Consider the following 115,343-nt stretch of genomic DNA (forward strand, 5'->3'; position numbering starts at 1 on the left):
GGAACCAAATTACAGAGTATATGTTGTTTTACAACAAGGACCGTTTCCAAAACAAACTCGGCGACCTCTCCCCAATTGAATTCCGGGAAAAAGTCGCCGCTTAATGGAGTTTCTCTTTTTTTATTGTCTACTTGACGGGGCTATGACCAGCTACGATAGCCGGGAGTGCTCTTTTTATATGAATCGGCTCCATAAACAGTTTGGCGGGCCGCTTGAAAAGTGACTCCTTGTTAGGGTGGATCATCTCCAGCTACAGCATGTGTTAGTCTCGCCGGTGATCGTTGTGAATCTTTATTTATCTTCATTACCTTTGTGAGTAATTTATGACAAATTAACCATTTATACAAGTACGCCTTGTAATTTTACTTACCGGTAAATATAATTTATTAGAATTGACTCATAAGGATGGTGAAGCAGCTTGGATGTATGGATATACTCCGTACTTACTCTTGTTTATTTGATACTTGTTGTTTGGATGGCCGTCGATTTAACCCAGAGGAAGCAATGGCTCGCGTATTCCAGTTTTCAGCTATTTGTAGCATTCAGCTTGGCATATGACAATGGAATTATTGCTATAGGTAATTTGATAGGGGATGGGGAAGTGTTAATGGTCCTCAGTAGCCTTCGATTTTGGCTACATGCCTTTGCTACCCCTACCCTTATTCTTGTTGGCTACCATATCTTGCGCAGCTCAGGTGCCAAGTTTGCCAATAGAAGTATAACGAGTGTGGTGGCATGGCTGATAACTTTAGGTTTGGTTATCTACCAGATTGTAGGTTTTACTTTATCCGAGGTTAAAAATCTCAAGGTGATAGAAGAGTATGGAGTACTGAGATATATGGCAGAAGGTCATGGAGGTCCGCCGATGATGGTGATCATCGTGGGGATTGTTCTGTTATTTGTTAGCCTGGTCGTTCTTTTCAGACATAAATGGGTATGGCTGTTTGTTGGAACTGCCTTGTTGTTTGTAGGGCAGTTAATCTCCCTGCCAGTGGAAACCGGTACTTTAACCAATGTGTATGAGCTGATCCTCATCCTCTCGATTTGGAGAACGACTACATTTTTGATGGATTCAACAGATCATCGCCGTCGTTAAGCTCCAATGCATCAGAAAAGACTGGCCAGTAAGATAAAGGCCAGTCATCTGTGTTCGTTTATTTCATTTTTTTGTTCAAGTATCCATAGTATCTGATGAGGCAGACGCAGCACTTACCGATTCACGATAGATGATGTTGCCTTTCACATGTACACGGCCGAAACTGCGGTTTGGGTTGTCGACCTTTTTGAGCATGGACTGAACTGCCGTGCGTGCCATCTGTTCCACATCCACTTCGACGGTTGTGAGCTTGGGATCGGAGAGCGTGGCATAGATATCATTATCAAAACCAACAACAGAGCATTGGCCAGGCACCTGAATATCCATGGAAGTCAGTTTTTGAACGAGCAGATGAGCGACCTGATCACAGTTGCATACAAAAGCGGTTGGCAGCTGTTCCGGCAGATCAATCTCAATAAACGTACCCCGTTCATCCCGATCATTCAGAACCAGATCCGGATTCATCGGCAAGCGATGTTCCAGCAAGGATTTGTAGTACCCGAGGAATCGGTCCTGGATACTGCTCGTGGAATACAGGTTACCTACATAAGCAATGTTACGGTGGCCCTGCTGAACCAGATAGTTCGTCAGCTCATAGGCAGCGTAGAAGTTATCAGTAACGACGGAATCGATGTCCGAATGTTCATCGTAGAAGTCGAGAAACATTTTGGGAACTTCCATCGATCGCACCAGTTCAATATACTCTTTGCTGATCTGTCCGAGCACGATGAAACCATCGACCTTGTTATCGCTGTACAGCTTGGGCAGTGTTAATTCCTCCTCATCCTCCACATTCAGAATGTGCAGAATGCCGTAGTAGCCCTGTTCCTCCAGATGTTTGGTGATGCGCTGGAACACGCGTACATAGAACGACTGCGTAGGCCCGGTAAAACGCTCCGGGATAATTACGCCAATATTATGGGTTAAGCCTTCCTTCATGGAACGGGCAGCAGCATTATACCGATAGCCCATTTCAACAGCAAGCACTTTAATTTTTTCCTTTAATTCGCCACTCACGCCATCTTTATCATTCAATGCTTTCGAGACGGTCACACTGCTGACCCCGAGCCTGTCGGCGATATCCCGCATGGTGATATTGTTCTTCAGTATGGTCGCCTCCTTCAAGCCGGTATAGGCACAATGTGCTGTCATTATGATGAGTGTTTTCTCCGCACATAATAACAATCCATATCAGTATACATCGTTACCCACTTGGAATAAAGCCATTCTGGCTGTTGTTTCGCTAATTTTCAGCACATTGCAGGTTTCCCTGAGAGGACGCTCTACCGATGTTACGTTAATTGTTTCTGTAAAAGCTTCTCATTCTGTTCAATCAGCTGACCCCGCTGGCTGGCACAATCCAGGGAACGATATGGATCAGCCGGTGTATTAAACGTATAATCGACTAGTTTTTCCAGCGTCGTTGTTGCCACATGACAGCGGGTATCACTGGATGCGTAATAGATAAAGACCTCGTCATTTTCGTTGACTACAGCACCATTGCAGAAAATAACATTGGACACATCGCCTACACGCTCATCGTCATAAGGGGCAATGAAGTGGCCGCCCGGCTTGGCAATAATACGCGCCGGATCATTCAGATCGGTGGCAAAGGTGTATAACACATAACGCAGGCCTGCCGCGGTGTTCCGAACACCGTGAGCAATGTGAATCCAGCCACGATCCGTCTTAAGCGGAGCAGGGCCCTGACCGTTTTTGACCTCATATACCGTATGATATTGCCGTTCGTCGATAATTGTCTCTTCATGAATGACAGGGTTCAAGATATCCTCACACAGACCAAAGGCGATTCCGCCGCCGCTACCTGTGGAGATGAATCCGTCTTGTGGACGGGTGTAAAAGGCATACTTTCCATCCACGAATTCCGGGTGCAAAACGACATTGCGCTGTTGAGGGGAATTCGTTGTGATGTTGGGCAACCGTTCCCAGCTTATAAGATCCCGTGTACGAACCAGTCCTGCCTGTGCAACTGCGCTGGATGTATCAAATGCAGGAGCATCAGGGTCTTTGCGTTCCGAGCAATAGATGCCATAGATCCAGCCGTCTTCATGTTGAACAAGGCGCATATCATACTGATTGGTTTCATCCGCATCGATATCTTCCCAGACCAATGGTTTACCCGTGAAACGGAACCCGTCAATCCCATTGTCGCTCTCGGCGAGCGCAAAGATCGATTTGCGATCCAATCCTTCCGTACGAATAACCATGACGTATTTGCCATTGAAATAGATGGCTCCTGGATTCAGTGTTGCGTTAATGCCCAGGCGTTCCATGAAATGCGGGTTCGTCGTCTCATTCAGATCGAATCTCCAATGCAGTGGTACGTGATGGCGAGTGATTACCGGATATTGGTACCGGTCATATACGCCGTTGTAAAAGGAAGAATTGATCTCATTAGGGCGAGTAAGCAGCTGCTCCTGTTTCTCCAGTAACTCCTTGTATTTCGGGTGTATCATTCTGATCCCATCCTCTCCATTAGTTCAATACAGAATCTGCTATTGTGATACGGGCATTTCCACGGTCCAGCAATTTCGCTCTGATCCGGTGTACCGTTGCCGTCAACCGACCAGTACCATTCCCCACCAGCGCGCTGATCAATGATGTTTTCTTTTGTGTAGTCCCACAAGCGTTCCACTCTCTCCAGAAACAATGGATCACCTGTACGCTGATACGCGTTATAGAAACCGACCATCGCCTCGGCCTGAACCCACCAGATTCGCTTCTCATCGATATGTTCACCTTCTTGTTCATTGAGCAGGGAACCATCCGCATTCACGGCTACATTGGAAATGTTATAGGCGATATCTGTTACCATCGCCGCATACTCCAGATGTTGGTCCATCCCCAGAACTTTCAGTGCTTCGTCGATTAGCCAGCTGGCTTCAATGTCATGTCCGAACGAGCGCAGGTCAATGATGGATTCCCACTGTTTGTTGAAAAATACCCCGAGAAACTTGGTGTCTTGGTCATACACCCGTTCATACAGAATCCCGAGTAGGCGTTCCAGCGCCGCCTTCACTTGTTGATCCGGCCACACGCGATAGAGCGTGGTGTAGGCCTCCAGCACATGGATATGCGTATTCATTGTGTAATCCGCAATCACTCCATTTTCGCTCAGCATTTCATTAGGCTGTTCCTTCCATGTGCGATCAAATTGTTCCTTGTACGCAGGTAGTTCGGCATCCAAACCTTTGTCCTCGATTAGAGCAAAAAGCGTTTTCGCAAGTTCCAATGCAGAAGCATCCCCGGTAGCACGATAGTACTCACTGAGTGAATACACGCCGAATGATTGCGTATACACATGTTTGCTCGTATCCAGTGCTTCCCCTGTGTAATCTACCATCCAGTACATGCCGCCATATTCGGTATCCATCACATGGTCAACGAGAAAACGGTATGCATGTTCAGCATGCTCGCGCCATCTTTCGTTTCTGGTAATCCGATAGGCTGCTGCAAAAGACCATAGTTGCCGTGCCGTGGCGATCCCGCCTTTGGGGGCCTGCTGGTTAACCTGAAGATCATTGCCAACCCAGCCGTAGAATCCACCGTGGGTTGTATCTTTAAGGTTAGACCAGAAGGGTAAAATCTGCTTCTCCCAATGCTCCTTAATCTCAGATTGAAGTTCGGTTGTTTTTGTATTCATAAGTGAGCGCTCCTTCAACGTGTTACATAAATCTTAATATATAAATTGAACTAAAGAATATTTACACTGGCCACTCCGATGATAGAATAACCTTCCGATCGCTGTTATCCCCAGATTTTTTTGATTCCCTTTTTCAAAGGTGAAATTCCGGTGATAAAGGCGAAGCAGATGCTTCCGATGCAGCTTTCTTACAGAAAGCTTTTAGCTCCGCTTCTTCAGGTTCTTTCTGTCCTCTACGTTTCGTGTAAATGTTTAATCAATATATATAGTTAAGTTAACGGTAACTTTATTAAATAATATTAGTGCCCTGAAAAACAGATGTCAACGAATTAACTCGCAATTTTTCTTGTTAAGTTATAAATAATTTAATTGAAAGGTAAGCGTTACCATAATAGAATTCATTTTGTAACCTTAACGATAACTTAATTAACTTAAGAGAGGGGTCGAAACAATTGAAAAAAAACAAAGGTTGGATGATGTTGCTGACGATGCTGCTCATCACTTCACTACTTGCTGCATGTTCATCCGGAGGTGGATCTTCGCAGGCAGGGGAGGAGATCAGTACAGATCCGGCAGATATCAAAGGTGAAATAACTGTTCTGACACAACGGACAGATATTGTGGATACCGTGTTCAAAGACTATGCGGCTGAGTTCAACAAGGAATATCCCGATGTGAAAGTAAATTTCCAGGCACTGGCCGACTACGAAGGACAAGTGAAGATCCGTATGAGCACCAAGGATTACGGTGATGTACTGATGATCCCGACCAGTGTTCCGATCGCAGATATCCCGGACTTTTTCGAGCCGCTCGGCACGTACGATGAATTGAAAGACAAATACACCGCCATTGAAGAACGTATGGTGGATGGTCAGGTCTACGGCATCCCTACCGTGATCACGTTCTCCGGAATTATTTATAACAAACAGGTCTTCAAAGACGCAGGCATTATGGAAGTTCCAAAAACACCGGAGCAATTCCAGGCTGCGCTTCAACTGGTCAAAGACAATACAGATGCGGTTCCGCTCTACACCAACTATGCATCGGGCTGGGCTCTCACCCAATGGGAATCGGATCTGCCAACCGTTGCAGGCAGTGTGGATTACGTTAACGTGGACCAACCGAACACAGATGAGAACTTTGTGCCTGGTCAGCCGCATTATGAACTATATAAAGTGCTCTATGATGCAGCCAAGAACGGTCTAATCGAGAAAGATCCAACGACAACCGACTGGGAAAGCTCCAAAGCGGATCTCGCCAAAGGCAAGATTGCCACAATGGCACTGGGCTCTTGGGCCATCACACAGATTCAAGGCATGACGGATACACCGGATGACATCGGATTCCTTCCTTTTCCAACCAATGCAAGTGAGGTTGTGGTTCCGCTCTCCGCCGACTATAACATCGGCATGAACGTGAACAGTGAGAACAAACCTGCTGCCAAAGCTTGGATTGACTGGTTCCTGGCGAAATCGAACTATGCAGTTGAACAGGGCGGCGGTATGGATGCAGACAAAAACGCGGAATTACCACCAATTTTGGATCAATATAAAGATGTGAAATTCTCCACACTCACGCCTGCCAAAGAAGGTCAGGAAGGTCTGGTCGACAAGATTGATAACGAAGGCGAAATCGGTCTCTGGCAGCCTGACTTCAAGAAACGCATTATCGAAGCAGGTATTGGGAACCGCAAGGAATCGTATGACGACATCATGAAAGATCTGAACGACAAGTGGGTCAAAGCAAGAGCAGAACTCACAAAATAATTGGATTAACGTAAGTGGATCAGGTGATGAATGGACTGCGGGGATATAGGAAGCCATTTATGAATGGAGTATGGAGTATGTGGTATTTGAAAGGATGATACCCATACTCTTCCCCGGCAGTTATTCCGCAGGAATTCCATTGGACGGGAGTCTTTCGATATATAGGCGGGAAAACCGCTTGGAGGTGTGGAGAGCATGAAGTACTTAAAACTTTCGAATTGGGGCTACTCAGCGCAACGCATATTTATCATCTGTGCCTTCTCAATTATTCCGCTGGCGTTGCTGTTTACGTTTGCATACTTACCGGTCATCAACATGTTCAAATACAGTTTCACCGATTGGAACGGATACAGCAAAAGGTTTGATTATGTTGGCTTTGAGAACTATACGCGTATCTTCAGTGATCCCGAATACTTCAAAGTATTTATTGTCAGCTTGTACTACTTCGTGGCTACGTTCTTACAGATGGGCTTGGCGCTTTACTTTGCCACCATTCTGAGTTTCAAAGTTCGAGGCAAAAACTTCTTCAAAGGCATACTGTTTTTCCCTTATTTGCTGAATGGGGTAGCCATCGGTTTTATCTTCCTCTTTTTCTTCAAACCGGACGGTACACTCGATATGCTCATGCATGCTGTAGGGCTGGGACAATACACGCAGCTCTGGCTCGGTAATCCGAATATTATCAACGTGTCACTCGCAGGTGCATCAGTATGGAGATACATGGGCTTCAACTTTATCATTTTCCTGGGTGCAATCTCTTCCATTCCGAAGGATGTGTATGAAGCATCCGATATTGATGGCGCCAATCGCTGGCAGCAATTCCGCCACATCATCCTGCCAAGCATTACACGTATCCTGCAGCTCAACCTGATCTTGGCGATTAGCGGCGCAATTAGTGCGTTCGATATTCCATATATCATGACCGATGGTTCCAACGGCAGTATGACATTTGTAATCCAGACGGTTCATTTGGCGTTTAAATATGGCAAGCTGGGACTGGCATCCGCCATGGCTGTGGTGCTGCTCTTGATCGTTATTCTCGTTACGCTTGTGCAGCGCGTCACCATGAAAGGGGAGGAATAAACGTGACACAACTCAAATACACCCTTGCGAGCGTGGTTAAATATGCTTCCCTGGTTATTGCGGCGTTTATCGCGCTTTTGCCCATCGTGGTCATCCTGTTTGCATCTCTCAAAACCAATGCGGAATACGCTACCAGCAGCCCGCTTGCCCCGCCAGCCAACTGGCTGAACTTCGCGAACTATGCGAAGGCTTTTGTGGATGGCAACATGCTGGTTGGTTTCAAAAATACAATTATTATCCTGATCATCTCTATTATAGGAGCGACCTTAACGGGTTCCATGATCGCGTATGTACTGGATCGGTTCAAATTCAAGGGCAAGAAAATCATGGTCGCGGCATTCCTGCTCGCTACCCTGATTCCAAGTGTTACGACACAGGTCGCCACATTCCAGATCATCAATGCGCTCGACCTGTTTAACACACGCTGGGCGGCCATCGTGATGTATCTGGGTACAGATATCATCGCGGTTTATATCTTCCTGCAGTTCCTTGGCTCCATCTCAAGTGCACTGGATGAATCCGCCATGCTGGACGGCGCGTCGTACTTCACGATCTACTGGAAAATCATTCTGCCACTGCTGAAACCGGCCATTGTTACGGTCATTATCGTGAAGGGTGTGAACATCTATAATGACTTCTACACACCGTTCCTCTACATGCCAAAGACCGATCTACAGGTCATATCCACCGCCTTGTTCAAATTCAAGGGACCGTTCGGATCGCAGTGGGAGGTCATCAGCGCCGGTATCATGATCGCCATTATTCCAACGATGATCATCTTCCTTTTGTTACAGAAGTACATCTACAATGGCTTCGCGCAAGGCTCAGTTAAATAAAAAAACGAAAGGCTATATGAAATGCATATGAGAATACACAGGAACGAAGAGGACAGAAAAAAGCTGGAGAAACGGAGTGTTCGCATTTATAACCGGATTTTTCCCTTTTATAAGGGGATCAAAAAAAATCTGGGGATAACGGCGATCGGAAGGTTGTTCTGTCATCAAAGTGGTCTAGTGCAATTTTAAGTATTCATTTCATAAAGCCTAACCGAAGGGAGAATGAAAAATGTCAGTTGCTGAAACAAAAAACGTACACATTGTTGGGGATGCTTTGCTGAATATGCCGTGGGAGAACAAACCGGAGGGAACGGAAGGCCCGGTATGGAGACATTCGGCGAACCCGGTGGTTCCGCGTAATCCGGTCAAAGGCATTGCCCGCATTTTCAACAGTGCTGTTGTACCATATGAAGGAAAATTCATTGGTGTATTCCGCGCCGAAACCGTTAATGGACGTCCACACCTTCACATGGGCGCAAGCGAAGATGGTCTGGAGTGGACAATTGAAGAGGAACGCATTGCATTTGTAGATGAAAATGGCGATCCGTTTATGCCGAACTATGCGTACGATCCACGTTTGGTCAAAGTCGAGGACACGTATTACATCATCTGGTGTACAGACTTCTACGGCGCAGCACTGGGCCTGGCCAAAACAGATGACTTCAAAACATTTGTCCGCCTCGAAAATCCAATGCTGCCGTTTAACCGTAATGGCGTGTTATTCCCACGCAAAATCAACGATAACTATGTAATGTTGTCCAGACCAAGTGACAGTGGACACACGCCATTCGGGGACATTTTCCTGAGTGAAAGCCCGGATCTCGTGTATTGGGGCAAGCATCGTCATGTGATGAGCAAGGGCGGCCAAGGCTGGTGGCAATCGGTCAAAATTGGTGGCGGGCCTGCTCCGATCGAAACGTCCGAAGGCTGGCTGATGTTCTACCATGGCGTCACTGGGACCTGTAATGGTTTTGTCTATAGCATGGGGGCGGTCATTCTGGATCTGGATGAGCCATCCAAAGTAAAATATCGTTCCTCCAACTTTGTACTGACACCGGAAAAATGGTACGAAGAACAAGGCTTCGTTGATAACGTCATCTTCCCGTGTGCAACACTGCATGATGCCGAGACCGGACGTATCGCTATCTATTACGGCGCCGCCGACACGTATGTGGGCGTGGCGTACACGACCATCGAAGAGATCGTGAACTATGTGATCGAGACGGATGAAGTTATCGCCGGAGATCATGAAGAGGGCAAGCTGTAATGCATATGGATTATATTAAGGGATTTACATTTGGCTGGATGAGTGGCAAGGGTGACTTCCGCAAGCCAGAGGCCAAAGAATCCTTGCGCCTGATGGCTGAACGTACAGGCAGTTCTCATGTTATTTTTGCACTGGCGGCACATCAGGATCATCCGCAGGCGGTAGAGGTCAAGTATCGGGGTACACATCTGGTGGAAGATGATGAACTGGTGGACATGATTCGTTATGCCCGTACACTCGGGCTGCATGTCATTCTGAAACCAACCGTCAATTGTACCGATGGCACATGGCGTGCACACATTAACTTTTTTGATATCGACGTGCCGTGTGAGCCGAAGTGGAAGGATTGGTTCCGCAGTTACACAGCATTTCAGAAGCATTATGCAACGATTGCAGAGCAGGAAAAGTGTGAGATGTTCATCGTAGGCTGTGAGATGGTGCAATCCGAGCATCGGGATGAAGAGTGGCGCGAGGTGATCGCCGGTGTGCGTGAAGTGTACACAGGACTGGTGTCGTACAACACGGATAAATATCAGGAAGGTCATGTGAAATGGTGGGATGCCGTTGACGTCATCTCTTCCAGTGGTTATTATCCCATCGGAGATTGGGAGGCGCAACTGGATCGTATTGAACAGGTGATTGCTCCCTATGGCAAACCCTTTTTCTTTGCGGAAGCAGGTTGTCCCAGCCGCAGTGGATCAGCCCAGGTACCGAACGATTGGGGACTGGAAGGCGAAGTGAGCGCGGAGGAACAAGAGCATTTCTATGAGACCATGTTCCGGCATGTTAGTCAGCGTGACTGGGTACGCGGATTCGGTCTATGGGATTGGAGCGCACATCTGCATGCGGAGAAGGAGGCGCTGACCGATGATGGATATGGTGTTTACGGCAAGCCAGCGGAGCAGGTGATTCGTCGGTTCTATGAGGGCATCGCTGTAGACGTTTAAAATGAGAAACAAGAAGGCGTATGTGAAGATGGATTTCAGTGATATATCTCCATATGTACTTTCGTGATTTCCATGCTGTGAGCAATGAATAACAGATTATGGTGGAGCTTATTTTTTTAGTTGCAATTCACATTCATGTCAAGAAGCCTTTCCTCCCATAGGAAAGGTTTTTTGGCTATTTTAGTAACAACACATACCATGTCGAATTTTGTTGACAAAAGGAGGGCTCCTGCCTATTCTTAATGGATGAATATGATAATCATTATCATAAAATAGAGAAAAGGGGTTCAACATTCATGTCTGTACAACATCGCAAATCTTCGGCCCTCACGTTGGCAACTATGCTCTTGTTGTTATTCGTTATTGTGGGTTGCAGCAATACAGGAAGTGGAGATGAATCCTCATCTGCTGCTTCGGATCAAACATCTACGAAGTCGATTACGATGTCATGGCCACGTGATATCGGTACAATGAATCCGCACACGTACAATCCTTCGCAATTATTTGCCCAATCCATGCTCTATGAGCCACTGATCAGTTACCAGAAGGACGGAAAACTTGAACCTGCGCTGGCAGAATCATGGACCATCTCCGATGACGGCAAAGTATATACATTTAAGCTTCGCCAAGGTGTGAAATTCTCAGATGGTACGCCATTTAATGCTGAGATTGTGAAAAAGAATTTTGACGCTGTGATGAAAAATAAAGCTACACATAGCTGGCTGGGCATTGTAGGTGTGCTCGACAAGACAGAGGTTGTGGACGACCACACGTTCCGTATGACACTCACAGAGCCGTACTATCCTGTTCTTCAGGATTTGTCTGTGGTTCGTCCTTTCCGCTTCCTGGGTGAAGCCGGATTCCCGGATGACGGAGATACATCCCAAGGCATCAAAGAGCCAGTTGGAACGGGCCCGTGGATGCTGGCTGATTACAAGCAGGACGAATATGCTGTTTTCAAACGCAACCCGAATTATTGGGGAACCGCACCGAAGGTGGATCAGATTACGGTTAAGATCATCCCTGATGCAGAAACCCGCGTGCTTGCTTTTGAAAAAGGTGATCTCGACCTGATCTATGGTGAAGGTATGATCAGTCTGGATGCGTTCCAACAGCTTCGTGACAACGATAAATATGTGAGTCAGCTGTCTGATCCGGTAGGTACGCGAGATCTGCTGCTGAATTCCTCCAATCCGAAGCTGTCTGATCTCAGAGTGCGGATGGCGCTCCAGCAAGGATTTAACAAAAAAGCGATGGTGGAAGGCATCACTCTGGGTCTGGAAGAACCGGCAGATACGGCACTATCCAAAAACTACCCATACACCAATGTTGACCTGAAACCGATCGAATATAACGTGGAACAATCCAAAGCTTTATTGGATGAAGCGGGTTGGAAGATGCCTGCGAATGGTAGCGTTCGTGAGAAAGACGGACAACAGCTTGAATTCGAAATGATTTTTGACAAGACGGACCCGATTCAGAAAGCGATGGCTGAGACCATTCAGGCGGAATGGAGCGAGCTTGGGGTTAAGGTAAACCTCACTGGGCTAGAACTGACGGTACAGATCAAACGTTTGAAAGCCAATGATTTTGACCTGTATTTCTGGTACAACTATGGTGCTCCGTATGATCCACATTCCTTCATTAACGTTGTAGCGAGCCCTGGATTTGGTATCTCTGAGACGCTCAGTGCCTTGCCGATGAAAAAGGAACTGGACGAGCAGGTACATGCCGCACTATCATCAACAGATGAGACGAAACGTCAGGAGCTGTATGGCTCTATCCTGACAACACTCCAGGAACAATCGGCGATTGTCCCCATCTCGTATGTTAAGAAAACGGCGGTATATCAGAAGAAAATTTCCAACTTTATTTTCCCGGCGAACCGTGATGAGAATCCGTTTGTAGGCATTGAATTGGGCAACCAATAATGATCCATGTAGCTTGATAAAAGGGAGGAAGTTTGTTGATCAGTTATATCGGGAAACGAATGATCGCGATCATTCCTATCGTTTTTATCGCTACACTCGTTACCTTTGCGCTTATTCATATTTCACCAGTTGATCCGGCCGAGGCTTATCTGACAGCCGCTCATATCTATCCAACACCGGAGCTGCTTGCGCAAAAGCGGCATGAGTTCGGTCTGGATCAGCCTTTATTAACCCAGTATGTGCATACGATTCAGAAGATTGCCAAGCTCGACTTTGGCACCTCATATCTCACCAACAAACCCGTATGGGATGAAGTGAAATTAAGGCTTCCTGCTACGGCTGAACTAGCCTTCTGGAGTATGCTGTTATCCGCTTTGGTGAGTATTCCATTGGGAATACTGGCCGCGGTGTATAAGAATAGCTGGATTGACATGGTCAGCCGTGCGATTTCCTATTTTGGAGCATCTATTCCGCAATTCTGGCTCGGTTACTTGCTGATCTTCTTTTTCTCGGTGAAGCTGGACTGGCTACCTGTGGAGGGGCGTGGATCGTGGGAGAATCTGGTTCTGCCTACGATTACTCTCTCCTTGATTCTTATTGCGGTCTACACCCGATTGTTACGTTCCAGTGTACTGGAGCAATTGCAGGAGACATATGTACAGTATGCGAGAACACGCGGGATTCGCGAAAGAGTGATTATGCTCAAGCATGTCCTGAAAATCGCCATATCGCCCCTTATTACAGGAATGGGGATGAGTATGGGCAAGCTGCTCACAGGCACCATTATTGTAGAGCAGGTGTTTTCCTGGCCTGGGTTCGGACGTTATTTTGTCGATGCGATATTTAATCGGGATATTCCCGTTATTCAATGTTATGTCTTCCTGGCGGCCTGCCTGTTCATCGTATGCAATCTGCTCGTTGATCTGGTGCAGCTCGTTATGGACCCACGGATTTCAGCGAAAGGACGGGCAGAACATTGATAAACAAATGGCGTGCGGTATTTAAAGGGCAGAGAGCCATCCAGATCTGCTCGGTGATCATATTGCTTTTCTTCGTGATCGCGTTATTAGCCCCATGGATTGCTCCTCATGACCCGGTGAAGGTGAATCTGTTGCAGAAGCTGGCGAGTCCATCGCTTGAGCATTGGCTCGGAACGGATCATCTGGGACGCGACAATCTCACCAGGCTGATGTATGGAGCGAGAGTGTCGCTTGGATTCGCTACCCTGATCTTCCTGTCATCTTTGCTCATAGGTGTCATTGTAGGTTCAATCTCCGGTTACCTTGGTGGTTGGGTGGACAGTCTGTTGATGCGCTTGTGTGAAGGCATTATGGCGTTTCCGAATCTGGTGCTGGTGCTCGGTATTGTAGGGATCTTTGGTCCAGGTTTGATGCAGGTGCTTCTAGCACTCATGATGGTACAGTGGGTGTATTATGCACGTATCTGCCGGAACATGGTCGTTAGTCTGAAAGAACGGAACTTCATCGCAGCGGCGCGGATTAGCGGCTCCTCTTCGTGGACGATTATTCGGAAACATATCATCCCCAACGTGCAGCGTCCGATCGTTGTGATGGGTACTCTGGAGATGGGGTGGGCGATTATGGATATATCTGCTCTGTCTTTCCTGGGACTTGGTATTCAACCACCGAATGCAGAATGGGGCGCTATGATTCATGAGGGGACAGGTTATATTCGCAGTCATCCGGAGTTGATGATCTACCCGGGGGCATTGATTCTGCTCGTAGTCATTACGTTCAACATTTTGGGAGAAGCGTTATCCGAGCGTTATGGCATTGCAAAAAGGTAGTGGTTCGGAATCGAAGGCATATGAGGGGTGAACGTAACGATGGATGATGCAGCGAAGGTACTCGAAGTTCGTGGTCTGCAAGTGAATCTAAGAACAGCGGAGGGTTCAGTCCCGTTACTGGAGCCCATTGATTTTGAATTAAAAAAAGGTCGTGTCTTCGGTCTCGTCGGTGAGAGTGGCAGTGGTAAGACCGTTACATGTAACGCGTTGCTCCATCTGCTTGATCCGCGCAGGATGGAAGTGTCGGGCAGCATCCACCTGAATGGACGGGAGCTTGGCTCGTTGTCAGGTGAGGAGATGCGGCGCATCCGCGGCAAGGAAATCGGATTTATTATGCAGAATCCGATGAATGCTTTTACACCCGTATATACGATTGGATCTCAATTCATTGAAACCTTGCGTACGCATACGGGAATGTCCAAAGCAGCTGCCAGGGAGCGGGCCATTGCTGCCTTGGCAGATATGAACTTACCCGAACCAGCTAAACTGATGAAGCGATATCCCTTCCAACTGAGTGGCGGTATGTTGCAACGTGTGATGATCGCCATATCGATGTGCCTGCGACCGGCTTTGGTTATTGCTGATGAACCAACGACGGCACTGGATGTCGTGAATCAGTTCAAGGTGCTTCAGGAATTGGATCGGCTACGTACGGAGTATGGCACATCCATCTTGCTCATCTCCCACGATCTGGGCGTGATCTCGCAAATGGCGGATGAAGTCGCGGTCATGCAGAAGGGGCGAATTGTGGAGCAGGCGGATGTGTACCAACTGTTCGATCACCCGCAGCATGAGTATACACGGATGTTGTTAAATGCCAGACCCAGTATGTATTTAGGACGATAGCGAATGACAGATGAGTTGAATTGTTCAGTGAGTGTATGTGTAGAGAAGGAATACACTGTGTTTTGAGTGGGTAGGCGTAGGGGTGGAATGAACATGGTGATGTGTAATTTCAGCTTCTTCGGAGATTGCTTCTGCCAAGTACAAAAGAGGAGGGTGACCTGATGCTTCAGGTACGTGAAGTAAGCCATAGCTATGGCAAACGCAACTGGCTGGATCGTTCGGGAGCGCGTCCTCCTGTGCTGGCAGATATCTCACTTACGATCGAAAAGGGTGTGTGTCTGGGGCTCCTGGGTACGAGCGGGGCAGGTAAAAGTACCTTGGGTAAAATCATTCTTGGTCTGGAGAAGCCCAGCCAGGGTCAGGTTTTATTTCAGGGTCAGGATATCTATCGATCCAGCAAACCCGTGCTTAAGGGATTACGGCGTGATCTACAGGTCGTGTTCCAGGACTGTTATTCGGCTGTGAATCCACTCATGACTGCCGCGCAGATCATCGGTGAGCCACTGGATAATTACGAGCGATTTTCGGCAAAAGAACAACTTCGTGTGGTCGGACAACTGCTTGAGCAGGTTGGGCTTACACCTGAGGATGGGAGCAAGCTTCCGCACCAGTTCAGCGGTGGGCAATTACAGCGAGTTAACATCGCACGAGCCATTGCGCTCAAGCCAAAGTTAATCGTACTGGACGAATCAATCAGCAGCCTGGATATGGTGCACCAGACGCAAATCCTATCCTTACTGGGAGAGTTAAGAGCATCCTACGGGTTGTCTTACCTTTTTATCACACATGACATTCGAGCTGCCATGACGATCTGTGACCGCATTGCCGTGATGGATCAGGGAAAGCTGGTATATAGCGGTGATGCCGGGGATCCGGTGATGCAGTCGGATCATCCGGCTGTACAGCAGTTGATTACAGCTATTTTGCCTGAGCATCCATCAGGTCGTATTTCGTTTAGGTAATGCGTTGTTTGTATTTGTAGATGGCTGTTCATTGGGGCGCTAACCATGGTCGTTTCCATTGCATTACTGATGCGAAGTCGACTTTCCAAAGGCGGGCGATTGGCGTATCAAGCTGACCTGTAGTGCAGATTTGTCTCTCTAAGTGCAGGTCGCTAACGAACCGAGTCAGTGTTAAATGGCGATTTAGCGTGGAATGCAAAATGTAACGAACCTCAGTGAAGTTATTCCAGTGCAAACTAGTTTAAAATCATTAAATGATACACAGATCGAGGAAATAACGCGTCTACGATTCGTTAAACCTCAGACTTATCGGAAATGGCGCTAATAACGTGTTTGCGGTTCGTTAGATCATAATGAATACTAAAAGGGTTGTCCCCTACGTCTTGTCCAAGACGTAGGGGACAACCCTTTTTTTGTAACTGGGAATAGGCACATTTCTGCTTTCTGTTATAAGTCAGACTATAATTACAATTGCGCCACCTGCGGATTACAGGACTACCTTCAAATTGCGCGTATCCACAGATTTTTGATTTAACTTAAAACGTGAAAATCTGGAGAGAAGTATATACTTCCCATGAGGGTTTCTTGCAGAAATCTTTACCCCATCTTCCGCCCAAGCTGCTCAATCTTATCAAGCCAATTCTTTCTCTGTTCATCTGACTTTTTACCAACTTGATCTACAGGTGTTATCCGCACAGGTTTGATGCCAGTCAGTGCAAATGTGGAGATTTTCATCATTTTATGTGCAGGCTCACCTTGGAACCATTTGAAGTACCAGCTCGGACCATCCATCGTGGTGATCATGCGAGCGGTGCGGCCTTTGAGCAGTTGATCCGGGAAAGGTTTTCCTTTTTGATACTTGAAGGCGTAACCTGGCATGAAGATTCGGTCAACGAAACCTTTCAACAGGGCAGGCGGTCCTCCCCACCAGATTGGGAATACCCATACAAGATGCTCAGCCCACTTAATCGCTTCTTGAGCTTGTAGCAAATCTGGTTCAAGTGGAAGTTTATTACGATATCCTCCCTCCAGATTCATGTTGAACGCCAACTCGTTCAGGGTGATCATGCGGACGTCGGCACCCGCCTGCACCGCACCTTTACGGTAAGCTTCGGCTAGTGCGCCGTTGTAACTGGGGGAGACGGGATTGCCTTGAATAATTAATATTTTTTTCATAGAAGATGACACGTCCTGACTATTTTAGTTAATGAACACTAACCTCATGTGCAAAAAGAAAAGGTCACGTGTGACCCGGTAATCCATTCTTATATCCTAATGGTATGCTGACGATTCTCTTTTAGAAGTTGTTCAAAGAGTCCGCTTTTGATTACAAATCATGCCTAGCGGCATCATCAGCATCGAAGATGGGATTCAGCTGAAATAAGCGGAAACTTACGAAGGTTGTTTCCTTCGGAAATAATGTAGTTGCTCACGTCGTTTTCCCTACGCTCCGCTAATCCATTTCTAGCTTCATCCCATCTCCATTGTTACTCCTGGGGTACCTGCCCTAACATCGATGCAAGTCTGTGAACCGTTTCCCCCGTATAAGGTACTAACAGCTCTGGTAGCTCACCTTGCATACTGGAGACCGCCATACGTGTAATTGCACCGATCACCAGCACGGCTGTAAGCCGTGAATCCTGCTGAGGCAGTTCACCTCGCATCATTCCCTGATCGATCAGATCCATTAACGCATCCAACGGCTGACGGTAATCCTCGCTGCTTCCGGCTTCAATGAATATTTCATGATTCTGTGAAATCAGCAGCAGTCCGTAGGGATCTTCATCATGCAGATGGAGAACCTCGGTAACCAGTTGCTTGAAGCGTTCCAACACCGGACCTTCCTGTCGAACATACCCATCAATGAGTGCAGTATAGTCGACACAGTATTGGGTGAAGGCTTCCAGGGCAACGGCATCTTTGTTTTTAAAATGTTTGTAGATCGCCGCATCGGTTACTCCGGCGGCGTCACCGATCTCTTTGACGGATATGCCGTCAACGCCTTTGGTTGCGAACAAGCGCATCGCCGCTTGTAGGATATCTTTCTTTTTGCTATCCACATGAGATTTGTTCTTCATGATTGTATAGTAAGTGATTACTAACTAAAATGCAATAAGCAATTTTGAAACTCTGAATTGAGACACTGAATAAGCGCTTACGACCAAAGCTTGCAGGCTTGTGAGCGGCAACGTATGATGAATAGAAATCAACATCGGAGTAGCAGGGAGAACGAAATGGATGGTGGGTAGCGTGAACGAAGAGTTGGATGCATACAGCTGGGTGACGCCCGAAGGAATGCTGAATGATCAATATATAACAAGCCGTGAACAGTTGTATAAAGGAATGAACGGACGATATGTGGAGCGATTCACTGTTCCTAGCGGTGAAAGTTATATTTTCAAACCGTTGACGAATCCTGTACAGCATGGACGGGAACGATGGATGTACGAGCGTGTGATGTCTGGCTTACCACCAATCTATCCGCAACTCATTGCAGCGTCGGATCTTACCATTGCTCTAGCACAGAGCTGGATGATCTACGAGGATCTGGGGCAACTGGTGCATGATTCGCAAGAAGCGACGATGCTCGGTGCAGCGGCACATATGGCAGCATGGCATGCATTGCCTGTTACGGATTGGAGTGAGCTGCCTCGCGTGGGCCAGAAACCGTCCATTCGCACAATGTTGGATGAGTTGCAAATGCATAGGCAATCTACCGATGAACTGTTATCCAGATTGGATATGCAACTATCTGCATCCGATTGGGATAAGATCACCAGGTTGATCCTCACGGCAGAGGAAGAACTTCCTACTGTTTTGTGTCACGGAGACCTGCATCCAGGTAACATGGCGGAGGTGGACGGCAGACTGGTCATCTTGGACTGGGAGCATGCCCATCTGAATACGCCACTGTGGGATATATATCACCTAGTTGATCTCTCGCATCCGCTGTTTCCCAGAACGGTTACGCCTGCATTGCGAGAGCGGGTTATGGATGTTTATTTGGACAAACTGGGGAGCCTGGGCATGCAGATTGAACGGGTTTCTTTTGCAGAATGGTACGACGCTTATGCTATTGTATTCTCACTCTGGATGCTGCGTTTAATTGATGGTGACCTGAGAAGTGAGGAATGTGTGTGGCCGAAGGAACAGTTGCGTAACCAGTGGCATGAGACGGCAGCGACGCTGGAACAGTGCATGAAGCACATGGCTGAGGAATAGAAATGAGGGGTGAGAAGCTTGCGTAAAGTCGGACTTGTTATGCGTAAAATTCAATTCACGGAAGCTCAGGGGCCGCGCGTATTTGCGGATCGGCTGAAGCAGATTGGTCTGGAGCTGGGTGTGGATATTGTGTTCATCTCGCCGGAGCGTCATGTCAGCGGATACGACTGGTTGCCGGGTTATGAGCATGAGAAAGGTGACCTGGTGAACTACGATATCGTGCTGGATCAGATTCATAGTCAAAATATAGAGCATGTTATCTACACCGTATCCGGGTTTACATTTTTGAAGATGTTCTTACCGAAAAGCGTATTGTTCCCGCACAGTTTCCCCGATCCCGCGCTAACGGGATATGAGATGATGAAGCCATTTTATACGATGGTGGATAAAGCAATTGTACAGACGGAGTTTTTGAAAACAGAGCTGGGTCGCAATTTCGGTGTACATGACGTGAACGTTATTCCGATTGGCTTTAGCGAAGAGCTGGCGAACCGGCACTATGATCCGAGCCAGGTTGTGCATAATCGGGTGCTCTGGATCGGTCGGGATGAGGCGAACCGTCGCCCGGATCTAGTTCTGGAATATGCTCGGCAGAATCCGGACAAGGAAGTATATATGGTGTTTGGCGGTGTACGCTATAAGGAAACCATGAAGAAGTACGACATTCCTGCCAACGTGAAGCTGAAGTTTGCGCTCACGCAGGATGAGATATTTACGTTGATGAACTCATCCAAGGTATATTGGAACTGTTCGGCCTTTGATACGTTTGCGATGCCGCTGACGGAAGCGATGGCGATGGGCAAAATGGTCGTGAAACCGGAGCATGCTTGCTACGGTCACATTCGATCCACGCATGCATTTGCAGGCAACGAGGATAACTGGTTTGAACTGGTTAATATGGCTGCGGCTGCGCCGCGCAGTGTGTCAGAAGACAACCGGGAGTATGCGTTTGGTGCTTTTTCGCGCACGAAAATGAAAGAAGGGTACCGGAACTTTTTCTCGGATTGGTTGAAGTAACGTAAGGTCTGTAACAAAGGGCTTAATCCATCCAGCAACAGGAGGGGAACCTTATGGAAATACTGATCTTGTGGACATTGGGAATGTGGGCGGTGCTACTGCTGATTGAATGGTTTATCTACCGGTTGCAAGGACGCCGAATGACGTGGGTACAATATATATTGCCATGTGTGGCCTTGCTCGGCGGTGCCGTTGTAATCATGATCAGCATCGATATTGGCGGGTGGAACGGCATCGGATATGCCCTGCTCGGCGCATCACTGGGTACCTCGGGAATGTTAACACTTATTACGGTGGCGATCAGGGATGTAATGCTTCGGCGACGGGGCAGGAATTAAGCGTAAGAATGAAACTACTGTACAGTATGATTGAATTGGGCAAAGGAATGGTTGCGGAAACGCATTCGTCTGTGATATATTGACATTAATTATGACAAGGGAGGTGAAGACAGGTGAATCACGAGATGCTTAACAACCGTATTAGCCAGCTGCCGATTGCTATGGCTGGCATTGTTCATACTTTTCTGACCAACGGGAGAAGTCTGTCCAATTTTGAATATACGGAAGTTAACATTTGCGAGAAGATGCCTGCCTTGACCTCATTCGGACGATAAGCGATATTGCTTGAATTCTGAAGGGCCGCGGAGCTAACCTCCTGCGGCTCTTTTTGTGTTGCGGTCAGGATCTTCCATACCATAGGAGGAACCTTATTATGATAATGATTAGCGCGCAACAACTGACTCAATACCACGGAGCACATCTGGTGCTGGACGGCATTACGTTTGAAATTATGGAAGGTGACAAGGTCGCCCTGATTGGCCGCAACGGAAGCGGCAAGACCACACTTATGCGCCTGATGGCAAGACTGAACAAGCCGGATGAAGGGCAATTGATGATCAAGAAAGATACACGAATGGGATATGTGGCTCAGGTTCCAGAAGGATTGGATGACCATACCGTACTGGATGTACTGAGTCTTGGATTCAAGGAGCTTATGATATGTCGCACGCAAATGAAGGAAATGGAGCAGCAGATGTCCGATCCGGCATGTGCAGCAGACCCTAATCAATTGGAGCGCCTGCTGAAACGCTACGCGGCACTGCAAGACCAGTTCGAGCGTGAGGGTGGATATGAAATGGATGCCCGGATCGATCAGGTGGCGGACGGTTTGGATATCGCCAAGGCACACTATGGTTGGCGCTTTGGTTCCCTGTCTGGTGGGGAGCAGACTCGGGTGGTGCTGGCTTCACAGCTAATCGTAAGACCCGACCTGTTATTGCTGGATGAGCCGACAAACCATCTTGATCTGGAGCGGGTTGAGTGGCTGGAAGGATTTTTACGAGAATATCCCGGCACCATTGTCCTGATCTCGCATGATCGCTATTTTTTGGATCGGGTCGTGAATCGAACACTGGAGCTGGAGGATGGAGAAGCGGAAACATCTGCTGGCGGTTATACGGAATATATGAAAGTGAAGGAACAACGGCTGTTGCAACAATTCGAGGAGTTCAAGGAGCAGCAGAAGGTTATCAAGAAAATGAAGGAAACGATCCGCCAGTTAGAGGAGTGGGGCCGAGTTGGTGGGAATGAAAAGTTCTTCAGACGGGCGGCTTCTATGCGTAAAGCCATCGAGCGGATGGAACAGGTGAAGCGTCCTGTACTGGAGCGCCGAAATGCCGAGTTCGATGTGCGTCCTACGGATCGAACGGGTAAACGGGTAGCGGTATTGGAACAGGTCGAGAAGAGCTATGGTGAGCGTGAAATCCTGCACGGGGTCTCGGGTCTGCTGGAATATGGAGATAAAATTGCACTCATTGGCCGCAATGGCTCCGGCAAGACGACACTGTTCAAGCTGTTGCTTGGTGACGAGCAGCCCAATGCGGGCAAGCTGGAGTGGGGGGCGCGTGTGGATGTCGGGTATCTGGCTCAACAGGAGGAACCTACGAATCCAAAGCTGAACGTACTCGAATACTTCCGTCTAGAAGCAGGCGTGGAAGAGGGAGAGGCTCGCGGAATTCTGGCACGATATTTGTTCTATGGAGCGGATGTATTCCGCTCTGTCGGGCAATTATCTGGCGGGGAATGGACGCGTCTGCGGCTAGCTCTGCTGGTGCAACGTAAACCCAATGTACTGTTGCTCGATGAGCCAACCAACCATCTGGATATCGCATCCAGAGAAGCGCTGGAAGAGTCCTTGGTTGATTTTGAAGGAACTGTACTTGCCATCTCGCATGATCGGTACTTCGTCAATCGCCTCGCTTCCCGTGTCTGGGAACTGGAGGACGGTCAGATGACCGCTTATCTGGGAGACTATGAGGCGTATCGTGAGAAGAAGCTTGATTTGCAAGCTCGTGCGGCGGCGACAACTCAGGCTACAGCAGGCGTGGGCGTTTCTTCTCGTGGGAACACCAAGTCAGAGATGAAGTCAGGTTTAACGTCCGAGCCTGGCGGGACTGCCAGATCAGGGAAGAAGCCAGGAGCAACCTCGACAATGAACGGATCCACTGTTGTAGCTGCCGGTGGAAGTCATGATCATAAAGCTTCTACTGAATCAGGTAAGGCGTTGACTCCTTCGGCAGCAACTGCATCGAAACATAGAAGTGGCAGTGGCAACCAACAATCTGCGGAGAAGCTGGAACAGACGTTGGCTCGTCTTGAGGCAGAGATTCAGGTGCTGGATCAACAGTTGGAAATGGTGCAGAACAATCCGCTTGAACTGGAACAAATCTGGAATGATCGCGAGCAATTGTCCGCTGAATATAATGATGTATTGGCACAGTGGGCTGAGTTATAAGTCCGAATGGCATGAGCATAAGATGGAACAAACGAGGTCGGAGAGTCTTCTCCGGCCTTTTTGAACTGGATTACATACTAAAAGTAGAAAACAGTATGTTATTTCCTGCTTCGTTAATCGGAGAACGAAGGTAGCCAACATGTTCTTTATTACATGTCATGGTGAATAGAATCAATTTCATAAATCACTAAAAATGAAGTTTTGTAACTACACATAGACAAATTAAACCATTTTGATCTATGTCTAGCCTTGATTTGAAGCAGCTAAAGGTACTATGAAATTGATTCACTAGTGTAACTTTTTTCCTTCTGATGCGTTAAATACGTTTGTATGAATTGAAACGGCTCACCTAAGAGCTCGCAAAAAGGGAGGTTATCGGTATCTATTATTCATTGACGTATCGGAGTTGGTCGGATGATCGACAGGCGGAGACGGGAGTGCTGGAACAGGCTTCAGTCACACGAGATGAACTGTTCATGCGCAAACTGGTGGATGCCACCTTGGTGAAAAACAAACTCTGGGCGCATCTGTCCAATGAATGCCAGGATGGGCGGGAACATGCAGTATATGTGACGGCGTATGACCAACAGATGCCGGACGAGTACGGTGCAGCCATTGCGGATGCTGCGCTGGCGATGTGCAAAATGTCTTCCATGTATAGTGCAGAGTATATGTTGTGGAATGGAAGTTCATTTCAGGAATTGGAACTCACAGTATCCTCCACCTATACGATGGAGCTTGCCGAGCAACTGCTGGACCATTACATGGTTCGCGGTGGCAAGACGTATGAGTTCCTGTATTCCGTGCTGGATGCGGATCGCAAGAAAGTGTTGTTTTATATGAAAGAGGTGGATCTGTGATGAGTGACCAAGAGCGGGGGCGAGCATCAAAACCCGGATCAAAAGCAAAGCTGGTTGCTTTCTCCCTGATGCTGGCGGTTCCTGCCGTGTTATCCGGTTGTGGTAGCAACAATGATGAATGTGACCCGGAGTATGATACCGGATGTGAATATGATTCCAGCAGTGGGCACTATTACTACGGTGGGTCGTCGTATCGTAGCAATAAGGACAGTAACAGCTCCTATAGCAAATCCAAGTCCAAATCAAGCGGCTTCGGTAGCTTCTTCCGCGGCTCGGGAGGATAACCGGATGAGGCAAGTGGTTCAACTGCCGTTAAGTCACGAGGAGGTATTTCAGGGTGAAACGGAACAACAGATTCCATATCATCGAATGTACGGGAAGCAATATTGTGTGCCAGCATTAACGGTCTACTCTCCCTCGGAGGTGCTGGAACTGCATACCGCAGCCGAGGCGGTAAACGGCATTTACTGTAAAGTGATGCGATTTATCCAGCAATACATGCCGGATTCTTTTTTGGAGCATCAGCTGGGTATCCATCCCGGGCTTATTCCGGCGGCACGCATGGAGATGGTAACTGGAGGCATTACCCGTCAGGACTGGATTATTGGAGAAGCTGGGCCGAAGTGTATTGAAAATAATACGGACACTCCTACTGGTATACCGGAGGCTGCTGCATTGGAAAATATCCTGGTCGGTCTTGCTAAGGATGCCGCGTTGACTGCACCATCTGCCGAGATGGATACACGTATTCGGGAGTGTTTCAGGATATGGCTCGAATTCTACGCAAACCAAGGATTGAAGGGTCCGGTGACATTCACTTCTTTTGGCGAACATGTCGAAGATCGTACAAATACGGAATACCTGATGAGACGTTGTCAGGAAGCGGGATACGAAGTTTTCTATGCTCCACTTGAGGAACTGGAGATTGTTCCGGGAGAGGCGCTTTACCATAGGGGGCGGGAGATTAACTTGTTGTATCGCCTTTATCCGCTGGAGTATCTGATCGATGATCGGGATGAGACGACAGGGGTGGACATTGGTGCTGCGTTGCTTGAACTTGTACGTGAAGGGCGACTGGGCCTGATGAATCCCGTTCAGCATGTACTGATGCAGAGCAAAGGTTTCATGGCGGCAATCTGGTCGCTCTACGAGCGGAACGAGCAAACCCCGGAATATTGCGGGTTTACCCTCTTTGATGAAGCAGAGATGGACGTGATTTCCCAATATCTGCTTCCTACCTATTTTTCGACAGAGCCTTTCGAGCTGAACGCCATATCATACGTAGCCAAAAGCTATTGGGGGCGCGAAGGCAGAGGAACTCTTTTGCTGGATGGAGGAACGGACAATGCCTTTGGAAAGCAGGATATAGGGCATCCTCTTAACGAGGCGCTGGAATCCAATCTTGCATCTGGGGCAACGGACGAGGATGAAGAAATTACAGCGTATTACGAAAATCAGCCCAAAATCTATCAGCAGCTGGTTCCAATGGAACAGGTTGTGATCGAGACGGAAGCTGGAGCATACAGCGGTTATCTGCTTACAGGGGTGTTTGTTATCGGTGGGCGTTTGGCTGGGTTGCTGCCACGGGTCGGGGAGAAAGTAACCGGAGATATGGCCTATTATTGCGCGGCTACGGTTCGTGAACGGATGAATGATGAGGAGGAGAAGGAATGGAAAACTTGGGATTAAACCTCGTGAATGTGGCGGTGGGTGTAGGCATTCTGCTGGTGGTATTGGTATGTGGATATTTTGCTTTTAGCAAATTGACCCGGTATAACGATAGTGAGGAAATCGCCAAAGGTAACGAGGCGGCAGGCATGTACATGGGTAGCAAATTGCTGGGACTGTGTATTATTGTGGGCATGGTATCTTTCTCGACGCATTCGTGGTTGGATATGCTGCTGTGGTCGGCGTTTGGAATTATTGTGCTGTGCCTGGTCTATATTATATTTGATTTCCTGATTCCAAAAATGCGGGTGTGTGACGAAATCGCACGAGGCAATATGGCGGTAGCACAACTGCTGCGTTCGATTATCATCGGCGTTTCCATCGTCATTGGTACGTTTTTGATGTAAAATAAGACATAGTGTTTTATAGAGTTTACTATCAAATGGAAGAAGGAGCGCGGCATCATGAGAAGAGTCATCATCGATACAGATACAGCAGGAGACGATACGATTGCGATCCTGACGGCATTGCATCACTTTCAGGTGGAAGGCATCACCATTACGGGTGGTAACGTACAATTCGACCAAGAGGTTGAAAATGCCCTGTACACGGTACAGGTTGCTGGACATGGAGGCAAGGTACCTGTGTATAAAGGTTGCGAGCGTCCGCTAATGGCCTACGGAAAGGCTCAGCACCGGACAGTGGAAGATGTGCATGGCGATGATGGTATGGGCGGCGCGCATTTCCCGAAGGCAGATCAGCGTCCCGAGAGCGGGCATGCGGTTGATTTTATCATTGAGAAGGTGCATGCACATCCAGGTGAAATTGAACTTCTGGCGATTGCCCCTTTGACTAATATTGCGATGGCGATCCAGAAGGACCCAACCATTATTCCGGAGATTGCTCACCTGTACATCATGGGCGGAACGAATAATGCACTGGGTAATATCACACCGGCGGCGGAGTATAACTTCTACGTAGACCCAGAAGCAGCGAAAATTGTACTGCATGCAGGTATTCCGATTACGATGGTTGGCTGGGAGATGTGCACGCAATATTCAGTGATGGACGATGACGATCATGCAGAGATTGCGGCTCTAGGTACATCGGGTGCCGATTTCTTCACTGCAATCAACAAAGTGGTTATGGAGTTCAACAAGTCGGTACATAAACTCAATGGCACCACTCATCCGGATACATTGTTGATGGCTGTAGCGGCAGATGAATCCATCATGACCAAGTCGGGTCAATATTATGTGGATGTGGAAGCGGCAGGAGAACTGACACGTGGATACAGTGTGGTTGATATCAACGGACGTTTTGGCAAAGAGCCGAATGTACGTGTCTGTGAAGCCATTGATCGGCCCAAATTCAAATCTATGCTTCTGGATGTTCTATCGGCGATCCAATAAACGCAAGAATTTAACTGCAGGAAAAAGAAGGAAATCCGTGCCTATCCCAGGTACGGATTTTTTTGCTCATTTTAATCTAACCTTGCTGCAACAAAAAAGAGCGGATTCCTGTCGTGACCAGATCATGGTCTTCTTCATCAGGCAAACCCGATACTGTAAGGGTGCCGACTTGTCCCTCATTTTCCAGAATAAGCGGGAAAGCGCCACCAGCCAGGACATAGTCCGATGAAGGCAGATTGAAGTCTTGCTCAAGTGTTTGATTTTCGCTTCTCAACCGCAGAGCCGTGTGCCAAGAGCTGGATGAGAAATGATTCACTACGTTGTTCTTGCGGCGAATCCAGTCTTCGTTGTCAGGATGAGTGCCTTCCATCGCATGCAAAAAGAGGCGATGCCCCTCCAGGGTGATGTCGATGGTCACGGCTTGGGAGCGACGCTTCGCTTCTTCGACCAGATGCTGGCCAAGTTGGAGTGCTGTTTCAGAATCAAATGTGTCAAATACCAAGTCCTTTTCTTCCTGTTGCATTTCCTTTAATTTCTCTGTCGTGGTCAGGTTCAAATTACAGGCATCCCCTTTACGTATATGATTGATGTCTACATTCGACATGGATTGGTGTAGTCCCTTCTGGATGCAGTCTGAACGATGTTAGTGAACGTTATTTGCGTGGTTAAAGACCGTTCATTTGGAGACCGTACATCGGCTGTGTTAAAGTGAAGGGAACCTAATATACATAACTCTTAAAGTTAAAATAAGTTATTGCTACGTAGGCAGGAGGAGAAGCACGATGCTGTTTTATTTTGTAGCACTGCTGGTGACTTTGGTGGACCAGGGAACCAAGATTGCAGTGAGGATGTATATGGAAGTTGGCGACGTCATGAGACTGGGTAACTCGGGCATGCAGTTACAGCATTACGAGAACAGTGGAATGGCTGGAAGCATGTTTCAGGGAAATGCGCGTCTGTTCGGTGTAATAGCTGTTCTGTTCATAGCGGGCATGCTGTATTACCGGAGTAAAGGTGAGATTCGCGGTTTCTGGATGCAAGCTGGCGCGGGTTTTATGGTCGGTGGGGCTTTAGGGAATGCGATCGATCGATTTATCTATGCCCGGGTAACGGATTTTCTCGTATTTCCGTCAGGACGCGGGATTTTGAATCTCGCTGATGTCGCAATTAATATCGGTGTGGTTATGATCATCATCGGTATGTTGATTCGTGCATATCAGAGTTATCGGGCCAAGCGTTTACGTAATGCTTTGCCGAAAGCAGAACGTTCGTAATAGGTTGGATAAAAGCGTTACAGTGGCTGAATACAAGCTTATTAAATGAGGGACATTGGATATCATCCAGTGTCCTTTTTGTTATGCCTGATTCAGGTCATGGGAAGAACTGCCTTGATTCATTTTTATCGAAACCGTTTTAGAAATAATAAAGACGTATATCATCCATTCAGATTGAAGTCGGTTTGGAAGGATTAACCAAATGGTTATTTCACCATTTGGATGGGTAAATCTTTACGTATATAAAGTGAAACTAAGATATACACGAACACGGAGAGTGCAGAACCAATCTGAAGAAGCGCAGCTAAAAGCTTTCTGAAAGAAAGCTACTTCGAAAGCATACGCTAAAAACCGGATTTTCCCTTTGAGGAAGGGAATCAAAAAAATCTGGGGATAACAACGATCGGAAGATGGTACTGCAATCGGAGTGACACTGTGTAAATCACATTAGTTCAATTTATTAAGCTGAGGGAGGTACAACATGAGAACAACGCTTACCAAGGCTCTCGGGACAATGTTGCTGTGTGGAATGATGGCTGTACTTTTATCTTCCTGTACCAGTGGAGATAGCGCGAATGGCAAAGTGCAGATTGAATTTTTCCAGAACAAGCCTGAAGCCAAAACAACCTTTGATGAATTAATTAAAACGTTTAATGCGGAGCATGACGATATCCAAGTGACACAGGTGAATCCGCCCGATGCGGAGACAGTACTGAAGACGCGTGTCGTCAAAAATGATATCCCGGATATTATGGCCATGGGGGCAACCGACACCTATTCCATTCTGGCCCAGAGTGATATTTTCACCGATCTGACGGACAGCTCATTACTCCAGACGATTGATCCGAACTACATACAAATGCTGAATGATCTCACAGGCATGGACGAAGTGACTGGTATTCCTTACGCGACTAATGCAAACGGCATCATGTACAACAAAACGCTGTTTAAGGAAATGGGATTGGACGTGCCCAAGACGTGGGATGAACTCATTGCGACCGCCCAAAAGATTAAGGATGCAGGTGAGATTCCATTTTATTTCACATACAAGGATGACTGGCAGACGAGTCTGCCCTTCAATGCACTGGCCTCCAATCTGGTCGGTATTGATTTCTACCAAGAGCGGCGCGATAACAAAGTGACGTTCAAGGAGAAGTACCGCGAGGTAGCTGAGAAGCAACTGGAACTCATGAAATACGGCCACGGCGATAACTTTGGTAAAGCTTATTCGGACGGTAACCGTGCCTTCGCTAACGGTGAAGCTTTCATGTACATCCAGGGAACCTGGGCCATCTCGGAGATTCGCAAAGCGAACCCAAATGTTGACATTGGTTTTTTCCCATTCCCTACGGGGAACGATGCAAGCGAGATCAAGCTGGTGAACGGGATCGACTCCCTGTTTACCATTGCGGCGGACACGCCTAATCGCGAACAGGCAGAGACGTTTATTGCGTTTCTATTAGAGCCTGAAAATATCGGAAGATATATTGACGAACAGACGCTGTTCTCTGCGGTAGAAGGCGTGAAGCAGGATGATCCTGCCGTACAGGAATTGATGCCATATATCGAGCAGGGCAAAGTTATTGACTTTCCCGATCACTATATTCCGGCTGCGGTGCAGCTGAATTCCATCGTACAGTCCTTTTTGCAGAACCAAAACATCGACAACTATCTAGATACACTCGACAAAGAATGGGACAAGGTTGCTAATCGGCGTTAAGCCTTGTCAGAAGGAGGATGGAGTATGAACAAGCGTATCGCACCCTATTACTGGATGACGGTTCCGGCGGTAGTATTGTTCTTTGTATTTATGACGCTGCCGGCCCTCCAGGGCATCTATTATTCATTTACGAATTATAACGGATTCGGGAAAGAGTATGATTTTGTTGGCTTCAAAAACTATTTCAACTTGTTCCAGGATGACAATGTAGGCAACGCCTACTGGTTTACGTTCAAGTTCGCGATCGTTGTGACGATCCTGACCAATATTCTGAGTCTACTCATTGCACTCGGGCTGAATGCCAAGATCAAGTTCCGTAACTTTTTCCGCGGCATCTACTTCCTGCCCAATATTCTGAGTGTACTGATCGTAGGTTACATATTTAACTACCTGTTCTCCAACGTATTCCCGATCTGGGGACAAAATCTGGGCATCAACGCGCTATCCACCAACATTCTCGGCAGCGAGAGTCTGGCTTGGATCGGTATCGTCATTGTTGCAGTATGGCAATCGGTGGCCCTGAATACAATTCTGTATTTGGCTGGTCTGCAAACGATACCAACGACACTGTACGAGGCTTCCAACCTCGACGGCGCAGGCAAATGGCGTGAATTCTGGAGTATTACATTCCCGCTCATTGCTCCATTCTTCACCATTAATATGGTGCTGGCGATGAAAAATTCACTTATGGTCTTCGACCAAATCGTAGCCTTGACCAACGGTGGTCCCGGACGGGCGACGCAGTCCATCTCCCACTTGATCTATACCGGTGGATTTGAGGGCGGCGAATATGCATATCAATCTGCGAACTCGGTTATTTACTTCATCGTTATTGCGGTGATTTCAATCCTGCAAATCCGGTTCCTGCAAAGAAGGGAGATGGATCTGTAATGAGAAGCCGTACACGAATCAATTGGCTCGTTATGCTGCTCGTTGTGCTGGGTACCTTGTTTATCCTGTTCCCATTGTATATGACCGTTACGATTGCTTTGAAAAATCCGGAACAGATGGCCCAATCGGTCTTTGCCATTCCGACGACACTTCACTGGGAGAATTTCGCGAGGGCCATCGACATGACAAACTTCTTCCAATCGTTCCGTAACAGTGCAATCGTTACCGCATCCACCGTGCTTTTGACGTTGCTCAGTAACTCGATGGTGGCCTATGCGATTGCACGGAATATGGAGAAACGCAAGTTTTTCAAAGGACTGTATTATTACTTCGTCAGCGCGATGTTCATTCCGTTCCCAATCATCATGCTGCCGATTGTTAAACTGACCGCATCGCTGGAGATGACAAATCTGGTAGGTCTGATCCTGCTGCACACGGTATATGGTTTGGCATTTAACGTATTTGTGTACGTTGGATACATCCGGTCCATTCCGGTAGCGCTGGAGGAAGCGGCGTTTGTGGATGGGGCGACAACTTGGGGCACGTTCTGGAAAATCATTTTCCCGCTCATGGCGCCAATCAGTGCCACGGTTGGTATTCTGACTTGCCTGTCCACGTACAACGACTTCTTGCTGCCACTCATTATTATCAGTGATCCGGGACAGTACACGCTGCCGCTGGTACAGTATGTATTCCAAGGACAGTTCAATACCGAGTTTAACCTTGCGTTTGCATCCTACCTGCTCGCATTGCTGCCGATGATTATCATCTACCTGTTTGCACAGAAGTGGATCATCAACGGGGTTACCCAAGGGTCCGTGAAATAACTGAAGATGTGTCACAGAGAAGGATATGTGTGAAGGGATATGAACAAAGAGAGGTGGACTTTAAAAGTCCCCTCTCTTTTTTTGATCCTTGTCATTTAACGTTTGGGAACTATTCGGGAGGATTGATTAACCTGTAAAACTATGCTATTTTTTAGTCGTTAGTTTAATCGATAAACAAAGACTAAGAGAGAAGAAGAGTAAGGTTCATTTCTGCAAGCGCTTTAACTATATAAATGAACTAAACATTTACACGAGAACGGAGAGGGCAGAAATAACCTGAAAAAGCGGAGCTAATAGCTTTCTGAAAGAAAGCTGCATCGGAAGCATATGCTTCGCCTTTATCACCGGATTTTCCCCTTTAAAAAGGGAATCAAAAAATCTGGGGATAACAGCGATTGGAAGGTTATTCTGTCATCGTAGTGGCTAGTGTAAATATTCTTTTGTTCATTTTATATAGAAGAACTGAATACGTAGATAAATCCGGCATCGTTTGTACCCAGTCTTCAAGAGCACGGGCGTAAGGTGGTGGGTTCTTTTACATGCCAAAAAGAGAGGAGAATGGGGAAGTTGCACGGGAAAAAAGGACATTTTAACTCACTTCGCAATCAGATCTTCATTGGTTTTGTTATGGTGATGCTTGTTGTTCTGCTGCTCGCAGGCATAACGGCTTATGATCGGGTAGCTGCCCTGCTGAAAAGCAATGCGGAGAAACATATTCACCAAACCGCCGTCCAAGCCAGTGGAAGATTGGATGCAATCATTGCACAAGTGAATTCGCTGACTGCCCAGGTGGCAGATGATTCATACGTGCAGCGTCTGCTTAGCGATGAGAAACAAGGCAACCCGGCGACCTTTAATCAGCGCCAAGCTCTCTTGCAGATTGCAGGCAGTTATCAGTCTTTCATCAACGGCGCACAAAGTATGGAGATATACACTACGGGTTATAACCGGATCTTTCCGATGGATGACCGATCCCTCGATCTCAGAGTGGAGCGCAACTGGATCAGCTTAGCGGATGAAGGAAAAGGCAGACTGGTATGGGCAGGCGCTGACCCTGAAGATCCGGGTGTGCTCCTGGCTATTCGGCGGATTAACCTGCTGGATCATTCTTTCGAACACGGAGGTTATGTGGTGGTGCGGATGCAGCGTAGTTTTTTTCAACTCAATGATTCGAATGGGACAGATGGTTCGCAGGACTCTATCATGCTCTTGGATGGTGCAGGCGAAGTGGTGAGTTCCGATCTGGAAATTAATCTCGATCCAAAGGCCATATTGGACAGCGGATCAGTCGTGCAGAACGGGGAGGAATCCTATATCGTCGTCAGGCAAAAATCGGAGTTAACGGGATGGACACTTGCTGTCCTGACCCCGTTGCGGGAGACAACGGAAGGTGTATCCATCCTGAGAACAGCGTTGCTCGTCTCGGGAATGATTGGTGTTGTTCTGTTCCTTATCATGTCCTTCTTCCTGTCCACAATGATTACACGTCCACTCATACGGCTGATGCGGGCCATGCGCAGTGCAGAGCCGGGAGCAATGAGACCTAATCTAATGGTTAGCTCTACGATGGAGATCAATGAACTTAACAACGTATATAACCAGATGGTCTACAGGCAGAATGAATTGACCCGTGTGGTTCATGAGAAGGAAGTCATGCAGTCCCGGGCTGAGCTGAAGGCGTTGCAGTCTCAGATTAATCCCCATTTTTTATTCAACACACTGGAGGCATTCTATTGGTCCCTTGAGGAGAAGGGAGACGAGGAGATGGCACGTATGGTTGTGGCGATGTCCCGATTATTTCGTTATATCATCTCCAGTTCGCAGCAGGATGAATGGGTTACGATTGCCAACGAGCTGGAACACGCCGAGCGTTATCTTCAAATTATGCAGATGCGGTTGGGAGAGAGAATGCAATGGGAGATTCAGCTGAGTGATACGGTGCGTAAGGTCGCAATACCGAAACTGCTCATACAGCCCTTAGTGGAAAATGCGATTCTCCATGGGATTGAAAGTAAACTGGGACCGGGAAAGATAAGCATCCATGTGGATGCTTTGACCGAGAAAAATCTGGTTTGCATTAAGGTTCGGGATGATGGTCCCGGTATGGATGAATTACGGCTTCAAGCTGTCATTCAAGCTTTACATGGTGGCCCCCCTGTATCTAACAAGGGTACAGGTGTAGGTCTAATCAACGTACATCGGCGACTGATGCTTTACTTTGGCAGCCAACTTGGCGAACGTTGCAAGCTTTCCATAACAAGTAAGGTTGGGGAAGGGACTGTCATTTGCTTTGAGATTCCCATGGGAACGGAGGGTGCATATGATTCATGACAAAACAATTCTTATCGTGGATGATGAGCCGCGTACAAGAGAGGGTATTCGCAAAACACTGGAGGGATGGTCGGCAGGACGAAATCACATTCAGACTGCAGAAAGTGGCGTCGAGGCTGTGGAATGGCTCAAGAAAAAGCCGGCAGATCTGTTAATAACGGATGTTCGCATGCCGGAATTCTCTGGCTTGTCTCTGATTGAAGCCATTCAACATTTTTCGAACAAGCCTGTTGTCCTGATTATGTCGGGACATGCCGATTTTCAATACGCCCAGCAGGCCATTAAGTTGGGTGTTGTGGAGTATATGTTGAAACCGATTGATAAGGAACAATTGCTGCAGACCGTCGAAAAAGCCCTAAAGTTCAGCGAACAACAGCGACGTATTCAAACGATGCAAGAAATGGTTGACCCGAAGCTGCTGGATGTTAAGGAGCGCGGAGAACAGAGGCTCAATAGCCAGATCAGTGAAGCTTTGACCTATGTGGATGCTCATCTGGGTGAACATGTGACCATGCGTGAAATCGCTGATCTACTCCATCTAAACTCCAGTTACTTCAGCGTATTGTTTAAGGAACAGATCGGCATCAATTTTAGTGAATACCTTACCCGCAAACGCATTCAGCGCGCGAAGGAGTTGCTTGTGCAGACAACGATGCCAATCTCGGAGATTGCGGAACAGGTGGGTTATCAGACGGATAAGTATTTTATCACAGTATTTAAAAGCCTTGAGGGGCTAAGTCCAAGCAAATATCGGCATTCCCTATCTGAACGAAATAACAAATAACCTCAAAAAAGTGGAGTTTTTCCAAATTGTTCTGGTCTTATAGGTGTGATAGGCGCGTGCTACAATTTGGTTAAAGCGGTTACATTAACCGATAAAACCAAGGGGGTTGGAATAATGAGCAAAAAGACGATGGCCATTCTTCTGTCATGGACGCTGGTTCTCGCCGTAATTTTATCCGGATGTAACAGTTCAAGTTCGGATGAAGAGGGTGAAACAGGCAGCAACGGCACAGATGGGAAAGTAACCCTCAAATTTATGCACCTCTGGCCAGCAGGCAGTTCCGCACAGCAAAACAAACTGGTCAACGATATCATCAAGCAGTATCAAACGGATCATCCGAATGTAACCATTAAGCAGGAAGTGCTGGAGAATGAACAATATAAGAACAAATTGAAAATTCTGTCGGCATCCAATGAACTTCCCGATGTGGGTGTAACTTGGGCTGCTGGATTTCTGGAGCCTTATGTAAAGGGGAACCTGTTCGCACCGGTCGATGATCTGCTGAGCGACTCGCTGGGCGAGAAATTCATAGCCGGTACAACAGAAGCTTATGCCATAGACGGCAAAACATATGCGCTACCAATCGAGTTGAATATCTCCCCCATTTATTATAACAAAGCCATTTTTGCAAAATATAGCTTGCAGCCGCCAGCAACGTACGATGAATTCCTGAGTGTGCTGAAGACACTGACAGAGAACGGTGAGGTTCCGATCGCACTGGGCAATAAAGACCGCTGGACTGGCTCGCTCTGGTATATGTATCTAGCGAATCGGTTAGGTGGAGATGCATTGGAAAAGGCCATCAATGGCTCTGGCAAGTTTGACGATCCTGCGCTGACTCAAGCTGCTGCCGAGGTACAAAAACTGGTGGATATGAATGCCTTCAACAAAGGCTTCAACGGGTTGTCTAACGATGAGGGCAAATCCGAATTCATGAACGAAAAAGCTGCCATGTATCTGATGGGTACCTGGGAACTGCCAAACTTCACGACTAACCCGGACATCCCGCAGGAATTCAAAGACAAGATCGGATTTTTCAAATTCCCAACAATGGAAGATGGCAAGAGCGATATTAATAGCTGGGTAGGTGGTCCAGGCGTAGGGTTGTTCGTGGCCCAGAACTCCAAAGTGAAGGAAGAAGCGCAGAAGTTTGTGCAATACTTTGTGGAAAAATGGGGGGAAAGTTCGGTAACTGAAGCAGGCGTCATCCCGGCTACCAAAGTGGATACGGCTGCAGTACAGTTGCCACAGCTCTATATTGACCTGCTGAACGAATTGAATCAGGCCAGCAGCCTTACGCTCTTTGCAGACGTACAGATGAAACCGGCAGCCGCTCAGGCCCATCTTGACATGATTCAGGCATTGTTTGGCAAAGCGGTAACACCGGAGGACTTTGTGAAGAATCATCAGGCTGCAATTGATAAAGGCAATTGACGTACACACGTTTGAACGCTTGAAGGGAGGATAATGTGATGGACAAAGTCATGTCCAACCGTCTCGTTGCTGCGTTGTACGTGCTTCCTGCACTGCTTCTGCTGCTGGTCTTGGTGTACATCCCGATCGTGCTCACCGGGTATTATGGGTTGATGCAATGGGACGGGATCGGTGCAATGACCTTTATTGGATTGGATAATTACGCCAGACTTCTTCAAGACGGAACATTCTGGCAGAGTGCGAATCATACCTTTTTGCTTGCTTTGTTCTCTGCGCTGAGTCTGATCGGTTATCTGATGATCGCTTTGGTGCTGTCAGGCAAGATCAAGGGGGCCAATCTGTTCCGTAAAATATATTTGATCCCGATGCTGCTGTCTTCGGTCGCGATCGCCCAGTTATGGCTGAAGATCTATCATCCCAGCAATGGTGTGCTAAACACCTTTCTGGAAGCGATCGGCTTCAGCAATCCGCCAGCCTGGCTGGCGGAGCCATCCCTGGTGTTGTATGCACTGTTCGTGCCGATTCTATGGCAGTATGCAGGCTTCTATATTTTGATCTATTATGCGGCCCTCAAAAATATTCCGGAATCTCTGGTGGAAGCAGCCCGGATTGATGGAGCAAGCCCTTGGCAGATCGCTTTTCGAATCAAGCTGCCCCTTATTACAGAAGTCATCAAGGTGACTGTGGTACTGGCTGTGGTAGGCTCACTCAAGTATTTTGATCTCATCTACGTGATGACCGATGGCGGACCGAATGGTTCCAGCGAAGTGATGGCCTCCTATATGTATCGTCAGGCGTTCCGTAGCTTCGACTTTGGTTACGGCAGTGCTGTAGGGTTCTTCCTGCTCTTGATCTGTCTGCTTGTTACCTGGCTGCTTCGTAAAGCGACAGCATCCAAAGATACGATCCAGTATTCCTGACGCTAGTTCGTGTCTGAAAACTCGCTGAAGTGCATCTTTTACCGCCTTTTCGCCCCCTGCTGCGTCACTTTCCCTTGACGTGCCCCGGCACGCCTGCGGAAAATTTCCTTGCTTGGAACGAAAATTCGGCAAAATCTGCCACCTTCGGAGTTTCCAGACACGCCCTAGTGAAATGAAAGGAGGTCCATCCCGGTGAAGACGGATACGGCCGTTAGATTGCCAACTTACCCGGGGACAAGCCGAGGTTCGGCATGGTTAAGGAGATTTGGCTATATTCTGCTGTATTTCCTCTTGTCCCTGGTAGCTTTGCTGCAAATTTTACCTTTGGTATGGCTACTGTTGTTCTCGCTTAAAAATAATCAGGAAGTATTCGACATGGCGCCTTTTTCCCTTCCTGCTACTCCGCGTTGGGAAAACTATGTCAAGGTATGGACAGAGGGAAATATCAGCTTGTACTTCTTCAACAGTGTATGGATTACGGTGGTCTCGGTGGTGATCACCGTGCTGTTCGCCAGTCTGGTGACCTTTGCCATTACACGTATGCGCTGGAAAGGTCGTTCGCTGGTGCTGGGGCTGTTCATGGTGGGTCTGATGATCCCTGTACACTCCACGTTGATCCCGCTGTTCAGCTTGTTCCTGAAGCTTCATCTCACAGATCATCCTTTGTCAGTCATCCTGTCTTATATTGCCTTTAATATGCCAATTACCATTATGATTCTACTTGGATTCTACTACGCTCTCCCCCGGGAAGTGGAAGAAGCCGCAGTGATGGATGGTTGCTCCGTGCATCGGATTTTCTTTCGGATTGTGCTGCCGATGACGTCTTCGGTCATTTCCACAACGGCGATCATTAACATGATCTATAACTGGAATGAATTCATCTTTGTTAATACGTTCATCAGTACAGATTCGTACAAAACCCTGACTGTTGGGGTACAGAACTTTATTGGTCAATACACAACGGATTGGGGAGCCATTGGTGCAACGCTGATGATTAGCATTATGCCAATCCTGATTGCTTTTCTCATCTTGAGTAATCGAATTGTGGAGGGCATTGCTGCGGGTTCTGTTAAAGGTTAAAAGGTTGAGGGTCCAAGGTCCTTCCATTACTTGCTTAAAAGCGAGTTGGGAGGGGCCTTTTTTGTCTTCTGAAACCTCTGATAAGCTTACGGAAATGGGGCTTTATGAAAGTAGTGAAAATACCTATTTATGGAATTACAAAAAACTTTCAACTATTTTCGCAAAACTACTGCATTTTCAAACCACCTGTGCTAACATACCCTAAGAATTAAAGCCCACATGGGAAAGGTGAGAAAATGACAGCAATATCCTCAACCAAAGAGTCCCTTCGTTCTGATGCCAAGGATCTGAATCTGATTCGACTGACATGGCCTATTTTCCTGGAACTCTTCTTATTTATGTTGATGGGGAGCGTGGATACGCTCATGCTCAGCTCGGTGTCCGATAATGCGGTCTCCGGCGTTGGAGCAGCCAATCAGATTATTTCTATCGCTATCCTTGTATTGGAAGTCATTGGACATGGTGCTGCGATTGTAGTCGCACAATATATCGGATCCAAAAAGTTAAGTGAAGCAGCACAAGTTACGGGTAATGCGATCACACTGAATCTTATCGTAGGTCTGGTCCTGAGCGGAATCTTCCTTCTGTTCGGAGGACATTTGTTATCACTCCTGAACATTCAAGGCGAAATTTATGATTTTGCCCGTTCGTATATAAATATCGTCGGTGGCGGTATCTTCCTTCAGGCGCTCATTAATGCGCTGGCTGCGACGATTCGTACACATGGTTACACCAAAGAAACGATGTATGTTGCTGTATTCATGAACGTGATTCACGTTGTTGGTAACTATGCATTGATTTTTGGACACTTCGGCCTGCCGAAGCTTGGGGTGGAAGGGGCAGCGATCTCCACGGTGGGAAGCCGTTTTATCTGCCTTCTGATCTTCTTCTGGTTGTTGTATCGTGTGAGCGAGGTACGGGTGGATTTTGAATACTACATTAAGTTGTCTAAGAAATTCATTGGTAAAATTCTGCGGATTGGTATTCCGTCTGCGATGGAATCCATGGTATATCATTCCTGCCAGCTCGTGTTCACGCTGTATGTGACCTATCTGGGCGCAGAAGCTATGGCAACCAAGCAGTATGCGGGTAATATCTCCAGCTATATCTACTTGTTCAGCATGGCGATTGGTATGGGGACATCGATCATTGTAGGTCGGCTTGTGGGTGCGCGGCGCAAAGACGATGCGTACAAACGTGTTTTTGACAGTGTAAAATGGGCCCTTCTTGCCACGGTTATCATTGATGTAATCATCATTTTTTTCCGTGTGCCGCTGATGAGCATATTTACGGATAATCCGGAAATTATCAAGCTGGGGGCTCAAGTGATTCTACTCAGTCTGTTGCTCGAAACCGGTCGTACCTGCAATATTGTGATCATTGGTTCCCTGCGTGCGGCAGGGGATGCAAAGTTCCCGGTATACATGGGTCTGATCTCTATGGTCTGCATGAGTCTGCCTCTGGGATACCTGCTCATATTCAAGCTTCATCTGGGGCTCGCTGGTGTGTGGCTTGCCATTGCGGCGGATGAGTGGACCCGCGCGGTCATTATGTACTTCCGCTGGAAGAGCAGAGCTTGGGAGAAACATGAACTGGTGGAACATGATGATGAAGAGGTTGGTGCACAGCCGGTACCGGCTGTCTGACGAAGTGTTGTACGGATAAACAAAGCAAATAGTTAAATGAACCTGCTGTAGATCAATGAAGTGGCTCTACAGTAGCCACAGGGCAGCAGTTTCCCAGAAGAGTCAATTACGGAAAGGATTCCATCCGTGATTGGCTCTTTTTGCATCTCCGGCAGAGGTAAACAGAAATAAAGATAGCAAAAATGATCAAAACGGCGATGACATCCTTCACGTATAGTAAGGATATGGAAGGGGGCTTTACCTCAGTTGAGCCGTTACCGTGCAATGATTCAGCAAAGTTTGTTCTATATTGAGACTCATCTGCATGAGCAGATCGGGCTGGAAGAAGTGGCATCTGAGGCGTTATTGTCGTCATATCACTACCATCGAATTTTCCGTAATGAGGTGGGCATGACCGTGGTGGATTATATCCGAAACCGTCGGATGAGTCTGGCGTCCACCACCCTCCGATCGACGGATGCGGGCATTTTGGACATCGCCCTGGCATGTGGTTTTGAGAGTCAGGAAGCCTTCACCCGTGCATTCCGCAAATTATATGGCATGCCACCAGGACGTTTTCGCAAATTGTTTGATCTGAAATTATTCGAAGGAAGAACCAGAGGAGGAGAATTACAGATGAATCAGACGTCAACAATTACAGGTTGGATGTTAACCGGAAGTCACCCGCAGAATTATGAGATGGGTATTGATCCTGCTGAAGTGCATCAGGGGAAAGCTTCAGGATATTTGAAGGCCGTTACGCCGATGGAGCCTAACGAGTTCGCAACAATGATGCAACAGTTCAGAGCGGACAAGTATGTGGGTAAGCGGATGAAGTTATCGGGATTCGTGAAGACCGAGCATGTGGATGCGTTCTGCGGATTATGGATGCGTGTGGATAATAACGTGCATGATGTACTTCAATTTGATAACATGCATGATCGGCCAATCACGGGTACGCAGCCATGGAATCAGTACAGTATTGTGCTTGATGTGCCGGAGGGCAGCGCGGTCATTTCATTCGGGGTTATTTTGAACGGCAAAGGAAAAGTGTGGGTCGACAGCTTCCGCTTCGAGGAGGTTGATCTGAACACACCACTGACACATATGGAGACAGAGTACGAGATGTCGGACGAGCCGCTGAATCTGTCATTTGAGGAGTAAATGCAATTTAAGTGCAGATCCATTATCAAGCTGAGGCTATATGGGAATTATGATATAATGCTGGTGAGAATGGAGCTGATGCTGAGTGACGGAATTACTCGATCCACGAGTAGATTTTGTGTTCAAACGCATTTTTGGAAGTGAGCAAAACAAAGATGTTTTGTTAGCTTTTCTGAACAGCACGTTTATAGAGACCGGCGAATCTCCTCTTACGGAGATCACTGTGGTTAACACGTATACAGATAAGGATAGTCCAGAGGATAAACAATCCATTCTGGATATTAAAGCAAAGACGTTAGAAGGCAAACTAATTAACATTGAAATGCAGCTGTTTAACCCGTATAACATGGAGAAAAGGACGTTGTTTTATTGGAGTGAGATGTACTTTCATCAGATAAAAAAGGGTGAAAACTATAGTCTACTCAAAAAATGCGTGACTATTAATATACTCAACTACTCCTGTCTGGATAATGAGCGATATCACAATGTTTTTCATTTACGAGAAGATCATACAGGTATTGGTTTGACGGATGATATCGAAATACATGTGATGGAACTAACCAAATTGGATGAGTATTCTGTTCCGATGGAAAAAGGCGGACTCGTGAATTGGTTATTATTCCTGAAGGGGATAGATACATCAAACTGGGAGGTGCTGGCCATGAATGAACCGATGTTGAAAAAGGCGATGGATACGCTGGAATTTCTGAGTCAGGATGCGTCCACCAGAATGGCCTACGATGCTCGGATGAAAGCATTGAGTGACGAAAAATCAATGATTGAAGGCGCACGAGCTGAAGGTGCAGCCAAGGGTAAGTTGGAAGGCAAGAGAGAAATGGCCCGTGAATTACTTACACTTGGTGTAGATCTTTCTGCTATAGTTAAAGCATCAGGACTCTCCGAAGATGAAATTAAGAAGTTATTGCCTAAACAGTAACATGAAACGGGAATCTATAGATTAAGGGCTGATCCAATTACGGGTTGGCTCTTTTTGTCGTCATTGGGGTATAAAGAAAGTAGAGCCAAGTCCAAGCTGAGAGAATGAAAGCTTCTCATACAAATTGCAAACTCATCCATAGCTAAATCGCAAAGACCTTGCTAACATAGACCCATAAACTAACTCATGACATAGATAAAGAGGATGAATCCCATGAATAAAAAAGTGCTCGTGGTAGATGACGAATCAAGTATTGTCAGTGCCATTGCTTACGCGCTGCGGCGCGAAGGATATGAAGTAGATACTGCGAGTGACGGCGAAGAGGCCTTGGTCAAGGTCGCATCGTTTCATCCGCAGGTCATGATTTTGGACGTCATGATGCCAAGGCTTGATGGATATGGCGTATGCCGCAGGCTGGAGGACCGCGAGGATATCGGCATTATTTTGCTGACCGTCAAAAATGATATCGTGGACAAAATCGTTGGCCTGGAAATGGGCGCCGATGATTACATGACCAAACCGTTCGAGATCCGTGAACTGCTTGCAAGGGTGAAAGCGCTCATGCGCCGTGTCGAGAAAAGCAGTCCACCACCTGACGATTCGAAGAATCAGGCCATCGTGAATGGCACACTGCGTATTCATGTTGCTCACCGCACAGTGACCGTGAATGAGGAGAAGCTGGATCTGACACCAAAAGAGTTCGACCTGCTGACCATTCTCATGTCCAATCCCGAGCGTGTGTACACACGAGACGATCTGCTGGATCGAGTGTGGGGCATGGAGTATGCGGGTGGTACACGAACCGTAGACATTCACATCCAGCGTTTGCGTAAAAAAATCGGAGATACGGATCAGCAAAAATTACAGACCGTATACGGGATTGGCTACAAAGCATCTGCACCTGAAACAGGCGGGGCCATATGAGAGTCAGCATCAAGCTGAAGTTCAGTGTTTTTCTGGCAGCATTGCTTATCCTGACGGTGGTTGTGCTTAGTTCACTAGTTCTGCGCGGTATTGAACGCAATCAGCAGTCACAGATTGAAGGTATTTTATCACAGCAGACACGGCTGGTGAATCTGAATGTGCGACAGTCCTACTACACGGAGTCCGTTCATCTGGAACAGGACGTTTTTTTACAACAAAACGGCCGCAGGCTTGCACAGGAACTGGCCAACTCTACCGGATTGCCAATTGCTCTCTATAATATGAAGGGCCAGCAAGTTGGCTCATCGATCAGTTCCGGGGAGAGTGCGATTGTTCAGGATACGCTCAACTATGCACTGCAAAATAAAATTGCCTATCATGAACAAGGGGATACCTTGCTCTATGCGGCACCGTTGGACGGTCCGGATGGGCAGATGGGTGCCGTATGGATGCAATATCCGGTCCAGAGCTACCATGAATTCTATACTCGTATCCTTCAATTGTTCATATGGGCGGGCATTGTCGTTGTTGCGCTGAGCTTCATATTAGGTTATCTGTTCTACAATCGGTTTGCCGTTGCGATTACTCGGCTGAAGAAGTCCGCAGATTCCATTCGCGAAGGGAATTACATTACGGAGTCTCCTTTAAAGCGCAAGGATGAGTTGGGGGAGCTGGGGCAGGGCATTTATTATATGAGTACATCCATTCAGCAAAATATCACAGCCATGCATGCGGAGCAGCAGAAGCTGCAACTGGCGATTGAGAAACTTCAGGCGCTGGAACAGCAACAGAAACAATATATCGGTAACATCAGCCATGAATTCAAGACACCACTGACATCGATCAAAGCTTATGTGGAGCTGCTCGACATGTATAAGGATGATCCGCAACTGCTTGATGATGCCACAAGTAACATTGGCAAAGAAACGGAGCGGCTGTACGAGATGGTAGAGAAAGTCTTACATTTATCTGCCTTGGAGAAGTATGACTTTGAGAACCAGGCCGAAGATGTAGAGGTCAGCGCTCTGCTGAGGGATGCCTGTGGCCGGATGCGTGGGAAAGCGGAGAAGTTTGCGCTGAAAATGGAACTGGATCTTGAACCGGCGGTGATCCGCAGCGATCGGGAGAGTCTTATGCATATTTTCATCAACATGCTGGATAATGCCATTAAATATAACGTTCCGGATGGTGTGATCCGGGTGAAGAATGAACTGTGGAGGCAGGAGCGTCAAGCGGTCATTCGGATCTATAACTCGGGTATGCCGATTCCGGCAGAGGCGCAGGAGAAGATTTTTGAACCCTTTTACACCGTGAACAAAGACAGAGCCAGAAAAACCGGCGGAACCGGACTGGGGCTATCTCTCGTGAAGCAGTTTGTTGAAAAACAGGGCGGTACAATCACCCTGCTGTCGAGTGATCCAGAAGATGGGGAAGGTGTGACGTTCCAGCTCATGTTCCCTTTGGCTGATTCAAGTTTACAAGTTCGAAACAAGTCTGAATAACTTTGGAAGTATGCGATGTATATGCTTGGTCTATAGCAAGAGAAACCAGGGGGGACCATCATGAATTGGAAACAAGCAGCTATGGGCACGTTCGGAGCCATTGCCCTGTTAACGACAGCGGCATGCGGGGGAACAACGGAGCCGGGGGGCAACGCACAAGGCGGGAAAACGGGCACGGATATTACGGTAAAAGATAATACCAACACGTCCGTGTACCAGAGCTTCAAGCTGGAGAAAATTGATAAATTGCCGAATATGCGCGGGATCGCATGGCTAAGTGATGATTGGATTGTATCTGACAAAGAGAACAAGTCCTTGATACCCGTCACGGTTGAAGGTCAGGAAAGATACCCGCATAACTTATATATGTATGATCTGACGAAAGGTACAGACACGCCGCTCAAAGAAAGTGAAGCCAGTCTGGGTGCACCGCTGGTATCACCGGATGGTCAGTACCTGTTCTACCGCGAGCCGGAGGAAAATACGGGCAAAGGCTACTTCCTGAACCTGCATAACGGGGAGACAACCCCTGCTGGCAAGGAGGATGGATTTATTCAAGAGGGCGCGTGGCTGGATAATGAACATGTCGTTTTCCCTAATATGAAGGGTGATCTGATCTCGGCAAGTGTGGATGGTACAACAAAGGTACTGGTGGAAACAGGTAATTTCAATGTACGGAGTATCAAGATGTCAGGCAATATGCTCTATTATATTACGGGCGAAGATGGCCAGTTGAATGCATACGATGCGAAGACGGGTGACGTGAAACAGGTGCTGAAAAGTGTGGAGTGGGTCATCCCTTCTAATGATGGAACAAGGCTTGCGATTGTGAAAAGAACAGCGGATACCAAACGGGCGCTGGTGCTCACCGATCTGGAAGGCAATGAGAAGGCCACTCTCGCCAGAGGTACACAGGTTTTCGGCACAAGCTGGTCGGGTGATGATTCCAAGATTGCATACACCATCAATTCTGAGAATGATAATGAGAAAGGGCTATTTGTCTCCAACACGGAGTCGGCAGAACAGTTCCAGATCTCGGCCGATATGGACAACGCTTCTGACCCACTCGCCTGGAGCCCGAAAGGAAATAAAATCCTGTTATCACAGGCGGTATTGGAGAATGAATCGTATCACTTTGTAACCTCGGTCATTACGATCTCGGAATAGGGTGAATGGTGCAGAAAGATATGTTCCATATCTTTCATGCCTTTCTATACATTTATATTGACTAAGCTGTTCCGCTTCCGATAAACTAGAATGCAGGAATAAAAGTCGAATGTCAGGCAGCAGTTCGAGACGATGTTTCGGGCGGCTGTTTATTTTCTTTTTTAGAAGTAAGGTTGCAACGTAGTCGTCTTGTCGGATGATCCGGCCAATAACAACATGGAATAGGAACAGGTGATATACATGTGTAACAGCGCGTACCGCGTGCTTTTATATTATAAGTTCGTGAAGATTGAAGACCCCGAGACGTTTACACAAGAGCATCTGCAATACTGTAAGGACCTGGGTGTGAAAGGCCGTATTCTGATCGCATCCGAAGGCATTAACGGTACGGTATCCGGAACGCCAGAACAGACGGAACAGTACATGAAAGATATGCTGGCTAATCCGCTGTTCAGCGACATGGTGTTCAAGATTGATGATGTCGAGGAGCATGCGTTCAAAAAAATCTTTGTTCGTCACAAAGCAGAGCTGGTAACCTTCCGTGTGGAAGATGAACTTGACCCAAATGTGACTAGCGGCAAACGCCTTTCGCCGAAAGAGTTCCATGAACATCTACAACGTGATGACGTTATCGTTATCGATGGTCGCAATGATTATGAATACGAAATTGGTCATTTCCGCGGGGCCATCCGTCCAGATGTGGAGTCGTTCCGTGAGTTTCCGGAGTGGATCCGCGAGAACCTGGGTGACATGAAGGACAAAACGATTATTACCTACTGCACTGGCGGCATTCGCTGCGAGAAGCTGACCGGGTTCATGATCAATGAAGGATTCCAGGATGTGGCTCAATTGGACGGCGGTATTGTCACGTACGGTAAAGATCCGGAAGTACAAGGCCATCTGTTCGATGGTAAGTGTTACGTGTTTGACGAGCGGATCTCTGTACCGATTAACCGGACAGAAGAGGATATTGTCATTGCCAGCTGTTATCACTGTGGAACGACACATGACCGATATATTAATTGTCCAACCTGCAACCTACAGCATGTAAGCTGTGAGGATTGCGAAGAGACGCATAACCGCTTTTGCTCGGATGCCTGCCGGGAGGCAGCACCGGTACACGCATAAGCAGGAGAGCAGGTGCTGATCGTGAAGCGCGAAGAGGAACGAACGACGCGTGAACGGATTTTGTTCATGCTGAAGCAGCAAGGTACATTGACCGCGAGGGAAATGACAGCTGATCTGGGTCTGACCGGCATGGCCATTCGCCGTCATCTGACGGCACTGGAGCAGGACGGCTGGATTGAGGTTCGGGAGGCCCGGGCAACGGCCGGACGTCCGTCCTCGGTGTACCAATTGACGGTACGCGGGGACAGCTTTTTTCCAAAATCATATTCCTCCCTTACGCTGGAACTGCTTGAAGAATTGTCTGACTCAGCCGGGAGCGGTGTGGTAGATGCATTGTTCGAGAGTCGCCGGGACAAGTTGCTTCGCAGCGGATTGCCACAGATGGAGGGCCAGGATCTGGCTGGACGGGTGGAGGAACTCGCTCGAATCCAGAATGCCAACGGATATATGGCGGATGCGTCTAGAGATGCAGATGGAACCTACGTCATTACGGAAATGAACTGCCCGATTGTGCAAGTCGCGAGTGTCTACAAGCAGGCTTGCCGCTGTGAACTGGAACTGTTTCGCTCGCTACTTCAAGCTGAGGTGGAGCGTACTGAATGTTACGCCGATGGCGGCAAAAGGTGCAAGTATGAGATTCGCGAAGCGTCGGGGAATTAACTGGGTGAGAGTTTGAAAAAAAAGATAATAAAAGATATTCAAAGTGTAAAGAAGAAGAGATGGTATCGAGTTTCGTCGAGGCCATCTCTTTTTTTATATCCTGCGTTACGTGAAACTGTATGAAAGAAATTTCTCTAACGAACCCTGTAGACGCTATTTTCCTCTCCAAAGATCTTTTCAAAATTTAACGAATCGTAAAGGCGCTATTTTGCTTAATTTGGCCGATTCTCGGTATCGAATTCTAATATTAGAATGAATAACGAGTGTGAGGTTCGTTAGGATTTGCATATCGTGATTATTCCCCCAATAAGATGTCTCGGGTTCGTTAGCATTGGAATAAGGGCAATTTTATTGTTTGGCGCTAACACGTTGGCTTGGTACAGCTGGTCAACGTGAAGCGCTAAGCACATTACAGCTTCTTGACGAGCCATTCGCATAACTTGCGGGTTGCTTTTTTTTTCTTTATGTAATGTTTTCTATCACAACCATACGATGAAACTAAATTGGAAGCGGTTCAACCATTGACGGATATCGGGACGCCCCTTAATATTAGGGGAACAATACAACACCAACACGGGTCATGGACTTCAGTCGCATGAGAAAAGTCTATATTTGTCTGCTTTTGTCGATCAAAGCAACAATGCGTTGAAGCGTTTGTTTTGTCCCGCCCTATCGTGTCAATGGAATCTCGATAAGGGTAACCACATTTTATAAGATGGAGAGGGGTTCTCACACATGAAAAAGAAATTTTGGATGTCACTGATGATGGTTGCTTCAATGATCGTTGCAGCAGGTTGCGGAAATAACAGCGGTACAGGCTCGGAATCCGAAGGATCAGGGACTACAACAGGTGGAGGCAGCGAGGAAAAATCATACCAGATTGCCATCTCGCAGATTGTTGAACATCCATCTCTGGATGCTACACGTGAAGGATTCATCGCAGCCCTGAAGGAAGCGGGCATTGAAGAGAACAAGAACCTCAAAATTGATTACAATAATGCGCAAGGTGATTCGACGAACAACCTGTCCATTGCACAGAAAATCTCGGGTGATTCCAAAAATGATCTCGTACTCGGCATCGCAACACCATCTGCGCTGGCGCTGGCTCAACAAGTGAAGGACAAGCCATTGTTGTTTGCAGCAGTGACAGACCCACTGGGTGCCAAACTGGTGACCGATATGGATAAGCCGGGCGGCAATGTTACAGGTGCATCCGATACGAATCCGGAGGCTATTGTACAATTGGCTGACTTTATCGCCAAAAATCTGCCGGATGTGAAAACGGTGGGCTTGGTCATTAACGAAGGTGAACCAAATGCGGTGGTTATGGCAGATAACGCTGAAAAAGCGCTGGCAACACATAATATCAAGCTGGTGAAAGCACCAGTTACGAATACATCAGAAGTAAAACAGGCTACGGATTCTCTGGTTGGCAAAGTAGACGCTTTCTACATCACGCTTGATAACTCTGTCGTGAGTGCGGTTGATACGATCATCCAAACGGCCAACAGTAATAAAATTCCGTTCTTCTCCAGTGATCGGGATACCGTTGAAAAAGGAGCTTTCGCAACCGTTGGCTTCAAATATTATGACCATGGATATCAGGTGGGTGAGATGGCCGCGGACATTCTGAAAAATGGTACAAAACCTGGTGATATGAAAGTCACCGTTCCGGACAAACTGGATCTGATCCTGAACCTGAAAGCGGCTGAAGCCCAAGGTATCACGGTTACGGATGAGATGAAAGCGGAAGTAAAAGACCAGGAAAACAACATTATTCAATAGAATCAATTCATAAATTTAATGAGTTATGAGATTGATTCAATAATCTGACCGGAGTGTAATCCGGCAGTATGGATGCGAGGCGAACATGCAACGGGTTCGCCTCATTCTTTTCGATAGACAGGGAGGAAGTAGTGTGAGTATAAGCTGGAATTCAATTGAAGGGGCGATCGAGCTGGGGCTTCTATACGCACTGATGGCACTTGGTGTTTATATTACGTTCCGCATACTCGATTTTCCTGACCTTACCGTAGACGGAAGTTTTACAACAGGAGGCGCAATCGCGGCGGTTATGATCTCCAATGACTTCTCTCCTTGGCTTGCCTGTTTGGCGGCAATGGCTGGCGGCATGGTGGCTGGGGCTTGTACAGGTCTGCTTCATACCAAAGGCAAAATCAACGGATTATTATCCGGGATTTTGATGATGATCGCGCTCTACTCCATTAATATGCGTATTCTTGGCGCACCGAATAAATCCATTATGGGTATGGATAATCCATTCTCAGGTGAGCATGTCATGGTGTTAATTATCATCGTCGTGCTGGTGTTTAAAATTATGCTCGATCTGTTCATGAAAACAGATGTTGGACTGGCACTCCGCGCGACAGGTGATAACAAACGTATGATTCGCAGCTTTGGTGCAAATACGGATGTGACTACGATTGTAGGGGTCAGCTTATCCAATGGATTGGTTGCCCTGTCCGGTGCATTTATTGCACAGCAATCAGGTTTTGCAGACATCACGATGGGCATCGGTATGATCGTTATCGGACTGGCTTCCGTGATTATCGGTGAGGCCATTCTTGGAGCAAGAACGGTATTCTGGGCTACACTTGCGGCGATCGTTGGTTCAATCATTTATCGGATTGTGGTCGCGCTTGCCCTTCAAGTCGAATGGTTTGATACATCTGATCTGAAGTTGATCACAGCGGTGATCGTTATTATTGCTCTTGTATTCCCAACGATGCAGCGCTCCATGAAGCAGCGTAGTCTGGCTCGCAAACGAACGGAAGAGTTGATGCGATCCGGGGGTCATCAGGCGAAGGGAGGTATGTGATCATGCTGGAGATTACGCAAGTAACCAAGCTGTTCAACCCAGGTACAACGGATGAGAAGACCGCGCTGGTCGGTGTGAATCTGACGATGAATCCGGGAGACTTTGTGACGGTGATTGGTAGTAACGGGGCCGGTAAATCTACGCTGATGAACATCATTTCGGGTGTGATGAAGCCGGATATGGGCGATGTACTGATCAATGACCGCTCCATCAAAAACCTGCCGGAGCATAAACGCAGCAGCTGGATTGGCCGGGTGTTTCAGGACCCGATGGCAGGAACAGCACCACATATGTCCATTGAAGAGAACATGGCGATGGCATACAAACGTGGCAAAGGACGCGGACTAGGCTTCGGAGTTACCCGTGCCAGACGGGAGATTTTTAACACGCAACTGGAGAAGTTGGGAATTGGACTGGAGAAGCGGCCGAATGCAAAAGTGGGTCTCTTGTCTGGTGGGGAGCGGCAGGCACTTAGCCTGTTAATGGCTACGTTTACCCAGCCGCAAATTTTGCTATTGGATGAGCATACGGCAGCCCTTGACCCATCACGTGCCGAACTGATCACGGAACTAACGGAGACACTTGTGCGTGAGATGAGACTGACTACATTGATGGTGACGCACAATATGGAGCAGGCCATTCGTCTGGGTAACCGTCTGATCATGATGGACAAAGGCCGAATTATTCTGGATGTCAGCGAAGAGCGCAAGCGTACGTTGACTGTCCCTGAGTTGCTTGGTGAATTCGAACGAATTAGCGGCAAAAAAATGGCAGATGATCGTGTCGTGCTGGGTTAAGACAAGGGAACACTTGTTGTAAGAACAGATATACGTACCGTAATCCACAATCTAAGCCATCTATAAGTTAGACCATAAAAACCTTTTGCGTTCTCGCAAAGGGTTTTTATGGTATGTTGAACACGTTGAAAAAATGGAATGAATCTATACGATTTCGGATCAGCGAATTATTCATAGTAGGAGGAACCAGGCATGTCTTTGCAATTGGATGAAGGGACATATACGGTAACACGGCGAACGGAATCCATTCGTCTACTCGCCAAGGAATTTGCACTGCTGCATTTTCTGTATGAAAACAAGGAAAAAGCCTTCACCCGTAGTCAACTGCTGGATCGGGTATGGCCTTTGGAATATCCGGTTGAACGCACCGTGGACGATCATATCTATCGCCTGCGTAAGAAGCTGAAACGCTGGGACGAGATCCGTCTGGATACAGTACGGGGCTACGGATATCGACTTGCTGTGCATGAGAATAAGTCCGCTCTACCCGCTAGCCCCTCTGCTCAGGACCCAGAAATGCAGGAGGTCATTCACGGATTACTTCGTAAATATCACGTGTTTGGGCAGGGAAACGCCATACAGACCCTGGTTCAACAACAGGAAGCACTTGGCATTCAGATTGCCCCTTATTATCAGTTGTATATCCGTTTTATACAGGGAGATCTGGAATGGCTGATTACAACAAAGGAAATTCCCTTTGAGGAGCGACTATATTGGCTACTGATTTTCGTGCACCCCCTGATCGAGCCAGCGGATAGTATTCAGTTGTATGAACAGGCGCTGAATTCAGCTGCATTGTCTGCCGATCAGCTTCGCGAACTCCGCATTCTCAACATCGTTGAAGTCTATGTAGAGGTGGGCCAATATCAACGTGCCAAAGAGCAGCTGGAAGAAACGTATCGTGTAATAGAGACTGACGAACTCAAGAATTTCAGACTGCCTGTAGCACTTGCAGCGTTGTACGTGGAACTGTGGGGTGGCAGCGGTGAAGCTGTTGAGGCTCAGATGGCAGTCCTGCAATCAGGATTGAAGGATGCCCCGTATCTGCGAGAGATCGGGCGTTTTCAGATGATGGAAGGATTATGGTTACTTCGGCAGGGACGGATTCGTGAGGCAGAGTTAAGAATGGATGACGGTCTGGATGTATTGAAAATGTCGCTGAACGCACCGCTATATCTGAATGCTGCACATCAGATTCTCCTATTCCTGGGTCATCATCGAATCGAAGGCAGAATTCGCAGTAAGTATCGTCAAGTGTATGCGGAGATCGGCAAAAGTTACGGTGTACCCGCATATGGACAACAAATTGTAGATGAAATACGTAACTTTTTATCCCCTATCCTCCCATCCTCTGATCTTCCTCTGATATAACGCCCTTATGATTACAGCCAAGGAACATACAGACCGCTAACGGCTGTAATCAAGGGAGGAAGTACATGTATGACCGTCATTTCAAATGAACCCACATCCAATGAATCCACCGAATCACCCGCCTCATCTGCGCAATCTTCCAAAAGCTTATGGACTAATCTCCAGTTTGTCCGCATGTTTATCGCATACTCACTGGCTACGTTTGGAGATTGGTTCGATGCACTTGCGATCCAGGTGATGGTGGCCTACCGCTGGGGTGCTGACCCACTGATCATTGCACTTATTCCTGTATGTATGGCTGTCCCAGGCATACTGCTGGGCTCCTTTGCAGGTGCTCTGGCTGATCGACTGCACAAAGTGAAAATCATGATTTTGTGTGACGTGATCACCGTGGGATTAACCATTGCTATTTTATTCGCGCCAAGCCCGGCATGGTTGCTTCCACTTCTTGCCCTGCGGGCCACGATGGGAGTTTTTCACGTTCCAGCTCAGCAGGCGTTAACCCGCCAGGTGGTGGCAGAGGAGCATCTGTTTCAGGCATCATCCCTAAACGGTTTTGTGAGCCAGTGTTCGAAAGTGGCGGGACCACTTCTGGGTGCAGTCATTTTGGCCTTCTTTTCACCACAAATCTGTATTGTCATTAATGCCTGTACCCGCCTTTTGTCGGGTGCGGTATTATGGCCCTTGCGGCGTTTGGTGGAGAAGTCGGAGTTCGTTGAATCAGACGGAAGTGCTGCAAGTAAAAAGGATGGATCGGAATCTTTGTTCTCCCAGTGGAAGCAAGGCTGGCGTTTTATACAGAGCAGTCGCACCGTGATGAGTACGATTTTGTTCTGCTGTTTTGGACTCATGGCCATTCTGATGATTGATTATCAGTTTACGACCCTGTTTCGGGAGATCAAGCCAGGTAATGAATCACTGCTCGGATGGTTGGGGTCTTCGGCAGGAGCCGGGGCAGTCGTCACCATTTTGTTGTTAAATCGCTTGCCGAGAATTGGGTATGGGTGGGGACTGGGTGGAGGATATCTGTTCGTGGGTGCCGGAATCGCTGCGCTGGGGTGGATCGGCCCACAAACACCTGAAATTTGGGTCATTATCTGGGGCCTCTGTATTGGGCTGGGTAATGGGCTATTTATGGTAACTCTGAATTATTTGTTGCAAAAAGAGACCCCTCCTGCCTATGTAGGGCGCGTCTTTGGCATTCAAAATTCACTATCTAGTGTTGTACTGGTTGTAGCGCCACTTGCAGGTGGAGCGCTCATTCGAGTTGCAGGGCCGAGCCCCACCTTTCAATATATCGGTCTCGCTACGCTGGTAATTGGTCTTGCCGGCATACTGCTACAACGTATCTTATGGGAGAGGAAACAGCCTCTCATAACGGAAGCCAAAGAGAACATTCCGCAGGAATCGGCCTGACAGCCTCGTCTGGACAACATTTTTTATCATCATTACATCTACAATATAAAGAACAGCCGCTTTCGGTACTCATCCGAAGGCGGCTGTTTGCACGTTGCCTTTGTTATACATCGTTGAACAAATCACACTTCCCACCAAGCGAAATAAGCAGTGGAGGCCAGCAGTCCGCCAACCGAAAGTGATCCGCTGAAAGAGAGGTTAATGGCCTGACCTGGAGGAACCACATAACGGCCAAATTCATTGGATAGAAACGGCCCTGCTTGAAGGGGCATAGCCATCAATGGCGTCGCTCCTGCAGGTGTAGCAGCAGAGAACCGTACCGTGGCTACGCTGGTATTGCTGCTGGAAAGATTGCTGTTTACCGATGTGAGTGTGGTGGGCGATGTCAGTGTTCCATTAGCGCTCAGACTCATGGAACCACTGAAGGAAGATAACAGATTGAGTGATACCGTGATTCCGCCGGAGAGTCGTGATACGTATAGGGTTTTCCCACTCCCCGCTGGATTGGCCAATTGTACGGTGGCGATCACCGTTCCTCCCAGCAACCCCAGTGTTGTGGAGTTGGTGGAACCTGCGTTGTACAGATTGCCTGTACTGCCAGCATTATTCTCTGGAGGTGCAACAATGCCGGGAGAAATATACGTGTTGGTGTTGGACGTATAGACGGGCTGGCTTAACGGGTTGAATACATTATTGTTCGGCACAGTGTGCACCTCCTTTTATCAGGGTCAAACTCAGAATTCCCACCAGAACAGATTAATGGCTGCGGTCTGATTCCCCGTGCCTACGCTAATGGATAATGTTTGTCCCGGTGGAACAATAATGGAGCCATTCAGACCCAGTGAATACATTCCTGCAGTGAGCGGAATACTTGCAATGCTCGTGAAGGTTCCCCCCAGGGTACCTGTATTTTGTCTTGTGGTAACTACACTGGCGTTGGTATTTCCAAGTAACGTATTGACGGGCACGGGTGTGCTACCAGCAGTCACGGTTCCTCCTGAATAGATAACAAGAGTAGCTGCCGCTGTTGTGCCTCCTGTGAGGCTGGATATACGTATTGTTCGGCCGCTACCGGCCGCATTCAGGATCTGTAGAAGAAGACTCTGGTTGGAAGGAATTAAGGTATTGTTGGTCGTCAGGGCAAAAAAACTGCCTGCAGTAGCTGCACCGCTGTCTGGTGACGCTTCAATGCCCGGGGCTGAGAAGGTATTGGTCAGTTGAGTAAACAGGGGACGATTGGATTGGTTGAATACATTATAGTTGGTCATCTCATCCACCTCCCATAGACCAGTTCATTTGAGCAACATTCCGGTTGATTCGCATTTCATTGTACTTGCAGTGTATGTGAAAAGAAGCAAAATGGATTGGGGACTGAGCCGTATATCTGGAAATAACGGCGGTTGCCGTGCCCGTATATCCAATCCGGGCATACGATGCGTAAGCACATTTTTTAAGGGGAAATCGAGATGAGTCGAACAGCAAAGCAAAGCAAGAAGAGAACGAAGCAACCAACTAAATATGTCAGTCGCCGTCGCTCCCGTCATTCCTGCCGCGCTAAATTGCTGAAACCCCCTTGTTCCCGGATTACTCGTCCCCGGTTCAAGCAGGGTGCTTCCTCACGTACGAAACTCCCTGGTGCTATTCATTGTTTTACAGAGCATACGTATGTTGGAGCCGAAACCAGTAGCAGCATGGATTCACTCCCGGCACAAGACACCTCATCACTCAGCATGTATACCTATGGCGTTGTGAATCGGGGAAAACATCCGGCTCTTGTACAGATCCAGATCAGCCCAAATGCCGTGGATTATGCTGTGGACAGCCAGGAGGTGGTCGCGGGAGGCCAGACCAAAGCGCTGGTACCATTGCGATTTTTGCACTATACCCGGCTTGCAATTCGATCCGTTGAACCGGATCAGCCGACCCGGCTCGATGTTTACTTTCAGGCGCAGCGTATGCCATAAGGGAGTAAGATCTCACAGATTTGACCAGGGAGGAGGACGAGGCACATGCCTAACTTTACAACGTTTAATACGAATCCGGATAATCTGAGAACGTTGATTTTTGGCCAGGATAGTACAGGCACAGCCCAGCCTGTCAGAACGGATACAAGCGGGAACGTGGTTGGCATTATTTTGGACGGAACCATCAGTAACATCTCAGGTCTGACCACGGTTACAATTAACGCCGGAACCATTACCAACATTCTGAACGGAACGATCACGAGTGTACTTGGAGCGACGATCACGGCAGGTACGATCAACAGTGTGCTTGGAGCCACAGTAACAGCAGGTACATTGACGAATTTGCTGAATGGTACAATCACGAGTGTATTGGGAGCAACGATCACGGCGGGAACGATTACAAGTGTACTCGGGGCAACCGTAACAGCAGGAACGCTGACAAACTTGTTGAACGGTACAATCACGAGTGTGCTCGGAGCCACGGTGACCGCAGGAACATTGACAAACTTGCTGAATGGTACGATTACAAGTGTATTGGGAGCAACGATTACCGCCGGAACGATCACGAGTGTGCTCGGAGCCACGGTGACCGCAGGAACATTGACAAACTTGCTGAATGGTACGATTACAAGTGTATTGGGAGCGACGATTACCGCCGGAACGATCACAAGTGTGCTTGGAGCCACGATTACAGCAGGTACCATCACAGGTATACTCGGAGCGACAATTACAGCAGGAACACTGACGAACCTGTTGAACGGAACCATTACCAGTGTGCTCGGGGCCACGGTGACCGCAGGAACGTTGACGAACTTGCTGAATGGTACGATCACGAGTGTATTGGGAGCAACGATTACCGCCGGAACACTGACAAACTTATTGAACGGAACCATTACAAGCGTACTTGGCGCAACGGTAACAGCGGGTACGTTGACAAACCTGCTAAATGGTACAATCACCAGCGTGCTTGGTGCTACAATTACCGCGGGAACACTTAGCAGTGTGACGTCGATTTCACAGAAGAGTTTTCAGGAGTCCCAACTCATAAGCACCCCGACCGCCAACACCTTCACAGCGCTCCCGGCGGTTACGACCAGTGTATTTGGCACGTATTCTTTCTTTGTATATAACCGGGGGCCGGGTGTAAACCGGGTAGATGCTCTTGTTGAGATCAGCGCCAACGGAACGAACTGGTACACGGATGTGACGACGGTAACGGGCATTTTGTCCGGGTCAGTCGATGTATTGGTACCGCAGCGTTTTCTCAAATACACGCGTCTTTCCTACCGCTCCAGCCTAATCGGTGCACCAAGCACGATTGATGTGTTCTTCAATGGACAAGGCACATAACCCATTTATTTGTCATATAGGTACATGGAGTTCCTTTGGTGGACTTCATGTACTTTTTTGTATTGGAGGTGGTTGTATTTGAAGAACCGTTTACTTGGAATTCATATGATTGTGCAAAATGAAGAACATCACCTGCCCCGCTGTCTCGACAGCTTGAAGCATATCAGCATGGAATGTTTTATCACCGATACTGGCTCATCTGACCGTACACCCGAGATCGCTAGATTATACGGAGCAACGGTGTTGCACGCCTGTTGGGAAGATGACTTTGCCCATGCACGAAATATCAGTCTGCCTCTGGCGAGCACGGAATGGGTCCTGTGTTTGGATGCGGATGAGTACGTTACGCAGGGATTGGAAGAACTGCTGAATTATTTACCTAAAGTCCATAAAAGCATTTCAAGATTACGTATTACCATAGAGAATCGATATGGTGAAGGGATAGAAGAGAACGTTATCTCTCAGCCAGTGAGATTATTCCGTGCTCATCAGGGATATCGGTACAAGGGGCGTATTCATGAGCAATTGGTTCGTAGTAGCCCAAGCAGGCTTGGCCAGGATGAGGCTATTGATATGAATAAGAGCGAGACCTATACAGATGAACAAAACCAATTGATCGAGACTGAACCGCTTGCTCCATTATGTCTAATTCATGATGGATATCTGGCTTCAACGATTGCGCAAGAGCATAAGCCAAGACGTAATTTGAAACTGATTGAGCGTGAGTTACAGGATGAGCCTGCACAGCCTTTTCACCTGTACAATCTGGGAGTAACGTATTGCCAGCTTGGTGAGGTTGAAAAGGCAATTAAAGCGTTCAGTGAATCATTACACCTGACAGAGTTGCTCGCACCATATCGACCTACACTGGTTAGAGATTATGCAAAGACCCTTGTGGGATCGGAACGTTACGACGAGGCGCATGCAATTCTGGCTGTGGAAAGACAACGTTATCCATCTTATGCTGATCTGCACCTGTTGTATGGGGAGACGTTGGAGCTGCAAGGTTTGGAGGAGCGTGCATATCAATCGTATGCTCGAGCAACGGACTGTCGGGAGGGAATAGACCGTGTTGGACACAGTGATGGCGGTAGCACGTTAGACGCGTCATATGTAACGGAAGCGGGTTCTAACAGTTACAGAGCCTATACTGCGATGGCAAGACTTGCACAGAAACGGGGATTCTATAAAGAGTCTGCACATCTGTACGGGCTGGCTCTGGACAGCATGTTCACATATGCTCCAGCATGGGCGGGGTTGGCAGACGTGCTGCAACAATCCGGTGAAACGGATGAGAACATAGCAGAAACATTACTTACCAGAAGCAGAGGAATCGGAGAGTCAGATCACGGTGATTTGATTCGTGGTGAAATGCCCCATTCATATGCAGTGACAAATGAGGATCATCTGGTGCAAATGATTCATGTTCTAACAGGCTGTGGAGCATATGAACAGGCATTGAAAATGCTGGATGCAGATTCGTGTACTGCTCGTATCCATGTAGCGGATCAAATACATTGGATGTTGTGTGCGAATAGGGTTTCCGAAGCACTGCAACTGGCAGAAGAACACTGGAACGTGGGGTGTGTGCATGAAGTCAATCTGCTGGCTGAGCACAGAATGGATTGGGCACTGGCTTGTTGGGCCAACGGATTAAGATTATCCGAGGCGTTCCTCGCAACTACGCTTCCACAAGAAAAGAACGTTTGGAAGGTCATGGATCGACTGCTGGATCAGCTATCGAAAGAGCCGCGAAGCATGGAACCTGCGTCACAAGAACAGAAGCTTATTCAATGGGGTCCGCAGGCAGAAATGGTAGCAGAGAAGGTTGTGCAGCAAGCCGTAAAGACAGGACAGCTCACACTTGCTGAGCAACTGCATGAGTTGCGGGCCATGATGATGTGTGATCATTGGGGAACGACTTTAACTCGAAGGCGAAAGTTTGCAAGTCTGCTGTATCGTCACGGGTATACCATGGTAGCCGCGAACATCCTGATTCAGTGCATGACCGAGAGTGAACTGGATGCCGAAGGGTTATTCTGGTTGGGTGAAACGCTGTATGCAAAAGGCCACAACGATCAAGCGCTGTCTCTGTTCGAGCAGGCTCTGGAGCGGGAGCCTGATATGTGGCAGGCCCGAGTTGGATCAGCTGTATGTTACATGCGATTGGCAATGGAGGCGATTCGGCAGGAATTGGTTCGATCTCCTTCTTCAGGTGTACTCGCTGCACAACATAATGCACTGGAACAAAGGCTGCGAACGACCGAGGGTATGCCGTGGCGTACGCTTTTCCATGCAAAGGAAAGGAGGAATCAGCTTGCGAGCGGAACGAATTTCCCTATGCATGATCGTGAAGGATGAGGAAGAGTTGCTGCCTCATTGTCTTGCCAGTGTCCAGGGGGCGGTGGACGAAATTATTGTGGTGGACACCGGTTCATCGGACCGAAGCGCAGAGATTGCGCAGCAATATGGCGCGTTGGTTGTGGGGTTTGAGTGGTGCGAAGATTTTGCCGCAGCACGGAATGCTGGCCTGGAGCGCGCTTCCGGCGACTGGATTCTCTTTCTTGATGCGGACGAGGCGCTCGATAGGGCTGCGCGGGAGCAGATCAGGAGCTGGACGTCGGTCAGCGGATGTGACGGATTGTTTTTAAACATTCATAACTATACAGGTACGGGTCAGCAGGGGGTCACCGTGAATCCGGTTTTGCGTCTCTTCCGTAATGCCCCGGAGCATCGGTTCGAAGGTCGGATTCATGAGCAGATTGCCGCGGCGATTTGCCGTAGGAACCCAGAGGCTGCTTTTCATGTGACGGACATGGTCATCCATCATTATGGGTATCAGACGGCGATTGTAGAGCGCAAAGATAAGGTGAACCGCAATGTCCGCCTGCTGCAACAGGCAGTGGAGGAAGAACCGGATCAGCCGTTCCATCACTATAATCTGGGTGTTGAGTATCTGCGTGTGGGGGAAGCAGAGCGGGCGTTGGAGACGTTTGGTGTGGCTCGGATGGGGATTGATCCTGCGGTGAGCAGTTACGCGCATTTGCTGTTCAAATATGAAATTCGTTGTCTCCAGCATCTGAATCGCTGGCAGGAGGCATTAGATCGCATCGATGCTGCGCTTGAACTCTTTCCAGAGTACACGGATCTGATGCACCATCGCGGGGTATGTGCAGACGCATTGGGTGATGCAGATCGGGCAGAATATTCGCTGCGTGAAGCTGTTCGCATGGGGCCACCTCCACCCATATATCATACGGAAGAAGGCATCGGCACCTATCAGACGTGGTATACGTTAGGGCGATTACTGGAAGGAAGGGCCGATCTGGAGGGTGCGGTAGATGCTTACGTGGAAGCGGTACGTGCCAAATCGAGTCTGTTACCGCCGCTCTATCGGATATTCCGAATTATGCGAGTCTCCGGGCAGGAACATCAGATTCCAGAGCTGGTGAGGGAGCGTTTTGCACTCAGTTCGGAAGAGGCTACACACAAAGTATTGGGCATTCTGGAGCAATCCCGTTGTTATGATGCGGCTTTGCAATTGTTACCGGGTATATCCTCACAACCTTCCGCAGAGATGAGGGAGCGTTTATCTGTGGCGGAGGCGATGCTCCAAATCCAACAGGGGAGATGGAACAAGGCACGTCTGAAATTGGAACCTGTGCAACGGAAAAAAGGGATGCTCGCGATCTCGTCTGCACGATGGCTCGAACGTTTGGAGTGGATAGAAGGCAAGGAAGTCAACGGAGATGATCCATTAACCTTGTGGTTGAAGCTTAGTTCGCAGGTGGGTGAAGGAACGAATGAAGAACCTGATGTGAAGACAGGACGAATTGCTGGTCTGAGAGCGACAAAGAAGAAGGACACGGACTCAGGTATGGACGGAACGGTTGCAGGAGCAGAGTATGATGGCTGGCAGGCGCTTGGACTGATGATGGAAGGATGTGTACAGTCAGGGAGATGGAAAGAGCTGCATAGCCTGATTCAGATGTGTCGACAGCAATTGGCTGGAGAAGGGTTATCGGTGGAACAGAGCGTTCGAGTGGGAGAGAAGGAGGAAGAGATGGAAGGGAAAAAGGAAAACGGGAAGGTGAGTGACATTGATTCGTTCCCTGGGGCTTCGGATACCCTGACGGGAACAAGCTGGCTGGTGAAAGGATTGGTCAGTGCTGCGGACCATCATCTGGAGGTGTTCGCTCAGCATGCAGATGGACAGCGGCACCGTTGTTGGCCTGTCGTTCAGCATATTCGGCTGGAGATGCCGGGAGCGGACGGGTTTGAGAGCTGAGAGGGATCAGGCAGCGGGAGTTCAACTTAATTCAGCGGGCTAATTGGTACGGCTGAACTCCTTTGGTGAGGGGTGGTGTTGAATATGGGCATAGGGATTAGCTTGTGTATGATCGTGAAGGATGAAGCGGTGTCACTCCAGCGGTGCTTGAATGCAGTCAAGGATGTTGTGGATGAGATCATCGTTGTGGACACAGGTTCGATAGATGATACAACTGAAATTGCGCGTCTCCATGGTGCCGTTGTAATTCGTACGGAATGGAACGGAGATTTCAGTGAAGCCCGTAATCTGTCACTGGCCGCTGCTACGAAACCGTGGATTCTGGTGCTTGATGCGGATGAGGTATGGATACAGACCCCTCAGATGAAGACAGAACTCATGCGGTTGTTAGCGGCAAGTAGGGATGACGTGTGGGGATACTGGATACAGGTCACAAGTCTGCTGGGTATGTCCGGTGAAGAGCATGTGACGGATGCGGTGTGTCGTTTGTTCCGAAATGATCCCCGAATTGCCTTTCAGGGCAGAATTCATGAAGAGATTGCTTCTTCCATCATGGCACTGGCTCCGCAAGGTGTGCTTCATTCTGGACTTGAAGTCATTCATTACGGATATCTGGAGCAGGTGATTACCGACAAAAATAAAGGCGCACGGAATATGCAGTTGATTCGTTTCGCGTTGAATCAGGAGGGCGATCAACCGGAGTTGTTATATGCTCTGGCCGCAGAATGGTTTCAGCAAGCGAAGTATGATGAAGCACTCCGTTTGTTACAGCCATTATTGGCACAGCTTAAGCCGGAGTGTGGATATCACTCGGATCTGGTGCTGAAAACGGCTTACGCCTGGCGAGAGATTGGCAGTCCAGAACGGGCGCTTGCTGTGGTGGAAGCATGGGCGCCCGTGTATGAGGATTTCCCGGATTTGTTGGAGCTTGGTGCTGTACTAGAACTGGATCAAGGGAGAGAGGATGTGGCCTTGAACTGGTTAAAACAGGCTAAATCAGCTGCTTCTACAGCCAGCAGGTATACATCAGTCTCTGGTGCTGGGACCTATCGTAGCCTGACACTGGAAGGCATGGCATATGAGCGGGCTAGCCGCTGGGCAGAGGCAGAAGCCGCATACACGGCGGCGCTGAGCATGCAACCCGGCAGCATGGCTGCATGGCAGCGGCTGTTGTTACTGGCCGCAGCCACAGGGTGGCCGCATGCCATCGCCAGCGTCGCAGCCCGGGTAAGCTTGCCGTCTGCGGCATGGCAAGCGTTGATCCCGGCCGCGCTTGCCGCGCATCGGCCGGAGTGGCTGCTGCGCCATACGGCGGCGCTTGCTGGCCCGCTGCGGGCACAGCCGCTGGCCGCCGGGCTTGCGCTGGCCCAGCTGGGCGAGGACGCCTCGGCTCGGGCGGCTTTGCAGCCCTGGGCGGCGCATGCGCAGCACGGGCCAGAGGTGACCCTGGCGCTGTGGGCGCTGGGCCACAAGCAGCCCGGCGGGCGCAACGCCCGAGCGGCGGCTCGCCAGCAGGCAGCGATGCCCGCCGCGGCCCACGCCGCCGAGGCGCTGCTGCTGCGCGGGGCCTTGGCCGGCAGCAGCGGCCTGGCGTGCAGCCCGCCCCGCGGCGCAGCGCCAGGCGGCCCGTCCCGCGGCGCAACGCCAGCAGGCCCAGCCGCGCCCGCGCCTAGCGGCATGCTCGCGGCTGCGCAAGCGCTCACCGGCGTAGGCGCCTGGGCCGCATGGCTGCGCCTGCTGCAAGCCCTGCCGCCTTGCGGCGCGCTGGCGTTGCTTGCAGCGCTTCCGCCTGCGGCACGCTGCGGGTTGCTGCGCGCACCCGCGAGCGTCCGCGAAGGGCTGCTTGCGCTATGCGGCACGCCTGACGGCGCGCAGCAGCCCCACGCGGACGAAGTGCCCGCCTCGGAGCGCACCGCTCACGCGCTCCTCGCGGGCACGCTCGCGCTGCTCGCCGGGCGGCAGAACCTGGCGCGTGAATGGGCCGATTCGGCCCAACTCACTGCGCGGAAACCTGCCGCCACAGGTCGCCCGGCGACGACAATCCCGCCGGGCCTGCACACCCTGCTGTGCCTGACAGCACCCGGCGCAGCCTATGCCAAAGAGTACACCAACCAGTGCAACATGTTACTGGTACACCTATAATTTCCTTTAATCTTTAATCTTTAATCTTTAATCTTTAATCTTTAATCTTTAATCTTTAATCTTTAATCTTTAATCTTTAATCTTTAATCCTTAATCCTTAATCCTTAATCCTTAATCTTTAATCTTTAATCACTAATCACTAATCTCTGATTGCTAGTCTCTAGTCCCCAACCTCCATCCCCACATATTCCCGCACTAGCCCATCCGATCGAAATTGCAAAAGCAACGGAGCTACCGGTAATCGGAGCATTGCCCGAACCGTGTATTGTTCCGTTGCTAATGGGTCGAGCCCTTAAGCCCTCAATTTTCCCCCTCTGCATTTAACTCGACGTAACCCAATTCGTCTCAACCTTTGCATATCACAGCTCGAAAACAGCGGATCGGCGTGCCATACATGTCAGACCAGATGGCATCTTCCGGCTCGTTCACGTTCAGCTTATCTTCAATGGTTAATCCGGTGAAAGCCATGATTGTCTCCAGCAGATCCGGCCGCATCTCGGGTACATCGAAGGTGGCGATCAACTGTCCGTTTGGTTTCAGCACCCGAGCGAATTCACGAAAAGCTCGCAGCATCGTGCCCGTATCCAGATGCTCCAATACAGAGATACAGAACACCCGATCAAACTTACCCGACTCGTACGGAAGCTGGGCCAGATTAGCCTGTGCACGGTGCAATCGGACGAGAGTTGATTCCGGCAGATCCTGAGCGGCTTGCTCGCCAAAATCAGAAACAATATCCAGTCTTATCGCCTCTTCAGACAAAATGCGTTCATCCCAGTCACAGGCGTGAACCTCGCGGCAGTGTTCTGCAAGCCAGAATTTGAACGGATGGGAGATGCCGCAGGCTGCATCAAGGACGACATCATCTGGACGTGCAAACCGCCGGGCCCATTCATATTCGTAGGGACGGCTCCACCATGCCGGATGCAGCGGGAAGACCAATATGTCCGTTTTAGGGTCACTTTGCCGAATGTATCTTGATTCCATGAATTCCGTTGCCTTGGGCGTATCCATCATCCCCGAATTCCCTCCTTCAATCCTGTCTCTGCCAAAAAAGATTCCAACACCGTGCTCCACCGGCTCCGCCACCTGGCAAGATCATAGGACAGTGCAGTCTCGCGCGCATAGATTCCCAGTCGTTCTCGCTCGGCCCGATCCTGTACAAGGCGTACCAGTGCAGCGGTTAGTTCCTGCTCACCAGGAGGTACCAGCAGTCCATTAAAACCATCCTGAATCAGATCATTCAATCCGCCAACATTGGAGGCAATTACCGGAAGTCCACAGCTCATCGCTTCCAGACAGGCATAGGAGGTGCCTTCCGAGAACACAGTTGGAATCACAGCGATATCTGCCTGATGGTAGGCCTCCCGAATATCCCGGAAATCATACGTGCGCTGGTTAATTCGCTCCGCATGTGGATGAGTACGATGCCAGTAACGAAAGACTCTCCCGACCGTGCTGCCTTCGACCAGTTCCCCGGCAAATTCAATCTCCAGATCTGGAAAGGCTCCAAGTAGTTTATCCGCCGCCAACATCATTGGAATAATACCCCGCTCCATGCTGATGCGGCGTGGATAGATAATGCGAATTGGGCGGGGAGAGGTTATACGGGCATCCACAGTTTTCTTTTCAACCTGTCCCTGAATCCGACCATTAACCTGATACTCAGCATCTGCTTCTACTAGAATCTCCGTAGCCCAATCCTTTGAATTCCGGTGATTATGAGCAAACCTATACGTTACGCCATCTGCTTCGACTTCTTCCAGTTTCGATAACTGTAAATGGAAATCTACCGTTTCTTTCCCCTCTCGTTCTTGATCGCTATCTGTATCTCCACCTCCATCTCTGTTAGCCTTACCACTGTTCGCTCCAGCACCACTTGTTCCATCCTTGCCTTCTACAGCTTGCACTCCTGATATAACTGCACCAACATTTTCTTCATGACTCGCCAGATCATTCTTCCATGCGACAAGCCATTCGTCTTCCTGTTTCTGCTCGAAGGTCCGCGTTGGCGGGGCTGGTGTGAAATAGGACGTATCCACCGCATTGGGAATCAGGACAACCTGCCTTGGATCGGTATAGGTGCACGCAGCCCGGCAAAAGGTCTGGAAATGGGAATCCACGGATACAATGCGCACGAGTCCATCCAGAGCCAGTTGAATATGTTCCGCGACTTGTTGTTTGGTCTCCAGTGGCAGTCCGGGACGATCCCAGTTAATGCCGTGACAGATGCCAAGACTGCCGGGTTTGTAGGTGATGGGTTGCCACAGACAGCTGGCATAGATCACGGGGCCGCGCGCTGCGGCTGCCATCCGGTCAAAGGCTTCCGGTACATTATCCATGTCGTACGAATAACCAAATACGTCAATCTGCTCCGTCCGAGTCTGGAATGCTTCAAAATAAGAGAGCTGATGAACCTCGGGAATATGCCCGAGTCCTCGGATGACACTGCACAGATCCAGAATATATCGCTCCAGTCCACCACCAAATACACGACCGAATTCCCGGTTGTACCCGTCGGTGAAACTATGCGTCAGAATACTCACCACGCCCATCTCACGGTCCCTCCTTCCAGGGAATCAGCCGAGGTTCCGGATCGAGAATAGACTCGTAATGTGCAAGATTGCCCCACTCACCGCCAGGATCAATGCGCTTGTAACGCAAATATTTACGAACCCGGTCCTCGAGACTGCCTGCCCATCCGAGATGCTGAACCTTCAATTCCGTGCTGACCCCAGGCAATACCGTGCAGGACAAGGGGAGGCGGGGAACATGATGATTCTGTTGTGGATAAAAATAAGGATATCCAGGCATATACCGTACAAGTGAAGCCGTATGCCGCTTGTGAAGAGACCAGAGATCATCTTCCCGGTAGTGGGTCCGGCCACCCCACATATCGTAGAATCGAAATGCAAACCAGTCCGCATACTCCTGATTAATCAGAGTGCGTATGGCTTTCTTGGCCTCTGAGCTGTATAGCTCATCCGCATCAACCGAGATCAACCAGTCGGGACATGTTCCCGCAGCCGCTTGCCACAAGGTGTTGCGAAGTCGCCATTCCTCGGCGAACAGTGGTTTCTCCAATACCTCCAGACGGACCACCTTTGAATAGGCTTTGCATATGTCCGGTGTTCCGTCTGTGCTGGCATCGTCCACAATGACGATTTCATCCACGAACTCACTCAGATCATGCAATACTTCTTCAAGGTATCGGCCACGTTCATTGCGAACCTGGAGCATGGCGGTCAGCTTGTTGCCTTTGCTTTTGCGAACCCGACGAATGGAGAAAGGCTCTTTGAATACACTTGTTTCCTCTTGTGTTACAGCAGCATTCTGTTCTGCCTGACCTTGTGAATCATTCCAGTGATGCACTTGGCTTCGGATGTCCTGCGTTGGTTGTGCATGATCCGGGGTGTGATCTCCATTTTCCAATGCGTCTGTATGTGTTCGATCGACTGTTTCGGTTGGCGTGTAAGTGGTTTCGGTTCGGATATCCCTGTGCACCATTGGTCCATTCAACTGTTGTCTACGCTTCTTTGGGTCCAGCATCATGGCACCTCCCCAAGCAATTGCTGTACAGCATGATCCAACAGCTCCAGCTCGACAATCCGGACCAGCGCATCTTCATCCTCCAGTGCTGTCTCAAGGAAATGTCGGACTGCCCCGTGTCGTTCCCCTCGCAGTGCCAGCGCACTGCCGGATAATTGCTGGTAATCCCGGCGACTGGCATCATCCTGAATATCGACTGCATGCACCAGAGCCAGTGCTTCTTCCACACGTCCAGTCTCCTGGTAGATGCGGAATTTCCAATGTCTCGCCGTTTCTCCGCCAAGTTCGTCCAGGATACGCAGGGCGTTTCCGTAATCATCGTTCATACGGAGTAGTTCCGCTCGTACAAGTTGATCTTCTCCTGCCTCAAGCCAGCGACATAACTGTTCATAATGATGCCGTTCTTGTTCATCTGCTGCACTAATTCCATACACCCGCAGGGCGTCCTCCAACTGTCCAGCCCGGGCATGGATGGCAGACAGGAATCGATAATGGGAGACCACACAATCACTGCGACCATTCATGACCGCATGGGTGAAGGCCTCTTGCAACGAATGGACGGCCCGCGGATCTTCAAGCAAGTACTCATAGGCTGCCAGCAAAAAGGATATCGTCTCATGTGCACCTGCTTTGGCACGGAGCTGACGGTAGAAGTCGGCACGTACACTGCATTGAAGCAGGGTGACGCTATCTGGAGTGCCTGACAGGATCTGCCGTAGCGCATGCAAGAAGAGCAGTTCGTAGTCCCGGAGAGGGACTTCGAGATCATCCTTTTGCATCGTACCCGCAGGTGCAGGGTCTTCTCCGCCCAGCCAGATAGCACGTACGCCTTGGAATAACAGCTTCATATAACGTGTTTCGGAGGATGTGCCTACCAGATCGGCGATGCCGACCAGTTTGGAAATACTGCTCTCCCATAGCGGAGATTCTGCTTCGTTTCCAGCAGGCTCAGGGAGCAGGGCAATACATAGCTCAGGCTCCAGCGAAGCCGTAGCTATTAGCCAGTAGGGATGGGCGACCACGGCTACGGTGCGAGGTTCCAGCAATAGCTGCTCAGCCTCAGGGAGGGAGATGGCGGTAATGACCGGAGGTACATCTTCTGTTTGCGTCAGGCTGCTGACATAGTAGACCTCTCCCTCGATCGACAGCAGTGCAGCAATATCGGGATAGGGAAAGGATGACCAGCCTCCTTTGCGAGGGAAGAGAACATACCGGACAGGGGGCTGTGTTGTACTGGCCTTATCCAGGCTGGCTTCGGCGTCTTCACCTGGTAGTGGTGCAGGTTTTTCCATGAATAGTTCACCTCACCTTGACTGTAATATGGAGCGTCTTCACTCTGCATGTGCTTCATGCTTTCACTTCATATGTAAAGCCCTCACGGTACTTCGCATGATATGCCTGAGACTAACATATGGGCATTCCGTCCCAAACATGAGTATCTTCCATGAATAGATGCAGTTGGCATGCTGTGATAATAGGCTGAATTTTATCTTTTGTGTGACCAGGATCACTTTTTTTTGCTCTAGAGACGAAGATTGTGATAATTCTCACATGTATAAAATAGGTAATCTGGCACAATACGTTCATCAACGTATTTGGCGGACAGACAGCGAAGGTGCAGCTTCAATGCCAAATACGCATACTGCGAAGTGAACAGAAAGAAGGGGTAACGGTATGGATCCGATTATGTTATCGCGTATCCAATATGCACTTACAACGATTTTCCATTTCTTTTTTGTCCCGCTATCCATCGGTCTTGTACTGTTGGTTGCAATCATGGAGACGTTGTACGTTGTTAAGGGTAAGGAGATTTACAAAACGATGGCCAAGTTCTGGGGCAAGCTGTTCCTGATTAACTTCGCCGTCGGGGTAGTCACAGGTATTTTGCAAGAGTTCCAGTTTGGTATGAACTGGTCCGAGTACTCCCGATTTGTCGGGGACGTATTCGGTGCGCCACTGGCTATTGAAGCGCTACTGGCGTTTTTTATGGAGTCTACATTTATTGGATTGTGGATATTTGGATGGGATCGTTTGTCCAAAAAAGTGCATCTGGCCTGCATCTGGCTGGTGTTTGTCGGCACATTCCTGTCCGCGCTGTGGATTCTGGCAGCCAATTCATTTATGCAACATCCTGTTGGGTTTGAGATTAACAACGGCCGAGCCGAGATGAATGATTTTTTTGCACTCATCACAAATGGTCAGCTTCTCGTTGAGTTCCCACATACAGTCTTTGGGGCATTGATGACAGGGGCCTTCGTCGTAACCGGGATCAGTGCCTACAAATTGATGAAAAAGCAGGATGTGGAGATCTTCCGCAAATCGTTTAATATTGCGATCATTATCGCTCTTGTTTCTTCATTCGGCGTTGCATTCTCGGGTCACTTCCAGGCGCAATATCTGGTGGAGACACAGCCGATGAAGATGGCAGCAAGTGAGGGCACATGGACAACGACAGAAGATCCGGCGCCATGGACGGTGGTCGCTTTTATTGACCCGGATAAACAGGAGAGTACGGGTGAGATCAAAATCCCTGGATTGCTCAGTTATCTGTCCTACAGCAAGTTCTCCGGTAGTGTCAAAGGTATGAAGGAGCTTCAAGCTGAGTATGAACAGACGTATGGACCGGGGGACTACATCCCGCCGGTACGGACAACATTCTGGAGTTTCCGCATTATGATCGCAGCGGGTGGTTTAATGATTGCATTGGCGCTATACGGTACATTCCTAGCCATGCGTAAGAAGCTAGAGGTCGCTGGAAAGTGGTTTATGCGTCTGATGGTGTTCGCCATCTCCCTGCCGTTTATCGCCAATACGTCAGGTTGGATTATGACCGAGGTTGGAAGACAGCCATGGACAGTATTTGGCTATATGACAACCGAAGCCGGGGTCTCGCCGAACGTATCCGCAGGAATGATCCTGTTCTCGACCATCGCTTTTACCGCTGCGTATACGGTTCTCGGAATCGTGATGGTATACCTGTTCGTACGTGAGATCAAGGCAGGACCGTTTGCGGTCGAGAAGCCAGAAGATCACGATGAATCGGCCGATCCGTTCGGCGTGGATGGAGGTTATTCCGTTGTCACTAAGTGAGTTGTGGTTTTTGCTGATTGCCGTATTGTTTGTTGGTTTCTTCTTTTTGGAAGGTTTTGATTTTGGTGTGGGGATGTCTACAGGCATTATTGCCAAAACAGACCGTGAACGTCGGACTCTGATCAACTCGATCGGTCCGTTCTGGGATGGTAATGAGGTATGGCTGATTACGGCAGGGGGCGCGATGTTTGCTGCCTTCCCGCACTGGTATGCCACGTTGTTCAGTGGTTTTTACCTGCCACTTGTGGTGGTGTTACTCGCCTTGATTGGCCGCGGAGTTGCTTTCGAATTCCGCAGTAAAATGAAACAGCAGCGCTGGCGCAAAACATGGGACATCATCATTGTGGTCTCCAGCGCGCTCTTGCCTTTCCTGTTCGGCGTGGTCTTTGCCACATTGATGAAAGGTCTGCCCATTGATGGGGAGATGCAGTTGCGTGCAGGATTCCTCGATATTGTTAATCCGTACACCGTGATTGGTGGCTTGAGCGTAACGCTGCTGTGTCTGGTTCATGGATTGCTGTTTGCATCACTACGAACAGTAGGTGATCTCAGAGAGCGTGCCTTGAAGACAGCGCAAAAATTGATGTTGCCGCTGGCTGCACTGCTCGCCGTTTACGCGTTAATGACGTATTTCATGACGGATGTGTTCGCCGTACGTGGCTGGGCTCTTTGGATCATGGTTGTACTTGGCGCAGTTTCGCTTGCACTTGCGGCATACTTTGTTCGTCAGAAGCGTGAAGGCTGGGCTTTTGGTATGACTGGAGCAGTTATTGCAATTGCCTTTGCCTCGGTATTTATCGGACTTTTCCCAAGAGTGATGGTGAGTTCCTTTGGGGCGGCGTATGACCTGACTGTATACAATGCCGCATCGGGTGCTTATTCATTGAAAGTAATGACCATAGTAGCTTGCACACTGCTGCCGTTTGTTCTTGGCTATCAGATCTGGAGTTATTATATCTTCCGCAAACGTCTGAACGAGCAGCACCACCTGGAGTACTGATATGGGACGGGGGCTGATGAAGCTGCCGGGCATCCGGCCGGTACTTGCGCTGGCATCAGCGCTGGTACTGTTGCAGGCGATGACGATCATTATGCAAGCCAAATGGCTGGCACAGGCCATCACGGCATTGTTTGAAGGTTCATCCGTAACGGAGCAGTACCCGATACTGCTGCTGTTCCTGGCTGCTTTTGCCGCCCGCTACGCCCTATCCTTCTGGTTACAACTCGTGACTTCACGATATGCGGAGAAGACAGGGACTGATCTGCGTAGACAGATGGTGGAGCAGTGGTTCAGACTTGGGCCGCGTTATGCCAAGACGGAGGGCACAGGACATCTGGTTACACTGGCACGTGAGGGAACAGCTCAATACAAGACGTATCTTGAACTATTCATTCCTCGCATGCTAGGCATAGGATTCACACCTATCGTCATTCTGCTGTATGTGTTCAAGCTGGATCTGATGTCCGGGGTTATTCTGATGCTGACACTCCCAATCCTGATCGTATTCATGATTCTGATTGGCCTCGCAGCTCAGCGTAAGATAGACGGACAATTCAGATCTTACAAAGCACTCGCTAACCATTTTGTTGATACCTTGCGTGGACTAGAAACGCTAAAAACATTGGGACAGAGCAAAACACATGAAGGGTCCATTTTGCGGGTCAGTCAGCGGTATCGGAAAGCAACGATGTCTACGCTGCGCATGGCTTTTCTTTCTTCGTTTGCACTCGATTTCTTTACGATGTTGTCCGTTGCTTCCGTAGCAGTTGGTCTGGGATTACGTCTGACAGAAGGGCATATGCTACTTGGCCCTGCGCTGACGGTACTGATCTTGGCACCCGAATATTTCCTGCCTGTACGTATGCTCGGCGCTGATTATCATGCCACATTGGACGGTAAGGAAGCTGGAGCGGCTATCAACCAAGTGATTGAACGGGGGAAAGCTGCTGAACAGAAACAAAAAGAAGCCTATGCAAATGTTGTTGCGCATGCGGACATGGCAGAGGATGGGACGGGATATGCATCATTGTCTTTGGGTAAAAGGAAAGCCGCTACTTCGACCATACGTGTCGTGTTGAATAATAAAATGGCTGCGGGGCATCTTGCTCCTGCTTCTGCTTCTGTTTCTACTACTCCTGAGCTTGTTTCTTCCTCTTCCTCAGTGTTCTCTTGGAATGAGAGTAGCAGACTAGCACTAACGGATGTACAGGTACGGCATGATGATGAAGGTCCTTATTCGCTAAAGGATGTCACATTTCAGATCACGGGTCTTGGCAAAATCGGTATTATTGGTGCCAGCGGAGCAGGCAAGTCCACGTTGATTGACGTATTGGCTGGATTTCAGCTGCCTACTTCGGGTCAAGTACTTGCTAACGGCCAGCCGGTTACACCAGATATGCTCGAATCTTGGCAAAGACAGACGGCAGCTATCCCACAGCATCCGTATATTTTCAGTGGAAGCCTGGCGGATAACGTTCGTTTCTATATGCCGGAGGCTTCGGATGCGGAAGTGGCCAAGGCCATTAGCGCAGCTGGATTAACCAAGCTTCTGACCTCATTATCCGGTGGGCTGCATGAGCTCATTGGGGCTGGCGGCAGACAACTCAGTGGTGGGCAGGAGCAACGGGTAGCGCTGGCAAGAGCCTTGCTTAGTAAACGCAACATTCTGTTGCTTGATGAACCGACAGCACATCTGGATGTGGAAACAGAGTATGAACTGAAGCAGACGATGTTGCCGCTGTTTGAAGGAAAACTTGTATTTTTGGCTACCCATCGTCTGCATTGGATGCCGCACATGGATCGGATTATTGTCATGGATGGCGGCACAGTGGCAGAGACGGGAACACATCAGGAGTTACTGGCACGACAAGGCGTATATTATCAGATGATTCAGGCCCAGATGGAGGCGATATAAAATGAAGTCCGGATATGAGCATATGGAGACCGTCCGTAACGAAAAAGAAAAAAATAGCTGGATTGCTCCGTATGTGGCACAGTACCGATGGAGATTCATCGCAGTCATTGCGCTAGGCACTTGTGCTGCGCTGTGTGCGGTACTGTTGCTGTTTACCTCCGGATTTCTGATCTCCAAGTCTGCGCTGCGTCCTGAAAATATTTTGATGGTGTATGTACCCATTGTTGGTGTACGTGCATTTGGGATATTCCGCGCCGTGTTTCGATATATCGAGCGATTGGCAGGACATGATGCCGTACTGCGGGTGTTGGCCGACCAACGGGTGAAATTATATCGCATTCTGGAGCCACAGGCCCGGTTCCTGCATTCTCGTATGCAGACCGGGGATGTACTTGGAGCACTCGCCGATGATGTGGAGCGGCTACAGGATATTTATCTGCGTACTGTTTTTCCCGCCGTTACCGCACTTGTGATGTACGGTGGGGCTGTGATTGCCTTTGGCAGTGTTGATCTGGGATTTGCGGTGTGGATGGGCTTGTATATGTTATTTCTCGTTGCCGTGTTACCTGCGATCTCCCTGAAAGTGACGTGGAAATGGCGTGTACGGCTGAAAAAGGAAAACAGCAGGTTGTATACCCGTCTGACCGACGGTGTACTTGGACTGGGAGATTGGCTTGCAAGTGGACGAGCGGCCGAATTTGTTCAGCAGCAGGAAGAAGCGGAGGAACAGGTCGACGCGATTCGTCGCAAGTTGCGGCGCTGGACACGCTGGCGTGATCTGATGGCTCAGTCTGTCATTGGCCTGCTGGTGGTATCGGTTACGTTATGGGCCGGAAATGCCGCTTCTATCGGGCAATTGCCTGCCGTGATGATTGCTGCTTTTGTATTGGTATTATTTCCGCTCACGGAATCAATTCTGCCTGTAGGGGATGCGGTGGAGCATCTTCCCCAGTATCGAGAATCGCTGGATCGCTTGAAACAGCTCGAAGGAAAAGGGTATCTTCCGTTGCAGAATGGAGTTGGTGATGCGGATGGAACGGGCGAATCGATCTCTGTAGTAAAAAACGGTAACGTGATGGCTGGACAGACATCGGAGTCCTTGCCAGCTGCGAATGTTATCCCAGACAGACGAATTCGTCTTCGCATTCCACCCAAACTCAGAGCAGACATCGAGATTAATCTCGTAAGTTATCGTTATGCAGCGGATGATTCCTACGCCGTACAGGACGTATCCCTTCATCTGCCACAAGGCAAACGATTAGCTATTCTTGGACGAAGCGGCGGCGGAAAATCAACCTTGTTGAAGCTGATTCAGGGGGCATTGCTTCCATCTGCGGGGAAAGTTCTGATCAATAATATGCCTGTGCAGACCTTGGGTGAGAGTGTCACTGATGTCATCGCAGTGCTGAATCAGAGTCCTCACCTGTTCGACACCACGGTAGCCAATAATTTGCGGATTGGTCGTCCGCATGCATCGGATGAGGAGATTCGTCAGGTGGCCGCCCAAGTAGGGTTATCCGGTCTAATCGAATCTTTGCCGCAGGGATATGATACGCCAATGCTGGAGACGGGCCTGCGTTTCTCCGGTGGGGAAAGGCAACGGATCGCTCTGGCCCGGGTATTGCTTCGGGAGACACCTGTTATTATATTGGATGAACCAACCGTAGGGCTTGATCCGGTGACGGAACGAGAGTTGATGCGCACCATCCTGGACAACTTGCAAGGCAAAACGATGATCTGGGTCACCCATCACCTGATTGGTGCGGAACAGATGGACGAACTTATTTTTATGGAAAATGGAAAGATTGCCATGCAAGGTTCTCACGAACAATTGCTGGCTGGGGAAGAGCGATACCGCCGTCTCATTGAACTTGATCGACCCGGATGGTCTGACTTGCAGACAGTAGAGGGCAAGCTGCCTACTGCCGCTTCCAGATAGCAGGAACTTTCTCGGCAAATGGAAGCGAATAGCGTGTCTCAGGTTCATTAAAACAAAATAACACAAATAAGGGATGTCCCCTGTCATATTCATGACTTACGGGACATCCCCTTTTTGCTTCTTGGTGTGGACTATATAAATTGAACTAAAGAATATTTACACTTGCCACTCCGATGACAGAACAACCTTCTGATCGCTGTTATCCCCAGATTTTTTATATTCGGCTTTACAAAGGAGAAAATCTGGTGATAAAGGCGAACGCTCCGCTTCTTCAGGTTATTTCTGTCCTCTACGTTCTCGTGTAAATGTTTAGTTCAATTTATATAGTATTAAAAATCGCTACGTCTATGATGTGAATTGATCTGCAGCAGCCAGTCCCAAAGACTTAACGCTCAGATTTCCTGTGCCAGTAGCATGGCTGTGCCACAGGATTGACGCACAACCAGTTCCGGCTCTACTTTAATGCAACGATTATCCATTTGTTTGTTCATCAGATCAAACAGAATCATGGCAGCAAGGCGTCCAATTTTGTCCGTATCCTGCTTGACGGTTGTTAGCGGTGGATCGGTATAACGGCAGGCTTCGATGTCATCACAACCTGCCACAGCTATATCTTCTGGAATGCGCAACCCCACTTCCTTAAAGGCGCGAATAGCTCCAAAGGCAAGTAGATCTGTGGCTGCAAACACGGCACGTGGAAGAGTTTTGCAGGCGAGCATTTTCTTGGCCGCTTCGTATCCATCCGCTGCGGCATAATCTTTGCTGTATACAACCCACTCGGACTTTTCATCAAGACTAAACTGATTTAGTGAACGTTTGAAAGCCATCTCTCTCTGTTGCATCACAAGAGAGGCGCGCTCCAGCCCGATAAAACCAACATCTCGATAACCGTTCATATAAAATTGTTCTACAACTTTGGTTGAGATCTTATCGTTATCGGACATGATGTAACAGGAGCTTTGTCCTGTTAGCTCGATATCTATTCCGATACAAGGAATCGGGCTGGCATCCAGGTCGAATATGCTGCTCTCGACCTCATCCCCCGCAATAATAATACAGCCATCCACTTGAAAATACTTGGATCTCGCCAAGTAGTCCTCACCCTGATCCAGAAACTTCTCATTCGAGAAGAAGAGTAGATCGTATCCAAGCAAGCCAATTTGTTTCTTAAACGCATTGATAACCTGTACGAAGAAAGGGTGGCTGAAATCCACGTTCAGCTTCCCTGCAAACACAACGCCAACGAGGCTGGATTTTTTGGTTGCCAGTGTTTTGGCTGAAGAAGATGGACGATAGCCTGTCTCTTCCATAATTTTAAGCACACGCTGGCGCGTTTCCTCGCTAATATCTGGATAGTTATTGATAATCTTGGACACCGTGGCTACAGATACGCCGGCTAAACTCGCTATCGTTTTGATATTCATAAACATCCCTCGGATTCCTAAACTGGTTTCGTAAACTGGGGCTGTATCGGTTTTTTCTCTTTCTTGCAAGTATTCTATGCTACATAGACCGGAGAGTCAACAGCAGAGAGAGGGTTTCACACTTGAAATGATATGCATCCATAGGTTTGAAGTAATCAAGGATGTTTGTTGGGAAAATAAAGACTAATTTTAGCTCGTAATCTTAATTGTTTTACAGATTTTGAGTCCATTTAAAGGAATACCGGGTTATCTGGGGCTGTAAATGAAATTATGTAATGTGCTGTGTTTCGTAACTTTCGTGACTATCGTAAAGGCTACCTTGATTTCAACGTATACAGCAATAAATAAAGCTTTTATCAAGCGGGTTGGAGCATGGGAATCAAAAAAACAAAATGACTATTTACAAAATAAAGATCTGAAGTCATAATAAGGGTGAAATTAACGAAACTAATTTCGTAGATTTAATTCAAAAATTTGGGGGACAACGAAAATGAAGAAAATGACTTTAGCCATTGTACTTGTAACCGCTTTATTATGTGTGCTCGCCGCTTGTAGTAGTAGCTCTTCGGAATCAGAAGGAACTCAGGCTACAGACAGCAGCAAAAAAGTTACCTTGAAGATCATTCACTGGCAGCAAGAGAATATTAACAACTACATCAAAGAGTTTAATACGAAATTTGAAGCGAAATATCCGGACGTAAAGGTGGAGTATACTACCGTTCCGGCAGACGCGACTTACGATCAGTTGATGCAAACACGGATGAACGCCGGAAGTAATGGGGATGTGGATATCATTCCACTCAAATCAAGCTTTGTAGGCGCTCCGCAGGAATGGTCAAGTGGTGCTGCTGATCCGATGTGGAAGCAATGGATCGATGCCGGGTTAATCAGTGATCTGTCTGATCAATCTTTTATCAAAAACTACAATGAAGCGGATGTACAGAACGCAATGACGTATAACGATAAGGTGTACGGTGTAAACATGGGCAAGGTGGCATTCACAGGACTGTTCTACAATAAGGAACTCTTCGCAAAATATAATCTGGAAATCCCTACAACCTGGGATGAATTGCAACATGTTATCAAAGTGTTCAAAGACAATGGTGTCGAAGCGCTGGGTCTGGCGGGTAAAGATGTATGGCCAATAGGTCTTGCGGTGCAAGGGCTTCAGGCCTCTATTCATGAAGATCAGCTTGCTTATATCAAAGGTCTATGGACTGGTGAAACCAAGCTGACTGATCCGGTTCAACTTGAAGTCTTGCAGAAATCTCAGGATCTGATGAACAATGCAATGCCTGGTTTCATGGGTATTGACTACGGAACATTGCCCAGTTTGTTCGCTACAGGCAAGGTGGCTATGATTGCTGACGGTACTTGGGATGCAACAACAATTCAAACGGCCAACCCTGATCTGAAGTTTGGATATTTCCCAATTCCAGGTAGCAATGATGCAGCCAAGAACAAAAATCTGGCGGGTAAATACGATATGACCTGGATGGTGGTGGATAACTCACCGAACAAGGATTACGCAATGAAATGGCTTGATATGTTATCGGAGAAAGAGAACTACACGGAATTTGTGAATGCAGCCGGCTTCCTGCCTACACAGCCTGATGTGGAGATGACAAGTGAGTTTATCCAAGGCATTCAGCCTTACCTGGAGGACTTTAAACTATCTTGGGATCAGTTGTTCATTAACCGTCAGAATGTAGGACAGTACATTTCGGAGGCCAGCGTTCACGCAGAGATGCTCAAGCCAGCCGGACCGATTGCAACACCGGAAGAGCTTGCAGGTAAATCCCAAGCGGACTGGGATGCTGCTGCTCCAAAGTAATTCATAATCATTCATATTCATGGCACAAGTTGGCCGCATGCGCCGGAATAGCGCTCGGGTCTGAGCCTTCAGGCCAGACAAGGCTGTTATTCCGGTTTTCTTATGTCTTAGTTTTACCCCATGAAAGGTGTGAGGACGATGTATCCGTTTGGGAAAGGTAAGGCAAGACTTATTCCTTATCTGTATTTGAGCATTCCGTTGTTACTTTATGTCGTGTTTGGCTTCGGTCCATCACTTGTGACGATACTGTTTTCGTTTACAGATGCTACTGGTGTTCGGGGCCAGGAATGGAGCTTTATCGGCTTTGAAAACTATAAAACATTTTTTGGTGCATCCAATGCTGGAGACCGAATGGATGCTATTGGGCGATCCTTATACTTTGCGTTTGCTGTTGTGATCATACAAAATGCAGTGGGTTTGTTTATAGCGATTTTGATCAATAAAAAGCTTAGAGGCGATAAATTATATCGCGCGGTATTCTTTTTGCCAGTGGTGCTGGGGGTTACTGTGTCTGGGCTCATTTGGCAACTCGTTGCAAATCCGCTGGGCGGACCAGCCCAGTCCTTTCTGAATTTCTTGGGTACCAGTTCCAACTTTTTTGGTGATTATAATATCGCCTTCGAACTGATTATTTTTGTTCAGATCTGGATGTACATGGGTTACTCCATGACGATTTTTCTTGCAGGTCTGCAGTCCATTCCTAGCGATCTGTATGAGGCGGGTTACATGGATGGTGCTTCGGGGTGGAAAGCATTTACGAACATTACATTCCCCATGATTGCTCCTGCATTCACCGTTAACATGCTCTTGTCTATCATAGGGGCATTGCAAACCTTTGATATTATCTATGTACTTACAGGCGGCAAGTTCAATACAACGACGCTTGCATTTGATGTTTATGCTACGGCATTTGGCACAGGAACGGCTGATTACGGTTTGGCTTCTGCTGTCGCGATGATTCAGTTCCTCTTTGTATTTACCATATCGATGGTCGCCTTATTTTACCTTCGCAGAAGAGAGGTGGAAGCGTAATGAAACAGAGCCAAACGTCCAGAATGGTCAGCTACATTATCGTTCTGCTCATGCTTGCGTTGTACGTTTTCCCTCTATTCTATCTGTTCAATGTATCCATGAAGACACAGACAGAGTATCTGCTCGATCCTGTAGCTCTTACTGAAGGGATCCGGCTTGAGAACTTTTCCGAAGCATGGAACAAAGGGAACTTCTCTCAGTATATGTGGAACAGTGTGCTCTATACAGGGATGTCCACCCTGCTGACGTTGATTTTATCTATATTTGCTGCATTCCCGCTCGCACGCAGATATGTTAAATTCAGCACACTCATTTATATTTTCTTTCTGATTTCCATGTACCTTCCCAACCCGCTCATTCCGCAGTTTTCCCTGATCAATAATCTGGGTCTTTACAACACCCAAATCGGGTACATCTTATTGAAGACGACAGGTACGGGCATTGCCTTTCTCATGTTTGTGGGTTATATCAAATCAATATCGCGTGAACTGGATGAGGCCTCTGCCATGGACGGGTGCGGGTATACAAGGTATCTGTTCACCATCCTTGTTCCGTTAATGAAACCAATCCTGGCAACAGGTATTATTCTTACCGCGATTGGTGTATGGAACGATATTATCGGTCCGACCATTTATTTATCTGATCCGAATTATCAGCCGGTAACCAAAGGACTCTTTACATTTTATGGACAGTACATGAACAACTGGCCGCTGCTCGCGTGCGGCATTCTGATTGTTACCTTGCCACTGGTTGTCCTGTACGTTGCTTTGCAACGTTTCATTGTTGGAGGTGCTATGGCAGGGGCTGTTAAATCGTAAGTTAGAATCACTCCGCTTTAACTGAAAAGAAAAAAGGCAAGCGACCCAAAAAAACATCATAAGAAAGCCACCCTCAACGCAATGAAGGAGGCTTCTATTATTTTCATCGTTATTTTGGTTTTATAACTCCACTAACATCAGAATAATGGAGGATAGACACAGACATGTGCTGACTAGATACAGCACACCCACCACCTGATTTTGATTCAATCCGGCACGCAGCAACCGATAATGGGCTTGACTTGCATCGGCCTGATAGATCGCTTTACCTTGAATGAAACGTTTGATAACGACAAAGATGTTGTCGAAGATCGGTACACCCAGCGCCAGAATCGGAATGAAGATGGACAACATGGTTGCTTGTTTGAATGCACCATCCAGAGCGATAACCGCCAGAATGAAGCCAAGGAACGTAGCGCCTGCATCACCCATGAACACTTTGGCAGGAGCTTTGTTGTACTTCAGATAACCAATCGTTACACCGACCAGAATGATCGACATGAGTGCGGAATCACTTTGACCTTTGGCAAGCGCCACGATGAACAGGGTAATTGCCGAGATGGCCGATAACCCGCCAGCCAGTCCGTCCATGCCGTCCGAGAAGTTGATGACTGTTGTCACCCCGAAGATCCACAGGATCGTGAGAATGAATTGCAGCCAGATCGGAAGCATGACATATTCCGCGTTGAAGGGATTCACAAATCCGGTGAACGCAATGCCAGAAGCGAATACGAGCACTGCCGCAGAGACTTGTACGAGCATTTTGGGCAGGGCAGGAAAATCTTTGCCTTTTGTTTTGTACCAGTCGTCGACGGTACCAATCGTTAGCAGAAGCATACCACCAGCGACAAGAGCCGCTGTTTCCCATGTGATTTCTTTCGTCAGAGCAATGTATGTCAGGAAAAATCCAGTAAATATCGCGTAACTCGCCGTGAGCGGGATAGGTTGCCTGTGTAGCTTACGCTCCACATCTTCCCGAGGCTTGTCCACAAAATCGAGCCGGTGAGCCAATCGACCAAGCGGTGGAATAAGCAGAACCACGACAGCAAAAGACACTATAAAAGCCAGTATGTATACCATAAACTCGCTTGTTTCACTCCCATCTACCAATTTCCCCTTATTATACGAGTTAAACAGGAAATCTGTCGATGTCATTATTGTAACCAGACGTATGCAAAGGTGAGCAAAAGTTCAGGTTTTATTGCATGTGAGGAAGATAGGAGCCGAAATAATGTTTTACGGCTTCTGTATGATATCCATCATCACCTTGCCAGGTTGCTGCAAAGACAAAATCGCTGGAACCACCTTTGCGTTTTCTCGGTTTATCTCCAGGAGCCAGTATGCCGGCTGCCGCCCAGATTTCCAGCAGGGCATCCCGCTCCTGTTTGCTGGAAGGGAAGAGATCCTTCCACTTCTTCTCAAGTGAGCGAGCACTGTCTTTGGGGTCTTCCGTCTGAGCTGCTTCAAGCAGGTTGACCAGGATGGCTTGGTCTTCAGGAGTTACTTCATAGTTCGCATCGTTGTCCTGAAGCAGTAATTCCAGATCCATCAGGCAATAGATAAGCCAGCCGTGACGCACGCCGCCCCACTTGATCCGTTCAAAATTAAGGACGTTTAAGTCGACATTGGAATATTCCTTGTCTGACTGCAAACGCAGGAAGTTACAATCTCCACAGGAACTGGTGTTAGGGTGAAGGGCAGGGCGCTCTGCATAGGTGTGTAAAGGCATGTTCGATGTTAAAGCCCAGCTGGATAATGCGCTGCGTAGATAGGCTTTTTTGGTGGACAGACTGTGTAGAAAGGCCGAAATCACCCGTTCTTTAAACGAGTCATCCTGATGCATGTCGTACAGACGCTGAACAATCTCGTCATGCGTGATCGTGAGTGGATCGAACATAACACCTTTGCTTTTGGCATATTCAAATTCATCTCCAGAGAAGGGTGGAGAGGTTGTTTTCCAGCCACCACCTCCCCAGAAGGTGCTCAGCAGTATCTTTGCTGCCTTTTTGTCCATATGGTTAGCCTCCTTTATGGGAATTGCAATTATGATGAATGTGATGCTTTGATCTATAAGATTGAACTAAAGAGTTTTTATCCTTGCCACTTCGATGACAGAACAACCTTCCGATCGCTGTTATCGCCCGAATTTTCGATTTACTTTTAAAAGGTGAAATTCTGGTAATAGCGTATGCTTACGATGCAGCTTTCTTGCAGAAAGCTTTTAGCTCCGCTTCTTCAGGTTATTTCTGCCCTCTACGTTCTTGTCTAAAGGGTTAATTCAATTTATCTAGGGCCTATGTTACGTATTCCTCGTTTGTATTCAGAATCATGTCGACGAGGCCTGGAAAACGTACGTTTAATTCTTCCTTTCGTAGGGAATAAAAGTGCTGTTTACCTTCAATGCGTGGCTGGATTACGCCAGCTCCACGTAAAATTTTGATGTGATGGGACAACGTGGATTTGGAAATATGGTCTACTTCGAAAGCGGAACAGTTTTTCTCGCCAGAACTGGCCAAACAGTGTGCAATTTTCATGCGGATCGGATCACCCAATGCATTGCAGACCGTGGTCAGCTTCAGTTCCGAAGCCACAGGTATCGTTGGAGTTCTCATATCTATGACGTTAGCATATTCGGCTTTCTCTTTCAATGTTTGAAAAATATCGAACTATAGAAGTTGAACTGTAACTATTACACTTGTTTACTCCGATTGCGGTACCATCTTTCGATCGCTCTTATCCCCAGATTTTCTTTATTCCCTTGGTCCAAGGGAAAAATCCGGTGATAAAGGCGAACGCTTCGCTTCTTCAGATTGGTTCTGCACTCTCCGTGTTAGTGTAAAAGTCGGTCTCAACTTATATATTTCTTGCGGGCAGTATAAGAAGTATGATACATTTCTTTTCAATTAGTTCGAAAATATTCGAACTGAAAGATTGGAAAATGGCTTTTTATTCTAGGAGGAATATAAATGAGTACCACTACACTGTTGAACAACTATTTCCGTTTATTTGATGCTTCACGCACAGACGAGCGCGCCATGCAGGATTTATTGTCCCTGTTTACACCGGACGCAGAGATTGTGCTTAACGGCACCAGCCGAACGGGATTCGACGGTTTTATGAAAGCTTTCTACGAATACAATAAGGATGTAAAACATATGTGGGATGCGTGGGTGCAACAGCCCGACGGCAGTTACCAAACGAACTGGGCGGTATGCGGACAAGCGTCAGACGGAACGGTATATGCCAAAGCAGGCATTGATATCGCACGTGTAAATGATGCGGGACAGATTGTATATCTGGAGAATGTACAGGCCGACCAGAATGCGTTCAGCAAGTATAATCAGTAATTAAAATCTAGGATTTCAGTTCTATAGTTGTTAGAAATCTGAATCAATAAAAGATAGGAAACCTTAACTCCACCGCTTTTTCATGCTGTGGGGTTTTGTTATACCCAACATGCTCAATCATTCTTTTTAGGGTAGGATTAGAATAAAGGGATGAACGTTATAATTCTTATTTGTTGGAATACAGAGGAGTGAACTACATGAACGAAGTTGGGAACCGAAACGCCATGGAACCTTTAGAGGTCATACCGATGGTCGGTATTGGACCATTTAAGTTGGGAATGAGTAAATCAGAGGTAGAAGAGATCATTGAGTGCATCACCCCGGAGATTAGTCAGCTCTACAACCAAATGGAGTATGATTCGGAACATAAACTCTATTTCATTGAAGTAACTAATCCACACGATTATCCACCTGATGAATCTGATGTTGTCCTTACATATGATAATATTGATGTTTTTCGAACAAAGGCTGATGATCTCGTTAAGCTAATAGATAGTAAGACACCATATACTCGAGACATCGATGCGGAGTTGGGATTTTCTTTTATTTTCAAAGACATCCAATTGGCTTTGTGGAGACCTAGCGTGATGACCGAAGAAATGATGAATTCAGTTGAGTTTCTGACCGAGTTTACGCCAGAGAATCAGGAACTGGAAAAGAGATTTTTCTATTTTAGGACGGTTGCTGTGGCGGCCCCTGGATACTTTAATAGAACATAAAGGGAAGCTCCAAGTATGATGAGAGATAAATTTGATCCAATCTAAATAGAATTTATATAGTCTGTGCATGAAAAAAAGCCCATTCCCATATGGACATAACCATGGCGGGGTGGGTCTCTTTAACTTACGATATCTCGTATTAATTCTAACGAACCTGTGACGCGCTATTGGAGGGTATTTGGCAAAAGTGATTTTCTAACGAACCACAGACAAGTTAATTGGCTACATATTAGGTTCTAGAGCAGTTTTGTGCCCATGTAAGCCGATATAAGGTGGCTCAGGTTCGTTAGATTTTGAAAACATGCTATAAACCTCATATAAGATGTCTACGATTCGTTAGCTATTCCATCTCAACTTTTGACTGTCCAACGTGTTGCAACATCCTAGGCTTTTAACCTTCTAGCCCTCACACCGTCCCGTTCTCCGGTCATCCTACATGCAATCTACTGCCGCCCTTATCCCTGCATCGTCTTATTCTGAAAAGCAGCGATATCCGCATACTCTTCTTCAAACTTACGGGAGATGCGGATGAAGATCGGCAGCAGTTCACGGTACACGCGGACACTGTCCGGGTCTGGTTGGTGCCGATGTGTTGATCCGATCATGCCGGAGACGGCACTCAGGGAATCGATGCGGCCAAGAGCGTACAAGCCCAGTACAGCAGCGCCGAGACAGGAGCTTTCAATACTTTCGGGGATGATGACATCCTGATCGAAAATATCGGCCATCATCTGGCGCCACAACTCAGAGCGGGCGAAGCCGCCTGTCGCCTGAATTTTTTTCGGACGGCCAATCTTTTCTTCGATCGCCAGCATGACCGTGTACAGGTTAAACAACACACCTTCGAGCGCAGCGCGAATCATATGTTCTTTCTTATGATGCAGCGTCAGACCGAAAAATGAGCCGCGTGCGTTCGGATTCCAGAGTGGAGCCCGCTCACCCGTCATATACGGATGGAACAAGAGACCTTCCGAACCCGGAGGTACGTTTTCTGCGACACGAGTAAGCACTTCATATGGATCGATGCCAAGTCGTTTCGCAGTCTCCACCTCGGAAGCTGCAAACTCGTCCCGAATCCAGCGGAAAATAACACCGCCATTGTTCACCGGTCCGCCAATGACCCAGGCATCCTCCGTGAGCGCATAACAGAAGAAGCGTCCTTTGGGATCGGTCACTGGTTTATCTACGACTGTACGAATCGCTCCACTGGTACCAATGGTCACGGCCACGACGCCCGGATCAATGGCGTTCACGCCCAGATTGGAGAGCACACCATCACTTGCACCGATGACAAATGGTGTGGTGACCGCAATGCCCATCTCCTTGGCATACTCCGGGTGCAACCCATGTTTCAGCACATGTGTGGTTGGGACCAATCGGGACAAGTGTTCCGGCGTAATGCCCGCTACATGCAGCGCTTCAGCATCCCAGTCGAGTTTCTCCAGATTCATGAGTCCGGTTGCGGAGGCCATGGAGTGATCAATGACGTATTCAGAAAATAATTTATAGAAGACATATTCTTTCATGGATATGAATTTGTGCGTCTGTCTGAACATTTCAGGCTGATCCCGAGTGAGCCACATGATCTTGGTGAGTGGGGACATCGGATGAATCGGCGTACCTGTTCTCAGATAGATTTCGTGACCATTCATCTCCGATTTGAGTACTTCCGTCCACTCTGCACTGCGATTATCTGCCCAAGTCATGGCCCGCATCAGCGGTGTGCCCTGTTGATCGACTGGCAGAATGCTGTGCATGGCCGAACTGAAGGATACAAACAGGATGTCCTCTGGTTTAACCCCCGCTTTGGAAGTGGCCTGTTTAACGGACTCGATGACTGCTTTGAAAATATCTTCCGCATCCTGCTCCGCAATCGCAGGTGTGGGGGTGTGCAGCGGATAATCGGCACTGCCTTGAGCCACAATGGTTCCGTTCTGTTCGAACAAGACGGCCTTGGTGGAGGTCGTGCCGATATCTACGCCGATCATATAGGGTGAAGAAGCCATTTTGTCATCCCTCTTTCTTAAATATATAAGGTGGTGCTATTCATCCAACTTATATGGCATCTGTTATTTCATCTATAGATAAGAATATCAGACTTGAGGGATGGATCAAAATGCCACAATCTTAGTCCTTCACCGCCCCTGCGGCAATATCCGAAATAAACTGGCGGCTGATAAACAGGAACATAACGATGAGCGGAATGACGGCAAGCAACGTACCAGCGATAACCATGGCATAGTCTGTGTTATACAACCCGTTTAATTGAGACAACGCAATCTGCAACGTGTATTTGCGTTCATCCGTCAGGACGATCAAAGGCCACAGATAATCATTCCATACGCCGATAAAGGTGAACGCCCCGAGGAAAGCAAAGGCAGGTCGCAGAATTGGCAGCGCCACGTTCCAATAGAGTCGGAAGAAATTACAGCCGTCGATGCGGCCCGCATCCAGCAGATCGTTGGGAATGGACTCTGTGGCATACTGGCGAATCCAGAAGATGCCGAAGGCGTTCACCATGCCCGGAATAATGAGAGCTTTGAAGGAACCGACCCAACCGAACGTAGCCATGAGTACGAAGGAAGGCACCAGCGACAGCTGGGAAGGTACCATCATGGTTGCGAGCAGCAAGATGAAGAGCCACTTTTTGCCGGGAAATTCAAACTTCGCAAACGCAAACCCCGCCAGTGAGTCAAAAAACAGCACCAGAATGGTCACGAGGCCTGACACAAACAACGTATTCAGAAAGGCGCCCCAGAAATCAATCTGCTGCAACACCCGCGTGATATTATTCCACAGTTCGCCCCCGAACCAGAGCTGGGGTGGAAACTTGTAGATATCGGACGTTGTCCGGGTAGACATTACAATCAGCCAATAGAACGGGAACATGGATATGAGCATGCCCCCGATAAGACCGGTATACAACACCAGCGATTTGAGGTGTTTGGTCGCCATGTGCGCTCCCCCTTATCACATCAGGATGATTTGCCTTGAACAAGCTTCCAGTTCACAATCGAGAACAGGGCGATAATGAGGAACATGCCCCAACCAACGGCAGCGCCATATCCGAAATAATTGTTAATGAAGGATTCACGGTAGAGGTACAGTACAATCGTCATGCCTGCTGCACCTGCGCCACCGTCATTGCCTACCAATACTTGTGGCTCGGTGAACAGTTGCATACCGCCAATCGTTGATGTAATGACCGTAAACAGAATCACAGGACGCAACATCGGAATTGTAATTCGGAAAAAGGACTGTATCGCTGATGCGCCATCAATCTTGGCCGCTTCGTATAATGTCTGCGGAATACTCTGAAGTCCGGCCAGATAGATGACGGCGTTATATCCGGTCCAGCGCCAGACCACCATGGAGGAGATTGCGACTTTAATGCCCCATGGTGCATTAAGCCACTCCACAACCGGTAACCCGACCGACTGCAACAGATAATTGAGAAAGCCATAATTGTTGGCAAATAAAGCACCGAAGATAATGGCTACCGCCACGATGGATGTGACGTTTGGCAGAAAATAACCGACCCGAAACAGGGTACGAAACTTCACAAATGGTGCATGTAGCAAAAAGGCAATAATCAGGGCGAAAAAGAGCATCGGAATCGTCGAATAGATCCAGATCATGAACGTGTTGCCCACGGCTTGCCAGAACTCGGCATCGGTCAGCATGTATTTGAAATTGTTGAGTCCGTTAAACGTCATGACACCGATGCCATCCCATTTATGAAAAGCCAGATAGAGTGAGAACCCAATCGGGAACAGCCCAAATACCGCAAACAGAATATAAAACGGCGATATCGCAACATAAAGTGCACGATGCTCCCACATTCTGGCCCACAGTGACTTCTGCCGATCCAGATCAGGTCTTGCATTTCCGGGATCGGGAGTAAGACGAGGTTCAGTTACAGCCATATGAATTCCTCCTTTGCGGATAACGAAACCACACGTTTTTCAGGTTAACGCTGCAATTCCCGCTCGACGCGGTGTACCGTATCCGTCCAGACCTGCTGTGGATCGGCATTTTGCTTCGCGACATCATTCAGCCGTCGAGTGATAATGTTGTGTACGGATGGGTATCTTTCGCCAAAGAAAGCATCCGGCACATCCTGTGCCGATTCGGCAAATACAGGCCCTGTCGCCTGTCCACCGAAGAAAGGTTCTTTTTCTTTCATGGCAGGATCATCAAACACACCTGGTGCAGAAGGGAACAGGTTCAGTGTCTGATATTGCTCCAGTTGATTTTCGGGACTTTGCAGCCAGCGAACCAGTTCAAAGGCTTCCTGAGGATGTTCACTCGACTTCAGGATGGACAGGAATGATCCTCCGTTGTTGCCATCTCCCTCTGGTGCTCGAGCGACCCGCCACTTCCCGGATGTATCCGGAGCGGCTTCCTGAAGAACTTGTTTCATCCAGACAGCGCCCACGAAAGAGGCGATTTCGCCATTATTCATCGCGGCGTTCCAGCTTGGAGTCCAGCCATCTGCATTGGCTAGCAGTCCCTTCTCTTTGAAAGCAACGGCCGTATCCCAGCTCTTGCCCACAATAGGGGAATCCATGCCGATAAAGGACCCGTCCGGCCGGAAATAACGCTCCGCAGACTGCGATATGACTTGATTGTAAACGGTTGCAATATTGTCGGTTAGAAAAACCTTGCCTCCGAATTTTTCCTTGAGCTGTTCTCCGGCAGCAACATATGCATCCCAACTGTTGATCTGGCGTGTAACGTCCTCGGGATCAGATGGCAATCCGGCCTCCTTGAACAGATCTTCTCGGTAGAAGAGGGCTGTTGGGCCCGTATCCATCGGGAAACCAATCATCTGTCCGCTTGGCGTAACGCCTTGCTTCCATTTCCACGGCAGATATTGGTCTTCAATATCTCCTGCACCGAGATCATACAGATTATAGAAACGGTCCTCACTGGGGAATAGCTCCATGATCCAGTCGTTCAATGCTACAATGTCTGGTTCACCTGAGCGTGCAGCGAGTGTTGTTTTGAGTTTTGCTTTGAAATCACCGCCGATTTTCTGAGCTGTCAGTTCGATATTGGGGAACTTTTCCTTAGCCCTGGCAATCAACTTATCATCGATGGAACGATTCCAGTACCATAATGTAAGCGCTACCTTTTTGTTGTTCGCTGAATCGTCCTGTCCGGGCCAGATGGAGCATCCGCTTATGAGCAGGACGCAGACCATCAGTATGGCTGTCCAGCATGTTCTTTTCCGGCGGATCATGTGTATTACCCCCTCATCATTAAGTTCGAGGCATGAAGTGCTTTGGACTACAACATTAGTGTATGAGCAGTTTATAAACTCATACCCAATATTCCTAAAATGAAACACATATTTGTGTCAATTGCGTAACATAAATTGGGTAGTTACTTTAAAAATAAAAGTTACTTGACACATTATAATTTTTATTCTAAACTAACTTACATAAAGTAACTAATGATGATGAGAATAATATAGATACGTACTATATAACGTCCAAGTGATCCATTTTCGCTTTGGATGCGAATCAATCAACAGACAAGTTGGCCTAAACAGGAGGAACGACAATGATCAATTCACATATTATTCAACTGCTTGCCCCCAAAATTCAGACTTTTCCGAGTGGAAAAGAGTTCATATACCTCGTGGGACCGATTAAGCTCCCGGTAAACCTTGATGGGGAGACCAAGACATTCCAGTGGTATAGCTGGATGAAGTCAGACAAAGCGATGGAGAGCGGCGAGTTAATCGAATCCCTTGCTGAGGCTGAACTGGCAGAGCGTCAACAATCCAGTGTTCTGGTGTATGGTGACTTTGCTGAAGCACAAGAAGCGCTGATCCGGATGCATAGCATCTGTCATACAGGCGACATCTTTGGCAGCAAACGCTGTGATTGCGGCTTCCAATTGGAGCAATCCATGAAAATGATCGCCGCTCATGGAGCGGGTGCACTGTTCTATCTTGCGAACCATGAGGGACGTGGCATTGGTCTGTTCAGCAAAGCCATGGCGTACATTTTGCAAGAAGAAGGTCTGGATACGGTAGATGCAAACTTGCAACTCGGATTCACAGACGATGCCCGCAATTATGACGATGCGATTGCCGTATTGCGTGCGCTTCGCTCCGCACCGGTTACATTGATCACCAACAATCCACGGAAGCTGGCTGCTTTGCAGGAAGCGGGATTGAATGTGGGCGGACGTGTGCCACTATGGGGAGATCGCTCTGCTTTCAACGAGAAATATCTGCAAACGAAAGTGAACCGTTCCGGTCATTTGGCAGAAAGTGATGGTTGGGCTGGGGCAGAGACGCTGCTTCCGCATGCGCAGGCTTAATCATTATTTATAGACGTATACGAATAGATGGCTAGCCGTTGATGTACTCTCTGTTATGGAGAAGTACAACAGCGGCTTTTTGCTATGGATGATAGGGTAGCGATCAGGTTTTCCTGATTCACGGAATGGCTTGCCGTTCCCGCAGTGCGGATTATACAATATAGTCATCTGATGAATGCGGGAGGAACCAAGGTGCCATTTGAGGGACAACGTATATTGCCGGCTGCAAAGAGCATGAAGCAGTTTGAAGCGATGATTGAAGGCCCTTATACCTATGGGGTGATGCTGGAAACGCATATTGCACAGCTTCAGAGTGTAATGGACGAGGCTCGGCGGTACGACAAAAAGATACTTTTGCATGCAGATCTGGTCCAAGGATTGAAGAATGATGAGTATGCGGCAGAGTATCTGTGTCAGCACATTCGCCCGGCAGGACTGATCTCTACGCGAGCGAGTGTCATTCAGAAGGCAAAGCAGAAAGGCATTACAGCGATTCAACGTATTTTTCTGCTCGATACCCATGCACTGGAGAAAAGTTATCTGCTGCTGGCCAAAACCCAACCGGATTATATTGAAGTATTACCTGGCGTTATTCCGCATATTATTGCGGAAGTATCTGTGCGTACAGGGATACCCATTATTGCAGGGGGATTGATCCGTTCACCGGAAGAGGTTGAACTTGCGCTTGGCGTCGGGGCTACGGCAGTGACCACATCCAACGCAGATCTGATCCGACACTTCGAGAAATCGCTTACACCTTAAAAAGAACCCACAACGGGAGGTTGGCTGTATGGAAAAATATATATTGGCTCTGGATCAGGGAACAACAAGCTCCCGAGCTATTCTATTTAACCGTGGCGGGGAGATTGTGCACATTGCACAGCAGGAATTCCCTCAATATTTCCCCAAACCGGGCTGGGTAGAGCAGAATGCCAACGAAATCTGGAGTTCCATTCTTGCCGTGATGGCTTCATGTCTGGCAGAGAGCGGAATCAAACCTGTCCAGATTGCCGGAATTGGAATTACGAATCAACGTGAGACCGTTGTGGTATGGGACAAAGAAACAGGCAGACCCATCTATAATGCAGTGGTATGGCAATCCAGACAGACCGCAGATATCTGTGAAGAATTGAAGACGCAGGGTCTCGGGGACCTTTTCCGCCGTAAAACAGGATTACTGATCGATCCCTACTTCTCGGGAACAAAGGTGAAGTGGATTCTGGATCATGTCCCTGGTGCCCGGGAGCGGGCAGAGAAGGGTGAACTGCTGTTTGGCACGATTGATAGCTGGCTGATCTGGAAACTGAGCGGGGGTACACATGTCACGGATATATCCAATGCCTCACGTACTCTGATCTATAACATCTATGATCTGCAATGGGATGACGAATTGTTGGATATCCTCGACATTCCCAAGGCTATGCTACCAGAAGTGCGAGGTTCATCCGAGGTGTATGCACACACAACAGACTATCATTTCTTCGGTCATCGGATTCCGATTGCGGGAGCGGCAGGAGATCAACAGGCAGCGATGTTTGGTCAGGGCTGTTACACCAAGGGTAGTATGAAAAATACATATGGTACCGGTTGTTTCATGCTTATGAACACGGGAGAGAACCCGGTACAATCCAATCACGGACTGATTACAACGATTGCCTGGGGGATGAATGGCAAGGTTGAATATGCGCTCGAAGGTAGCATTTTTGTTGCAGGTTCAGCGGTTCAGTGGCTGCGTGATGGATTAAGAATGCTTCGCTCTTCAAAAGATAGTGAGGATTACGCCTCACGTGTGCCTTCGACAGACGGCGTTTATATGGTACCTGCATTTGTGGGACTGGGCAGTCCGTATTGGGATAGTGAGGTTAAGGGTGCGGTGTTTGGCCTGACACGAGGCACGACAAAGGAACACTTTATCCGTGCTACGCTTGAGGCATTGGCGTATCAGACCAAAGATGTACTGGAGGCAATGGAATCCGACTCGGGTATTCCCGTGCATGCTCTGCGTGTGGATGGAGGAGCGGCGGCCAATGATTTCCTCATGCAGTTCCAGAGTGATATTCTGGGCATTCCTGTCGAACGCCCAACGGTGAATGAAACGACTGCATTGGGTGCGGCTTATCTGGCAGGATTGGCGGTAGGATATTGGACGAGTGCGGATGAATTGACGGATCATGAAAATACGGAGCGTGTCTTCCAGCCTGTTATGGCTGAGCAACAACGAACAGAACTGTATACAGGCTGGAAGCGTGCAGTGAATGCAGCAATGGCTTTTAAATAAAAGAAATGAAATGAATATTTCTTGGTGTGGGTATTTGTACTTTTTAACTAAACATATGTTATAAATGATATTTACTGGTGGAAAATGATGCATGATTTACAGGGTTATTCTTCCTGGAGGAGGCAAAATATATACCCACTATAAGGAAAAAAATAAGGTTAGTGGATTCATTTGAAATTCCATCCTTTGTCAGAACAACTTTTTGAATTTTTTTTGAATAATGTGTCATTTCAGGACTTCACGCCGTCAAAAATCTGTGATAGGATAAAGGCACAAGTTAAAAAAATGATGTCTGGAGATCGGGAGGGACCACGTGCCGCTCAGCAATTGCTGAGCGAATGACGTGGTCCTTTTTTTGTTTTTTTACGGAAATATTAAGGAAATCAATGGGAGGTTCAAGAATGACAGAAACGTTCTCGTCAGCACAACGGACCGAATATTTGCAAAATATGGCGAATGCACATTTTGACGTATTGATTATTGGCGGCGGGATTACAGGCGCAGGGATTGCATTGGATGCGGCTTCGCGTGGGTTGAAGACGGCGCTTGTAGAAATGCAGGATTTTGCAGCAGGTACATCCAGTCGTTCGACCAAGCTTGTCCATGGCGGATTACGTTATTTGAAGCAATATGAAGTGAAGATGGTTGCTGAGGTAGGACGGGAGCGGGCTGTAGTTTATGAAAATGGGCCACATGTGACAACACCGGAACCGATGTTGTTACCGATCTATACGGCTGGCACGTTCGGCCGCTTCAGCACATCCATTGGACTGATGGTGTATGACCGGCTCGCCGGGGTGAAGCGCAGTGAACGGCGCCAAATGTTGAATGCTGGAGCAGTGTCAGATAGTGAACCTCTGTTACGCAAACAGGGGTTGTTGGGTGGTGGACTCTATGTGGAGTACCGGACTGACGATGCCAGGCTCACCATAGAAGTTATGAAAGAAGCCGTTAAACGTGGGGCACAGGCAGTGAACTACGTTAAGGCGAAAGGTTTCCTGAAGGAGAATGGCAAGATTACAGGTATTGAAGCCATGGATCAGATCGATGGGCAGACTTATACGCTGAAAGCAAGCAAGGTGATCAACGCTTCCGGTCCATGGGTGGACGGTCTGCGGGAATTGGACGGTTCACGCCAGGGGAAAACGCTGCAGATGACCAAAGGCATTCATTTGGTCTTTGATGGTGAACGATTCCCATTAAGACAGGCCGTCTATTTTGATACACCAGATGGTCGAATGGTCTTTGCTGTCCCACGTGATGGAAAAACCTATGTAGGTACAACCGACACTGTATATCAGGATGATCCTGCACAACCGCAAATTTCCGACTCGGATCGCGATTATGTGATTGATGCAGTTAATGGCATGTTTCCAGATGTACACATTGGTACCGAGGACGTGGAATCCGGATGGGCGGGTGTACGTCCACTAATTCATGAGGAAGGCAAGAATCCTTCCGAAATATCACGTAAAGATGAAGTCTGGGTATCCGAATCCAATCTGATTACGATTGCCGGGGGCAAGTTAACCGGATACCGTAAAATGGCCGAGATGGTTGTTGATCTGGTCGCACGCCAGATGGAGCAGGAGAGTGGGCATTCCATAGGCCCTTGTGTAACGAAGAAGATGCCCATCTCCGGCGGTGATGTAGGGGGAGCGGCTGGATTTGTATCGTATGCGGAGCGCAAGATCAAGGATGGTGTTGCCTTGGGGCTTGCCCGACCGGCTGCGGAGCGGCTGGTTCGCACGTATGGTTCCAATGTGGAGGCACTGTATGAGCGAATGCCCGATCCACGCACCAAGTCCGAGCTTCATGGCATGCCACAGGAGCTATTGCTTATGCTACATTACGCGATTGATGAAGAGATGGCTGTAACCCCATCTGACTTTTTGGTACGAAGAACAGGTGATTTATTCTTCCGTATTGATGAAGTTCGTCGCTATAAAGCAGCGGTTATCTCGTATATGGCAGGTCGTTTGGACTGGTCTGAAGAGGAAGAGGTTAAACATACACAGGAACTGGATCAGCTGTTGCTGGAAGCATCCGGCAAAATCTGAGGCAGGATTTCAAGATCGAGAGTCGAATGGAACATGTAAGCGTGTAACATAGAGAGGGGATTACATCCATGACATTACAGATCGGAATCATTGGAACAGGCTGGTTCAGTAAGGTACACGCGGATATTCTCGCACGGATGGAAGGTGTTCGTGTTGCGAGTGTCTGTGGAACATCGCTCGAAAAGGCAGAGGCTATGGCCTCCGTTTATGATGCTGTTGGTTACGGGGAACTTGAACATATGCTGGATGGTGAGAAGCTGGATGCGGTGTATATCTGTGTGCCTCCGATGTCTCACGGATCGATTGAATCCGAATTAATCCGCCGCGGTATTCCATTCCTGGTGGAGAAACCGTTGAGCACCGGAATGGATGTTCCGCGTCAGGTGTTGGATCAGTTGCAAAAGAGTGGATTGTTAACCTCTGTAGGATACCATTTCCGTTATCAGGAGGCTGCGCAGGTTCTGCAGCAAGCGATGAAAGAACAGACGGTCGGCATGGCTCTTGGCCGCTGGATGGGCGGAATGCCAGGGGTCGCCTGGTGGCGGCGTCAGGACGGTTCAGGAGGACAATTCGTAGAGCAGACTACACATATTGTAGACTTGCTTCGGTATTGTGCAGGAGAAGTTACGGAGGTATATGCTGTAGCAGCTCAGCGAAGCATGCATGAGAAGCATGAGCATGTGACCGTAGCCGATGTGGCAAATGTGACGCTCAAGCTGGAAAGTGGAGCGATTGCCAGTATCGCCAATACATGTCTGTTGCCAGACGGAGAGGGCGGCGCAGGACTCCAGTTCTACACGGATGCAGGTGTGTGGGATTGGACGCCAGAACGTTTGCTTCTACCAAGTGCCGCAAAACATGCGATGGCAGGTCTGGAGATTCCGGCAGGACATAACCCATACGAGCGTGAGAATGAAGCGTTCATTCACGCCCTGCGTACGGGAGACCGTTCACGAATTCTGTCCGATTATGCAGATGCCTGCCGTACACAGGAGATTACGACGGCGGCGCTGGCATCGGCAGATTCCGGTCTGCCGGTACAGCTTCAGCCTTCAAAACATCTCTCTCATTAAAAGGTTGAAGGTAATATAAATACGCCTGAATCAGGGAATGATCCGCAGATCAGCCTGATTCAGGCGTATTTATGTTGAGTAGAGATTATTAAGTAGCAATTCAACTACTCGGATTTCTGCTGTTTCAACCAGTCGGATGACCAACTGTAGATCTGATCAATGACAGGTTCAATGGCTCTGCCTTTCGGTGTCAATTCATACTCTACACGGGGAGGTATCTCGGGAAACATGTGTCGGGTTACGATACCTTCCGTCTCCATTTCCTTCAATCTCTCCGATAAAAGTCGTCCACTGATCGCCATCTCTGCTTCAAGTTCCGTAAACCGCTTGGGTCCGGACAACAGTTGGTACATGATTAACAGTACCCACTTCTTGCCTATGATGTCTATGGCTTGAGTGATCATACAGGGACTTGGTGATTTTACTTTTTTCAGCTTCAACGTGTTCACCTCGATTCATAATGATTTTCTTCAAAGTTGTATATGAAAGGATATGATTTCTGCCGCTTTAAGAATATAGGACATCCAAGTAAATGAGGGTTACTACAAAATATACTGTAACATACCTTTTGTATGTATTATACATCATACAGTGAAAAATTACTTGAAGAAATTATATTATTATTATATACTAACTTCACAAAAGTAAGTTGGTGATAAATAATACGTATAATATGAACGCGTACTATTCTGAAAATTGAACTGGGCTGAACGGTTGAAAACAGAGTGACCTTTGGGAACTTTTACATAGATTCTTTTTTTACAATGTGCAGCAAAAATAATCATTACATAGTAGGAACATATAATTTGTTACAGGAGGATCTACATATGAACAAGATTTTGGGTTACGTTTTTCTGGTTGTGTTAGCAGGTGTCTTCGTCATGACGGGGTTTAACAAGATTAGTGGGGCAGATATGATGATTCAGACATTCGAAAGTTTCTCTTATCCGACATGGACGATGTATCTGCTGGGCGCTGCGGAGTTGCTTAGTGCTGTAGGACTGCTGATTCCACGGACTCGCATCCTGGCTTCTGGCATACTGACCTTCATTCTGATTGGGGCCGTGGGAAGTCATCTGATCTATGCACAATACGCTGCTGTTCCGTTCCCGGCTGTGTTGTTGGTAGCTAACATCATTGTCCTGGTTGTGGGCATGCGCAGATTGGAAGCGGAAGAAGAAGGCCAGATGGACGCGATTCAGGCGTAAGTTAAAGATAAGAGGGAACGTTATTGGGCTATTTACTGAGGAAAAGGTATTCCTGTCAAAAGGAATGTAAACGCGGATGCCTATGCAGAAGATGACCACTGCCAGTAAGCGGTGGTCATCTTTTTTTATGTAAGACTTCGCGTGGCACGTGTAACGATTCGCCGCGTATGTTTGGTATCCGACTGCTGAGTCCAAGTGGCACAGACCTGCCGCACCCACTCTGGATTGGTCTTGCTGGCGTCGTTCAGCCAGTTACTTACCGAATCCTGCACATACTTATGGGCATCGGATTTCACCGCGTCAAGCAAGGGAAGGGCCATGGCCGGATTTTCTTTTAACTCCTGAATATGCTTGGCCCAGACGCCACGAGGTCTGATTGATTCTATGGCAAATCGACGGATCAGTGGATCAGGGTCAACGCTCCATGGGATTAACTGCTGCAAGGCTAAGGATAATTCGGCAGAGATGGACTCCCGTACAGCCATCCAGGCGATTTCTCTTACACCAAAGTGATGATCTGCTGCAAAGGGCCGAATATGCTCCAACTTTTCAGTCAGGTTCAGACCGGAATCCAGCCCAATGATATAAGCCGCCCAGCAGCGAACACTGTCTGAACGATGCTCTGCAATGGAACAAAAGAGATTCGTTTTTTCATTGACTGATGGACGTTTCAACAGATCAAGCCATTGCATGGCTATGGCCGGGATGATTTTCATGATCCGCTGCTCATCCATCTGTGTTAACTGCTCTGTAATTGCTCTGGTTTCGGCATCCATTCCCCATTCATGGGTAACCTTCTGAAAAAGAGAAACATGATCTACAGCCAGCCATTCGGTCAGATTGACCGATTCGATATGTCCTGCTTGTAGCCAATTGCGGATATGCTCAGGAATTTCCGTTGCTTTACGGGCACCTTTGCGAAGAAAAATGTCTTCAGGGATAAATAGATCTGGCTTAGCATCCAACGGTATACTCCTCCTTGGTTGTATAACATCATGAGTTATACAGTACAACTTGCTGGAGAACAGGGATGTAAGGCATCTTACAAGTGGTCAGTGATTTTCCGGAGGTTAGCGATTTCGTCACGATGAAGGGAGACTGATTTGAATCCGGTACGAATACGGCCAGATTTTACCAAGTCTTGCATGACAATCGTAACCGATTCCCGTGTGGCTCCCGCCATCCAGGCAATCTCCTGATGGGTAAGCCCGAGTTGAATCCGGCAGTATTCATCTTCTTCGATCCATCCCATCTGTTCAGCCAGCCGGAAGAGATTATGTAACACCTTTTCATGCAGGTTTCCGAGTGCAAGCGTCTGTGTCAACTCGCTCATACGTTTGATCCGCTCGCTCAGTACGTTCATCAGTCTCATCATAAATTCCGGATGTTCAATCAGAAACTGTTCAAAACGTTGTTTGTTCATCAGGCAAATATCACACTCCTCCATCGTTTCGATATAAACGGCGCGTGTTCCGAGTGAGATTCCGTTCATTTCTCCAAACACGTTACCTTCCGTCAAAATATCGAGAGTGAACTGCTTGCCCTCCGGATTTAATGTATATAAACGAACCTTTCCCCGTTTTACAAAATAGAAACCTTCTGTAAACGTATCGGGTGTCTGGATCTGTTTGTTTTTAGGTATGGTCGTAATAGAAGTCATCCCATCCATTTCAATCAGGTCTGCCTCGGATAAGGAGGACATGAGGTCGAATTGTGATAAATACAGAATTTTATCCATAGAACTCCTTTCCATTACAATATGAATATAAAAAAAAAGAAGAACCCACGAAAAACAACGGGTTCTCTTGCAGCGGGACTTCCTGATCGGAAGGTCTTCTGACTATAAATGATCAAATGCCATTTTGATTATAGTAACTTTTTTAATTGAGAGACGCGTCCTTGGCTGATGCCAAGCTTTTCCGCAATTTGCTGTTGAGCCAAACCGGGATTCTGTTCAACAATTTCTTTCATCTGTTGCAGCATACGTGCCGTCTTTGGCCGCAGGTCCGGGTATTCTTGGTTGTCAGCTGTGGTCCCTTCTTCCCTAGCGGGAGATGAGACTGGGGCGGATTTGGAAGCAGGACGCTCCACGGGTGCAGGAGCCTGTTTGTTCTGAGGTACGAACCAGTCGGGAGAGTCATCCGGGTGTTTTAATTGAATTGCACAAGTCCGGCAGATGAATTGTTCTTTGAAATACATTTCCGTATCTACATCACCGCAAAAAATACATAATGTTGATTTGTACTTTCTTAAAATCAACTCTTTTCCTTCAATGAAAAACTCAAGCGGATCGCCGATATGGATTTCCATCGTATCCCGCATTTCTTTGGGAAGGACAATTCGTCCAAGACGGTCCAGAGATCTCTTCATTCCGGTTCTTTTCATCGCATCTCCCCCGCAATATTCACAATTAAAAACCTGTCCTTATTGTAAGGAAGAAAGGGCTTTAATACAACAATAATATTTCAAAAAAGTGGATAATTCCATCCATTATGGGAAAATAAGTTTAGAAAGCACGGGTGCAACCGCTAAAGTGAACAATGCAGCGAGCACCATGGAGATGCTGGAGATGGTACCGGTCAGGGAACTCAGTTCAAACGCCTTGGATGTCCCTGTGCCATGGGCACCGGTTCCAAACAGTGTGCCTCGTGCAATCTCCCCATCGATGCGCAGCATTTTGACGATGGAAGGGCCCATAATTACTCCGAGCAGACCAGTCATAATAACAAAAACAGCTGTCACTGCGGGTATGCCACCGATTGTGGCGGATACGTTCATGGCAATGGGTGTTGTAATGGAGCGCGGGATCAAGCTGTGGATTAGACCTGAATCCAGGCGCAACCATTTGGCGAGCAGGGCAGAAGAAAGTACGGCAACGACCGAGCCGGTCATGACACTGAAGACAATCTCGGAAATATGTTTTTTGAGTACATGGAAAAAGGTATAGAGCGGTACGGCAAAAGCCACCGTGGCCGGTTGAAGAAGCAGACTCAGCCATTTGCCGCCACTGCTATACGTGGCATAATCCGTTCCGGTTGCAAGCAATATGCCAACAACAAGAAGCGGTGTAATGAGCAACGGAGACAGATATACTTTAGGCAGATTGCGATACATTCGTTTGGTAACCCAATAGATACCGACGGTTAACAACAGGCAGAGGAATCCAATCATCCGGTGTGACGCTCCTTTCGTTTGGCAATTCGTGTAGCCACTAGGCCTGTGCAGGACATGACCAGGAAAGTACTAAGTAGTACGATAAATAAAATTTGCAATCCGTCATGTTCCAACATGGGCATATAGTTCATAATGCCAACGGCTGACGGGATAAAAAATAACAATAGTTCACCGAGCAGCCAGGCAGCTCCAACTTCAATCCAGCGCAGCTTCACGACACGAGTCTGAAGCAGAATGAATAACACGACCATACCGAGTATTGAACCTGGTACAGGAAGATGGAGAGTACGGGCCAGCAGGTCCATCAGCAGTGAAAAAACCATTAAGAGCGCAACTTGTGCAATACCAAGGCCCCATTTTTTCACTTCAATCCCTCCTTGTATAATCAACGTAATCGTTTAAGTTATTATGAAAATGAAAATGATTCATTTGATATCACAAATTTTACATGGCTTCCTTTCATGAGTAAAATGCATATTAAGAATGTTTACTATTCCATTTGTCTATGAGAGGTGAGTATCAACCGATGGATATCCGCCATTTGCAATATTTTCTGGAAGTTGCCCGGCAGCAGAGCTTCACTAAAGCCGCCGAAGTCCTGTATATCACCCAGCCCACGATCAGCAAGACGGTCAAGAGTCTTGAAGAGGAATTGGGTATCACTTTACTGGACCGTTATGGGAAGAAAGTTGAACTAACCGATGCAGGCCATGTGTTTTTTCGGCAGGCACTTGAGATTGAAAAATCATTCCGCAGTCTGTCGTCCGAATTGGACGATCTGATGAATTTGAAGAAAGGCCATCTGCGGATTGGTTTGCCGCCGATGGTAGGATCAAGCTTTTTCCCCATGATCATTGGTGAATTTCACAAAGCCTACCCGCAGGTGACCATTCAGCTGTTTGAGGATGGCGCCAAAAAAGTGGAGGCCGATGTGATCAGTGGTGCACTGGATATTGGCGTTGCCGTACTGCCAACCGTGGATGAGCTGTTGGATCATTTTGTGTTTGTGAAAGAGAAGCTGAACCTGCTCGTACACCCTTCACATCCACTTGCTGGAAAAGAATCGGTCGCGCTGCATGAACTGGAAAACGACGCCTTTGTGCTGTTTCGGGAGGATTTTGCATTGCATGACCGGATTATTGTGGCCTGTCAGCATGCTGGCTTCCAGCCCCGTGTGGTATATGAGAGCTCCCAGTGGGATCTGCTCAGCGCGATGGTTGCTGCCAATTTGGGGGTAGCCTTACTGCCGGAGACGATCTGTCGTGAGGTAGACCATATGCGCGTGCGCATTATACCCGTGGTGGAACCGGTGATTCCATGGCAGCTCGGCATGATCTGGCGGAAGGATCGTTATCTTTCATTTGCCACGAGAGAGTGGATTGGATTCACTCAGTCGATCCTGGGTGAGTAAGGGAAGCGATCGGAAGGTTGTTCCATTCTAGTGCCCAGTGTAAATACTCTTTTGTTGACCCCGGATCGTTGTTACAATGGAAGCATAATCATGATGGAGGTGTACGAACATGAAATTGCGGGTATCCGCTGTACAATACCAGCTACAAACAATCAGCTCGTTTGAGCAGTTCGCCGCTCAGGCTGAGCATTACATACGGACAGCGAGTGAATACGGAACCGAATTTGTGCTGTTCCCGGAATTTTTCACAACGCAGTTAATGTCCATTGGGGACAAACAAGGCAATGCACTGACAATTGAGGATCTGCCAAACTTTACGGAGCAATATGAACAACTGTTCACGTCACTCGCTACCAAGTACGGCATGCACGTCATCGGGGGAACCCACGTCATTCGACGTGAAGGGAAGCTGTATAATACAGCCCACATGTTCTACCCGGATGGTCGCATCGCGCGGCAGGACAAGATTCACATTACACCAACCGAAGTCCAGGAATGGAACATGGCTCCCGGAGAGGGACTTGAGGTGTTCGACACGGACAAAGGCCGTATTGCGATGCTGACCTGTTACGATATTGAATTCCCGGAAATTGTACGGATGGCCAAAGCCAAAGGCGCAGACGTAATTTTCTGTCCTTCCTGCACGGACGATCGTCATGGATTCTACCGTGTGCGTTATACGAGTCATGCCCGCGCGGTAGAGAATCAGGTGTATGTTGTGTTAACCGGAACAGTGGGTAATCTGCCGACCGTTGATTTCATGCGGGCCAACTATGGACAGGCTGCGATCATTACGCCAAATGATATTCCGTTCCCGCCACGTGGCATTCTGGCCGAGGGTGAGATTAACAACGATATGATCGTGACCGCCGATCTGGATCTGGACTTGTTGTATGAGGTACGTGAACGTGGATCGGTAACGACCTGGCGTGACCGCCGTACTGATCTATATACCGATTGGGAGTAGGCAACCTTATAGAGGTTGTTCAAAAAGCCCGCTTTTGATTACGAAGGATGCCTAGTGGCATCATCAGCATCGAATATGGAATTCAGCCGAAATGTCCGTTGCTCACGTAGTCTTCCCTACGCTCCGCTACTCCATTTCTAGCTTCATCCCATCTTCTCGGTACTGAAAACCGACCTCTTTGAACACATAATTAAAACCTAAGCGAAACAGAGTAGGGAATTCATTTTGTCAGTGGAAAGGGGTGAACAGGCAACATGTATACCAAAGAAATGCTGATCACCGATCCGGAGCGAAGTGGTAAAAGGGTAAAGGCAGTCGTTCGCAATTATGTTACTGCCGACTTTGAGGAACTCATTGGCATTCAGGCGGAGAGTTTCCCTCCTCCTTATCCGGAAGAACTGCTCTGGAGTCACGAGCAGCTCACCAGTCATGTACAGCATTACCCGGAGGGTGCCATCTGTATTGAAGTCGATGGAGAGTTGGCCGGATCAATGACCTCGCTACGGATGCAGTGGGACCCTGCACATCCAGCAAGTCATACCTGGGCCCAAGTAACGGATGACGGTTATATTCGTAACCACCAGCCGGATGGCAACACGCTGTATATTGTTGATCTCTGTGTTCGTCCAAAGTACCGCAAATGGGGACTGGCTCAGCTTATGATGCAGGCGATGTACCACCTTGTCATCGCTCAGGGGATGGATCGGTTACTGGGTGCTGGTAGAATGCCCGGTTATCATTTGGTTGCAGACCAACTGTCTGCGCAGGAATATCTGGATCAGGTAGCAGCGGGAGAGAGGCGTGACCCGGTGATATCGTTCCTGCTTCGCTGTGGCCGCATGCCTGTTGGTGTGACCGCAGACTATCTGGACGATGAGGAATCCTGCAACTATGCAGCCCTGATGGAGTGGCAGAATCCGTTCAGATAAAGAAATGTTAAATGAAATACATTATCAATCGAGGGGGTATTTATTCATGGAATTCACGCGGATTACATCCATTAAAGATCCATTGTTTGCCCAAATGCACAAGTTGATGCAGGAGATTTTCCCGCGGGAAGAAGTGCTTGACTTCCCCCTGTGGGAAGAACCACTGGAAGATCCGGGTATTCGGGTGTTCGTGGCTGTGCATGAGGGACAGGTTGTTGGAGCGACAGAGTACCGTTATTACGAGGATTGGAACGTAGCCATGACGGACTTTACGATTATTGGGCGTGAAGGTCTGGGGATCGGCAGTTTCCTGGCGAATAACCGCAAGCGTGATCTGCAAAAGCTGGCTGCAGCAAACGGGAAAGAATTGTTCGGTATGTTTGCCGAAATCTATAACCCTTATCTGAGTCAGGATCATGAGTTTGGCGGCATCAAGCCGATGGACCCGTATGTGCGTCGCGAAGTGCTGTCCCATCTAGGATATCAGCGTCTGGACTTCCCGTATGTTCATCCATCCTGGCAAGGTGACGGTGAAGCAGTTGGCGGATTGGATCTGTGTTTCATGCCAGGCGATGAGTCGCTTGATGAACTGCCAGCCAGTCTGGTGGCTGATTTCCTGAATCGATATTATGCAGTGCTTCCTAACAAACCACAAGAATGGCTTGCCATGGTAGAGCAATTGACTGCTCGCAAGTCGGTTGCGCTACTGCCGTTGTGAACTGGACGGGATAGAACATTAGATCATAGTGGCGTTGCAAGTACCTTGAAGAATGATGACAGATGCAAAAAGCCCGTAGAACAGGCCATTATTGGACCTGCTTTCTACGGGCTTTTTCTATTTAGTTCAAGGTTGAGATTGAGCCAATGTATGATGGGTTTAAAATATTTTCTTTAAGAAGTGGTGAATGAGCTCATGGATCTCTGTCACATGTGTTTCGAGAGCAAAATGCCCAGTATCAAGTAAATGCACTTCTGCAGATGGGATATCACGCTTATAAGCTAAAGCTCCAGCAGGAAGAAAAGCAGGATCATTTTTACCCCATACAGCTAGAAGAGGAGGTTGATAATTGCGGAAATAAGCCTGAAATTCAGGATAAAGATCCACGTTTGTTCTATAATCGAGGATTAAATCCAGTTGGATTTCTTCGGCTTCCGGGCGTGACATGTAGGCAATATCCAGTGAATATCCGTCTGGTGAAACAAGGCTAGCATCAGTTCCATGAAGATACTGAAAGTTACGGATAGTTTCGGGGGTTAAGGAATCACGACATGCTTCACGATTTTCAGGTGTTGGAGAGTGCCAATACATCTCCCAAGGTCCCCATGCGTCACTAAACCCTTCGACATATGCGTTGCCATTCTGACTAATAATGGCTTGAACTTGTTCCGGGTGAGCCACTGCCAAGCGATAACCGACAGGTGCCCCATAATCAAACACATACATTACATATTTCTTAAGAGCTAATGCTTCAGTGAAACCTTCAATAACTCGAAACAGGCTGTCAAATGTGAAGTCAAACTGACTGCGCGGTGGAGTTGTTGTGCGACCAAACCCAGCAAGATCAGGGGAAATGACACGGTATTGTTCTGCCAGTTTGGGAATAAGGTCGCGAAACATATGACTAGAGGATGGAAACCCGTGTAATAGTAAAATAACTTGGCCATCCTTAGGCCCGGCTTCACGGTAAAAAACTTCGACATCTCCAACTTTCTGGTGCTGATAACTAATCTTCATTTTTTACATCTCCTTCTGGATTCATTAAGAAGTCCAATATTATTTCTCTTACTTACTTGTACAACTGGTGATGACGTGTTTTTATTGTATAATTAATATATTTATTTGAATAATGAATAGATTGAATGCTAGCTATTTTAAATCGAAATACAAAAGGGTGAAAGATATGATAAATTCCTTAGAGGGTCGTTACTTTCAGGCATTTATTGCTTTGCTTGAAGAGAAGAGTTTCAGCCGAGCTGGGGAGCGCTTAGGTTATGTCCAGTCCACAGTAACAACTCATATTCAACAGCTGGAGAAGATCTGCGGACAGAAGTTGTTTCATCGATTTCCACGAGGGGTGGAACCTACGGAAGCTGGAAAAGTATTTTCCAAATATGCTTATCAGTATGTCCACTTAAGTGAATCCCTTAAAGAAAGTATGAATGATATGAATGAGCCGTGCGGAACAATAAATATTAGACTACAGGAATCCTTTTTTCTTACACGCATGCTTCCATTTGTACAGGAATATACGAGAAACTTTCCAAGCGTAAATTTACGTGTTGAACAAGGGGCGCATCAAGATATTCTAAAAAGTGTGCTGGATTATGCCCTGGATTTTGGCATTGTTCCTCAAAACCCTGAGCGACATGACATTCTCTTTTATCCGATTATGGAAGAGACTATTGTTTTTGTTGCATCTGAGGATTTGGTTCGGAAAGTGGAAAGTGTAGGGGCGCAGATTTTAAATGACGAGGTGTTCATCAGTAACGGCACATCTTGTTTGTATCATACGACTGCTGTAGATGTTCTAAAGAATGAAGGGATTGTGGTTAAGGATGCGTTAGAGCTTTCAAGTCTTGAGATGATCAAGGAACTTGTATGCTGTGGAAAAGGTTTTGCCTTGGTCCCTAAAATAGCGATCAAAAACGAACTAAAGATGGGTAGATTAAAAATTCTTCCTTTTACTTCTAAAATAAGCTTTACGCATGGTCTGATTGTTCATAAAAATCGAGAGCGTAGTTTTACTGCTGAAAGTTTCCAATCGGAACTACTGAAATATTTTAAAGAATGTTGATCCATCAGCTCTTGTAGCCTTCTGAAATGGAAAAAGGTTGAATGCCGATTGTGTGTAATTCAAATAACGCACATGTTCATCCTCGTAAGATGGATCATGTGCGTTATAGATGTGTAATCTTGAAGAAACTTCAGTACTTGGTGATTCACTATGAAGCTCTTTTTAGAATATTAAAAAAATAAAATCAGTTCGCGTCCTTTCGATCCGGGAGCTGGCTCAAATAACTGTTGGACAAGTGTGCAAGATCCAATGCTCGATCATATTGTTCCTTGGTTATAAACCGCGAAGGAGACACCTCACTGTTATTGGGTGTGGAGAATACTGAAGGTACCTTTTCCGCCGAAATCTTCGATATCTCTTCTGAAGGAACACCCGTCTGCTGTTGCCCTTCATCCTGTCTGCCCGCATCAGCTAGGGAATAATGCGTTCCGTCCCCGTATCCTTTCGCCGGTATGAAGAGAGAAGCATCGTTTAGCACGGAACCGGAAGGAAGATAATATCGTTCGGGTAGGAGATTTCCACCTTCATGCAACAAATCCTGTCCGAAGTGTAATTGGTCCTTCAGCGATACTCCGGTGAGTCCCGCAATCGTTGGCAGAATGTCCACCTGGCCTCCGATCTGCTCCAGCTGTACACCCGGAGTAGCACCCGGGGCCGAGATAATGAGTGGAATATTAATCATATCTGCTGATGTGTATTCCCGACCATACAACTCTTTCATAAGGACTTTGTCATCCCGATCCAGTGAATAGATGGGAAGTCCCAGGTGATCCCCGTACAAGACAAACAAACTATTTTCCCATAATCCCCGTTCTTTCAATCCAGCAATCAACTGTCCAACCGCCTGATCGGCATAATGCTGTGATATCAGATAATCACCGGGCAACGTATCTTTGTAACGCTCTGGCAGCGTCAGCTTCACCTTGTTTTTAGGCAAAGTGTACGGGTGGTGGGCTGACATGGAGATGATATGGGCATAGAAGGGATCGCCCGAAGACTGCATGGTTTCCAGCTTATCCAGTGTTTTGGAATACAGTACTTCATCCGAGGCCGAAAAGGCGATAGAGTCCTGTGTGCCGAAATAATCAATATCATAATACTGGTCGAATCCAAGTGCCTTGTATAACTGATCCCGATTCCAGAAACGAACATCATTTGTATGGAATGTAGCTGTCTGATATCCGTTTGCTGACATCAGCTTGGGTAGACTCGGCAGAGCTTTATCCGCATATACAGTTGTTGCTGCCCCGTTCGGCGGGGTGTAGAACGATGTGTTCACAACAAATTCTGCATCCGATGTATTTCCCTGTCCCACTTGCTGATAAAAGTTCGGAAAATACAGGCTCTGTCTAGCCAATTGATTCAGATTAGGCGTAATCTCTTGTCCATCTACCTCTAATCCAATCAGAAAGTTCTGAAACGATTCCAACTGGAGCATAATCACGTTGCGTCCGCTCGCGGCACCCTGCTCCACAATTGCAGGAAGTTCGGTCGTTTGTTTCAGCTGGTCGATGTCAGTCTGATCAATGTGAGCGATGGGCACAGGTTTATCAGGTCGATCCAGGATGGTATACGCCTCGTAACCGAGGATGCCCATCTGTTCTGCTTGTGTAAGCTCACTCATGCTGGCCCGATTGGGATAGATGTTAAGCATGCACAGGATCATGGACAAGGTCAGTATGACCGAGGCAACCCTTCTTCTGGCACGTCGTTCAAGCGGAATGCGGTTCGGACGTTCTGTACTCCCGAGCTTGATCCGACGACGAATGAGTATCCCCCCGATAATCAGAACGTCTACAAAAATAAACAAATAATAGGGGTCAAGCAAAGAAAACATGCTGCTCTTGACCGAGGTCACCTGATTCACCTGTGCCAACGCATGATAGTTAACGATTACGCCATAGTATTTGTAGTACATGATGGCTGCAAAGAAAATCCCTGAGAGCAGCAAATTCATGGCAAGGTATATCCACATTCGCCGCTTGGCAGCAAACCACTCGATTAGACAGAAGCCGATCCAGATGAGCGGCAATTCGGTCAGCAGTGGTTTCCAGACAGGGATGTCATCGAAGATAACAATCCAGGCCAGTGAACTTTTGATCATCATGATAATGGTAAAGAATATAAACGGTCCGCTTAGAAATCGGGTGAGTGAACTGCGTGACAAGGTACCGCCTTCCCTTCCGAAGTTTCATTTAACAAGTATTATCCTATCTGAGCATGGCTGTGTCAAAAATGAGAGCCTTCTACAATTGACGGCAAAAAACCTCTTCCATGCAGGAAGAGGTTTGAAAAAACATGGGCTACTGCGATAAAAGATAGATGCGACCCAATTTCGTTATTCTATAGTGTACGTTGTGACGTAAGAAGGTCTGGGGAACATGGTGGGCTTCTGTGCGGTCAGCCCTTCGCTTGTACTGCGGTTACGGTGAGCGTGACTATATGCTTGGGATTCCTGCCAGCCTTTGAAATGTTCCTCCGACTGCCAGAGTGTAAGTACGACATATGTGTCATCCTTCAGAGGACGAAGCACACGAATACCAACAAAGCCAGGCTCGTCTTCTACCTTGCGGGCACGGTTCTTAAACCGTTCTTCGAAATCGTTACGACCATCCTCTGTGACAGGGATATTGTTGAGAACAGCGTAACCTCCGCCAGTCCAGGAGCCTGCTGCATCGAAAGCTTCATATGCGGCTACCTTATCATCAGACTCAATATTCATCAGGCGTTCTGCGGATTCAATAGCCAGACGCACGTGCTCTTCGCTTCGCAAAGTCAGATGCGGGTATGCAGCAAGTGCATCTGGAATCGGTGAAGGAACCAAATAGATATACATAGAAGCGGCCTCCTTATTAAGTACATTCTAACTCAACATAGCATATGGGATTGTGCGAGTCCAATCGGTTCACATGTATCGGACAGGTGGGCTAATTCCGAGCTGAGTAGTATAGGTTTGCCGCAATAGAAGATAAACAATGAATGACAAACACTGCAGTAATAATGAAAAAGGAAAGCGATATTCCGTCTAGCATAACTACGAGGATCCATGCCAGAGCAAGACTGATAGTGGTCGCATTCCAGGAGAAGGCTTTTGCTCTCGTGATACAATAGAGGTACCGCTCATCCAGTCCGTTGTGCTTTTTTGCAATCAACCTTGTGAAAAAAATAATGAGTATTGCAAATAACAAACCAGCTACAATTCCACCGATCCCGATCATCCGATTCAGTAATTCAGAACTCAATATTCTCATCTCCTTCAAAAATAAATAATTCCTCGATCTGACAGCCAAATAATTGGGCAAGCTTGTGAGCAAGCACAAGAGAAGGTTTGTACTTTCCGGATTCCAACGATATGATGGTCTGCCTGGAGACCTTTAGCCGTTGAGACAGTTCTTCCTGTGTGATGTGCATATGTATTCGTTTGTCTCTGATTAGATTTTGCAAGTATATCCTCCCATAAGTAAAGTTCGCTTTACGTAAAGTTAACTTTACTTATGCGACGATGGAATGTCAATCTCTCTTTATAATATTTTCCACTTCTTCGAGGTGGTGCTGTGTCCAAAAGCATATTTCATGATAAAGTATAATCACTACAAACAGAACGGGTGATCGTATGACAACAACAATTCGGATATCGGTTAGACCTTTGGTGGAGTATGTGTACCGCAGTGGCAGCATACGTCCAGGGTTCCGGACCAATGCCTCGATGCAGGAGGGAACTCGAATTCATCAGCGGGTACAGAAGGAGTACACGGAAGAGGATCTCAAAGAGATTGTGCTCGAAGCTGAGATTCAACATGGGGATCTGACCTATGTGGTGGAGGGACGATGTGATGGCCTGATCCGGTTGGAGGGTCAGTTGACGGTGGATGAGATCAAATCAACTGCGGGCAATCTGGATGATCTGGGAGAAGGTCTTCCCGTACACTGGGCGCAGGCGATGATGTATGCCTATATGTACGCCGTTCAGCAAGACGAACCACGTATGCAAGTTCAGTTGACGTATGTGCATTCGGTTACCCATGAAGAAAGACGGTTTCGCCGAATGGCAGAACGACAGGAACTGGAGCAGTTTGCGGCAGAAGTGATTGCCGGTTATGCGCCATATGCAGAGATGATCGCTGCATATGAAGAAAAGCGTGATATCAGTGTGAAAGAGCTGCCGTTTCCTTTTCGCAAATACAGGGAGGGACAGCGAAAGCTGGCAGGAGCCGTTTACAAAACAATCCGTGAGGGTCAGGGATTGATGGCCAAAGCACCAACAGGCATTGGTAAAACGATGTCCGTACTGTTCCCCACGGTCAAAGCGATTGGCGAAGGCGAAGCGAGCCGATTGTTCTATCTGACCGCGAGGACGACGACACGGGTGGCGGCAGAAGAAGCTTTTGCCCGGATGCAATCGGAAGGATTGAAGATGCATGTGATCAGTCTGACCGCGAAGGACAAGATTTGTTTTAAGGAAGAAGAAGCTTGTGATACGGGGCAATGCGGCATGTGTGAAGGGTATTATGACCGTATTAACGGTGCTGTGCTGGACATGCTGGAACATGAGACGTTGATGACACGTCCGGTCATCGAGCAGTATGCGCGCAAACATCGGGTGTGTCCGTTTGAGTTTTCACTGGATGCGGCATATGCAGCCGATGCGGTGATCTGCGATTATAACTATATTTTCGATCCGAGGATCTCTCTGAAAAGAATGTTGGAGGAGCAGAAACGCAAGACGGTGTTATTGGTGGACGAGGCTCATAATCTGGTCGATCGTGGCCGAATGATGTTTTCCGCTGAGCTGGAGAAGGCAGTATTTCTGGATGTGAAAAGAGAGTTCCAGTCGCTGGACAGCAGTGTGCCTGCTGCCAAAGCCATTGTTGACTACACCGGGGCCATTGATAAGTATCTGATTACCCTTCGGAAAAACGGTGGAGAAGAAGGAAAGATCATCCAGCAGGAGGCGCCGGAGGAACTGATTGAACGGCTGGAGCCTTTTGTCATGGTCGCGGAGCAATGCCTTGTTGAAGGTGGTTCGGGGAATGCCGAGACGGATCAGCTGCTGTTGGATGCCTACTTCACGGCACAGAATTTCCTGCGTATTGCCAAGCTGTATGATGAACGTTTTATTACGTATGCAGAGTGTGTTCGAAGTGAAGTGAGAGTGAAGTTATTTTGTCTCGATCCTTCGGTACTGCTTCGTCAGACGGCCAAAGGATTCCGCTCCCTCATTCATTTTTCGGCCACATTGTCACCCCTTCGCTATTATCGGGATATGCTGGGTGCAGAGGAAGAGGATTATACATTGCAGATTCCATCGCCGTTTCAGCGTGAACAATTGGATGTGAGACTCCTGCCCTTATCCGTGCGTTATAAGGACAGGGAACAGTCCCGGCGCCCCATTGCGGAGATGCTGCAACAGCTAGTAAGTGAGTGGCCGCGCAGCAATTTAATGGTCTTCTTCCCTTCTTATCCTTATATGCGGGAGATATACGAAACCTATGCACAGCTTCCGAATGAAGCGGATACGGTCATACAAAAGCAAGGCATGAACGAACTGGAACGGGAGCAGTTTTTGGATGGATTTCAGCCGAATCCTGAACGAACACGCTTGGTATTTGCCGTCATGGGTGGCGTATTCTCGGAGGGTGTCGATCTGCCGGGAGACCGCTTGAATGGCGTCGTTGTGGTAGGTGCGGGGCTACCTCAGATTGGTCTGGAGAACAACGTATTACGTGATTACTATGATCGGACAGGACGCAACGGATTCAATTATGCCTATATTTTCCCGGGTATGAACAAGGTGCTGCAAGCGGGTGGACGGCTGATTCGGACGGAGGAAGACAGGGGTGTGTTGGTGCTGGTCGACGATCGGTTTATCCAAGAACCTTATCGTTCCCTGCTGCCAGAGGAGTGGCGGGACTACAAGCGAATTTGATGAAAGAACTATGAATGAAATGATGCATGTATATAAGTTGAACTAATCATTTACACGATAACGGAGAGGACAGAAAAAACCTGAAAAAGCGAAGCGTTCGCCTAAAAGCTTTCTGAAAGAAAGCTGCATCGGAAGCATACGCTATCCTCGGAGTTTCCCCTTCGAAAAAGGGAATCAAAAAATCTGGGGATAACAGCGATTGGAAGGTTATTCTGTCATCGTAGTGTCAGTGTAAATAATCTTTGTTAAGCTTATACAGCATATATTTTTTGATTTTCTTTCCTTTATATGATTGAAGGGTAGGGTGAAAGGGTTATAACTTGGTTAGCAACGAACGAACAACGGCGATTACCCTATCCGTTCCGCGGTCCGCTTCGAAAGCAATCAAGGAGGTCGGTTATAATGAAGAGAAATCATACCATGATGCAGTTTTTTGAATGGCACCTGGCTGCAGACGGAGATCATTGGAAGCGACTGGCTGAAATGGCCCCGGAACTTAAAGCCAAAGGCATTGACTCGGTATGGGTGCCACCCGTAACCAAGGCAGTGTCAGCAGAAGATACAGGTTATGGTGTATATGATCTGTACGATCTGGGCGAATTTGATCAAAAGGGTACCGTACGGACCAAATATGGCACCAAGCAGGAACTGGTGGAGGCCATTGCTGAGTGTCAGAAGAACGGCATTGCCGTCTATGTGGATCTGGTTATGAATCACAAGGCCGGAGCAGATGAGACGGAAGTGTTCAAAGTGATCGAGGTTGATCCCAATGATCGAACGAAGGAAATTTCTGAGCCGTTTGAGATTGAGGGCTGGACCAAATTTACATTCCCGGGTCGCGGGGATCAATACTCCTCTTTTAAATGGAACTCTGAACACTTCAACGGCACGGACTTTGATGCCAAGGGAGAACGAACAGGTGTATTCCGCATCGCAGGAGAGAATAAAAAATGGAATGAGAATGTTGATGATGAGTTTGGTAACTATGACTATCTGATGTTCGCCAATATAGATTATAACCACCCGGATGTTCGGCGCGAGATGATCGATTGGGGGAAATGGCTGATCGATACCCTCCAGTGTGGTGGGTTCCGGCTGGATGCGATTAAGCATATCAACCATGAATTCATTAAGGAATTCGCAGCGGAGATGATCCGCAAACGCGGTCAGGATTTCTACATCGTAGGCGAGTTCTGGAATTCAAACCTGGATGCATGTCGTGAATTCCTCGATACGGTAGACTATCAGATCGACCTGTTTGACGTGTCTCTTCACTACAAGTTGCATGAGGCTTCGCTTGCAGGTAGAGACTTTGATCTCTCCAAAATTTTTGATGACACCTTGGTGCAGACCCATCCCACACATGCGGTAACCTTCGTAGATAACCATGACTCCCAACCTCATGAAGCGTTGGAATCATGGATTGGAGACTGGTTTAAGCCGAGTGCTTATGCGTTGACACTATTACGTCGCGATGGTTATCCGGTTGTATTTTACGGAGATTATTATGGCATTGGTGGTCCTGAACCTGTGGATGGCAAAAAAGAAATTCTGGACATTCTGCTGTCAGCCCGTTGCAACAAGGCGTATGGAGAGCAAGAAGATTACTTCGATCACGCCAATACGATTGGCTGGGTACGTCGTGGCGTAGAGGAAATCGAAGGTTCCGGTTGTGCAGTGGTCATCTCCAACGGGGATGACGGTGAGAAGAGAATGTTCATCGGAGAGCATCGTGCTGGTGAGGTTTGGGTGGATCTGACGAAGAGCTGTGATGATCAGATTACCATTGAGGAAGACGGCTGGGCCACCTTCCATGTGTGCGGTGGAGGCGTCTCGGTATGGGCCCTTCCGGAACAGAATGAGGACTGCGCTGACGCTGAGTAACGGCATGTGCCAGGCAGGATAAGAAAAGGTACACCGACCGCATAAAAACAGTATATAGATAGATCGTTATCGTTAAACCATCTGAACAGGAGAGCGAGTATACCTGTGTCCAGGTGGTTTTTTGCATTTATCTAGGTTCAACTAAAACTCCATCCTAACGAACCGAGGGCACCTTATTTGCACTGAATTAGCGTTATTGGAATTCTAACGAATCTCAGTAACCTTATTACTCTCAAAAACGAATGAAATAGCGCCAATTGGAGCAACATCACCTGATTAACGCGTTTGAGATTCGTTAGAATACTGGTAACTCGGATTTCAGCCGAATAAGGTCTCTCAGATTCGTTAGCTTAACGTGGGTTAAGTGTCGCCGCCATACGCAAACGAATCATTGCTACAATTAAAAACATGAAATGAGAAAGAAACAGTTCGGTCCCACATCTTAATACATGGTACAATAATCCAAATATGGAGTGTTAGAAAATAAAATGAGAGAACGTAATAAGCGATATTCTTTGCAGAAGATTGGAGAAGAGGAGGGGCGGCATGAGTCCCAAAAGAGAGATGAACCGTTTCTTCCCGTTAGTCATGTACCTATGTGTAATAGCCGTGTGTCTGGGGGCTTGCAGTTTGGGACCAAACCAGGGGCCAGCGGGTGAACCGAAGCGAACCGATGAGTATACGTTGAATTCGGAGCGAAGAGATTTGAATGAGCGGGTTACGAAGAACCTTGAGTCTTTTCAGACGAACTCGCCAGATGATTATAATTTGACAGCAACGGTGGATGTGAGTCATGAATCCGGAGTTGATCGGATTACTTATGAGATTTTGGTGAATGAGGCTCGGGTGCCCATGGTTAATGTCATTCAGTCCTTCACCCTCGATCCCAACATGATAAATCGAATAGATGCCGGAGCGTTATT

103 protein-coding genes (1 of these 103 running past the window's edge) are annotated in these 115,343 nt (G+C 47.9%); 72 read left to right on the forward strand and 31 right to left on the reverse strand.

All coding sequences use genetic code 11. The features are described from left to right. Nucleotides 1-8 precede the first annotated feature (8 nt). Nucleotides 9-104 carry an IS3 family transposase gene (locus AC1DE7_RS22780; RefSeq protein WP_477535106.1) on the forward strand — a complete coding sequence of 32 codons (96 nt, stop codon included), beginning with the start codon at nucleotides 9-11 and terminating at the stop codon, nucleotides 102-104. Between the two features lie 314 nt (nucleotides 105-418). Next, nucleotides 419-1,096, forward strand: coding sequence for a hypothetical protein (locus AC1DE7_RS22785; protein ID WP_047840865.1), 678 nt, complete (start codon nucleotides 419-421; stop codon nucleotides 1,094-1,096). 75 nt (nucleotides 1,097-1,171) lie between these two features. Here the strand turns inward: AC1DE7_RS22785 and AC1DE7_RS22790 are convergent, their stop codons facing one another. From AC1DE7_RS22790 to AC1DE7_RS22800, 3 genes are all read right to left on the reverse strand, one after another. After that, nucleotides 1,172-2,248 carry a substrate-binding domain-containing protein gene (locus AC1DE7_RS22790; protein WP_047840864.1) on the reverse strand — a complete coding sequence of 359 codons (1,077 nt, stop codon included), beginning with the start codon at nucleotides 2,246-2,248 and terminating at the stop codon, nucleotides 1,172-1,174. Nucleotides 2,249-2,388: 140 nt separating this feature from the next. Beyond that, entirely contained in the window at nucleotides 2,389-3,573 is a 1,185-nt protein-coding gene (locus AC1DE7_RS22795) for a glycoside hydrolase family 130 protein (RefSeq protein ID WP_477535248.1), read from the reverse strand. Further along, nucleotides 3,570-4,760: an AGE family epimerase/isomerase gene (locus tag AC1DE7_RS22800; RefSeq protein ID WP_477535249.1), complete on the reverse strand. Its 1,191-nt coding sequence runs from the start codon at nucleotides 4,758-4,760 to the stop codon at nucleotides 3,570-3,572. Before AC1DE7_RS22800 ends, AC1DE7_RS22795 begins: the two co-directional genes overlap by 4 nt. Nucleotides 4,761-5,212: 452 nt before the next feature. Here AC1DE7_RS22800 and AC1DE7_RS22805 point away from each other — a divergent pair, with 452 nt between their 5' ends. The 10 genes from AC1DE7_RS22805 (at nucleotide 5,213) to nikE (ending at nucleotide 16,205) form a co-directional block, all read left to right on the forward strand. Continuing rightward, entirely contained in the window at nucleotides 5,213-6,526 is a 1,314-nt protein-coding gene (locus AC1DE7_RS22805) for an ABC transporter substrate-binding protein (protein WP_127551528.1), read from the forward strand. 195 nt (nucleotides 6,527-6,721) lie between these two features. After that, nucleotides 6,722-7,609: a carbohydrate ABC transporter permease gene (locus AC1DE7_RS22810; protein ID WP_017691677.1), complete on the forward strand. Its 888-nt coding sequence runs from the start codon at nucleotides 6,722-6,724 to the stop codon at nucleotides 7,607-7,609. 2 nt (nucleotides 7,610-7,611) lie between these two features. After that, nucleotides 7,612-8,445, forward strand: coding sequence for a carbohydrate ABC transporter permease (locus tag AC1DE7_RS22815; protein ID WP_036671615.1), 834 nt, complete (start codon nucleotides 7,612-7,614; stop codon nucleotides 8,443-8,445). A gap of 229 nt (nucleotides 8,446-8,674) precedes the next feature. Next, complete coding sequence (locus AC1DE7_RS22820) at nucleotides 8,675-9,712, forward strand: glycoside hydrolase family 130 protein (RefSeq protein ID WP_076251869.1); 1,038 nt, start codon at nucleotides 8,675-8,677, stop codon at nucleotides 9,710-9,712. 5 nt (nucleotides 9,713-9,717) lie between these two features. Beyond that, nucleotides 9,718-10,659, forward strand: a complete 942-nt coding sequence (locus AC1DE7_RS22825) for a glycoside hydrolase family 113 (protein ID WP_477535310.1) — start codon at nucleotides 9,718-9,720, stop codon at nucleotides 10,657-10,659. 296 nt (nucleotides 10,660-10,955) lie between these two features. Then, entirely contained in the window at nucleotides 10,956-12,590 is a 1,635-nt protein-coding gene (gene nikA, locus AC1DE7_RS22830) for a nickel ABC transporter substrate-binding protein (protein ID WP_127551534.1), read from the forward strand. A gap of 35 nt (nucleotides 12,591-12,625) precedes the next feature. Then, entirely contained in the window at nucleotides 12,626-13,570 is a 945-nt protein-coding gene (gene nikB / locus AC1DE7_RS22835; RefSeq protein ID WP_340983972.1) for a nickel ABC transporter permease subunit NikB, read from the forward strand. After that, nucleotides 13,567-14,397 carry a nickel ABC transporter permease subunit NikC gene (gene nikC, locus AC1DE7_RS22840; RefSeq protein WP_036606611.1) on the forward strand — a complete coding sequence of 277 codons (831 nt, stop codon included), beginning with the start codon at nucleotides 13,567-13,569 and terminating at the stop codon, nucleotides 14,395-14,397. Before nikB ends, nikC begins: the two co-directional genes overlap by 4 nt. Nucleotides 14,398-14,436: 39 nt before the next feature. Continuing rightward, nucleotides 14,437-15,243 (forward strand): nickel import ATP-binding protein NikD, encoded by an 807-nt coding sequence (gene nikD / locus AC1DE7_RS22845; protein ID WP_047840856.1) that lies wholly within the window; start codon nucleotides 14,437-14,439, stop codon nucleotides 15,241-15,243. A gap of 161 nt (nucleotides 15,244-15,404) precedes the next feature. Next, nucleotides 15,405-16,205, forward strand: a complete 801-nt coding sequence (gene nikE / locus AC1DE7_RS22850) for a nickel import ATP-binding protein NikE (protein ID WP_477535250.1) — start codon at nucleotides 15,405-15,407, stop codon at nucleotides 16,203-16,205. A 597-nt stretch (nucleotides 16,206-16,802) separates the two neighbouring features. Here nikE and AC1DE7_RS22855 read toward each other — a convergent pair. Further along, nucleotides 16,803-17,381, reverse strand: coding sequence for an NAD(P)H-dependent oxidoreductase (locus AC1DE7_RS22855; RefSeq protein WP_036671608.1), 579 nt, complete (start codon nucleotides 17,379-17,381; stop codon nucleotides 16,803-16,805). Between the two features lie 311 nt (nucleotides 17,382-17,692). Continuing rightward, entirely contained in the window at nucleotides 17,693-18,283 is a 591-nt protein-coding gene (locus AC1DE7_RS22860) for a TetR/AcrR family transcriptional regulator (RefSeq protein WP_036671691.1), read from the reverse strand. Nucleotides 18,284-18,443: 160 nt separating this feature from the next. On the opposite strand from AC1DE7_RS22860, the gene AC1DE7_RS22865 reads away from it, so the two are divergent. The 10 genes from AC1DE7_RS22865 to AC1DE7_RS22910 all read left to right on the forward strand — a co-directional run bounded on the left by AC1DE7_RS22865 (nucleotide 18,444) and on the right by AC1DE7_RS22910 (nucleotide 27,177). Continuing rightward, on the forward strand, nucleotides 18,444-19,427 hold the full coding sequence (locus AC1DE7_RS22865) for a phosphotransferase family protein (RefSeq protein ID WP_477535251.1): 984 nt from the start codon (nucleotides 18,444-18,446) through the stop codon (nucleotides 19,425-19,427). 18 nt (nucleotides 19,428-19,445) lie between these two features. Continuing rightward, nucleotides 19,446-20,444, forward strand: a complete 999-nt coding sequence (locus tag AC1DE7_RS22870; protein ID WP_340937552.1) for a glycosyltransferase — start codon at nucleotides 19,446-19,448, stop codon at nucleotides 20,442-20,444. 53 nt (nucleotides 20,445-20,497) lie between these two features. Beyond that, on the forward strand, nucleotides 20,498-20,782 hold the full coding sequence (locus AC1DE7_RS22875; protein WP_315372898.1) for a YesK family protein: 285 nt from the start codon (nucleotides 20,498-20,500) through the stop codon (nucleotides 20,780-20,782). Nucleotides 20,783-20,895: 113 nt separating this feature from the next. Next, nucleotides 20,896-21,057: a hypothetical protein gene (locus AC1DE7_RS22880; protein WP_017691697.1), complete on the forward strand. Its 162-nt coding sequence runs from the start codon at nucleotides 20,896-20,898 to the stop codon at nucleotides 21,055-21,057. Nucleotides 21,058-21,155: 98 nt separating this feature from the next. Further along, nucleotides 21,156-23,237, forward strand: coding sequence for a ribosomal protection-like ABC-F family protein (abc-f, locus tag AC1DE7_RS22885; protein WP_477535252.1), 2,082 nt, complete (start codon nucleotides 21,156-21,158; stop codon nucleotides 23,235-23,237). 392 nt (nucleotides 23,238-23,629) lie between these two features. Further along, nucleotides 23,630-24,097: a hypothetical protein gene (locus AC1DE7_RS22890; protein WP_083684547.1), complete on the forward strand. Its 468-nt coding sequence runs from the start codon at nucleotides 23,630-23,632 to the stop codon at nucleotides 24,095-24,097. After that, entirely contained in the window at nucleotides 24,097-24,381 is a 285-nt protein-coding gene (locus AC1DE7_RS22895) for a hypothetical protein (protein WP_477535253.1), read from the forward strand. The genes AC1DE7_RS22890 and AC1DE7_RS22895 overlap by 1 nt, the downstream gene beginning before the upstream one ends. A 4-nt stretch (nucleotides 24,382-24,385) precedes the next feature. After that, a complete protein-coding gene (locus AC1DE7_RS22900) occupies nucleotides 24,386-25,786 on the forward strand; it encodes a glutathionylspermidine synthase family protein (RefSeq protein WP_477535254.1) in 1,401 nt (466 codons plus the stop codon). Continuing rightward, nucleotides 25,768-26,172, forward strand: a complete 405-nt coding sequence (locus tag AC1DE7_RS22905; RefSeq protein ID WP_017691702.1) for a DUF350 domain-containing protein — start codon at nucleotides 25,768-25,770, stop codon at nucleotides 26,170-26,172. Before AC1DE7_RS22900 ends, AC1DE7_RS22905 begins: the two co-directional genes overlap by 19 nt. A gap of 57 nt (nucleotides 26,173-26,229) precedes the next feature. Beyond that, nucleotides 26,230-27,177, forward strand: a complete 948-nt coding sequence (locus AC1DE7_RS22910) for a nucleoside hydrolase (protein WP_127551555.1) — start codon at nucleotides 26,230-26,232, stop codon at nucleotides 27,175-27,177. A gap of 76 nt (nucleotides 27,178-27,253) precedes the next feature. On the opposite strand, the gene AC1DE7_RS22915 is transcribed toward AC1DE7_RS22910, so the two are convergent. Continuing rightward, complete coding sequence (locus AC1DE7_RS22915; protein ID WP_477535255.1) at nucleotides 27,254-27,781, reverse strand: heme-degrading domain-containing protein; 528 nt, start codon at nucleotides 27,779-27,781, stop codon at nucleotides 27,254-27,256. Between the two features lie 178 nt (nucleotides 27,782-27,959). Here AC1DE7_RS22915 and lspA point away from each other — a divergent pair, with 178 nt between their 5' ends. From lspA to AC1DE7_RS23025, 22 genes are all read left to right on the forward strand, one after another. Further along, on the forward strand, nucleotides 27,960-28,451 hold the full coding sequence (gene lspA, locus AC1DE7_RS22920) for a signal peptidase II (protein WP_036606631.1): 492 nt from the start codon (nucleotides 27,960-27,962) through the stop codon (nucleotides 28,449-28,451). Between the two features lie 529 nt (nucleotides 28,452-28,980). Next, complete coding sequence (locus AC1DE7_RS22925) at nucleotides 28,981-30,171, forward strand: ABC transporter substrate-binding protein (protein WP_414855709.1); 1,191 nt, start codon at nucleotides 28,981-28,983, stop codon at nucleotides 30,169-30,171. A gap of 24 nt (nucleotides 30,172-30,195) precedes the next feature. After that, nucleotides 30,196-31,062 carry a carbohydrate ABC transporter permease gene (locus AC1DE7_RS22930; protein ID WP_036606633.1) on the forward strand — a complete coding sequence of 289 codons (867 nt, stop codon included), beginning with the start codon at nucleotides 30,196-30,198 and terminating at the stop codon, nucleotides 31,060-31,062. After that, on the forward strand, nucleotides 31,062-31,889 hold the full coding sequence (locus AC1DE7_RS22935) for a carbohydrate ABC transporter permease (protein WP_036606635.1): 828 nt from the start codon (nucleotides 31,062-31,064) through the stop codon (nucleotides 31,887-31,889). Before AC1DE7_RS22930 ends, AC1DE7_RS22935 begins: the two co-directional genes overlap by 1 nt. Before the next feature lie 558 nt (nucleotides 31,890-32,447). Then, nucleotides 32,448-34,220, forward strand: coding sequence for a cache domain-containing sensor histidine kinase (locus tag AC1DE7_RS22940; RefSeq protein ID WP_477535256.1), 1,773 nt, complete (start codon nucleotides 32,448-32,450; stop codon nucleotides 34,218-34,220). Then, nucleotides 34,210-35,004: a response regulator transcription factor gene (locus tag AC1DE7_RS22945; protein WP_036671597.1), complete on the forward strand. Its 795-nt coding sequence runs from the start codon at nucleotides 34,210-34,212 to the stop codon at nucleotides 35,002-35,004. The genes AC1DE7_RS22940 and AC1DE7_RS22945 overlap by 11 nt, the downstream gene beginning before the upstream one ends. 114 nt (nucleotides 35,005-35,118) lie before the next feature. Further along, nucleotides 35,119-36,438 carry an extracellular solute-binding protein gene (locus AC1DE7_RS22950; RefSeq protein ID WP_477535257.1) on the forward strand — a complete coding sequence of 440 codons (1,320 nt, stop codon included), beginning with the start codon at nucleotides 35,119-35,121 and terminating at the stop codon, nucleotides 36,436-36,438. 38 nt (nucleotides 36,439-36,476) lie between these two features. Further along, the gene (locus AC1DE7_RS22955) at nucleotides 36,477-37,358 is read left to right on the forward strand and encodes a carbohydrate ABC transporter permease (RefSeq protein ID WP_036606643.1); all 882 of its coding nucleotides are present in this window, start codon (nucleotides 36,477-36,479) and stop codon (nucleotides 37,356-37,358) included. Between the two features lie 216 nt (nucleotides 37,359-37,574). After that, the gene (locus tag AC1DE7_RS22960) at nucleotides 37,575-38,438 is read left to right on the forward strand and encodes a carbohydrate ABC transporter permease (protein ID WP_036606719.1); all 864 of its coding nucleotides are present in this window, start codon (nucleotides 37,575-37,577) and stop codon (nucleotides 38,436-38,438) included. Between the two features lie 236 nt (nucleotides 38,439-38,674). Further along, nucleotides 38,675-40,084 (forward strand): MATE family efflux transporter, encoded by a 1,410-nt coding sequence (locus AC1DE7_RS22965; RefSeq protein ID WP_036671595.1) that lies wholly within the window; start codon nucleotides 38,675-38,677, stop codon nucleotides 40,082-40,084. A 246-nt stretch (nucleotides 40,085-40,330) separates the two neighbouring features. Further along, nucleotides 40,331-41,227 carry a helix-turn-helix transcriptional regulator gene (locus tag AC1DE7_RS22970; RefSeq protein WP_477535258.1) on the forward strand — a complete coding sequence of 299 codons (897 nt, stop codon included), beginning with the start codon at nucleotides 40,331-40,333 and terminating at the stop codon, nucleotides 41,225-41,227. Nucleotides 41,228-41,312: 85 nt separating this feature from the next. After that, on the forward strand, nucleotides 41,313-42,164 hold the full coding sequence (locus AC1DE7_RS22975) for an Rpn family recombination-promoting nuclease/putative transposase (protein WP_047840846.1): 852 nt from the start codon (nucleotides 41,313-41,315) through the stop codon (nucleotides 42,162-42,164). 213 nt (nucleotides 42,165-42,377) lie between these two features. After that, a complete protein-coding gene (locus tag AC1DE7_RS22980) occupies nucleotides 42,378-43,088 on the forward strand; it encodes a response regulator transcription factor (RefSeq protein WP_036671592.1) in 711 nt (236 codons plus the stop codon). Then, entirely contained in the window at nucleotides 43,085-44,590 is a 1,506-nt protein-coding gene (locus AC1DE7_RS22985) for a sensor histidine kinase (protein WP_477535259.1), read from the forward strand. The genes AC1DE7_RS22980 and AC1DE7_RS22985 overlap by 4 nt, the downstream gene beginning before the upstream one ends. Nucleotides 44,591-44,650: 60 nt before the next feature. Further along, the gene (locus AC1DE7_RS22990; RefSeq protein ID WP_477535260.1) at nucleotides 44,651-45,757 is read left to right on the forward strand and encodes a TolB family protein; all 1,107 of its coding nucleotides are present in this window, start codon (nucleotides 44,651-44,653) and stop codon (nucleotides 45,755-45,757) included. 240 nt (nucleotides 45,758-45,997) lie between these two features. After that, nucleotides 45,998-46,885, forward strand: a complete 888-nt coding sequence (gene trhO, locus AC1DE7_RS22995; protein WP_036606654.1) for an oxygen-dependent tRNA uridine(34) hydroxylase TrhO — start codon at nucleotides 45,998-46,000, stop codon at nucleotides 46,883-46,885. 12 nt (nucleotides 46,886-46,897) lie between these two features. After that, nucleotides 46,898-47,545 carry a helix-turn-helix transcriptional regulator gene (locus AC1DE7_RS23000; RefSeq protein WP_083677519.1) on the forward strand — a complete coding sequence of 216 codons (648 nt, stop codon included), beginning with the start codon at nucleotides 46,898-46,900 and terminating at the stop codon, nucleotides 47,543-47,545. Nucleotides 47,546-48,280: 735 nt separating this feature from the next. After that, nucleotides 48,281-49,330 (forward strand): ABC transporter substrate-binding protein, encoded by a 1,050-nt coding sequence (locus AC1DE7_RS23005; RefSeq protein ID WP_047840843.1) that lies wholly within the window; start codon nucleotides 48,281-48,283, stop codon nucleotides 49,328-49,330. A 193-nt stretch (nucleotides 49,331-49,523) separates the two neighbouring features. Then, the gene (locus AC1DE7_RS23010; protein WP_051154091.1) at nucleotides 49,524-50,384 is read left to right on the forward strand and encodes an ABC transporter permease; all 861 of its coding nucleotides are present in this window, start codon (nucleotides 49,524-49,526) and stop codon (nucleotides 50,382-50,384) included. Between the two features lie 2 nt (nucleotides 50,385-50,386). Beyond that, a complete protein-coding gene (locus AC1DE7_RS23015) occupies nucleotides 50,387-51,181 on the forward strand; it encodes an ABC transporter ATP-binding protein (RefSeq protein ID WP_036606660.1) in 795 nt (264 codons plus the stop codon). 192 nt (nucleotides 51,182-51,373) lie between these two features. After that, complete coding sequence (locus tag AC1DE7_RS23020; RefSeq protein WP_477535261.1) at nucleotides 51,374-52,552, forward strand: winged helix-turn-helix domain-containing protein; 1,179 nt, start codon at nucleotides 51,374-51,376, stop codon at nucleotides 52,550-52,552. A 69-nt stretch (nucleotides 52,553-52,621) separates the two neighbouring features. Then, nucleotides 52,622-53,968: an MFS transporter gene (locus tag AC1DE7_RS23025; RefSeq protein WP_477535262.1), complete on the forward strand. Its 1,347-nt coding sequence runs from the start codon at nucleotides 52,622-52,624 to the stop codon at nucleotides 53,966-53,968. Nucleotides 53,969-54,090: 122 nt separating this feature from the next. On the opposite strand, the gene AC1DE7_RS23030 is transcribed toward AC1DE7_RS23025, so the two are convergent. Continuing rightward, nucleotides 54,091-54,672, reverse strand: a complete 582-nt coding sequence (locus AC1DE7_RS23030; protein ID WP_477535263.1) for a hypothetical protein — start codon at nucleotides 54,670-54,672, stop codon at nucleotides 54,091-54,093. 30 nt (nucleotides 54,673-54,702) lie between these two features. After that, the gene (locus tag AC1DE7_RS23035; protein ID WP_477535264.1) at nucleotides 54,703-55,236 is read right to left on the reverse strand and encodes a hypothetical protein; all 534 of its coding nucleotides are present in this window, start codon (nucleotides 55,234-55,236) and stop codon (nucleotides 54,703-54,705) included. A gap of 198 nt (nucleotides 55,237-55,434) precedes the next feature. Here AC1DE7_RS23035 and AC1DE7_RS23040 point away from each other — a divergent pair, with 198 nt between their 5' ends. The 5 genes from AC1DE7_RS23040 (at nucleotide 55,435) to AC1DE7_RS23060 (ending at nucleotide 63,712) form a co-directional block, all read left to right on the forward strand. Then, nucleotides 55,435-55,932, forward strand: a complete 498-nt coding sequence (locus tag AC1DE7_RS23040; RefSeq protein ID WP_091012617.1) for a DUF6385 domain-containing protein — start codon at nucleotides 55,435-55,437, stop codon at nucleotides 55,930-55,932. A 45-nt stretch (nucleotides 55,933-55,977) separates the two neighbouring features. Beyond that, nucleotides 55,978-57,282, forward strand: a complete 1,305-nt coding sequence (locus AC1DE7_RS23045; protein WP_223868741.1) for a DUF6385 domain-containing protein — start codon at nucleotides 55,978-55,980, stop codon at nucleotides 57,280-57,282. Between the two features lie 78 nt (nucleotides 57,283-57,360). Next, nucleotides 57,361-59,643 carry a glycosyltransferase gene (locus AC1DE7_RS23050; protein ID WP_477535265.1) on the forward strand — a complete coding sequence of 761 codons (2,283 nt, stop codon included), beginning with the start codon at nucleotides 57,361-57,363 and terminating at the stop codon, nucleotides 59,641-59,643. Continuing rightward, entirely contained in the window at nucleotides 59,600-61,570 is a 1,971-nt protein-coding gene (locus tag AC1DE7_RS23055; protein ID WP_477535266.1) for a tetratricopeptide repeat-containing glycosyltransferase family 2 protein, read from the forward strand. Before AC1DE7_RS23050 ends, AC1DE7_RS23055 begins: the two co-directional genes overlap by 44 nt. Before the next feature lie 84 nt (nucleotides 61,571-61,654). Beyond that, nucleotides 61,655-63,712 (forward strand): glycosyltransferase, encoded by a 2,058-nt coding sequence (locus tag AC1DE7_RS23060; protein WP_477535311.1) that lies wholly within the window; start codon nucleotides 61,655-61,657, stop codon nucleotides 63,710-63,712. Between the two features lie 345 nt (nucleotides 63,713-64,057). Here AC1DE7_RS23060 and AC1DE7_RS23065 read toward each other — a convergent pair whose 3' ends face one another. From AC1DE7_RS23065 to AC1DE7_RS23080, 4 genes are read right to left on the reverse strand one after another with little or no spacing between them, the layout of a single operon-like run. Beyond that, on the reverse strand, nucleotides 64,058-64,729 hold the full coding sequence (locus AC1DE7_RS23065; RefSeq protein WP_477535267.1) for a class I SAM-dependent methyltransferase: 672 nt from the start codon (nucleotides 64,727-64,729) through the stop codon (nucleotides 64,058-64,060). Beyond that, complete coding sequence (locus tag AC1DE7_RS23070) at nucleotides 64,726-66,267, reverse strand: glycosyltransferase family 4 protein (protein ID WP_477535268.1); 1,542 nt, start codon at nucleotides 66,265-66,267, stop codon at nucleotides 64,726-64,728. Before AC1DE7_RS23070 ends, AC1DE7_RS23065 begins: the two co-directional genes overlap by 4 nt. A 1-nt stretch (nucleotide 66,268) precedes the next feature. Continuing rightward, entirely contained in the window at nucleotides 66,269-67,261 is a 993-nt protein-coding gene (locus AC1DE7_RS23075; protein WP_477535269.1) for a glycosyltransferase, read from the reverse strand. Continuing rightward, entirely contained in the window at nucleotides 67,261-68,553 is a 1,293-nt protein-coding gene (locus AC1DE7_RS23080; RefSeq protein WP_339190781.1) for a tetratricopeptide repeat protein, read from the reverse strand. Before AC1DE7_RS23080 ends, AC1DE7_RS23075 begins: the two co-directional genes overlap by 1 nt. A 382-nt stretch (nucleotides 68,554-68,935) precedes the next feature. On the opposite strand from AC1DE7_RS23080, the gene AC1DE7_RS23085 reads away from it, so the two are divergent. From AC1DE7_RS23085 to cydC, 4 genes are read left to right on the forward strand one after another with little or no spacing between them, the layout of a single operon-like run. After that, nucleotides 68,936-70,351 carry a cytochrome ubiquinol oxidase subunit I gene (locus tag AC1DE7_RS23085; protein WP_253503991.1) on the forward strand — a complete coding sequence of 472 codons (1,416 nt, stop codon included), beginning with the start codon at nucleotides 68,936-68,938 and terminating at the stop codon, nucleotides 70,349-70,351. Beyond that, complete coding sequence (cydB, locus tag AC1DE7_RS23090) at nucleotides 70,296-71,351, forward strand: cytochrome d ubiquinol oxidase subunit II (RefSeq protein ID WP_244898245.1); 1,056 nt, start codon at nucleotides 70,296-70,298, stop codon at nucleotides 71,349-71,351. The genes AC1DE7_RS23085 and cydB overlap by 56 nt, the downstream gene beginning before the upstream one ends. A gap of 1 nt (nucleotide 71,352) precedes the next feature. Next, entirely contained in the window at nucleotides 71,353-73,266 is a 1,914-nt protein-coding gene (cydD, locus tag AC1DE7_RS23095; RefSeq protein ID WP_477535270.1) for a thiol reductant ABC exporter subunit CydD, read from the forward strand. A 1-nt stretch (nucleotide 73,267) separates the two neighbouring features. Continuing rightward, a complete protein-coding gene (cydC, locus tag AC1DE7_RS23100) occupies nucleotides 73,268-75,205 on the forward strand; it encodes a thiol reductant ABC exporter subunit CydC (RefSeq protein ID WP_477535271.1) in 1,938 nt (645 codons plus the stop codon). Nucleotides 75,206-75,597: 392 nt separating this feature from the next. Here cydC and AC1DE7_RS23105 read toward each other — a convergent pair whose 3' ends face one another. Next, entirely contained in the window at nucleotides 75,598-76,629 is a 1,032-nt protein-coding gene (locus AC1DE7_RS23105) for a LacI family DNA-binding transcriptional regulator (protein WP_076320341.1), read from the reverse strand. Nucleotides 76,630-77,119: 490 nt separating this feature from the next. Between AC1DE7_RS23105 and AC1DE7_RS23110 the strand changes: the two genes are divergently transcribed. The 3 genes from AC1DE7_RS23110 to AC1DE7_RS23120 all read left to right on the forward strand — a co-directional run bounded on the left by AC1DE7_RS23110 (nucleotide 77,120) and on the right by AC1DE7_RS23120 (nucleotide 80,313). Next, nucleotides 77,120-78,463 carry an ABC transporter substrate-binding protein gene (locus tag AC1DE7_RS23110; protein WP_036667929.1) on the forward strand — a complete coding sequence of 448 codons (1,344 nt, stop codon included), beginning with the start codon at nucleotides 77,120-77,122 and terminating at the stop codon, nucleotides 78,461-78,463. 138 nt (nucleotides 78,464-78,601) lie between these two features. Next, the gene (locus tag AC1DE7_RS23115; protein ID WP_036613007.1) at nucleotides 78,602-79,495 is read left to right on the forward strand and encodes a carbohydrate ABC transporter permease; all 894 of its coding nucleotides are present in this window, start codon (nucleotides 78,602-78,604) and stop codon (nucleotides 79,493-79,495) included. Continuing rightward, nucleotides 79,495-80,313: a carbohydrate ABC transporter permease gene (locus AC1DE7_RS23120; protein WP_127551447.1), complete on the forward strand. Its 819-nt coding sequence runs from the start codon at nucleotides 79,495-79,497 to the stop codon at nucleotides 80,311-80,313. The genes AC1DE7_RS23115 and AC1DE7_RS23120 overlap by 1 nt, the downstream gene beginning before the upstream one ends. A 120-nt stretch (nucleotides 80,314-80,433) precedes the next feature. Here AC1DE7_RS23120 and AC1DE7_RS23125 read toward each other — a convergent pair whose 3' ends face one another. From AC1DE7_RS23125 to AC1DE7_RS23135, 3 genes are all read right to left on the reverse strand, one after another. After that, complete coding sequence (locus AC1DE7_RS23125) at nucleotides 80,434-81,393, reverse strand: MraY family glycosyltransferase (protein WP_036613004.1); 960 nt, start codon at nucleotides 81,391-81,393, stop codon at nucleotides 80,434-80,436. A 118-nt stretch (nucleotides 81,394-81,511) separates the two neighbouring features. Beyond that, entirely contained in the window at nucleotides 81,512-82,327 is an 816-nt protein-coding gene (locus AC1DE7_RS23130) for a hypothetical protein (protein ID WP_477535272.1), read from the reverse strand. A 280-nt stretch (nucleotides 82,328-82,607) separates the two neighbouring features. Beyond that, nucleotides 82,608-82,925: an ArsR/SmtB family transcription factor gene (locus tag AC1DE7_RS23135; RefSeq protein WP_477535273.1), complete on the reverse strand. Its 318-nt coding sequence runs from the start codon at nucleotides 82,923-82,925 to the stop codon at nucleotides 82,608-82,610. 354 nt (nucleotides 82,926-83,279) lie between these two features. On the opposite strand from AC1DE7_RS23135, the gene AC1DE7_RS23140 reads away from it, so the two are divergent. Both AC1DE7_RS23140 and AC1DE7_RS23145 read left to right on the forward strand, forming a co-directional pair. Next, nucleotides 83,280-83,660: a nuclear transport factor 2 family protein gene (locus AC1DE7_RS23140; RefSeq protein ID WP_477535274.1), complete on the forward strand. Its 381-nt coding sequence runs from the start codon at nucleotides 83,280-83,282 to the stop codon at nucleotides 83,658-83,660. 197 nt (nucleotides 83,661-83,857) lie between these two features. Then, the gene (locus tag AC1DE7_RS23145; RefSeq protein WP_339284646.1) at nucleotides 83,858-84,379 is read left to right on the forward strand and encodes a hypothetical protein; all 522 of its coding nucleotides are present in this window, start codon (nucleotides 83,858-83,860) and stop codon (nucleotides 84,377-84,379) included. Nucleotides 84,380-84,834: 455 nt separating this feature from the next. Here AC1DE7_RS23145 and gntK read toward each other — a convergent pair whose 3' ends face one another. The 4 genes from gntK to AC1DE7_RS23165 all read right to left on the reverse strand — a co-directional run bounded on the left by gntK (nucleotide 84,835) and on the right by AC1DE7_RS23165 (nucleotide 89,624). Further along, nucleotides 84,835-86,385 (reverse strand): gluconokinase, encoded by a 1,551-nt coding sequence (gene gntK / locus AC1DE7_RS23150; protein WP_477535275.1) that lies wholly within the window; start codon nucleotides 86,383-86,385, stop codon nucleotides 84,835-84,837. A gap of 121 nt (nucleotides 86,386-86,506) precedes the next feature. Next, on the reverse strand, nucleotides 86,507-87,334 hold the full coding sequence (locus AC1DE7_RS23155) for a carbohydrate ABC transporter permease (protein WP_036612996.1): 828 nt from the start codon (nucleotides 87,332-87,334) through the stop codon (nucleotides 86,507-86,509). A gap of 20 nt (nucleotides 87,335-87,354) precedes the next feature. Next, nucleotides 87,355-88,221, reverse strand: coding sequence for a carbohydrate ABC transporter permease (locus AC1DE7_RS23160; protein ID WP_036613110.1), 867 nt, complete (start codon nucleotides 88,219-88,221; stop codon nucleotides 87,355-87,357). Between the two features lie 128 nt (nucleotides 88,222-88,349). After that, nucleotides 88,350-89,624, reverse strand: coding sequence for an ABC transporter substrate-binding protein (locus tag AC1DE7_RS23165; protein WP_405158114.1), 1,275 nt, complete (start codon nucleotides 89,622-89,624; stop codon nucleotides 88,350-88,352). 323 nt (nucleotides 89,625-89,947) lie between these two features. Here AC1DE7_RS23165 and AC1DE7_RS23170 point away from each other — a divergent pair, with 323 nt between their 5' ends. From AC1DE7_RS23170 to AC1DE7_RS23190, 5 genes are all read left to right on the forward strand, one after another. Beyond that, nucleotides 89,948-90,715, forward strand: coding sequence for a GTP cyclohydrolase II (locus AC1DE7_RS23170; RefSeq protein WP_047840826.1), 768 nt, complete (start codon nucleotides 89,948-89,950; stop codon nucleotides 90,713-90,715). A 192-nt stretch (nucleotides 90,716-90,907) separates the two neighbouring features. Next, the gene (locus tag AC1DE7_RS23175) at nucleotides 90,908-91,477 is read left to right on the forward strand and encodes a glycerol-3-phosphate responsive antiterminator (protein ID WP_026081418.1); all 570 of its coding nucleotides are present in this window, start codon (nucleotides 90,908-90,910) and stop codon (nucleotides 91,475-91,477) included. Nucleotides 91,478-91,505: 28 nt separating this feature from the next. Next, nucleotides 91,506-92,993, forward strand: coding sequence for a glycerol kinase GlpK (glpK, locus tag AC1DE7_RS23180; protein WP_036667919.1), 1,488 nt, complete (start codon nucleotides 91,506-91,508; stop codon nucleotides 92,991-92,993). A 401-nt stretch (nucleotides 92,994-93,394) separates the two neighbouring features. Beyond that, a complete protein-coding gene (locus AC1DE7_RS23185) occupies nucleotides 93,395-95,053 on the forward strand; it encodes a glycerol-3-phosphate dehydrogenase/oxidase (protein ID WP_405158113.1) in 1,659 nt (552 codons plus the stop codon). A 68-nt stretch (nucleotides 95,054-95,121) separates the two neighbouring features. After that, nucleotides 95,122-96,126, forward strand: coding sequence for a Gfo/Idh/MocA family protein (locus AC1DE7_RS23190; RefSeq protein ID WP_405158112.1), 1,005 nt, complete (start codon nucleotides 95,122-95,124; stop codon nucleotides 96,124-96,126). A 104-nt stretch (nucleotides 96,127-96,230) separates the two neighbouring features. On the opposite strand, the gene AC1DE7_RS23195 is transcribed toward AC1DE7_RS23190, so the two are convergent. Further along, nucleotides 96,231-96,530, reverse strand: a complete 300-nt coding sequence (locus AC1DE7_RS23195) for a winged helix-turn-helix transcriptional regulator (RefSeq protein WP_026081419.1) — start codon at nucleotides 96,528-96,530, stop codon at nucleotides 96,231-96,233. A 423-nt stretch (nucleotides 96,531-96,953) separates the two neighbouring features. Here AC1DE7_RS23195 and AC1DE7_RS23200 point away from each other — a divergent pair, with 423 nt between their 5' ends. Beyond that, a complete protein-coding gene (locus AC1DE7_RS23200) occupies nucleotides 96,954-97,334 on the forward strand; it encodes a DoxX family protein (protein WP_051447288.1) in 381 nt (126 codons plus the stop codon). Between the two features lie 125 nt (nucleotides 97,335-97,459). On the opposite strand, the gene AC1DE7_RS23205 is transcribed toward AC1DE7_RS23200, so the two are convergent. The 5 genes from AC1DE7_RS23205 to AC1DE7_RS23225 all read right to left on the reverse strand — a co-directional run bounded on the left by AC1DE7_RS23205 (nucleotide 97,460) and on the right by AC1DE7_RS23225 (nucleotide 100,873). Next, nucleotides 97,460-98,299, reverse strand: a complete 840-nt coding sequence (locus AC1DE7_RS23205; RefSeq protein ID WP_084649982.1) for a DNA alkylation repair protein — start codon at nucleotides 98,297-98,299, stop codon at nucleotides 97,460-97,462. 77 nt (nucleotides 98,300-98,376) lie between these two features. After that, complete coding sequence (locus AC1DE7_RS23210; protein ID WP_405158111.1) at nucleotides 98,377-99,072, reverse strand: Crp/Fnr family transcriptional regulator; 696 nt, start codon at nucleotides 99,070-99,072, stop codon at nucleotides 98,377-98,379. Between the two features lie 128 nt (nucleotides 99,073-99,200). Next, on the reverse strand, nucleotides 99,201-99,719 hold the full coding sequence (locus tag AC1DE7_RS23215) for an AbrB/MazE/SpoVT family DNA-binding domain-containing protein (RefSeq protein WP_047840820.1): 519 nt from the start codon (nucleotides 99,717-99,719) through the stop codon (nucleotides 99,201-99,203). Between the two features lie 105 nt (nucleotides 99,720-99,824). Then, entirely contained in the window at nucleotides 99,825-100,505 is a 681-nt protein-coding gene (locus AC1DE7_RS23220; RefSeq protein ID WP_076251772.1) for a CidB/LrgB family autolysis modulator, read from the reverse strand. Continuing rightward, nucleotides 100,502-100,873, reverse strand: a complete 372-nt coding sequence (locus tag AC1DE7_RS23225; RefSeq protein WP_017691758.1) for a CidA/LrgA family protein — start codon at nucleotides 100,871-100,873, stop codon at nucleotides 100,502-100,504. Before AC1DE7_RS23225 ends, AC1DE7_RS23220 begins: the two co-directional genes overlap by 4 nt. A gap of 161 nt (nucleotides 100,874-101,034) precedes the next feature. On the opposite strand from AC1DE7_RS23225, the gene cidR reads away from it, so the two are divergent. From cidR to AC1DE7_RS23245, 4 genes are all read left to right on the forward strand, one after another. Continuing rightward, a complete protein-coding gene (gene cidR / locus AC1DE7_RS23230; protein WP_477535276.1) occupies nucleotides 101,035-101,919 on the forward strand; it encodes a cidABC operon transcriptional activator CidR in 885 nt (294 codons plus the stop codon). Between the two features lie 109 nt (nucleotides 101,920-102,028). Further along, complete coding sequence (locus AC1DE7_RS23235) at nucleotides 102,029-102,886, forward strand: carbon-nitrogen hydrolase family protein (RefSeq protein WP_282319988.1); 858 nt, start codon at nucleotides 102,029-102,031, stop codon at nucleotides 102,884-102,886. Nucleotides 102,887-103,140: 254 nt separating this feature from the next. After that, nucleotides 103,141-103,815, forward strand: a complete 675-nt coding sequence (locus AC1DE7_RS23240) for a GNAT family N-acetyltransferase (protein ID WP_076253726.1) — start codon at nucleotides 103,141-103,143, stop codon at nucleotides 103,813-103,815. A gap of 46 nt (nucleotides 103,816-103,861) precedes the next feature. Continuing rightward, nucleotides 103,862-104,533 (forward strand): GNAT family N-acetyltransferase, encoded by a 672-nt coding sequence (locus AC1DE7_RS23245; protein WP_282319989.1) that lies wholly within the window; start codon nucleotides 103,862-103,864, stop codon nucleotides 104,531-104,533. Nucleotides 104,534-104,692: 159 nt separating this feature from the next. Here the strand turns inward: AC1DE7_RS23245 and AC1DE7_RS23250 are convergent, their stop codons facing one another. Then, nucleotides 104,693-105,550, reverse strand: coding sequence for an alpha/beta fold hydrolase (locus AC1DE7_RS23250; RefSeq protein WP_477535277.1), 858 nt, complete (start codon nucleotides 105,548-105,550; stop codon nucleotides 104,693-104,695). 112 nt (nucleotides 105,551-105,662) lie between these two features. Between AC1DE7_RS23250 and AC1DE7_RS23255 the strand changes: the two genes are divergently transcribed. Then, on the forward strand, nucleotides 105,663-106,610 hold the full coding sequence (locus AC1DE7_RS23255; protein WP_477535278.1) for a LysR family transcriptional regulator: 948 nt from the start codon (nucleotides 105,663-105,665) through the stop codon (nucleotides 106,608-106,610). A gap of 184 nt (nucleotides 106,611-106,794) precedes the next feature. Here the strand turns inward: AC1DE7_RS23255 and AC1DE7_RS23260 are convergent, their stop codons facing one another. From AC1DE7_RS23260 to AC1DE7_RS23275, 4 genes are all read right to left on the reverse strand, one after another. Beyond that, nucleotides 106,795-108,717: an LTA synthase family protein gene (locus tag AC1DE7_RS23260; RefSeq protein WP_477535312.1), complete on the reverse strand. Its 1,923-nt coding sequence runs from the start codon at nucleotides 108,715-108,717 to the stop codon at nucleotides 106,795-106,797. 231 nt (nucleotides 108,718-108,948) lie between these two features. Continuing rightward, complete coding sequence (locus tag AC1DE7_RS23265) at nucleotides 108,949-109,446, reverse strand: antibiotic biosynthesis monooxygenase family protein (protein WP_036612926.1); 498 nt, start codon at nucleotides 109,444-109,446, stop codon at nucleotides 108,949-108,951. Nucleotides 109,447-109,537: 91 nt separating this feature from the next. Continuing rightward, complete coding sequence (locus AC1DE7_RS23270) at nucleotides 109,538-109,852, reverse strand: hypothetical protein (protein WP_051449528.1); 315 nt, start codon at nucleotides 109,850-109,852, stop codon at nucleotides 109,538-109,540. Then, complete coding sequence (locus tag AC1DE7_RS23275) at nucleotides 109,842-110,054, reverse strand: helix-turn-helix transcriptional regulator (protein ID WP_036612923.1); 213 nt, start codon at nucleotides 110,052-110,054, stop codon at nucleotides 109,842-109,844. The genes AC1DE7_RS23270 and AC1DE7_RS23275 overlap by 11 nt, the downstream gene beginning before the upstream one ends. Before the next feature lie 169 nt (nucleotides 110,055-110,223). Between AC1DE7_RS23275 and AC1DE7_RS23280 the strand changes: the two genes are divergently transcribed. The 3 genes from AC1DE7_RS23280 to AC1DE7_RS23290 all read left to right on the forward strand — a co-directional run. Beyond that, nucleotides 110,224-112,536 (forward strand): ATP-dependent DNA helicase, encoded by a 2,313-nt coding sequence (locus tag AC1DE7_RS23280; protein WP_036667896.1) that lies wholly within the window; start codon nucleotides 110,224-110,226, stop codon nucleotides 112,534-112,536. Nucleotides 112,537-112,938: 402 nt separating this feature from the next. Next, nucleotides 112,939-114,420: an alpha-amylase gene (locus AC1DE7_RS23285; protein ID WP_076328674.1), complete on the forward strand. Its 1,482-nt coding sequence runs from the start codon at nucleotides 112,939-112,941 to the stop codon at nucleotides 114,418-114,420. A 546-nt stretch (nucleotides 114,421-114,966) separates the two neighbouring features. Further along, on the forward strand, nucleotides 114,967-115,343 hold the 5' portion of the coding sequence (locus AC1DE7_RS23290) for a hypothetical protein (RefSeq protein ID WP_133120453.1). Its footprint extends 256 nt past the window's final position; the window shows 377 of its 633 coding nt (coding positions 1-377); it begins with the start codon at nucleotides 114,967-114,969; the stop codon falls past the right edge of the window.

The sequence above is a fragment of the Paenibacillus sp. 10L310 genome (assembly GCF_056395745.1).

Coding starts and splice junctions, on each gene's coding strand:
- AC1DE7_RS23085 (WP_253503991.1), top strand. CDS start 68,936: ATGGATCCGATTATGTTATCGCGTATCCAATATGCACTTACAACGATT.
- AC1DE7_RS22940 (WP_477535256.1), top strand. CDS start 32,448: ATGGGGAAGTTGCACGGGAAAAAAGGACATTTTAACTCACTTCGCAAT.
- AC1DE7_RS23210 (WP_405158111.1), bottom strand. CDS start 99,072: ATGGATAAAATTCTGTATTTATCACAATTCGACCTCATGTCCTCCTTA.
- AC1DE7_RS22925 (WP_414855709.1), top strand. CDS start 28,981: ATGATGGCTGTACTTTTATCTTCCTGTACCAGTGGAGATAGCGCGAAT.
- AC1DE7_RS23035 (WP_477535264.1), bottom strand. CDS start 55,236: ATGACCAACTATAATGTATTCAACCAATCCAATCGTCCCCTGTTTACT.
- gntK (WP_477535275.1), bottom strand. CDS start 86,385: ATGGCTTCTTCACCCTATATGATCGGCGTAGATATCGGCACGACCTCC.
- AC1DE7_RS22990 (WP_477535260.1), top strand. CDS start 44,651: ATGAATTGGAAACAAGCAGCTATGGGCACGTTCGGAGCCATTGCCCTG.
- AC1DE7_RS23110 (WP_036667929.1), top strand. CDS start 77,120: ATGAAGAAAATGACTTTAGCCATTGTACTTGTAACCGCTTTATTATGT.
- nikA (WP_127551534.1), top strand. CDS start 10,956: ATGTCTGTACAACATCGCAAATCTTCGGCCCTCACGTTGGCAACTATG.
- AC1DE7_RS23020 (WP_477535261.1), top strand. CDS start 51,374: ATGTCTTTGCAATTGGATGAAGGGACATATACGGTAACACGGCGAACG.
- AC1DE7_RS23220 (WP_076251772.1), bottom strand. CDS start 100,505: ATGATTGGATTCCTCTGCCTGTTGTTAACCGTCGGTATCTATTGGGTT.
- abc-f (WP_477535252.1), top strand. CDS start 21,156: ATGATAATGATTAGCGCGCAACAACTGACTCAATACCACGGAGCACAT.
- cidR (WP_477535276.1), top strand. CDS start 101,035: ATGGATATCCGCCATTTGCAATATTTTCTGGAAGTTGCCCGGCAGCAG.
- AC1DE7_RS22930 (WP_036606633.1), top strand. CDS start 30,196: ATGAACAAGCGTATCGCACCCTATTACTGGATGACGGTTCCGGCGGTA.
- AC1DE7_RS22910 (WP_127551555.1), top strand. CDS start 26,230: ATGAGAAGAGTCATCATCGATACAGATACAGCAGGAGACGATACGATT.
- AC1DE7_RS22955 (WP_036606643.1), top strand. CDS start 36,477: ATGGACAAAGTCATGTCCAACCGTCTCGTTGCTGCGTTGTACGTGCTT.
- AC1DE7_RS23250 (WP_477535277.1), bottom strand. CDS start 105,550: ATGAAGATTAGTTATCAGCACCAGAAAGTTGGAGATGTCGAAGTTTTT.
- AC1DE7_RS23120 (WP_127551447.1), top strand. CDS start 79,495: ATGAAACAGAGCCAAACGTCCAGAATGGTCAGCTACATTATCGTTCTG.
- AC1DE7_RS23040 (WP_091012617.1), top strand. CDS start 55,435: ATGAGTCGAACAGCAAAGCAAAGCAAGAAGAGAACGAAGCAACCAACT.
- cydC (WP_477535271.1), top strand. CDS start 73,268: ATGAAGTCCGGATATGAGCATATGGAGACCGTCCGTAACGAAAAAGAA.
- AC1DE7_RS23045 (WP_223868741.1), top strand. CDS start 55,978: ATGCCTAACTTTACAACGTTTAATACGAATCCGGATAATCTGAGAACG.
- AC1DE7_RS23240 (WP_076253726.1), top strand. CDS start 103,141: ATGTATACCAAAGAAATGCTGATCACCGATCCGGAGCGAAGTGGTAAA.
- AC1DE7_RS22935 (WP_036606635.1), top strand. CDS start 31,062: ATGAGAAGCCGTACACGAATCAATTGGCTCGTTATGCTGCTCGTTGTG.
- AC1DE7_RS23065 (WP_477535267.1), bottom strand. CDS start 64,729: ATGATGGATACGCCCAAGGCAACGGAATTCATGGAATCAAGATACATT.
- AC1DE7_RS22820 (WP_076251869.1), top strand. CDS start 8,675: ATGTCAGTTGCTGAAACAAAAAACGTACACATTGTTGGGGATGCTTTG.
- AC1DE7_RS23280 (WP_036667896.1), top strand. CDS start 110,224: ATGACAACAACAATTCGGATATCGGTTAGACCTTTGGTGGAGTATGTG.
- AC1DE7_RS22965 (WP_036671595.1), top strand. CDS start 38,675: ATGACAGCAATATCCTCAACCAAAGAGTCCCTTCGTTCTGATGCCAAG.
- AC1DE7_RS23200 (WP_051447288.1), top strand. CDS start 96,954: ATGAACAAGATTTTGGGTTACGTTTTTCTGGTTGTGTTAGCAGGTGTC.
- AC1DE7_RS22790 (WP_047840864.1), bottom strand. CDS start 2,248: ATGACAGCACATTGTGCCTATACCGGCTTGAAGGAGGCGACCATACTG.
- AC1DE7_RS23130 (WP_477535272.1), bottom strand. CDS start 82,327: ATGGACAAAAAGGCAGCAAAGATACTGCTGAGCACCTTCTGGGGAGGT.
- AC1DE7_RS22945 (WP_036671597.1), top strand. CDS start 34,210: ATGATTCATGACAAAACAATTCTTATCGTGGATGATGAGCCGCGTACA.
- AC1DE7_RS23255 (WP_477535278.1), top strand. CDS start 105,663: ATGAATAGATTGAATGCTAGCTATTTTAAATCGAAATACAAAAGGGTG.
- glpK (WP_036667919.1), top strand. CDS start 91,506: ATGGAAAAATATATATTGGCTCTGGATCAGGGAACAACAAGCTCCCGA.
- nikD (WP_047840856.1), top strand. CDS start 14,437: ATGGATGATGCAGCGAAGGTACTCGAAGTTCGTGGTCTGCAAGTGAAT.
- AC1DE7_RS23160 (WP_036613110.1), bottom strand. CDS start 88,221: ATGTGGGAGCATCGTGCACTTTATGTTGCGATATCGCCGTTTTATATT.
- AC1DE7_RS22895 (WP_477535253.1), top strand. CDS start 24,097: ATGAGTGACCAAGAGCGGGGGCGAGCATCAAAACCCGGATCAAAAGCA.
- cydD (WP_477535270.1), top strand. CDS start 71,353: ATGGGACGGGGGCTGATGAAGCTGCCGGGCATCCGGCCGGTACTTGCG.
- AC1DE7_RS23165 (WP_405158114.1), bottom strand. CDS start 89,624: ATGATCCGCCGGAAAAGAACATGCTGGACAGCCATACTGATGGTCTGC.
- AC1DE7_RS23010 (WP_051154091.1), top strand. CDS start 49,524: ATGGCACTTGGTGTTTATATTACGTTCCGCATACTCGATTTTCCTGAC.
- AC1DE7_RS22825 (WP_477535310.1), top strand. CDS start 9,718: ATGGATTATATTAAGGGATTTACATTTGGCTGGATGAGTGGCAAGGGT.
- AC1DE7_RS22795 (WP_477535248.1), bottom strand. CDS start 3,573: ATGATACACCCGAAATACAAGGAGTTACTGGAGAAACAGGAGCAGCTG.
- AC1DE7_RS23060 (WP_477535311.1), top strand. CDS start 61,655: ATGGGCATAGGGATTAGCTTGTGTATGATCGTGAAGGATGAAGCGGTG.
- AC1DE7_RS23075 (WP_477535269.1), bottom strand. CDS start 67,261: ATGCTGGACCCAAAGAAGCGTAGACAACAGTTGAATGGACCAATGGTG.
- AC1DE7_RS23140 (WP_477535274.1), top strand. CDS start 83,280: ATGAGTACCACTACACTGTTGAACAACTATTTCCGTTTATTTGATGCT.
- AC1DE7_RS22980 (WP_036671592.1), top strand. CDS start 42,378: ATGAATAAAAAAGTGCTCGTGGTAGATGACGAATCAAGTATTGTCAGT.
- AC1DE7_RS22855 (WP_036671608.1), bottom strand. CDS start 17,381: ATGAAAAAAATATTAATTATTCAAGGCAATCCCGTCTCCCCCAGTTAC.
- AC1DE7_RS22875 (WP_315372898.1), top strand. CDS start 20,498: ATGGAAATACTGATCTTGTGGACATTGGGAATGTGGGCGGTGCTACTG.
- AC1DE7_RS23070 (WP_477535268.1), bottom strand. CDS start 66,267: ATGGGCGTGGTGAGTATTCTGACGCATAGTTTCACCGACGGGTACAAC.
- AC1DE7_RS23155 (WP_036612996.1), bottom strand. CDS start 87,334: ATGGCGACCAAACACCTCAAATCGCTGGTGTTGTATACCGGTCTTATC.
- AC1DE7_RS23115 (WP_036613007.1), top strand. CDS start 78,602: ATGTATCCGTTTGGGAAAGGTAAGGCAAGACTTATTCCTTATCTGTAT.
- AC1DE7_RS23080 (WP_339190781.1), bottom strand. CDS start 68,553: ATGGAAAAACCTGCACCACTACCAGGTGAAGACGCCGAAGCCAGCCTG.
- AC1DE7_RS22900 (WP_477535254.1), top strand. CDS start 24,386: ATGAGGCAAGTGGTTCAACTGCCGTTAAGTCACGAGGAGGTATTTCAG.
- AC1DE7_RS23190 (WP_405158112.1), top strand. CDS start 95,122: ATGACATTACAGATCGGAATCATTGGAACAGGCTGGTTCAGTAAGGTA.
- trhO (WP_036606654.1), top strand. CDS start 45,998: ATGTGTAACAGCGCGTACCGCGTGCTTTTATATTATAAGTTCGTGAAG.
- AC1DE7_RS23285 (WP_076328674.1), top strand. CDS start 112,939: ATGAAGAGAAATCATACCATGATGCAGTTTTTTGAATGGCACCTGGCT.
- AC1DE7_RS22865 (WP_477535251.1), top strand. CDS start 18,444: ATGGTGGGTAGCGTGAACGAAGAGTTGGATGCATACAGCTGGGTGACG.
- AC1DE7_RS22950 (WP_477535257.1), top strand. CDS start 35,119: ATGAGCAAAAAGACGATGGCCATTCTTCTGTCATGGACGCTGGTTCTC.
- lspA (WP_036606631.1), top strand. CDS start 27,960: ATGCTGTTTTATTTTGTAGCACTGCTGGTGACTTTGGTGGACCAGGGA.
- AC1DE7_RS23005 (WP_047840843.1), top strand. CDS start 48,281: ATGAAAAAGAAATTTTGGATGTCACTGATGATGGTTGCTTCAATGATC.
- AC1DE7_RS23145 (WP_339284646.1), top strand. CDS start 83,858: ATGAACGAAGTTGGGAACCGAAACGCCATGGAACCTTTAGAGGTCATA.
- AC1DE7_RS23215 (WP_047840820.1), bottom strand. CDS start 99,719: ATGAAAAGAACCGGAATGAAGAGATCTCTGGACCGTCTTGGACGAATT.
- nikE (WP_477535250.1), top strand. CDS start 15,405: ATGCTTCAGGTACGTGAAGTAAGCCATAGCTATGGCAAACGCAACTGG.
- AC1DE7_RS23265 (WP_036612926.1), bottom strand. CDS start 109,446: ATGTATATCTATTTGGTTCCTTCACCGATTCCAGATGCACTTGCTGCA.
- AC1DE7_RS23185 (WP_405158113.1), top strand. CDS start 93,395: ATGACAGAAACGTTCTCGTCAGCACAACGGACCGAATATTTGCAAAAT.
- AC1DE7_RS23260 (WP_477535312.1), bottom strand. CDS start 108,717: ATGATGATCAAAAGTTCACTGGCCTGGATTGTTATCTTCGATGACATC.
- AC1DE7_RS23105 (WP_076320341.1), bottom strand. CDS start 76,629: ATGAATATCAAAACGATAGCGAGTTTAGCCGGCGTATCTGTAGCCACG.
- AC1DE7_RS23015 (WP_036606660.1), top strand. CDS start 50,387: ATGCTGGAGATTACGCAAGTAACCAAGCTGTTCAACCCAGGTACAACG.
- AC1DE7_RS22800 (WP_477535249.1), bottom strand. CDS start 4,760: ATGAATACAAAAACAACCGAACTTCAATCTGAGATTAAGGAGCATTGG.
- AC1DE7_RS23025 (WP_477535262.1), top strand. CDS start 52,622: ATGACCGTCATTTCAAATGAACCCACATCCAATGAATCCACCGAATCA.
- AC1DE7_RS23245 (WP_282319989.1), top strand. CDS start 103,862: ATGGAATTCACGCGGATTACATCCATTAAAGATCCATTGTTTGCCCAA.
- AC1DE7_RS23195 (WP_026081419.1), bottom strand. CDS start 96,530: ATGATCACTCAAGCCATAGACATCATAGGCAAGAAGTGGGTACTGTTA.
- AC1DE7_RS22810 (WP_017691677.1), top strand. CDS start 6,722: ATGAAGTACTTAAAACTTTCGAATTGGGGCTACTCAGCGCAACGCATA.
- AC1DE7_RS23235 (WP_282319988.1), top strand. CDS start 102,029: ATGAAATTGCGGGTATCCGCTGTACAATACCAGCTACAAACAATCAGC.
- AC1DE7_RS23170 (WP_047840826.1), top strand. CDS start 89,948: ATGATCAATTCACATATTATTCAACTGCTTGCCCCCAAAATTCAGACT.
- AC1DE7_RS22915 (WP_477535255.1), bottom strand. CDS start 27,781: ATGTCGAATGTAGACATCAATCATATACGTAAAGGGGATGCCTGTAAT.
- AC1DE7_RS22985 (WP_477535259.1), top strand. CDS start 43,085: ATGAGAGTCAGCATCAAGCTGAAGTTCAGTGTTTTTCTGGCAGCATTG.
- AC1DE7_RS23135 (WP_477535273.1), bottom strand. CDS start 82,925: ATGAGAACTCCAACGATACCTGTGGCTTCGGAACTGAAGCTGACCACG.
- cydB (WP_244898245.1), top strand. CDS start 70,296: ATGAATCGGCCGATCCGTTCGGCGTGGATGGAGGTTATTCCGTTGTCA.
- AC1DE7_RS22860 (WP_036671691.1), bottom strand. CDS start 18,283: ATGAAGAACAAATCTCATGTGGATAGCAAAAAGAAAGATATCCTACAA.
- AC1DE7_RS23125 (WP_036613004.1), bottom strand. CDS start 81,393: ATGGTATACATACTGGCTTTTATAGTGTCTTTTGCTGTCGTGGTTCTG.
- AC1DE7_RS22905 (WP_017691702.1), top strand. CDS start 25,768: ATGGAAAACTTGGGATTAAACCTCGTGAATGTGGCGGTGGGTGTAGGC.